The organism is Streptomyces sp. UC4497, assembly GCF_054871485.1.
In genome coordinates this window covers 1-114,298 of the sequence record NZ_JBTYHB010000029.1, presented here as the reverse complement: position 1 = coordinate 114,298, position 114,298 = coordinate 1, and the positions used below count along the sequence as shown (strand labels likewise).

At 70.6% G+C, this 114,298-nt stretch carries 98 protein-coding genes and 1 tRNA gene; 45 read left to right on the top strand and 54 right to left on the bottom strand.

Going from position 1 to position 114,298, the window contains the following annotated elements; genetic code table 11:
- Positions 1-174 precede the first annotated feature (174 nt).
- From whiA to uvrC, 4 genes are read right to left on the bottom strand one after another with little or no spacing between them, the layout of a single operon-like run.
- Complete coding sequence (gene whiA, locus ACYSUO_RS31265; RefSeq protein WP_461779572.1) at positions 175-1,200, bottom strand: DNA-binding protein WhiA; 1,026 nt, start codon at positions 1,198-1,200, stop codon at positions 175-177.
- Entirely contained in the window at positions 1,191-2,228 is a 1,038-nt protein-coding gene (locus ACYSUO_RS31260; protein ID WP_461779571.1) for a gluconeogenesis factor YvcK family protein, read from the bottom strand. Before ACYSUO_RS31260 ends, whiA begins: the two co-directional genes overlap by 10 nt.
- Positions 2,225-3,289, bottom strand: coding sequence for an RNase adapter RapZ (gene rapZ / locus ACYSUO_RS31255; RefSeq protein WP_461779570.1), 1,065 nt, complete (start codon positions 3,287-3,289; stop codon positions 2,225-2,227). The genes ACYSUO_RS31260 and rapZ overlap by 4 nt, the downstream gene beginning before the upstream one ends.
- Positions 3,286-5,373, bottom strand: a complete 2,088-nt coding sequence (gene uvrC, locus ACYSUO_RS31250) for an excinuclease ABC subunit UvrC (RefSeq protein ID WP_461779569.1) — start codon at positions 5,371-5,373, stop codon at positions 3,286-3,288. The genes rapZ and uvrC overlap by 4 nt, the downstream gene beginning before the upstream one ends.
- A gap of 160 nt (positions 5,374-5,533) precedes the next feature.
- Between uvrC and ACYSUO_RS31245 the strand changes: the two genes are divergently transcribed.
- Together ACYSUO_RS31245 and ACYSUO_RS31240 are read left to right on the top strand one after the other, a co-directional pair.
- Positions 5,534-6,484 (top strand): hypothetical protein, encoded by a 951-nt coding sequence (locus ACYSUO_RS31245; protein ID WP_461779577.1) that lies wholly within the window; start codon positions 5,534-5,536, stop codon positions 6,482-6,484.
- A gap of 186 nt (positions 6,485-6,670) precedes the next feature.
- On the top strand, positions 6,671-7,609 hold the full coding sequence (locus ACYSUO_RS31240; protein WP_461779568.1) for a carbohydrate kinase family protein: 939 nt from the start codon (positions 6,671-6,673) through the stop codon (positions 7,607-7,609).
- 93 nt (positions 7,610-7,702) lie between these two features.
- Here ACYSUO_RS31240 and uvrA read toward each other — a convergent pair whose 3' ends face one another.
- On the bottom strand, positions 7,703-10,771 hold the full coding sequence (gene uvrA, locus ACYSUO_RS31235; protein ID WP_461779567.1) for an excinuclease ABC subunit UvrA: 3,069 nt from the start codon (positions 10,769-10,771) through the stop codon (positions 7,703-7,705).
- 297 nt (positions 10,772-11,068) lie between these two features.
- Here uvrA and ACYSUO_RS31230 point away from each other — a divergent pair, with 297 nt between their 5' ends.
- Together ACYSUO_RS31230 and ACYSUO_RS31225 are read left to right on the top strand one after the other, a co-directional pair.
- Positions 11,069-11,794: a maleylpyruvate isomerase family mycothiol-dependent enzyme gene (locus tag ACYSUO_RS31230; protein WP_461779566.1), complete on the top strand. Its 726-nt coding sequence runs from the start codon at positions 11,069-11,071 to the stop codon at positions 11,792-11,794.
- Positions 11,795-11,803: 9 nt separating this feature from the next.
- The gene (locus ACYSUO_RS31225) at positions 11,804-12,460 is read left to right on the top strand and encodes an MBL fold metallo-hydrolase (protein ID WP_461779565.1); all 657 of its coding nucleotides are present in this window, start codon (positions 11,804-11,806) and stop codon (positions 12,458-12,460) included.
- A gap of 46 nt (positions 12,461-12,506) precedes the next feature.
- On the opposite strand, the gene aroQ is transcribed toward ACYSUO_RS31225, so the two are convergent.
- The 8 genes from aroQ to ACYSUO_RS31185 all read right to left on the bottom strand — a co-directional run bounded on the left by aroQ (position 12,507) and on the right by ACYSUO_RS31185 (position 21,621).
- The gene (gene aroQ / locus ACYSUO_RS31220) at positions 12,507-12,980 is read right to left on the bottom strand and encodes a type II 3-dehydroquinate dehydratase (protein WP_461779564.1); all 474 of its coding nucleotides are present in this window, start codon (positions 12,978-12,980) and stop codon (positions 12,507-12,509) included.
- 84 nt (positions 12,981-13,064) lie between these two features.
- Positions 13,065-14,165 (bottom strand): calcium:cation antiporter, encoded by a 1,101-nt coding sequence (locus ACYSUO_RS31215; protein ID WP_461779563.1) that lies wholly within the window; start codon positions 14,163-14,165, stop codon positions 13,065-13,067.
- Positions 14,166-14,247: 82 nt separating this feature from the next.
- A complete protein-coding gene (locus tag ACYSUO_RS31210) occupies positions 14,248-14,550 on the bottom strand; it encodes a hypothetical protein (RefSeq protein WP_461779562.1) in 303 nt (100 codons plus the stop codon).
- A gap of 129 nt (positions 14,551-14,679) precedes the next feature.
- Positions 14,680-15,669 (bottom strand): TerC family protein, encoded by a 990-nt coding sequence (locus ACYSUO_RS31205; protein ID WP_461779561.1) that lies wholly within the window; start codon positions 15,667-15,669, stop codon positions 14,680-14,682.
- Positions 15,670-15,903: 234 nt separating this feature from the next.
- A complete protein-coding gene (locus ACYSUO_RS31200) occupies positions 15,904-17,814 on the bottom strand; it encodes a TerD family protein (protein WP_461779560.1) in 1,911 nt (636 codons plus the stop codon).
- 10 nt (positions 17,815-17,824) lie between these two features.
- A complete protein-coding gene (locus tag ACYSUO_RS31195; protein WP_461779559.1) occupies positions 17,825-18,442 on the bottom strand; it encodes a TerD family protein in 618 nt (205 codons plus the stop codon).
- 111 nt (positions 18,443-18,553) lie between these two features.
- Positions 18,554-20,695: an excinuclease ABC subunit UvrB gene (uvrB, locus tag ACYSUO_RS31190; protein ID WP_461779558.1), complete on the bottom strand. Its 2,142-nt coding sequence runs from the start codon at positions 20,693-20,695 to the stop codon at positions 18,554-18,556.
- A 74-nt stretch (positions 20,696-20,769) separates the two neighbouring features.
- The gene (locus ACYSUO_RS31185) at positions 20,770-21,621 is read right to left on the bottom strand and encodes an MHYT domain-containing protein (protein WP_461779557.1); all 852 of its coding nucleotides are present in this window, start codon (positions 21,619-21,621) and stop codon (positions 20,770-20,772) included.
- A gap of 270 nt (positions 21,622-21,891) precedes the next feature.
- Between ACYSUO_RS31185 and ACYSUO_RS31180 the strand changes: the two genes are divergently transcribed.
- From ACYSUO_RS31180 to ACYSUO_RS31170, 3 genes are all read left to right on the top strand, one after another.
- Positions 21,892-22,767: a glycerophosphodiester phosphodiesterase gene (locus ACYSUO_RS31180; protein ID WP_461779556.1), complete on the top strand. Its 876-nt coding sequence runs from the start codon at positions 21,892-21,894 to the stop codon at positions 22,765-22,767.
- 41 nt (positions 22,768-22,808) lie between these two features.
- Complete coding sequence (locus tag ACYSUO_RS31175) at positions 22,809-23,381, top strand: methylated-DNA--[protein]-cysteine S-methyltransferase (protein ID WP_461779555.1); 573 nt, start codon at positions 22,809-22,811, stop codon at positions 23,379-23,381.
- 101 nt (positions 23,382-23,482) lie between these two features.
- Positions 23,483-24,727, top strand: coding sequence for an MFS transporter (locus ACYSUO_RS31170; RefSeq protein ID WP_461779576.1), 1,245 nt, complete (start codon positions 23,483-23,485; stop codon positions 24,725-24,727).
- Positions 24,728-24,751: 24 nt separating this feature from the next.
- On the opposite strand, the gene ACYSUO_RS31165 is transcribed toward ACYSUO_RS31170, so the two are convergent.
- Positions 24,752-25,126, bottom strand: a complete 375-nt coding sequence (locus ACYSUO_RS31165) for a cupin domain-containing protein (RefSeq protein ID WP_461779554.1) — start codon at positions 25,124-25,126, stop codon at positions 24,752-24,754.
- A gap of 206 nt (positions 25,127-25,332) precedes the next feature.
- On the opposite strand from ACYSUO_RS31165, the gene fdhA reads away from it, so the two are divergent.
- From fdhA to ACYSUO_RS31150, 3 genes are all read left to right on the top strand, one after another.
- A complete protein-coding gene (gene fdhA, locus ACYSUO_RS31160; protein WP_461779553.1) occupies positions 25,333-26,559 on the top strand; it encodes a formaldehyde dehydrogenase, glutathione-independent in 1,227 nt (408 codons plus the stop codon).
- A 199-nt stretch (positions 26,560-26,758) separates the two neighbouring features.
- Positions 26,759-27,664 (top strand): pseudouridine-5'-phosphate glycosidase, encoded by a 906-nt coding sequence (locus ACYSUO_RS31155; protein WP_461779552.1) that lies wholly within the window; start codon positions 26,759-26,761, stop codon positions 27,662-27,664.
- On the top strand, positions 27,661-28,575 hold the full coding sequence (locus ACYSUO_RS31150) for a carbohydrate kinase family protein (RefSeq protein ID WP_461779551.1): 915 nt from the start codon (positions 27,661-27,663) through the stop codon (positions 28,573-28,575). Before ACYSUO_RS31155 ends, ACYSUO_RS31150 begins: the two co-directional genes overlap by 4 nt.
- A gap of 1,010 nt (positions 28,576-29,585) precedes the next feature.
- On the opposite strand, the gene ACYSUO_RS31145 is transcribed toward ACYSUO_RS31150, so the two are convergent.
- Positions 29,586-30,383: a methyltransferase domain-containing protein gene (locus ACYSUO_RS31145; protein WP_461779550.1), complete on the bottom strand. Its 798-nt coding sequence runs from the start codon at positions 30,381-30,383 to the stop codon at positions 29,586-29,588.
- A 184-nt stretch (positions 30,384-30,567) separates the two neighbouring features.
- On the opposite strand from ACYSUO_RS31145, the gene ACYSUO_RS31140 reads away from it, so the two are divergent.
- Positions 30,568-31,695, top strand: a complete 1,128-nt coding sequence (locus ACYSUO_RS31140; protein WP_461779549.1) for a magnesium and cobalt transport protein CorA — start codon at positions 30,568-30,570, stop codon at positions 31,693-31,695.
- Between the two features lie 52 nt (positions 31,696-31,747).
- Here the strand turns inward: ACYSUO_RS31140 and ACYSUO_RS31135 are convergent, their stop codons facing one another.
- Positions 31,748-32,389, bottom strand: coding sequence for a nucleoside/nucleotide kinase family protein (locus ACYSUO_RS31135; protein ID WP_461779548.1), 642 nt, complete (start codon positions 32,387-32,389; stop codon positions 31,748-31,750).
- Positions 32,390-32,424: 35 nt separating this feature from the next.
- On the opposite strand from ACYSUO_RS31135, the gene ACYSUO_RS31130 reads away from it, so the two are divergent.
- The 3 genes from ACYSUO_RS31130 to ACYSUO_RS31120 all read left to right on the top strand — a co-directional run bounded on the left by ACYSUO_RS31130 (position 32,425) and on the right by ACYSUO_RS31120 (position 35,359).
- On the top strand, positions 32,425-33,213 hold the full coding sequence (locus ACYSUO_RS31130) for a DUF2293 domain-containing protein (RefSeq protein ID WP_461779547.1): 789 nt from the start codon (positions 32,425-32,427) through the stop codon (positions 33,211-33,213).
- Between the two features lie 61 nt (positions 33,214-33,274).
- Complete coding sequence (locus tag ACYSUO_RS31125) at positions 33,275-33,760, top strand: anthrone oxygenase family protein (protein ID WP_461779546.1); 486 nt, start codon at positions 33,275-33,277, stop codon at positions 33,758-33,760.
- Between the two features lie 90 nt (positions 33,761-33,850).
- Positions 33,851-35,359, top strand: a complete 1,509-nt coding sequence (locus tag ACYSUO_RS31120) for a glutamate synthase subunit beta (protein WP_461779545.1) — start codon at positions 33,851-33,853, stop codon at positions 35,357-35,359.
- A 43-nt stretch (positions 35,360-35,402) separates the two neighbouring features.
- On the opposite strand, the gene ACYSUO_RS31115 is transcribed toward ACYSUO_RS31120, so the two are convergent.
- Both ACYSUO_RS31115 and ACYSUO_RS31110 read right to left on the bottom strand, forming a co-directional pair.
- On the bottom strand, positions 35,403-35,675 hold the full coding sequence (locus ACYSUO_RS31115) for a DUF397 domain-containing protein (RefSeq protein ID WP_266720810.1): 273 nt from the start codon (positions 35,673-35,675) through the stop codon (positions 35,403-35,405).
- Positions 35,676-36,545: a helix-turn-helix domain-containing protein gene (locus tag ACYSUO_RS31110; RefSeq protein ID WP_461779544.1), complete on the bottom strand. Its 870-nt coding sequence runs from the start codon at positions 36,543-36,545 to the stop codon at positions 35,676-35,678.
- A gap of 380 nt (positions 36,546-36,925) precedes the next feature.
- Here ACYSUO_RS31110 and ACYSUO_RS31105 point away from each other — a divergent pair, with 380 nt between their 5' ends.
- Positions 36,926-37,324 carry an ATP-binding protein gene (locus ACYSUO_RS31105; RefSeq protein ID WP_461779543.1) on the top strand — a complete coding sequence of 133 codons (399 nt, stop codon included), beginning with the start codon at positions 36,926-36,928 and terminating at the stop codon, positions 37,322-37,324.
- A gap of 57 nt (positions 37,325-37,381) precedes the next feature.
- Positions 37,382-37,858: a hypothetical protein gene (locus tag ACYSUO_RS31100; RefSeq protein ID WP_461779542.1), complete on the top strand. Its 477-nt coding sequence runs from the start codon at positions 37,382-37,384 to the stop codon at positions 37,856-37,858.
- Between the two features lie 24 nt (positions 37,859-37,882).
- Here the strand turns inward: ACYSUO_RS31100 and ACYSUO_RS31095 are convergent, their stop codons facing one another.
- Together ACYSUO_RS31095 and ACYSUO_RS31090 are read right to left on the bottom strand one after the other, a co-directional pair.
- Positions 37,883-38,065 carry a hypothetical protein gene (locus tag ACYSUO_RS31095; protein ID WP_327663877.1) on the bottom strand — a complete coding sequence of 61 codons (183 nt, stop codon included), beginning with the start codon at positions 38,063-38,065 and terminating at the stop codon, positions 37,883-37,885.
- Between the two features lie 172 nt (positions 38,066-38,237).
- Positions 38,238-38,930, bottom strand: a complete 693-nt coding sequence (locus ACYSUO_RS31090) for a DUF899 domain-containing protein (RefSeq protein ID WP_461779541.1) — start codon at positions 38,928-38,930, stop codon at positions 38,238-38,240.
- Positions 38,931-39,130: 200 nt separating this feature from the next.
- Between ACYSUO_RS31090 and ACYSUO_RS31085 the strand changes: the two genes are divergently transcribed.
- The gene (locus ACYSUO_RS31085; RefSeq protein ID WP_461779540.1) at positions 39,131-40,102 is read left to right on the top strand and encodes an endonuclease/exonuclease/phosphatase family protein; all 972 of its coding nucleotides are present in this window, start codon (positions 39,131-39,133) and stop codon (positions 40,100-40,102) included.
- Positions 40,103-40,127: 25 nt separating this feature from the next.
- Here the strand turns inward: ACYSUO_RS31085 and ACYSUO_RS31080 are convergent, their stop codons facing one another.
- Entirely contained in the window at positions 40,128-41,939 is a 1,812-nt protein-coding gene (locus ACYSUO_RS31080) for an FUSC family protein (protein WP_461779539.1), read from the bottom strand.
- A gap of 137 nt (positions 41,940-42,076) precedes the next feature.
- Here ACYSUO_RS31080 and ACYSUO_RS31075 point away from each other — a divergent pair, with 137 nt between their 5' ends.
- Positions 42,077-42,619 (top strand): 2'-5' RNA ligase family protein, encoded by a 543-nt coding sequence (locus ACYSUO_RS31075; protein WP_461779538.1) that lies wholly within the window; start codon positions 42,077-42,079, stop codon positions 42,617-42,619.
- On the opposite strand, the gene ACYSUO_RS31070 is transcribed toward ACYSUO_RS31075, so the two are convergent.
- Positions 42,607-43,386 carry a nucleotidyltransferase domain-containing protein gene (locus tag ACYSUO_RS31070; RefSeq protein WP_461779537.1) on the bottom strand — a complete coding sequence of 260 codons (780 nt, stop codon included), beginning with the start codon at positions 43,384-43,386 and terminating at the stop codon, positions 42,607-42,609. The two genes, ACYSUO_RS31075 and ACYSUO_RS31070, sit on opposite strands and share 13 nt — an antisense overlap.
- On the opposite strand from ACYSUO_RS31070, the gene ACYSUO_RS31065 reads away from it, so the two are divergent.
- On the top strand, positions 43,373-43,960 hold the full coding sequence (locus ACYSUO_RS31065; protein WP_461779536.1) for a hypothetical protein: 588 nt from the start codon (positions 43,373-43,375) through the stop codon (positions 43,958-43,960). The two genes, ACYSUO_RS31070 and ACYSUO_RS31065, sit on opposite strands and share 14 nt — an antisense overlap.
- Before the next feature lie 181 nt (positions 43,961-44,141).
- Here ACYSUO_RS31065 and ACYSUO_RS31060 read toward each other — a convergent pair whose 3' ends face one another.
- Positions 44,142-45,605: an NCS1 family nucleobase:cation symporter-1 gene (locus ACYSUO_RS31060; protein ID WP_461779535.1), complete on the bottom strand. Its 1,464-nt coding sequence runs from the start codon at positions 45,603-45,605 to the stop codon at positions 44,142-44,144.
- Between the two features lie 146 nt (positions 45,606-45,751).
- Between ACYSUO_RS31060 and ACYSUO_RS31055 the strand changes: the two genes are divergently transcribed.
- Both ACYSUO_RS31055 and ACYSUO_RS31050 read left to right on the top strand, forming a co-directional pair.
- Positions 45,752-46,417, top strand: a complete 666-nt coding sequence (locus ACYSUO_RS31055) for a GntR family transcriptional regulator (protein ID WP_461779534.1) — start codon at positions 45,752-45,754, stop codon at positions 46,415-46,417.
- A gap of 20 nt (positions 46,418-46,437) precedes the next feature.
- Positions 46,438-46,851: a (2Fe-2S) ferredoxin domain-containing protein gene (locus ACYSUO_RS31050; protein WP_461779533.1), complete on the top strand. Its 414-nt coding sequence runs from the start codon at positions 46,438-46,440 to the stop codon at positions 46,849-46,851.
- Here the strand turns inward: ACYSUO_RS31050 and pip are convergent.
- From pip to ACYSUO_RS31025, 5 genes are read right to left on the bottom strand one after another with little or no spacing between them, the layout of a single operon-like run.
- Positions 46,829-47,830 (bottom strand): prolyl aminopeptidase, encoded by a 1,002-nt coding sequence (gene pip / locus ACYSUO_RS31045; protein WP_461779532.1) that lies wholly within the window; start codon positions 47,828-47,830, stop codon positions 46,829-46,831. The genes ACYSUO_RS31050 and pip overlap by 23 nt on opposite strands.
- A gap of 41 nt (positions 47,831-47,871) precedes the next feature.
- A complete protein-coding gene (locus tag ACYSUO_RS31040) occupies positions 47,872-49,074 on the bottom strand; it encodes a nitrate/nitrite transporter (protein ID WP_461779531.1) in 1,203 nt (400 codons plus the stop codon).
- A gap of 9 nt (positions 49,075-49,083) precedes the next feature.
- The gene (locus tag ACYSUO_RS31035) at positions 49,084-49,833 is read right to left on the bottom strand and encodes a uracil-DNA glycosylase (RefSeq protein WP_461779530.1); all 750 of its coding nucleotides are present in this window, start codon (positions 49,831-49,833) and stop codon (positions 49,084-49,086) included.
- 17 nt (positions 49,834-49,850) lie between these two features.
- A complete protein-coding gene (locus ACYSUO_RS31030) occupies positions 49,851-51,383 on the bottom strand; it encodes a YfcC family protein (RefSeq protein WP_461779529.1) in 1,533 nt (510 codons plus the stop codon).
- Positions 51,380-52,756: a M20/M25/M40 family metallo-hydrolase gene (locus tag ACYSUO_RS31025; protein WP_461779528.1), complete on the bottom strand. Its 1,377-nt coding sequence runs from the start codon at positions 52,754-52,756 to the stop codon at positions 51,380-51,382. The genes ACYSUO_RS31030 and ACYSUO_RS31025 overlap by 4 nt, the downstream gene beginning before the upstream one ends.
- A 139-nt stretch (positions 52,757-52,895) precedes the next feature.
- On the opposite strand from ACYSUO_RS31025, the gene ACYSUO_RS31020 reads away from it, so the two are divergent.
- Complete coding sequence (locus tag ACYSUO_RS31020) at positions 52,896-53,324, top strand: RNA-binding S4 domain-containing protein (protein ID WP_461779527.1); 429 nt, start codon at positions 52,896-52,898, stop codon at positions 53,322-53,324.
- A gap of 118 nt (positions 53,325-53,442) precedes the next feature.
- On the opposite strand, the gene ACYSUO_RS31015 is transcribed toward ACYSUO_RS31020, so the two are convergent.
- Together ACYSUO_RS31015 and ACYSUO_RS31010 are read right to left on the bottom strand one after the other, a co-directional pair.
- The gene (locus tag ACYSUO_RS31015) at positions 53,443-53,853 is read right to left on the bottom strand and encodes a DoxX family protein (RefSeq protein ID WP_461779526.1); all 411 of its coding nucleotides are present in this window, start codon (positions 53,851-53,853) and stop codon (positions 53,443-53,445) included.
- A gap of 107 nt (positions 53,854-53,960) precedes the next feature.
- Positions 53,961-54,641 (bottom strand): class I SAM-dependent methyltransferase, encoded by a 681-nt coding sequence (locus tag ACYSUO_RS31010; RefSeq protein ID WP_461779525.1) that lies wholly within the window; start codon positions 54,639-54,641, stop codon positions 53,961-53,963.
- Between the two features lie 112 nt (positions 54,642-54,753).
- Between ACYSUO_RS31010 and ACYSUO_RS31005 the strand changes: the two genes are divergently transcribed.
- On the top strand, positions 54,754-55,044 hold the full coding sequence (locus ACYSUO_RS31005; RefSeq protein ID WP_461779524.1) for a DUF6343 family protein: 291 nt from the start codon (positions 54,754-54,756) through the stop codon (positions 55,042-55,044).
- 15 nt (positions 55,045-55,059) lie between these two features.
- Here ACYSUO_RS31005 and ACYSUO_RS31000 read toward each other — a convergent pair whose 3' ends face one another.
- From ACYSUO_RS31000 to rpsA, 6 genes are all read right to left on the bottom strand, one after another.
- Positions 55,060-55,422: a tetratricopeptide repeat protein gene (locus tag ACYSUO_RS31000; RefSeq protein WP_461779523.1), complete on the bottom strand. Its 363-nt coding sequence runs from the start codon at positions 55,420-55,422 to the stop codon at positions 55,060-55,062.
- A gap of 104 nt (positions 55,423-55,526) precedes the next feature.
- Positions 55,527-55,919: a hypothetical protein gene (locus tag ACYSUO_RS30995; RefSeq protein ID WP_426904186.1), complete on the bottom strand. Its 393-nt coding sequence runs from the start codon at positions 55,917-55,919 to the stop codon at positions 55,527-55,529.
- A complete protein-coding gene (coaE, locus tag ACYSUO_RS30990; protein ID WP_461779522.1) occupies positions 55,916-56,524 on the bottom strand; it encodes a dephospho-CoA kinase in 609 nt (202 codons plus the stop codon). Before coaE ends, ACYSUO_RS30995 begins: the two co-directional genes overlap by 4 nt.
- A 23-nt stretch (positions 56,525-56,547) precedes the next feature.
- Complete coding sequence (locus tag ACYSUO_RS30985; protein WP_461779521.1) at positions 56,548-57,486, bottom strand: PAC2 family protein; 939 nt, start codon at positions 57,484-57,486, stop codon at positions 56,548-56,550.
- Positions 57,487-57,601: 115 nt separating this feature from the next.
- On the bottom strand, positions 57,602-59,128 hold the full coding sequence (locus ACYSUO_RS30980; protein WP_461779520.1) for a flavin monoamine oxidase family protein: 1,527 nt from the start codon (positions 59,126-59,128) through the stop codon (positions 57,602-57,604).
- A gap of 356 nt (positions 59,129-59,484) precedes the next feature.
- Entirely contained in the window at positions 59,485-61,005 is a 1,521-nt protein-coding gene (gene rpsA / locus ACYSUO_RS30975) for a 30S ribosomal protein S1 (protein WP_461779519.1), read from the bottom strand.
- A gap of 364 nt (positions 61,006-61,369) precedes the next feature.
- On the opposite strand from rpsA, the gene ACYSUO_RS30970 reads away from it, so the two are divergent.
- Together ACYSUO_RS30970 and ACYSUO_RS30965 are read left to right on the top strand one after the other, a co-directional pair.
- Positions 61,370-62,197, top strand: coding sequence for a class I SAM-dependent methyltransferase (locus ACYSUO_RS30970; protein ID WP_461779518.1), 828 nt, complete (start codon positions 61,370-61,372; stop codon positions 62,195-62,197).
- A gap of 11 nt (positions 62,198-62,208) precedes the next feature.
- Positions 62,209-64,920, top strand: a complete 2,712-nt coding sequence (locus ACYSUO_RS30965) for an ATP-dependent RNA helicase (protein WP_461779517.1) — start codon at positions 62,209-62,211, stop codon at positions 64,918-64,920.
- Here the strand turns inward: ACYSUO_RS30965 and ACYSUO_RS30960 are convergent.
- From ACYSUO_RS30960 to ACYSUO_RS30950, 3 genes are all read right to left on the bottom strand, one after another.
- Positions 64,910-65,914, bottom strand: coding sequence for a PorA family protein (locus ACYSUO_RS30960; protein WP_461779516.1), 1,005 nt, complete (start codon positions 65,912-65,914; stop codon positions 64,910-64,912). The two genes, ACYSUO_RS30965 and ACYSUO_RS30960, sit on opposite strands and share 11 nt — an antisense overlap.
- A 72-nt stretch (positions 65,915-65,986) precedes the next feature.
- The gene (locus tag ACYSUO_RS30955; protein ID WP_266720761.1) at positions 65,987-66,121 is read right to left on the bottom strand and encodes an SPW_0924 family protein; all 135 of its coding nucleotides are present in this window, start codon (positions 66,119-66,121) and stop codon (positions 65,987-65,989) included.
- Between the two features lie 169 nt (positions 66,122-66,290).
- Positions 66,291-68,021, bottom strand: coding sequence for a lytic transglycosylase domain-containing protein (locus tag ACYSUO_RS30950; protein ID WP_461779515.1), 1,731 nt, complete (start codon positions 68,019-68,021; stop codon positions 66,291-66,293).
- Positions 68,022-68,202: 181 nt separating this feature from the next.
- On the opposite strand from ACYSUO_RS30950, the gene ACYSUO_RS30945 reads away from it, so the two are divergent.
- On the top strand, positions 68,203-69,138 hold the full coding sequence (locus ACYSUO_RS30945) for a DUF4184 family protein (protein ID WP_461779514.1): 936 nt from the start codon (positions 68,203-68,205) through the stop codon (positions 69,136-69,138).
- Between the two features lie 53 nt (positions 69,139-69,191).
- Here ACYSUO_RS30945 and polA read toward each other — a convergent pair whose 3' ends face one another.
- Complete coding sequence (gene polA / locus ACYSUO_RS30940; RefSeq protein WP_461779575.1) at positions 69,192-71,861, bottom strand: DNA polymerase I; 2,670 nt, start codon at positions 71,859-71,861, stop codon at positions 69,192-69,194.
- A gap of 238 nt (positions 71,862-72,099) precedes the next feature.
- On the opposite strand from polA, the gene ACYSUO_RS30935 reads away from it, so the two are divergent.
- Both ACYSUO_RS30935 and ACYSUO_RS30930 read left to right on the top strand, forming a co-directional pair.
- Complete coding sequence (locus ACYSUO_RS30935; RefSeq protein ID WP_461779513.1) at positions 72,100-74,379, top strand: FdhF/YdeP family oxidoreductase; 2,280 nt, start codon at positions 72,100-72,102, stop codon at positions 74,377-74,379.
- 98 nt (positions 74,380-74,477) lie between these two features.
- Entirely contained in the window at positions 74,478-74,948 is a 471-nt protein-coding gene (locus ACYSUO_RS30930) for a hotdog fold thioesterase (protein WP_403849512.1), read from the top strand.
- Between the two features lie 18 nt (positions 74,949-74,966).
- On the opposite strand, the gene ACYSUO_RS30925 is transcribed toward ACYSUO_RS30930, so the two are convergent.
- On the bottom strand, positions 74,967-76,895 hold the full coding sequence (locus tag ACYSUO_RS30925) for a Xaa-Pro dipeptidyl-peptidase (RefSeq protein WP_461779512.1): 1,929 nt from the start codon (positions 76,893-76,895) through the stop codon (positions 74,967-74,969).
- Between the two features lie 193 nt (positions 76,896-77,088).
- Between ACYSUO_RS30925 and ACYSUO_RS30920 the strand changes: the two genes are divergently transcribed.
- The 6 genes from ACYSUO_RS30920 to ACYSUO_RS30895 all read left to right on the top strand — a co-directional run bounded on the left by ACYSUO_RS30920 (position 77,089) and on the right by ACYSUO_RS30895 (position 83,688).
- Positions 77,089-77,703: a hypothetical protein gene (locus tag ACYSUO_RS30920; RefSeq protein WP_461779511.1), complete on the top strand. Its 615-nt coding sequence runs from the start codon at positions 77,089-77,091 to the stop codon at positions 77,701-77,703.
- 342 nt (positions 77,704-78,045) lie between these two features.
- A complete protein-coding gene (locus tag ACYSUO_RS30915; RefSeq protein WP_461779510.1) occupies positions 78,046-79,284 on the top strand; it encodes a branched-chain amino acid ABC transporter substrate-binding protein in 1,239 nt (412 codons plus the stop codon).
- Between the two features lie 117 nt (positions 79,285-79,401).
- On the top strand, positions 79,402-80,331 hold the full coding sequence (locus ACYSUO_RS30910) for a branched-chain amino acid ABC transporter permease (RefSeq protein WP_461779509.1): 930 nt from the start codon (positions 79,402-79,404) through the stop codon (positions 80,329-80,331).
- A gap of 5 nt (positions 80,332-80,336) precedes the next feature.
- On the top strand, positions 80,337-82,130 hold the full coding sequence (locus ACYSUO_RS30905) for a branched-chain amino acid ABC transporter permease (RefSeq protein ID WP_461779508.1): 1,794 nt from the start codon (positions 80,337-80,339) through the stop codon (positions 82,128-82,130).
- Positions 82,131-82,135: 5 nt separating this feature from the next.
- The gene (locus tag ACYSUO_RS30900) at positions 82,136-82,975 is read left to right on the top strand and encodes an ABC transporter ATP-binding protein (RefSeq protein ID WP_461779507.1); all 840 of its coding nucleotides are present in this window, start codon (positions 82,136-82,138) and stop codon (positions 82,973-82,975) included.
- Entirely contained in the window at positions 82,972-83,688 is a 717-nt protein-coding gene (locus ACYSUO_RS30895) for an ABC transporter ATP-binding protein (RefSeq protein WP_426904170.1), read from the top strand. The genes ACYSUO_RS30900 and ACYSUO_RS30895 overlap by 4 nt, the downstream gene beginning before the upstream one ends.
- 92 nt (positions 83,689-83,780) lie before the next feature.
- Here ACYSUO_RS30895 and ACYSUO_RS30890 read toward each other — a convergent pair whose 3' ends face one another.
- A complete protein-coding gene (locus ACYSUO_RS30890) occupies positions 83,781-84,437 on the bottom strand; it encodes an ANTAR domain-containing response regulator (protein ID WP_461779506.1) in 657 nt (218 codons plus the stop codon).
- A gap of 98 nt (positions 84,438-84,535) precedes the next feature.
- Between ACYSUO_RS30890 and ACYSUO_RS30885 the strand changes: the two genes are divergently transcribed.
- From ACYSUO_RS30885 to ACYSUO_RS30875, 3 genes are all read left to right on the top strand, one after another.
- A tRNA-Leu gene (locus ACYSUO_RS30885) sits at positions 84,536-84,619 on the top strand.
- Positions 84,620-84,705: 86 nt separating this feature from the next.
- A complete protein-coding gene (locus ACYSUO_RS30880) occupies positions 84,706-85,482 on the top strand; it encodes a helix-turn-helix domain-containing protein (RefSeq protein ID WP_461779505.1) in 777 nt (258 codons plus the stop codon).
- A gap of 136 nt (positions 85,483-85,618) precedes the next feature.
- Complete coding sequence (locus tag ACYSUO_RS30875) at positions 85,619-87,580, top strand: alkyl/aryl-sulfatase (RefSeq protein ID WP_461779504.1); 1,962 nt, start codon at positions 85,619-85,621, stop codon at positions 87,578-87,580.
- A 125-nt stretch (positions 87,581-87,705) separates the two neighbouring features.
- Here ACYSUO_RS30875 and pyk read toward each other — a convergent pair whose 3' ends face one another.
- Positions 87,706-89,142 (bottom strand): pyruvate kinase, encoded by a 1,437-nt coding sequence (pyk, locus tag ACYSUO_RS30870; protein WP_461779503.1) that lies wholly within the window; start codon positions 89,140-89,142, stop codon positions 87,706-87,708.
- Positions 89,143-89,275: 133 nt separating this feature from the next.
- Positions 89,276-89,971, bottom strand: a complete 696-nt coding sequence (locus ACYSUO_RS30865; RefSeq protein ID WP_461779502.1) for an SIMPL domain-containing protein — start codon at positions 89,969-89,971, stop codon at positions 89,276-89,278.
- 113 nt (positions 89,972-90,084) lie between these two features.
- On the opposite strand from ACYSUO_RS30865, the gene ACYSUO_RS30860 reads away from it, so the two are divergent.
- Positions 90,085-91,884 carry a bifunctional metallophosphatase/5'-nucleotidase gene (locus tag ACYSUO_RS30860; protein ID WP_461779501.1) on the top strand — a complete coding sequence of 600 codons (1,800 nt, stop codon included), beginning with the start codon at positions 90,085-90,087 and terminating at the stop codon, positions 91,882-91,884.
- 18 nt (positions 91,885-91,902) lie between these two features.
- On the opposite strand, the gene ACYSUO_RS30855 is transcribed toward ACYSUO_RS30860, so the two are convergent.
- The 5 genes from ACYSUO_RS30855 to ACYSUO_RS30835 form a co-directional block, all read right to left on the bottom strand.
- Positions 91,903-93,336: a lysine N(6)-hydroxylase/L-ornithine N(5)-oxygenase family protein gene (locus tag ACYSUO_RS30855; RefSeq protein WP_461779500.1), complete on the bottom strand. Its 1,434-nt coding sequence runs from the start codon at positions 93,334-93,336 to the stop codon at positions 91,903-91,905.
- Positions 93,333-94,817: a pyridoxal phosphate-dependent decarboxylase family protein gene (locus ACYSUO_RS30850; protein ID WP_461779499.1), complete on the bottom strand. Its 1,485-nt coding sequence runs from the start codon at positions 94,815-94,817 to the stop codon at positions 93,333-93,335. The genes ACYSUO_RS30855 and ACYSUO_RS30850 overlap by 4 nt, the downstream gene beginning before the upstream one ends.
- An 846-nt stretch (positions 94,818-95,663) precedes the next feature.
- The gene (pepN, locus tag ACYSUO_RS30845; protein WP_461779498.1) at positions 95,664-98,153 is read right to left on the bottom strand and encodes an aminopeptidase N; all 2,490 of its coding nucleotides are present in this window, start codon (positions 98,151-98,153) and stop codon (positions 95,664-95,666) included.
- 163 nt (positions 98,154-98,316) lie between these two features.
- Positions 98,317-98,640 (bottom strand): chorismate mutase, encoded by a 324-nt coding sequence (locus ACYSUO_RS30840; RefSeq protein WP_426904161.1) that lies wholly within the window; start codon positions 98,638-98,640, stop codon positions 98,317-98,319.
- 6 nt (positions 98,641-98,646) lie between these two features.
- Positions 98,647-99,534 (bottom strand): helix-turn-helix domain-containing protein, encoded by an 888-nt coding sequence (locus tag ACYSUO_RS30835; protein ID WP_461779497.1) that lies wholly within the window; start codon positions 99,532-99,534, stop codon positions 98,647-98,649.
- Positions 99,535-99,671: 137 nt separating this feature from the next.
- On the opposite strand from ACYSUO_RS30835, the gene ACYSUO_RS30830 reads away from it, so the two are divergent.
- On the top strand, positions 99,672-101,417 hold the full coding sequence (locus tag ACYSUO_RS30830) for a glycoside hydrolase family 35 protein (RefSeq protein WP_461779496.1): 1,746 nt from the start codon (positions 99,672-99,674) through the stop codon (positions 101,415-101,417).
- A gap of 76 nt (positions 101,418-101,493) precedes the next feature.
- Here ACYSUO_RS30830 and ACYSUO_RS30825 read toward each other — a convergent pair whose 3' ends face one another.
- On the bottom strand, positions 101,494-104,631 hold the full coding sequence (locus tag ACYSUO_RS30825) for an endo-alpha-N-acetylgalactosaminidase family protein (protein WP_461779574.1): 3,138 nt from the start codon (positions 104,629-104,631) through the stop codon (positions 101,494-101,496).
- A gap of 221 nt (positions 104,632-104,852) precedes the next feature.
- Between ACYSUO_RS30825 and ACYSUO_RS30820 the strand changes: the two genes are divergently transcribed.
- The gene (locus ACYSUO_RS30820; RefSeq protein WP_461779495.1) at positions 104,853-105,773 is read left to right on the top strand and encodes a zinc ribbon domain-containing protein; all 921 of its coding nucleotides are present in this window, start codon (positions 104,853-104,855) and stop codon (positions 105,771-105,773) included.
- A gap of 108 nt (positions 105,774-105,881) precedes the next feature.
- Here the strand turns inward: ACYSUO_RS30820 and ACYSUO_RS30815 are convergent, their stop codons facing one another.
- Positions 105,882-106,847, bottom strand: a complete 966-nt coding sequence (locus ACYSUO_RS30815) for an SDR family oxidoreductase (protein WP_461779494.1) — start codon at positions 106,845-106,847, stop codon at positions 105,882-105,884.
- Between the two features lies 1 nt (position 106,848).
- On the bottom strand, positions 106,849-107,610 hold the full coding sequence (locus ACYSUO_RS30810; protein ID WP_461779493.1) for an SDR family oxidoreductase: 762 nt from the start codon (positions 107,608-107,610) through the stop codon (positions 106,849-106,851).
- 131 nt (positions 107,611-107,741) lie between these two features.
- Between ACYSUO_RS30810 and ACYSUO_RS30805 the strand changes: the two genes are divergently transcribed.
- From ACYSUO_RS30805 to ACYSUO_RS30785, 5 genes are read left to right on the top strand one after another with little or no spacing between them, the layout of a single operon-like run.
- A complete protein-coding gene (locus tag ACYSUO_RS30805; RefSeq protein ID WP_461779492.1) occupies positions 107,742-108,512 on the top strand; it encodes an enoyl-CoA hydratase family protein in 771 nt (256 codons plus the stop codon).
- Positions 108,509-109,363 (top strand): CoA transferase subunit A, encoded by an 855-nt coding sequence (locus tag ACYSUO_RS30800; RefSeq protein WP_461779491.1) that lies wholly within the window; start codon positions 108,509-108,511, stop codon positions 109,361-109,363. The genes ACYSUO_RS30805 and ACYSUO_RS30800 overlap by 4 nt, the downstream gene beginning before the upstream one ends.
- The gene (locus ACYSUO_RS30795; protein WP_461779490.1) at positions 109,360-110,127 is read left to right on the top strand and encodes a CoA-transferase subunit beta; all 768 of its coding nucleotides are present in this window, start codon (positions 109,360-109,362) and stop codon (positions 110,125-110,127) included. The genes ACYSUO_RS30800 and ACYSUO_RS30795 overlap by 4 nt, the downstream gene beginning before the upstream one ends.
- 50 nt (positions 110,128-110,177) lie before the next feature.
- Positions 110,178-111,227 carry an NAD(P)H-dependent flavin oxidoreductase gene (locus tag ACYSUO_RS30790; protein WP_461779573.1) on the top strand — a complete coding sequence of 350 codons (1,050 nt, stop codon included), beginning with the start codon at positions 110,178-110,180 and terminating at the stop codon, positions 111,225-111,227.
- Positions 111,228-111,268: 41 nt separating this feature from the next.
- Positions 111,269-112,219, top strand: coding sequence for a tyrosine-protein phosphatase (locus tag ACYSUO_RS30785; protein ID WP_461779489.1), 951 nt, complete (start codon positions 111,269-111,271; stop codon positions 112,217-112,219).
- A 103-nt stretch (positions 112,220-112,322) separates the two neighbouring features.
- On the opposite strand, the gene ACYSUO_RS30780 is transcribed toward ACYSUO_RS30785, so the two are convergent.
- Entirely contained in the window at positions 112,323-113,909 is a 1,587-nt protein-coding gene (locus ACYSUO_RS30780; protein ID WP_461779488.1) for a DEAD/DEAH box helicase, read from the bottom strand.
- A 132-nt stretch (positions 113,910-114,041) separates the two neighbouring features.
- Entirely contained in the window at positions 114,042-114,245 is a 204-nt protein-coding gene (locus ACYSUO_RS30775; RefSeq protein WP_266720703.1) for a cold-shock protein, read from the bottom strand.
- Between the last annotated feature and the right edge of the window lie 53 nt (positions 114,246-114,298).

Genomic DNA, 114,298 nt, shown 5'->3' with positions numbered 1-114,298 from the left:
CCGGGGGGGGGGGCGGGGCGGGGGGGGGGGCGCGGGGGGGGGGGGGCCCCGCCCGCGGGGGGGGGGGGGCGGGGGGGGGGGGGGCCCCCCCCCGGGGGGGGGGGGGGCCCCCGGGGGGGGGGGGGGCCCGCCCCCCCCCCCCCCGCCACCGGCTTTTCGGAGCTGTCGTGCGAATCAGCCCGCCATGTTCTCCGCGAGGCTCTCCGCCATCTCCTCCGTCATGTCGTCCGCCATGTCCTCCGTGATGTTGGACTCCGTGCCGGGGATGCCGAGGTCCTGGGCCCGCTTGTCCGCCATGGCCAGCAGGCGGCGGATGCGGCCCGCGACGGCGTCCTTGGTCAGCGGCGGGTCGGCGAGCGCGCCCAGCTCCTCCAGGGAGGCCTGCTTGTGCTCCATGCGCAGGCGGCCCGCCGCGGCGAGGTGCTCGGGCACGTCGTCGGCGAGGATCTCCAGGGCGCGCTGCACCCGGGCGCCGGCCGCGACCGCGGCGCGGGCCGAGCGGCGCAGGTTCGCGTCGTCGAAGTTCGCGAGCCGGTTCGCCGTGGCGCGGACCTCGCGGCGCATCCGCCGCTCCTCCCAGGCGAGCACCGACTCGTGCGCTCCCATGCGGGTGAGCAGGGCGCCGATCGCGTCGCCGTCGCGCACCACCACGCGGTCCACGCCGCGCACCTCACGGGCCTTGCCCGCGATCTGCAGCCTGCGAGCGGCGCCGACCAGGGCGAGCGCCGCCTCCGGGCCCGGGCACGTCACCTCGAGCGAGCTGGAGCGCCCCGGCTCGGTCAGCGAGCCGTGCGCCAGGAACGCGCCGCGCCAGGCCGCCTCCGCATCACAGGTGGCCCCCGAGACCACCTGCGGCGGCAGGCCCCGGATCGGACGGCCGCGGCCGTCCACCAGGCCCGTCTGGCGGGCCAGCTGGTCGCCGCCCGCCACCACTCGTACAACGAACCGCGAGCCGCGGCGCAACCCGCCGGGCGCCATCACGATCAGCTCCGAGCTGTGCCCGAAGATCTCGAGAATGTCCCGCTTGAGCCGCCGTGCGGCCATCGCGGTGTCCAGCTCCGCCTCGATCACGATGCGGCCGCTCACCAGGTGAAGGCCGCCCGCAAACCGCAGAATGGCCGAGACCTCGGCCTTCCTGCAGCAGGTCCGGGTGACGGGAAGCCGGGAGATCTCGTCCTTCACCGCTGCCGTCATCGCCATGGGCCGATCCTTCCATGCATCCGAAAAATACGGTCGTACGCGGCGGCCAACAGCTCCGGGTCGTGCCTCGGAGTTCCGTCGGGCCTGGCCACCGGCGCCAGCTCGACCGCGGCACCGAAACGCTCCTTGGCGGAGTCGATGAGCTCTTCGCGGTCGGGCACGGCGGCCTCGTCGGCCAGCACCACGTCCAGGGCGAGTTTAGGTGCGTGTCGTCCCAAAACTTCCAAATGACGCTGCGGGGAGAACCCCTCAGTTTCTCCGGGTTGCGGCGCGAGGTTCAGCGAGAGGACCTTGCGGGCCTTCGTCTCGACCAGCGCGTCGAGCAACTCCGGGACCAGCAGATGCGGAATCACGGAGGAGAACCAGGAGCCCGGGCCCAGCACCACCCAGTCCGCGTCGAGCACCGCGGCGACCGCCTCGGGGACGGCCGGCGGGTCGCGCGGCACCACGTGGACGGACTGGACCTCGCCGCGGGTCAGCGCGACCGTGGCCTGACCGCGCACGGTCTCGATGTCGTCCGGGCGTGTCGGATCGTGCCCCTTCACCAGTGCCTGGAGTTCCAGCGGGACGGCGGACATGGGCAGCACGCGGCCCTGCGCGCCGAGCAGCTTGCCGACCAGGTCCAGGGCCTGCACATGGTCGCCGAGCTGCTCCCACAGGGCGACGATCAGCAGATTGCCGACCGCGTGCTCGTGCAGCTCGCCCTTGGACTGGAAGCGGTGCTGGATGACGCGGGCCCAGGTCTGGCCCCAGTCGTCGTCCCCGCACAGGGCCGCGAGGGCCTTGCGCAGATCGCCGGGCGGCAGCACGCCCAGCTCGTCGCGCAGGCGGCCGCTGGAGCCCCCGTCGTCGGCGACCGTGACGACGGCGGTGAGGTTGTTCGTGATGCGGCGCAGCGCGGCCAGGGACGCCGACAGGCCCATGCCGCCGCCCAGGGCCACCACCTTCGGGGTGGTGCCCTTGCCCGGCCTCACCGGCGAGGTCCTGCGGCGGATCCTGCTGGTGAGCCGCAGAGTACGTCCCGTCATTCCCGTCCCATGTCACGGTGGACGACCACGGTCTCCACGCCCTGCGCGGCGAGGCGGGCGGCGAGCTTCTCCGAGGTCGCGACGGAGCGGTGCTTGCCGCCCGTACAGCCGACGGCGATCGTCACGTAGCGCTTGCCCTCACGGCGGTAGCCCGCGGCGATCAGCTGGAGCAGCTCGGTGTAGCGGTCGAGGAACTCCTTGGCGCTGGGCTGCGAGAAGACGTAGTTCGACACCTCTTCGTTGAGCCCGGTGAAGGGGCGCAGCTCGGGGACCCAGTGCGGGTTCGGCAGGAAGCGCATGTCGACCACGAGGTCGGCGTCGACCGGCAGGCCGTACTTGAAGCCGAACGACATGACGGTGGCCCGCAGCTCGGGCTCCTCCTCGCCGGCGAACTGGGCGTCCATCTTGGCGCGCAGTTCGTGGACGTTGAGGCTGGAGGTGTCGATGACCAGGTCCGCGTCGCCCCGCAGCTCGCGCAGCAGCTCGCGCTCGGCGTCGATGCCGTCGACGATGCGGCCGTCGCCCTGGAGGGGGTGCGGACGGCGCACGGACTCGAAGCGGCGCACCAGGGCCTCGTCGGAGGACTCCAGGAAGACGATGCGCCGCGTGACGTTCTTGGCCTCCAGGTCCGCGAGGGACTGCCGGAGGTTGTCGAAGAAGCGCCGTCCCCTTACGTCGACGACGACCGCGATCCGCGCCACGTTGCCCTGCGAGCGGGCGCCGAGCTCCACCATGGTGGGGATCAGCGCGGGCGGCAGGTTGTCGACGACGAACCAGCCGAGGTCCTCCAGGCACTTCGCCGCCGTGGAGCGGCCCGCGCCCGACATCCCGGAGATGATCACGAGCTCGGGGATGGCGGCGTCGGGGACGCCCGGCGCCTCGGCGGCCTTGCCGGCTCCCGCCGCGGTGTCCGGGTCCGCGCCTGGTTCCGTACCTGGTTCTGTCCCTGATCCGGTGCCCGTGCTCACGTGTGCTCCGTGCTGTGGTTGCGGCTGTTCCTGTGCTGCGGGGCCCTGTGGCGTGCCGCTGGTGTCGCTGCTCTCGTGGTCCTGCTCGCTCATGACTCCTGCCCCCGTCGTTCCTCCGGGGCACCCGCGCTGACGGGGTCCCCGCCGGTCGGCACGTCCGTCGTGCCGTCCTCGTCTTCAATGATCTCTCCGGTGGCCGTGTTCACCGCGGGCGCGGCGGGCGCGGCCTTGGCGAAGGCGACCACGATGGCCTCTGCCGTCTTGCGGCCTATGCCGGGGACCTCGCAGATCTGGTCGATGGTGGCGGCCCGCAGCCGCTTCACCGACCCGAAGTGCTTGAGCAGTGCCTGCTTGCGCGAGTCCCCGAGCCCCTGCACGTCGTCCAGCGGGCCCGCCCTGAAGCGCTTGGCCCGCTTGCTGCGCTGGTAGGTGATCGCGAAGCGGTGCGCCTCGTCACGGACGCGCTGGAGCAGATAGAGCCCCTCGCTGGTCCGGGGAAGGACCACCGGGTCCTCCTCGTCCGGCACCCAGACCTCTTCGAGGCGCTTGGCGAGGCCGCACACCGCGATGTCGCCGATGCCGAGCTCGTCCAGGGCCCGCTTGGCCGCCGCGACCTGCGGCTGGCCGCCGTCGACCACCACGAGCTGAGGCGGGTAGGCGAACTTCTTGGGCCGGCCGTCGTCCTCCGTGAGGCGCGACTCCTCGACCACCGTCTCCTCGGCGCCTTCGGCCTTGTCGGCCGAGTCCGGCTCCTCGTCCGACCACTCGCGCGACTTCTCCTGTGCGGAGAGGTAGCGCTTGAAGCGGCGGGTGATGACCTCGTGCATGGAACGGACGTCGTCCTGTCCCTCGAAGCCCTTGATCTCGAAGCGGCGGTACTCGCTCTTGCGGGCGAGACCGTCCTCGAAGACGACCATGGAGGCCACGACGTCGTCGCCCTGGAGGTGCGAGATGTCGTAGCACTCGATACGCAGCGGAGCGCTGTCCAGGTCGAGGGCGCCGGCGATCTCCTCCAGCGCGCGCGAGCGCGTGGTCAGGTCGGAGGCGCGCTTCGTCTTGTGCAGGACGAGCGATTGCTGCGCGTTCCTGTGGACCGTCTCCATGAGCGCCTTCTTGTCGCCCCGCTGCGGGATGCGCAACGACACGTTCGCCCCGCGGCGCTCCGTGAGCCAGGCCTGGACGGGCTCCAGGGGGTCGGGCAGCGCGGGGACGAGGACCTCCTTGGGGACGGCGTCCCCGGTCTCCTCCCCGTAGAGCTGCTGCAGCGCGTGCTCGACGAGGTCACCGCTGGTGACCGCCTCGACCTTGTCGGTGACCCAGCCGCGCTGGCCGCGCACGCGTCCGCCGCGCACATGGAAGATCTGGACGGCCGCCTCCAGCTCGTCCTCCGCCAGGGCGACGAGGTCGGCGTCGGTGGCGTCGGTGAGGACGACCGCGCTCTTCTCCATGGCCTTCTTGAGCGCCTCGATGTCGTCGCGCAGGCGGGCCGCCCGCTCGTACTCCATCTCGTCGGCGGCCGCGGCCATGTCCTTCTCCAGGCGCCGGATGTACGTCCCCGTACGCCCCGCCATGAAGTCGCAGAATTCCTCGGCCAGTTCACGGTGCTCGTCGGGCGTGACGCGGCCCACACAGGGCGCCGAGCACTTGCCGATGTAGCCGAGCAGGCAGGGGCGGCCGGTGCGCTCCGCGTTCTTGAACACGCCCTTGGAGCACGTGCGTACCGGGAAGACGCGCAGGAGCAGGTCCACGGTGTCGCGGATCGCCCACGCGTGCCCGTACGGACCGAAGTAGCGCACGCCCTTCTTCTTCTGGCCGCGCATCACCTGGACCCGCGGGAAGTCCTCGTTCATCGTCACCGCGAGGTACGGGTAGCTCTTGTCGTCGCGGTACTTGACGTTGAACCGGGGGTCGTACTCCTTGATCCAGGAGTACTCCAGCTGCAGCGCCTCGACCTCCGTGGACACCACCGTCCACTCCACGGACGCGGCCGTGGTGACCATCGTGCGCGTACGGGGGTGCAGGTTCGCCAGGTCCTGGAAGTAGTTCGCCAGGCGCTGGCGCAGGCTTTTCGCCTTCCCGACGTAGATCACCCGGCGGTGCTCGTCGCGGAACCTGTACACCCCTGGAGAGTCGGGGATCTGTCCCGGCTTGGGGCGGTAGCTGGAGGGGTCGGCCATGTCAGACACCCTACTGGCGGTGTGTGACAGTTCGGGGTGCCCGGCTGCGGTGGCGCCCGGTCCCGAAGTCTTGTCGGGGGCGGGGCGGCACGCTTCAATGCCGGGTGACTTGTTCCCAGTGACGGCCTGCGGGCGCGGCGCGCACAAGCAGGAGGCCCGGATGCGGCTCGGCGAACGGCAAGTGGACGCGGCACAGGCACCGGACCTGGCGGGAGCTCTGCGCTCCGGCCCGTTCCACAGCGCCCTGCGGGCCGCGATCGTTGCCCGGCAACTGCCGCTGCACCGCGTACGGCACCATCTGGCCCGCCGAGGCGTCACCATCGGCCTCACCAGCCTGAGTTACTGGCAGCAGGGCGCCCGGCGGCCACAGCGTCCGGAGTCGATGCGGGCCGTGCGCGCCCTGGAGGAGATCCTCGAACTGCCCGAGGAGTCGCTGATCCGGCTGCTCGGTCCGGCCCCCGACGCGGCCGCGCCACGGCGCCCCGCGGTCCGTTCGTACGGTTCCCTCACCGAGGCGTCCGGGACCGTCGAGCGGCTCCTCTCGGAGCTGGGGTCCCCGCCGGACGGCGGGGTGCACACGGTCGGGCACCACGAGCGGGTGCGGATCGGCGCGCACCGGCAGCTCCTCGGCAGGGACTCGCAGCAGATCGTGCGGGCGCACCGCGACGGCGTGGATCGCTATATGGCCGTCCACCATGGCGATCCGGGGTGTTCCCCGTCGGATGTGGCGGTGTACGCCATGGAGAACTGCCGTACGGGGCGGGTGCGTTGGGACGACGGGACGGGGGTCCTGGTCGCGGAGCTGCTCTTCGACGCGCGGCTGCGGGCCGGTGACACCCATATGTTCCAGTACGGCTTCGAGGACGGGACGGCCAGGCCCGCCACCGAGTACGTCCGGGGGTTCGGCTCCGCCGGAGGGCAGTACGCGCTCCAGGTCCGGTTCGCGGACGACGCGCTGCCCGTGCGCTGCCACCGCTTCGCCCAGCGGTCGGCCGCGGGCCCGCGCGACGGCCGCCACGAACTCGCGCTGAGCGGCTCCCACCGGTCGGTGCACATGGTGGAGCCGCAGGTGCGGGCGGGGGTCGTGGGCATCGGGTGGGACTGGGAGTGAGGGCCAGACGGCGATGGGGCCGAGAGTGGGTCGTGCCCGGATGCAGCGTGTACGTGCCCGGGTCCGCGGCGTGCCTGCCCGGTTCGCGTGAGGTGGGTGCCGCGTCCGGCGTGAGGCTCTAGCGTCGACGTGCACAGCGGGCCCCACCGCACCCGCCGCACACCCGCCCGCTCGAAAGGAAGCACCGTGATCGTCGTCGCCGGAGAGGCACTGATCGACCTCGTCCCACAGGGCGTGCCCACCGACGGCTCACCCGTCACCGAGCTGCCCGCCCTCGCCCCGCGTCTCGGCGGCGGCCCATACAACACGGCGGTGGCGCTCGGCCGCCTCGGCTCGTCCGTGGCGTTCTGCTCGCGGGTGTCGCGGGACGCCTTCGGGGAGGCCCTGCTCGGCGGCCTGCGGGCGGCCGGGGTGGACGTGTCTCCGGTGCAGCGGGGCGACGAGCCGACGACGCTCGCCGTGGCCTCGATCGGCGCCGACGGCTCCGCCGGGTACTCGTTCTACGTCGAGGGCACCGCCGACCGGCTCTTCGCGGTGCCCGAGGCACTGCCGACCGGCACGCGCGCGGTGTCGTTCGGCACCTGCTCGCTGGTGCTCGAACCGGGCGCCACCGCGTACGAGGACATGATGCGCTGGGCCGCCGCGCAGGGCGTGTGCACGGCGCTCGACCCGAACATCCGGGCTGGCCTGATCCCCGACGCGGACGCCTACCGGGCCCGTTTCAAGAGCTGGCTCGCGTCGACGACGCTGCTGAAGCTCTCCGAGGAGGACGCCGAGTGGCTGGGCGGCGCCCCGCAGGAGTGGCTGGCCGCGGGGCCCGCCGCCGTGGTGATCACGCGCGGCGGGGAGGGGCTCACCGCGCTCACGCGGGACGGGGGCGAGTACTCGGTGCCGGGCGAGCGGGTCGACGTCGTGGACACGATCGGTGCCGGTGACACCGTCAACGCGGCGCTGCTGCACGGGCTTTCGCGCCAGGACGCCCTCTCCCCCGCCGGGATCGCCGGGCTCGGCGGCGACGACTGGTCCCGACTGCTGCGGTTCGCCGCACGGGCGGCGGCGGTCACCTGCTCCCGGGCGGGCGCGGAGCCTCCGTACGCGACCGAGCTGGTGGATCCGGCCTGGTGAGGACCGGGGCCGGCTGAGTACTGAACGCGCGGCGCCCCGTGGGGAGTTCCCACGGGGCGCCGTCGCTCGTCCTCCGGCGAGGCCGGGCCTCTGTCAGGCCTTGCGGGCCTTCCCGGTCGCCTTCTTGGCGGCGGGCTTCTTCGCCGCGGCCTTGGTGGACTTGGCCGCCGTCGCCGTCTTCGCCGTCGCCTTCTTCGCGGCCGGCTTGGCGGCGGCCGCCTTCGCCGTGGCCGTCTTCTTGGCCGGGGCCTTCGTCGCCGCCACGGTCTTCTTCGCCGCCTTACGGGGACGCGCCGCGGGCACGGCCGCGTCGCTGACCCGGTCGGCACCGAGGACGTCGCGCAGGAACTTGCCGGTGTGGCTCGTCGGGACGGCCGCGACCTCCTCCGGAGTGCCCTCCGCGACGACGAGACCACCACCGCTGCCACCCTCGGGACCCATGTCGACGATCCAGTCGGCGGTCTTGATCACGTCGAGGTTGTGCTCGATGACGATGACCGTGTTGCCCTTGTCGACGAGGCCCGAGAGCACCGTGATGAGCTTGCTGATGTCCTCGAAGTGCAGACCGGTCGTCGGCTCGTCGAGCACGTACACCGTGCGCCCCGTGGAACGCTTCTGCAGCTCACTGGCGAGCTTCACACGCTGCGCCTCACCACCGGAGAGCGTCGGCGCGGGCTGCCCGAGCCGGACGTAGCCGAGGCCCACGTCGTTGAGCGTCCTGAGGTGGCGGGCGATCGCCGGGACGGCCTCGAAGAAGCTCAGCGCCTCCTCGATCGGCATGTCCAGGACCTCGGAGATGGACTTGCCCTTGTAGTGGACCTCAAGGGTCTCCCGGTTGTAGCGCGCACCGTGGCAGACCTCGCACGGGACGTACACGTCCGGCAGGAAGTTCATCTCGATCTTGATGGTGCCGTCACCGGAGCAGTTCTCGCAGCGGCCGCCCTTGACGTTGAAGGAGAAGCGCCCCGGCAGGTAGCCGCGGACCTTCGCCTCCGTCGTCTCGGCGAACAGCTTGCGGACGTTGTCGAAGACTCCGGTGTACGTCGCCGGGTTCGACCGCGGGGTGCGGCCGATGGGCGACTGGTCGACGTGCACGACCTTGTCCACGAGGTCGTCGCCGTCCACGCGCGTGTGCCGGCCGGGAACGGAACGCGCCCCGTTCAACTCCCTTGCCAGGTGCGTGTACAGGATGTCGTTCACCAGCGTCGACTTGCCGGAGCCCGATACGCCGGTGACGGCCGTGAGGACGCCCAGCGGGAACGACACGTCGATGTCGCGGAGGTTGTTCTCCTTGGCGCCGTGCACGGTGAGGCGGCGTCCCGGGTCCACGGGCCGCCGGATGTCGGGCATCGCGATGGCCTTCTTGCCCGCCAGGTACTGGCCGGTCATCGACTCGGGGTTCGCCAGCAGCTCCTTCAACGGACCGCTGTGCACGACCTTGCCGCCGTGCTCGCCCGCGCCGGGGCCGATGTCGACGATCCAGTCGGCGACCTTGATCGTGTCCTCGTCGTGCTCGACCACGATGAGCGTGTTGCCCATGTCGCGGAGCCGGACGAGCGTCTCGATGAGTCGGTGGTTGTCGCGCTGGTGCAGGCCGATGGACGGCTCGTCGAGCACGTACAGGACGCCGACGAGGCCGGAGCCGATCTGCGTGGCGAGCCGGATGCGCTGGGCCTCGCCGCCGGAGAGGGTGCCCGCCGCGCGGTTGAGCGACAGATAGTCGAGGCCGACGTCGACGAGGAAGCGCAGCCGCTCGTTGACCTCCTTCAGGACGCGCTCGGCGATCTTCTTGTCGCGCGCGTTCAGCTTCAACTCGCTCAGAAAGTCGGCGCAGTCGCTGATGGACATGGCCGAGACCTCGGCGATCGACTTCCCCATGACCGTGACGGCCAGGATCAGCGGCTTCAGTCGCGTGCCCTCACAGGTCGGGCAGGGCACCTCGCGCATGTAGCCCTCGAAGCGCTCACGGCTCGCGTCCGACTCGGCCTCGCTGTGCCGGCGCTTCACGAACGGGACGGCGCCCTCGAAGGGCGTCGTGTACCGGCGCTCGCGCCCGTACCGGTTGCGGTAGCGGACCTCGATCTGCGTCTTGTGGCCGTTCAGGAGGGCCTTCTTGGCGCGCTGCGGGAGGCCGGCGAAGGGGATGTCCGTACGGAAGCCGAGCGCGTCCGCGAGGGCGCCGATGAGGCGGCCGAAGTAGTCCTTCGTGTGCCCGTGCGACCACGGGTGGATGGCGCCCTCGTCGAGCGACTTGTCCTCGTCGGGGACGATCAGCTCGGGGTCGACCTCCATGCGCGTACCGATGCCGGTGCAGTCGGGGCAGGCGCCGAACGGCGAGTTGAAGGAGAAGGAGCGCGGCTCCAGCTCCTCGAAGGACAGGTCGTCGTACGTGCAGTACAGGTGCTCCGAGTACATGCGCTCGCGCTCCGGGTCGTCCTCGGGGAGGTCGACGAAGTCGAGCACGACCATGCCGCCGGAGAGGCCGAGCGCGGTCTCCACGGAGTCGGTCAGACGGCGCTTGGCGGAGCTCTTCACGGTGAGGCGGTCGACGACCACCTCGATCGTGTGCTTCTCCTGCTTCTTCAGCGTCGGCGGCTCGGACAGCTGGATCGTCTGCCCGTCCACGCGCGCGCGGGAGTAGCCCTTGGTCTGCAGGTCGCTGAAGAGGTCGACGAACTCGCCCTTGCGCTCGCGCACGAGCGGCGACAGGACCTGGAAGCGGCTGCCCTCGGGCAGCTCGAGGACCTTGTCGACGATGGCCTGCGGCGACTGGCGGGCGATGGGCCGGCCGCACTCCGGGCAGTGCGGCTTGCCGACGCGCGCGAAGAGCAGACGCAGGTAGTCGTAGACCTCGGTGATGGTGCCGACCGTGGAGCGCGGGTTGCGCGACGTGGACTTCTGGTCGATCGAGACGGCCGGGGAGAGGCCCTCGATGAAGTCGACGTCCGGCTTGTCCATCTGGCCGAGGAACTGGCGGGCGTACGAGGACAGCGACTCGACGTACCGGCGCTGCCCCTCGGCGAAGATCGTGTCGAACGCGAGGGAGGACTTACCGGAGCCCGACAGACCGGTGAAGACGATGAGGGAGTCGCGCGGGAGGTCGAGCGAGACATTCCGAAGATTGTGCTCGCGCGCGCCACGGACGATGAGACGGTCGGCCACGCCGGTCCGCACCTTTCTGGAGATAAGTGACAGGGGCGGGCCCCCGTCTCTCGAGGTCTGACTCTCGAGGCGCTCACGCCGCGATCGAGGCGGAGCGGCCCTGAGAAGGCTGTCCTTCGAAGACTAGAGGGAGCCACTGACAACGCCGGTCGGATTCCCTGGTTGGTAACAAACCCGGACTACCAAGAATGCCTGACGCCACCCACGACCATATAGCACGTACATTCGATTCACGCGGATCGCAGGCCTTCGTAGGCCACCTTCACCCGAACGTGTGGCAGGGCTATCGTCGGCGCCATGAGTGATCATGTGCGCGACCTGGCGTCAGTACGCGAAGCGACCGACCGGCTGCTCGCCGCGGTCGGCACCCTGGACAACGCCGCCGTGGCCGAGCCGTCACGGCTTCCGGGGTGGAGCCGCGGGCACGTTCTCGCCCACCTCGCCCGCAACGCGGACGCGCTCGTCAACGTCCTCGAGGGCCGCCCCATGTACGAGAGCGCCCGGTCCCGCGACGCCGACATCGACCGGGACGCCCCGCGCGGCCTGCGCGAGCAGCTCGGCGACGTACAGGACAGCGCCGAGCGCTTCCAGCGGCTGGGAGCCGAGGACGCCGACTGGGCCCGCACGGTGGAGCTGCGCAACGGTGTGAAGGATCTCGCGTCGAACGTGCCGTTCCGGCGCTGGATCGAGGTCGAGCTGCACCACGTGGACCTCGGGATCGGATACGAGCTGGAGGATCTCTCCGCCGAATTCACCCAGCGGGAGATCAACTTCCTCGCGAAGCGGTTCCGCGACCACCCCGGCCTGCCACCCCTGCTGATCAAGCAGGACGACGGCCGGATGATCTCCACGGGAGCCGTGCAGGCGCTCACCGTTGAGGAGATCAAGGCCGACGCCCCCGTCCCTCTCGGCATCGTCATCCAAGGCCGCCAGGCGGACCTGCTTGGCTGGCTCGCGGGCCGCAGGGACGGCGGCGCCCTCACCGTCGACCGGGGCTCCCTGCCGTCCCTGCCCCCGCTATAGGCTGAATCCATGACGTACAGCGGAGCGGTGAAGGTCGGCGGCCCGGCGGATGTGCACGAGTTGCAGGACCTGATGATCTCCAAGGTCGCGGTCGGGCCGATGGACAACAACGCCTACTTGTTGCGCTGCCGCGCGACCGATCAGCAGCTCCTGATCGACGCGGCCAACGAGCCGGAGACGCTGCGGCACCTCATCGGTGAGGACAGCATCGCGGCCGTCGTCACCACCCACCGGCACGGCGACCACTGGCAGGCCCTCCAGGAGGTCGTGGAGGCGACCGGCGCGCGCACGTACGCGGGGCGCGAGGACGTCGAGGGGATCCCGGTGGCGACGGACGTCGCCGTCGACGACGGGGACACGATCGAGTTCGGCCGGATCACGCTCACGGCCCGCCACCTGGTCGGTCACACGCCCGGTTCGATCGCCCTGGTCTACGACGATCCGCACGGCCACCCGCACGTCTTCACCGGTGACTGCCTGTTCCCGGGCGGTGTGGGCAACACGTGGAAGGACCCCAAGGCCTTCGCGAGCCTCATCGACGACGTGGAGACGAAGATCTTCGGCACGCTGCCGGACGAGACGTGGGTCTACCCCGGGCACGGGAACGACACGTCGCTGGGCGCCGAACGACCCCACATCCAGGAGTGGCGCGAGCGGGGCTGGTGACCTGTAGGCGGGCCGTTTCGCCGCGGCCCGCCCTGTAGGCGGCGTTTTACGCCTGCGCCGTCCCCGGCGCGGCGAGCGCCGCCACCCGCTCGATGCCGAACGCGTATCCCTGCACGCCGCATCCGGCGATCACGCCGTCAGCGCGCAGCGACACGTAGGAGTGGTGCCGGAACTCCTCGCGCTGGTGGATGTTGGAGATGTGGACCTCGATCACCGGCATGCCGTCACAGGTGTTGAGCGCGTCCAGGATCGCCACTGAGGTGTGCGAGTAGGCGGCGGGGTTGATGACGACGCCGACGTGGTTCTCGCGCGCTTCATGGATCCAGTCGACGAGCTCGCCCTCGTGGTTGGACTGCCGGAAGTCCACGGTGGCGCCGTGCGCGGCGGCCGCCTTCACGCACAGGGCCTCGACGTCGGCGAGGGTGTCGCGGCCGTAGATCTCCGGCTGGCGCTTGCCGAGCAGGTTCAGGTTCGGGCCGTTGAGAACCATGATCGGGGCGTTGGCGAGCGTGCGCGGCACGAGGGACCTCCGTAGAAGAGCGTTTGCTCCTTGAGGGTCTATCACGGCGCCACTACCGCCCGAAGGGCGGTGGGTACAGGGCGGTCAGGGCGTGACGGCGAGCTCGATGTACGCGGCGAGGATCACCAGATGGACGCCGCCCTGAAGCGGTGTGGCTCGGCCCGGAACGATGGTGAGGGTCGCGACCACCATGGTCAGCGCGAGCAGCACCATGTGGGTGGCGCCGAGCCCGAGGACGAGCGGCCCTGTCAGCCAGTACGAGGCGATGGCGACGGCCGGCACCGTGAGGCCGATGCTGGCCATGGACGAGCCGAGCGCGAGGTTGAGGCTGGTCTGCACGCGGTCCCTGCGGGCCGCGCGGAGCGCCGCGATGGTCTCGGGCAGCAGCACGAGCAGCGCGATGATCACGCCGACCACCGCCTGCGGCATGCCGGCCGCCTCCACCCCCTGCTCGATCGTCTTCGAGACGCCCTTGGTGAGCCCGACGACGGCGACCAGGGCGAGCCCGAGCAGACCGAGGCTGAACAGGGCGGTCCGGGTGCTCGGCACCTCGGCGTGGTCGTCGGCGTCGATCACCTCGCCGTGCTTGGTGATCGGCAGGAAGTAGTCGCGGTGCCGCACGGTCTGCGTCGCGACGAAGAGCCCGTACAGGACGAGCGCGGCGACGGCCGAGAAGACCAGCTGCGAGGTGGAGAACTCGGGGCCGAGCTTGCTGGTGGTGAAGGTCGGCAGGACCAGGCAGAGCGTCGCGAGCGTGGCCACGGTGGCCAGCGCTCCCCCGGTGCCCTCGGACTGGAAGATCGCCACGCGGTGCCGCAGCGCGGCCGCGAGCAGGCTGACGCCGACGATGCCGTTGCAGGTGATCATGACGGCGGCGAACACGGTGTCGCGGGCGAGCGTGGAGCTCTTGGCCCCGCCGTCGGCCATCAAGGTGACGATCAGCGCCACCTCGATGATCGTCACGGCCACCGCGAGCACGAGCGAACCGAAGGGTTCACCGACCCGGTGGGCGACGACCTCCGCGTGGTGCACGGCAGCGAGCACGGAGGCCGCGAGGACCACCGCGACGACGGCGACCACGGCCCCCGGCAGGTCGCGCCCCCAGGTGAACGCGAGCAGCACGATCGCGATCAGTGGCACCACCACGGTCCACTGCGTACTCAGCGCCCGCACTCTGGTGATCATTCATCGATGGTGCCGGTGGCGCGGCGGGGGCGCGACTCCGGCGGGGCGGCGGCGGACGGGCCCAGGGCCCCGGAAGCGTAGGTCACTTGAGTTCGCGGATGTCCTTGAGGTCGCAGTTGATGAAGGCCGGCGGGCGGGTGCACAGGGCCGAGAGGCGCTGGTTGAGCTCGGCCACCTCGGGGCGTTCGTTGCTGCGCATCGCATCCTCGTAGGACTCGAACTCGATGACCGCGAGATAGCGGCCCGTGGTGTCCCGGTCCTTGAGCATCATGCGGTGCGTGGGGCCGCCCGATACGCCCTTCATCTGCTGCTCGAACGCATCGAGCAGCTCCCGCATCTCGCCGAACCGCTGGGACTCGAAGTCGATGATCTGGACGAACTTCATGGGGGCCTCCCCCGTCGTGCCCTCGCGCCCCTGCGGGACGCGCTCACCACACAACGAAGCACCGGGAGGGGCACGCGGCAATCGGCCGCACACCGCTCCCGGTGCTGGTAATTCCTACGCTCGACGCCGTCAGGCCTCGATGCTGTCCTTCTGAGCCGCCTCGGCCGCTTCCCTCTCGGCCTGCTTCTTCGAGGCGATGAGGCTGGTGATCGTCGTGATGATCAGCACGCCACAGATGACGGAGAGCGAGACCGGGATGGAGATCTCCGGTACGTGCACCCCGGACTCGTGCAGCGCGTGCAGGACCAGCTTCACGCCGATGAAGGCGAGGATCACCGACAGGCCGTAGCTGAGGTGGACCAGCTTCCTGAGCAGACCACCGATGAGGAAGTACAGCTGGCGCAGGCCCATCAGCGCGAACGCGTTGGCGGTGAAGACGATGTACGGGTCCTGGGTCAGGCCGAAGATCGCCGGGATCGAGTCCATCGCGAACAGCACGTCGGTCATACCGATGGCGAGCATGACGACCAGGAGCGGCGTCATGACCTTCTTGCCGTGCTGCTGGATGAAGAGCTTCGTGCCGTGGTACTGGTCCGCGACACCGAACTTCTTCTCGATCGACTTCAGGAGGCGGTTCTCCTCGAACTCCTCCTCTTCCTCGTCCGCCATGGCCTCCTTGATGAGCTTCCAGGCGGTGTAGATGAGGAAGGCACCGAAGATGTAGAAGACCCACGAGAAGTTGGCGATGACCGCCGCGCCCGCCGCGATGAAGATCGCTCGCAGGATCAGCGCGATCAGCACACCGAACAGCAGCACACGCTGCTGCAGCTGGGTGGGCACCGAGAACTTCGCCATGATCAGGATGAAGACGAAGAGGTTGTCGACACTGAGCGACTTCTCCGTGATGAAGCCCGCGAAGAACTCACCGCCGGCCTGGCTGCTCCCCCAGATCATCACGCCGACGCCGAAGAGCGCGGCGAGCACGATCCAGACGACGGTCCAGATGCCCGCTTCCTTGATCGATACGTCGTGGGGCTTTCGCCCGATGAAGAAGTCGACCGCAATGAGGGCGCACAGACCGAGAACGGTCAGCACCCACACAGTCATTGATACGTCCACTACTGCGCCTCCGGCGTCGTACGGCTACTGATCAGCGTCGTCGCTGCCGGAGGTCTCTTCCACCCGAGCGCCTTGGCGCGTCTCGGGCCGGCGCCCCGGGATCGACCGCCTTCTGGCCTGTCTTCCGTACTGACGGGAACGCCGCGTTGGAGTACTCCCCTCCGCGTCAAGGAGCGTACTAGAAACACCCATGAAAGGTAAAGGGAAAGGTAAAGCAGTCACCAAGTTCGCAGGTCAGAGGCCCCTCTTCCGACGGGCTTTCGTCACCTCCGCGAGCACCTGACGCAGGATTCCGCTGCCCGGCGGGACCGTCGACGGCTCGTACGTCCATGCGTGGCCCACCCACGGGTCGGCGAGGTGTTCGTCGGGCACGGGCGTCAGGCGCAGCAGCGCCCGCCACAGCGGGTCGAGCAGCGGTCCGTACTCGGCGGCGTCCTCCCGGTCGGCCACGAGCATCAGGTGCACGCCGACCGGCGGCCCCTCGTCCGCGAGGTAGCGCAGCCGGTTGATGGCCCGGTCGTCGAAACCGTGCGGGAAGTCGTGCACGACCAGGAGCTGCTCGGCGACGTCCAGGTCCGGTGGCAGCGCGTCGGCCGCGCCCGCCCGGACCGCCATCTGTACGAGATCCACGCGCTCGGTCAGCCGGGTCAGCGTGTCCGCGACGCCCGCCGCTCCCCTGGCCGGCGGCCCGGCGAGCACGCCCGCGTCCACGAGCGGGGCCAGCGCGCCCGCAGCGGTGCCCGCCGGATCGATGACGTGCACGCTGAACTCGCCCGCCGGATGGGCCGCGAGCAGCCGGGCCGCATGGAGGACGGCGATGTGGGCGGCACGCGCGCGTAGTGCGTCGGCGTCGGCGAGGCCGTCGGCGGCGGACGGCCCCGCGTCGATCCACAGTCCGCGCTCCAGCGGCAGCCGTACGAGCATCGGGATGCGCAGCCCGACACTCTCGCTCTCGGGCAGGCTCAGCTCCCCTAGACGGACGGCCATGGGGGTCTCGGCGGGGCTGCGGTAGGCGTGCCAGCAGGGGCTGTCCCAGCCCGCGTACGCCGCCGGGAGCGCGGGCCCGACGGCCTCGCCCTCGGCGGCGAGCTGCGCCAGGTCCCGGTCGAGTGCTTCCCTGGCCCGGTCGACCAGGGCGCGGTGCCTGACGCGGGCGGCGTCGCGCGCGGCGTCGCCCTGGCCGTCGAGACGGCCGCGTGGATCGGCGGAGTCGGCGAGGAGCCCGTCGAGCTCGCGCTCCATGCGGGAGTCCGCGAAGTCGACGGCGCTGCGGTACGCGGCCGTGGTGCGGGCCAGATCCTCGAACATGCCCCACACCTGGTTGTAGAGCCGCTCTTCCAGGGACCAGCCCGCCGCGTCCCCGGCGACCGGCGTCGCGGGCTGCGGCGCCGGTACGGGCGGTACGGGTTCCTGGCGACCGGGGTGCGTGTAGTCGATGGGGCCGCCACCGGGCGCCGCTGCGGGCGCGGGGGCGGCCGGGGGCAGGGCGCCCGACGCGTGGCCCGCGGTGGCCGCCGCGCGGACGTGGGGCCCGCTCGCGTGGGCTCCGTCCACGGTCTCCGAGGTACGCGGCGGGGGCGCCACCGCGCGGTCGCGGCCACGGGCGACGGCGTCATGGATGGAGCCGGCGAGGGCCTGCGCGTCCGGCAGGCCCTGGTCGGCGAGGAGCCCGGCGAGGCCCTCGGCATAGCCCTGGCCCACGGCGCGCACCTTCCAGGCGCTGTGCCTGCGGTAGAGCTCCAGGGCGACGACGGCCGACTCCGTGTCGAGGTCGGTGATCGTGTAGCTGGCCTCCTCCGCGCCGTCCGGCCCCCTGACGGCGATGAACGGGGCCGCCGCGGCGCCGAACCGTGCCGGACCTCCGTCGCTCACGGGCAGCGCGAGCAGCACGGTGACGCGGTGCACGTCCTGCGGCATCGCGTCCAGGTCGACGGCCAGGCGGTGGTCGGCCGCTGCCTGGCGCGGGACTTCGAGGCCCGGCAGCGCGGGCGCGCCGGGGTGGGCGATCCGGTCCGCGCCGCGCACGGCGCCCCGGTCGTCGGCGAGCGTGGCGCCCGCGACGACCGGGTGGCCGGCCGACACCCGGATCTCCAGACGGGTCTGGGTGAGGAGGTGGTTCTGGCCCCTCACCAGTTCGGCGGCCATCGTGGGTCCGCTACAGGCTGGGCAGGATCGCGGGCATCAGGTCCTGGAACGTACGGCCGTTGGCCGCCTCGCCCAGGGCCGTCATCTTCCAGCCGGAGCCCGCACGGTGCACCTTCGCCATGATCTGCGCCGTGTACTTGCCGCCGCCGTCGAGCGTGTAGCGGGCGAGCTCCTGCCCGTTCGTCTCGTCGACCAGGCGGCAGAACGCGTTCTGCACCTCCTGGAAGGTCTGCCCCGTGAAGGAGTTGACCGTGAAGATGATCTGGTCGACATGGACCGGGACGCGCTCCAGGTCGACGACGATCGACTCGTCGTCGCCGCCCTGTCCCGCGCCGCCGACCAGGTTGTCGCCGGTGTGCCGCACCGAGCCGTCGTCGCTGACGAGGTGGCGGAAGAAGACCACGTCGACAGGCTGCTTGTCGGCGAAGAGAACCGCTGACGCGTCGAGGTCGATCTCGCGCGTGCGGGTGCCGAACAGGCCTCGCCGAGGGGCCGCCTGCCAGCCGAGTCCCATCCGTACCGCGGTGAGGGTTCCCCCGCCCTGCTTCTCCAGGCTGATGGCCTGACCCTTGGTCAAGTCGATGCCCACGCGTGTCCCCTCTCGAACCGTCCCCTGTTGCCGCGCCATGTGCACGGTTGGCCCAAACCCTAGAGGGCGGCACCGACAACGCCGCTACCACGGGCGGGGTTTTGTGGCGGTCCTGCAACACACCCCCGGCACCCCGCCCGTCGTGGCAGGTCAGGCGATGCCTGCCTCCTTCATCTGCCGCAGTTCCTTCTTCATCTCCGACACCTCGTCGCGCAGCCGTGCCGCGACCTCGAACTGCAGGTCCGCGGCGGCGGCCCGCATCCGCTCGGTCATCTCCTCGATCTGCTCGGCCAGCTCGGCCGCGGGACGGTCGGTGGGAACCGTCTCGTCCGCCTTGCCGCGCTTCTTCTTGGCCGGCGCCTTCTCCGCCTTGCCGGCCGCGGGAACGGGGGCCTTGGCGCCCTTCCCGTCCTTGCCGCCCTTGCGGTAACCGGTGCCGAGCAGGGCCTCCGTGTCGACGTCCTCGCGCGCGATGGACGCCACGATGTCGTTGATCTTCTTACGGAGGGGCTGGGGGTCGATCCCGTTCGCCTCGTTGTACGCGACCTGCTTCTCGCGGCGGCGGTTCGTCTCGTCGATGGCCTTCTCCATCGCCGGAGTGATCTTGTCCGCGTACATGTGGACCTGCCCCGAGACGTTTCGCGCCGCGCGGCCGATCGTCTGGATCAGCGACGTGCCGGAGCGCAGGAAGCCCTCCTTGTCGGCGTCGAGGATCGCGACCAGGGAGACCTCGGGCAGGTCGAGACCCTCACGCAGCAGGTTGATGCCGACCAGCACGTCGTACTCGCCCGCGCGCAGTTCGCGCAGCAGCTCGACGCGGCGCAGCGTGTCGACGTCGCTGTGCAGATAGCGCACCTGGATGCCGAGCTCGATGAAGTAGTCCGTGAGGTCCTCGGCCATCTTCTTGGTGAGCGTGGTGACCAGGACGCGCTCGTCCTTCTCCGTGCGCGTACGGATCTCGTGCACCAGGTCGTCGATCTGGCCCTCGGTGGGCTTCACGACGACTTCCGGGTCGACGAGGCCGGTGGGGCGGATGATCTGCTCGACGTGGCCGTCCGCGCGCGAGAGCTCGTAGTTTCCGGGCGTCGCCGACAGATAGACGGTCTGACCGATGCGCTCCTGGAACTCCTCCCACTTCAGGGGGCGGTTGTCGAGCGCCGACGGCAGGCGGAAGCCGTGGTCCACGAGGGTGCGCTTACGGGAGGCGTCGCCCTCGTACATGGCGCCGATCTGCGGCACGGTGACGTGCGACTCGTCGATCACCAGCAGGAAGTCGTCCGGGAAGTAGTCGAGCAGCGTGTTCGGCGGGGAGCCGGGCTCGCGGCCGTCGAAGTGCATCGAGTAGTTCTCCACGCCGGAGCAGGAGCCGATCTGGCGGAGCATCTCGAGGTCGTACGTGGTGCGCATGCGAAGGCGCTGGGCCTCGAGCATCTTGCCCTGCTTCTCGAGCTCGGCGAGGCGCTCCTCCAGCTCCTTCTCGATGTCGTTGGCCGCGCGCTCCAGGCGCTCGGGGCCGGCCACGTAGTGGGTCGCCGGGAAGATGTACAGCGAGTCGTCGTCGCTGATGACCTCGCCGGTGAGGGGGTGGAGGGTGGAGAGCGATTCGATCTCGTCGCCGAACATCTCGATGCGGACCGCGAGCTCTTCGTAGACGGGGAAGATCTCGATGGTGTCGCCGCGCACCCGGAAGGTGCCGCGCTGGAACGCCACGTCGTTGCGCGTGTACTGGATGTCGACGAAGCGGCGCAGCAGGTCGTCCCGGTCGATCTCCTCGCCGACCTTCAGGGGGACCATGCGGTCCACGTACTCCTGCGGAGTACCGAGGCCGTAGATGCAGGAGACGGAGGCGACCACGACGACGTCCCTGCGGGTCAGCAGCGAGTTCGTCGCGGAGTGGCGCAGGCGCTCCACCTCCTCGTTGATCGAGGAGTCCTTCTCGATGTACGTGTCCGACTGCGGCACGTACGCCTCGGGTTGGTAGTAGTCGTAGTACGAGACGAAGTACTCGACCGCGTTGTTCGGAAGCAGCTCGCGGAACTCGTTGGCCAGCTGGGCGGCCAGCGTCTTGTTCGGCGCCATCACGAGCGTGGGGCGCTGGAGCTTCTCGATCATCCACGCCGTGGTGGCGGACTTGCCGGTACCGGTCGCGCCGAGCAGGACGACGTCCTTCTCGCCTCCGGTCACGCGCTTCTCCAGCTCGGCGATGGCCGCGGGCTGGTCACCGCTGGGCTGGTACGGGCTGACGACCTCGAAGGGTGCCACCGTGCGTTCGATCTTGGATACGGGCCGCATGGAATCAACCGTACGACCCACCACTGACAACCGGGCCCGAACCGCTGTCGGGCCCGGCTTTCAGGGGCTAGAGGTCACCAGTCCTGCGGTGCGCGCGAGGCCGATCGCCCGAGGGGGCGGCGCAGGCGCGAGGCGGCCGGTGCGGGGGTCCCGAGCCGGTCCTTCGCCGCCCGGCTGTCACGCCAGTCGGGGCGACCTGTGACCAGCATCGGGTCGAGGACGACGACCACCCCGGCCAGGAGCAGGAAGCTCAGCGGGCCGATCAGCATGGGGGCGAGGATGGCGGTCGCCGAGTCACCTCCGAGGGACCCGGCGGTATCGGTGTGCGCGTGGACGCTGACCCCCGCCATCGCCATGTAGTGCATTCCCGATACGGCGAGCCCCATGACCATGCTGGCGCCGAGGCTCCACATGATGCCCCGTACCTGGACGGCCGCCCACAGGGCGGCGGTCGAGGCCGCCATGGCGATCACCACAGAGGCTGCCACGGTGAACGTGTTGTAACTGATTGTCCCGTGAAGGCGCATTCCAGCCATTCCCAGGTAGTGCATCGATGCCACTCCGAGGCCCGTGATGGTGCCCCCCGTGAACAGAGCGGTGCCGGTCGCGCCCTTGTAACCCACGATGAAGACGCCGATGCCGACCATCAGGATGGCCAGGCCGAGGCTCGCGAACGTCATCAGCGGGTCGTAGCGGATCGGCATGCCCTCCACGCTGAAGCCCATCATCGCGATGAAGTGCATGGTCCAGATCCCGGAGCCGATCGCGGCGGAGCCCAGCGCGAGCCATCCCACCCGCCAGGTGTTGGCGACGAGCAGGGATCTGGTGGTGCAGCGCAGTCCCAGGGCCCCTCCGAGGCAGGCCATGAGATAAGCCACGACCGGGGTGACGAGCCCGTAACTGAAGCCGTCGACCGAACCCTGCATGCGTGACAGCCCTTCCGCCTGGTTTTCCGTGAGATGTGCAGCTAGTCCCTTCGCGCGCGGCGGCCGGAGCGACCGCGGGTGAGGCAGAGATTAAAGCGCACACGGGAACGTTCGAACGATTTTCCGGCAAAGAAACCGGCCGCACGACACGGGGGTCAACCGCACTTGAGTGACTCCATTCAACTCGTGACCATCCTGCGCCTACTTTTCGTTCGCTCTCAGCTGTCAATCTCGTACAGTCCGTGATCCCACGACGTATGAGGAGCACACGTGCACGCACGCGCAGCAGCCGCTCTGACCTCAGTGGCGGGCTCCGTCGTCATCGGTGTCCTGGTCCTGCCCACCGCCGCACACGCCGCCCCCGCACACAACAGAACCGTGGTCGTCGCCCACCGCGGTGCCTCCGCCTACGCACCCGAGAACACCCTGGCAGCCGTCGACAGTGCGCACGCCCTGGGCATCGACTGGGTCGAGAACGACGTGCAGCGCACCAGGGACGGCGCCCTGGTCGTCCTCCACGACACCACGCTGGCCCGCACCACCAACGTCGAGCAGCTCTATCCCGACCGCTCCCCGTGGAACGTGGCGGACTTCACCTCGAGCGAGATCGCCAAGCTGGACGCGGGCAGCTGGAAGGGCGTCGAGTACACGGGCGCCCGGATCCCGACGCTCCACGAGTACCTGCGTCGCGTGGACCGCAACCACCAGAAGCTGCTCATGGAGGTCAAGTCGCCCGAGCTGTACCCGGGCATCGAGGACCAGATCCTGCACCAGCTGCGCAGGGACGGCTGGCTGGACCCCTGGGACGTCAAGCACCGGCTGATCATCCAGAGCTTCAACGCGGACAGCATGCGGACCGTGCACGCGCGGCGCCCGGACATCAAGACGGGCTTCCTCGGCACACCCGCCGTGTCCGAGCTTCCCGCGTACGCGAAGTTCGCCGACCAGATCAATCCCTCGCACACGACGATCTCGGCGGACTACGTCAAGGCGGTGCACGCGCTCAAGGGCCCGCACGGCAAGCCGCTGGAGTCCTACACCTGGACCGTCAACGACGCGCAGACCGCGCAGAAGGTGGCCGGCTTCGGCGTCGACGGCATCATCAGCAACGCCCCTGACGTGGTGCGGGCGGCCGTCGGCGGCTGATCCGCCGGGCGTTGTCAGTGCCCGGCCGTACCGTGGTCGGCATGAACGCCACTGGACCAAGCGAGACCACTCCTGCCGCGCCGCGGCAGGCCGTGTGGGCCGTCGTGCGCAGCGACATCGGCCCGCTGCTGCTCGCCGCGACGGACGCCGGTCTGGTGAACGTGGTCTTCCACGCCACCGACGCGGTGCGGGACAAGGCACTCGACCGGCTCGGCTCCCGACTCGGGACCGAGCCCGTCGAGGCGCCCGAATCTCCCCTGCTCGCCGAGGCGATACGGCAGTTCGCGGAGTACTTCGCCGGCCGTCGGCGCGAGTTCGACGTGCCGCTCGACTGGTCACTGATCTCCGGGTTCAACCGGGAGGTGCTGCGCGAGCTGTTCTCCGGGGTGCCGTACGGGGCGGTCGTCGGGTACGGGGATCTGGCCCACCGGGTCGGACAGCCCGGAGCCGCGCAGGCCGTGGGCCTCGCGATGGGGTCGAATCCGCTGCCCGTCGTGGTGCCGTGCCACCGGGTCGTGGAGCGCGACGGCGGGATCGGCGGCTTCGGGGGCGGACTCGAGACGAAGCGGAAGTTGCTCGCCCTGGAAGGGGTGTTGCCCGAGCCGTTGTTCTGAGACCTTCCTGGGGCGGGGCGGATGCGCGCAGTCCGCAGGGTTGATCGGGGCGGGGGTGTGCGTTGAGCACGGACGAGGGGCGTCTCGAGCAGCAGAAGGCCGTGGAACCAGGGCCGGGACCGGGGACCGGGCCGCTGCAGCGGCGTACGCAGCGGGTGCTCGTCGCCTCGCAGATACTGGGCGGGCTCGGCACCGCCACCGGCATTTCGCTGGCCGCCGTGCTCGCCAAGAAGGTCAGCGGGGACGAGGCGCTCTCCGGCCTCGCGTCCACGGCGAGCGTCGCGGGGACCGCGGTGCTCTCGGTGCCGTTGGCCGCGCTGATGAACGCGCGCGGGCGGCGGGCCGGACTCGTACTGGCCTATCTGATCGGCACGCTGGGGGCCGTGGTCACCGTCGTCGCCGCGGCGATCGGGAGCTTTCCGCTGCTGCTGATCGGCCTGATGGGATTCGGCGCGGCCTCGTCCGCCAACCTCCAGGCCCGGTACGCGGCGGCCGACCTGGCCGAGCCCGACCGGCGGGCCCGCGCCATCTCGACCGTCGTATGGGCCACCACCATCGGCGCCGTCCTCGGCCCGAACATAGCGGCGCCCGCGGGCCGCAGCGTCTCCGGACTCGGCATACCGGCGGAGGCCGGGCCGTTCGTGTGGGCGGCCGGGGTGTTCCTGATATCGGCGGCCGTGGTGCACGTACTGCTGCGCCCCGACCCGCTGTTGACCGCGCGGTCCCTGGCTCCCGCCGAGGACCAGTCGCCCGCCGCGCGCTCCATACGGGCGGGGTTCGCGGCCGTGTCCGCGTCCCCACGCGCGCGGCTCGCGCTGGTGACGGTGGTGGTGTCGCACACGGCGATGGTGTCCGTCATGTCGATGACCCCGGTGGACCTCGAACACCACGGCGCGGGCATCGAGTTGATCGGACTCGTCATCAGTGGGCACATCGCGGGCATGTACGCGTTCTCGCCCGTGATGGGCCGTCTCGCCGACAAGTTCGGGCGCCTCACGGTGATCGGGCTCGCGGTGGGCCTGCTCGCGTGCGCGGCGCTGCTCGCCGGGACCGCGGGCGGGCACCACGGGCAGAGCGCGGCGGCGCTGTTCCTGCTGGGGCTCGGCTGGTCGGCCGGGCTCGTCGCGGGCTCCGCGCTGCTCACCGACTCCGTGCCGCAGGCCGCGCGGGCCGCCGCGCAGGGACTCTCCGATCTGACCATGAGCCTGTCGGCGGGTATCGGCGGCGCGGCGGCGGGCCTCGTGATGGCGACGGCGAGCTACGCGTGGCTGAACCTGGCCGCGGCGTGCCTGCTGCTCCCGCTCGGGGCGTTGACCCTGTTCACGCGGCGGTCCCAACACCCGTAGCGGGAGCGGAAGTTCGTACGCAGGTCAGCTCAGGGTGATGTGGTACGCCTTGCGCAGCGTCTCGTGCACGGTCCACGTCGTCCGGTCGCCCTCGCGCAGCACGGCGGCCGTGCCGGGGCCGAGCTCCAGGCTCTCGCCGCCCTCGACGGCGACGGTGGCGCGGCCGCTGACGACCACGAACAGCTCGTTCGCCTCGGTGTCGGTGACCACGCCGGGCGTGATCTGCCAGATGCCGCGCAGCTGCTTGCCGTCGGCCGACTCCCACAGCACCTTGCCGGTCACCTCGGGAGTGCCGGAGACGATCTGGGCGGGGTCGAGGGGCTCGGGTTCGAGGTCCACGTCCGGGACACGGACGGCGAAGGAGCCGAGGGCGGTTGCGGGTCGATCGTTCGTGGTCATGGCCAGTCACCGTAGATGACCTGCGCCCCTCCCCTCACTGGACGGCCTGTGCCGTACGGGCCCCGCCGACTGGACGGCTCGTCGAGGCTTCAACAACACCGGCCGGAAGGCTCCTCAGAACGCCGATTCGGTAGCAGACTCCGCCATGCGCACAGCCGGAGCATCCCGCAGAGCGAGTCACGGAGCCGAAGGGACGGCGATCAGGCATGAGCGGAAACAGGGCAGTCGCATATCTCAAGCCGGGAGCGGTGGAGGTCAGGACCATCGAGCACCCGACGCTCGAGCTGAAGGACGGGCCGGGGGTGGCCTCGGCGAACGTCGGCCGGACCTGTCGGCACGGCGTGATCCTCAAGGTGCTCGCCACCAACATCTGCGGCAGCGACCAGCACATGGTGCGCGGCCGCACCACGGCGCCCGAGGGCCTCGTCCTGGGGCACGAGATCACCGGCGAGATCGTGGAGAAGGGCCCGGACGTCGAGTTCCTGGACGTCGGGGACATCGTCTCCGTGCCGTTCAACATCGCCTGCGGGCGGTGCCGCAACTGCAAGGAGCGCAAGACCGGCATCTGCCTGAACGTCAACCCGGCGCGCCCTGGGGCGGCTTACGGCTATGTCGACATGGGCGGCTGGGTCGGCGGCCAGGCCGAGTACGCCATGATCCCCTACGCGGACTTCAACGCGCTGCGCTTCCCCGACGCCGACCAGGCGCGCGAGAAGCTCCTCGACCTCACCATGCTCTCCGACATCTTCCCCACCGGCTTCCACGGCGCGGTGACGGCGGGCACGAAGGTCGGCTCGACGGTGTACGTAGCCGGGGCCGGGCCCGTCGGGCTCGCGGCGGCGGCATCGGCGCAGCTGCTCGGCGCGGCCGTCGTGATCGTCGGGGACCTGAACGCCGAACGGCTCGCGCAGGCACGGAGCTTCGGCTGCGAGACGGTCGACCTCACGCGCGGCACGGTGGAGGAGCAGGTCGCCGAGATCCTCGGCGTCCCCGAGGTGGACGCGGCCGTGGACGCGGTCGGCTTCGAGGCCCGCGCACACGGCCCGGACGCGCCCGAGGCGCCGGCCACGGTCCTCAACTCGCTGATGGGGCTCACGGCGGCCGGTGGCGCGCTCGGCATCCCGGGCCTGTACGTCACCGACGATCCGGGCGGCGTCGACCAGGACGCGCGCACCGGAACGCTGAAGGTGCGGCTCGGCCTCGGCTGGGCGAAGAGCCACCAGCTGACGACCGGGCAGTGTCCGGTGATGCAGTACAACCGGGGCCTGATGATGGCGATCCTGCACGAGCGCGTGCACATCGCGAAGGCCGTCAACGCGACGGTGATCGGCATCGAGGACGCACCGCGGGGCTACGCGGAGTTCGACCAGGGCGCAAGCCGTAAGTACGTACTCGATCCGCACGGCGTGTTGAGCGGCGTACGACCGGTCTGAGGCCGATCGGGGGCCGGCCTTCGGAGCCGGTCCGGGGCCGGTCTTTGGGGCCGGTCGGTCGAGGGAAGTGGGCTCCACGCGCGCGTGGGGCCCACTTTCCGGTTCATGGCGCGTTTGGGGGCGACGCGTGTCCGCCAGGGATGTCAGTGGAGCGGGGGAAGATGTCAGAGGTGGCAGTCAACTGACCGGAGGCGGATGCATGTTGATCGTTTCGGAGGAGGTGCGGGACGCGGTCGGGGCGGGGCGCCCGGTGGTGGCCCTCGAGTCGACGATCATCGCGCACGGGCTGCCGAGGCCGCGCAATCTGCGGGTCGCGCGCGAACTGGAGAAGGTCGTACGCGACGAGGGTGCGGTGCCCGCGACGATCGCGGTGCTCGACGGGCGGCCGCATGTCGGCCTGGACAAGCAGCAGTTGGAGCGGGTGGCGAACGACGACGCGATCCGCAAGCTCAGCCACCGCGATCTCCCGCCGGCGGTGGCGACGGGCGCGAGCGGCGCGACGACCGTCTCGGCGACGGCGCTGCTCGCGGCGCGGGCCGGAGTGCGGGTGTTCGCCACGGGTGGGCTCGGTGGGGTGCACCGGGGGTGGACGCAGACGCAGGACGAGTCGGCGGACCTGGGGCTGCTCGCGCGGACCCGGATCACCGTGGTGTGCGCCGGGGTGAAGTCGATCCTGGACGTGCCCGCGACGTTGCAGCGCCTGGAGACCCTGGGGGTGTCCGTGGCGGGCTATCGGACCGAGCGCTTCCCCGGCTTCTACCTCGCCGACTCGGGCGAGCCGGTGGACTGGACGCTGCGCTCTCCGGGTGAGGTGGCGGCGGTGATGCGGGCCCAGGACGACCTGGCCGCGGGCGATTCGGCGTTGATCCTCGCCAATCCCGTACCGGAGGCGGAGCAGTTGGATCCGGCGTTGCACGCGCGCGTGCTGGAGAGCGGGCTGCGGGAGTGCGAGCGGCAGGGCATCGGCGGGCAGGCCGTGACGCCCTTCTTGCTGGACTACTTGGCGCGGCGGACGAACGGCGCGTCCTTGGAGGCCAACCTGGCGGCCGTACGCGGGAACGTGCGGCTCGCCGCGCGCGTCGCGGTGGCCTGGGCCGCGGTGTGACGGGGGCCGGCGGCGGGGCGTTGCTGGTGGTCGGCGACGTCGTCACGGATGTCGTCGCGCGGCATCCTGGGCCGCTCGCGACGGGTACGGACACGGCGGCCTCGATCCGTACGGTGCCGGGTGGCGCCGGAGCCAATGTGGCGTGCTGGGCGGCGTACCAGGGCTGCCGGGACGTGGTGCTGCTCGGGCGGGTCGGCGTGGATTCCGCGCGGTGGCACGAGGAGGAGCTCGTACGGTGCGGGGTGCGGCCGCGGCTCGTGGTCGACGCGGAGGCGCCGACCGGGGCGGTGATCTGCCTCGTGGACGCGGGTGCCGGGGGTGAGCGGACGTTCTTGGCGGACGGTGGGGCGTCGCGGCGGGCGGGGCCCGAGGACTGGTCGCCGGAGTTGCTCGACGGGGTCGGGCTGCTTCATCTGTCCGGGTACCTGTGCTTCTCCGCCACAGGGCGGGAGTTGGTGTCCGCCGCGGTGGCGGATGCACGCGCGCGTGGTGTGCCGGTGAGTCTGGATCCGGCGTCGACCGGGTTCCTGCGGGAGCTCGGGGTCGAGCGGTTCCTTGCGCTGGTCGACGGGGTGGATGTGTTGGTTCCGAGCCGGGACGAGGCGGTGTTGCTGAGCGGGGAGCCGGGGGCGGAGGACGCGGCGGCGAAGTTGAGCGGGCGGTTTCCCGTGGTGGTGGTGAAGGAGGGGGCGGCGGGGGCGTGTGTGGCGCGGGGCAGGGTGGTCCGCGAGCGGGTGTGCGCCGCGGCCGGGGTGGCGGTGCGCGATTCCACGGGGGCAGGCGACGCTTTCACCGGCTCGCTCCTCGCCGCGCGACTTCGGGGGGCGGGGTGGCGGGAGTCCGTGGATGAGGGGTGCCGGGCCGGGGCGGTGGCGGTGGGGATCGTGGGCGGTAGGCCACCGGGGCGGTGACGGGGCCCCGTGCGGCGGTTGCGCGACGCCGGGGGCTTTGAGCTGCATCGGGGTGGACGCCCACGGTGACGAATTCGCGGGTCCGGGGTTCGACGCTTTGCCGGGGCCGGCGCCTGCCGTTACGGGTACGCGGCACCGGGATGCGACGCTCTGCCGGGGCCGGCGCCTGCCGTTACGGGTACGCGGCACCGGGATTCGACGCTTCGCCGGGGTCGGCGCCTGTGTTGACCGTTGCGCGGCACCGGGCGCCGCCTTGCCCACCCTGCCGCCCCAGGCGGCAGATTGCCCAAGGCGGGGGCGGCGTTGACCGCAATGGGTGGGCAGCCGTGGTGGGCGCCGGATTGCCCGAGGCGAGGGCGGCATTGACCGCAGCGGGTGGGGAGCCGTGGTGGGCGTTGCCCCGAAGGCGAGGGCGGCATTGACCGCAGCGGGTGGGGAGCCGCAGCTGGCGGAGGTTGCCTGAGGTGGGGGTGGCGTCGTCCGCAACGGATGGGGAGCCGTGACGCGGCGGATTGCACGAGGCGGGGCGGCTTCGACCGCGACGGGTGGGGAGCCGTGGCTGTCGGCGGATCGCCCCCCGGCGTGGTGCGGCGCCCCGTCGGGCCGACGCCCCTGGAGGGGGCGGGTGGGTGGGAGATGGGCGGGGGAACGGGGCGATTGTCTGCGGGCGGGACGACAATGCGAGCCCTGCGGCGGGTGGGCCAATCAAGCCCCGCTCTGGGACGAGACTCGCGGGGTCCGGGGCGGAGCCCCGAGGCCGCAACGCCGGTTCGGCAAAATCAGCCCCGCCGGCGATTGAGGCGCGGGGCCCGGGGCAGAGCCCCGTGGCGTAGGGCGATCGACCGCAACCGGCGGGAGCCCCCAGGCGTGGGGACGGTCTGGCGCAACAGGCGGAGCCCCCCCCCAGCGTGGGGACGGTCGGGTGCAACAGGCGGAGCCCCCCGGCGTAGGCCGATCGGCCGCAACCGGCGGGAGCCGTATCGTGCCGAGGCCCCGCCGGAGGCGAACCGCTACTTTCTGCCCCACGCCGAGATCAGCGGCGCCGTCGCCAGGTCCATCGTGCCCTCGGCCACATTCGCCAGGTGCTGGTCGATCTCGGCGTCCGTCGCCAGGCCCGCCGTCACGAGCTGGGCGCGGATCTGCCCGACCGTCGCCGTCTCCAGCGCCGTACAGGCCGGTGACGCGAGCGGAAAGTACGCGTCCGCCTCGACCTGCCGCAGCCCCGCCGCACGCAGCAGCCCGGGCAGCTTGCGCCCGTACGACAGGTCGGCGCCACGCTCGGCGAGCAGGGAACGGAAGCCGTGCCGCAGGCGGTTGGCCAGCTCCTGCGCGGGCCCCACCTCGTCCGGGCAGAGCAGGGGCTGCAGCGCGGGGTCCGCGTCCTCGATGAGCAGCCACCCGCCGGGGCGCAGCGCACGGATCATCGACGCCAACGCCCGCTCCCGGTCCGGGACATGGACCAGGACGAGCCGCGCGTGCACCAGGTCGAAACTCTCCGCGGGCGGCTCGTCGACGCCGATGTCGTGGCGCCGCACCTCGACGGGCGTCCGGGGCGTGGCCGTCTGCCAGGACGTGTCGATGTCGGTGGCGAGGACCCGGCCGGTCGGCCCGACCTTCCGCGCGAGCCACGAGACCACCGACGTACCACCCGCCCCGACCTCCCAGCAGCGCCAACCGGAACCGATACCGAGACGCTCGATGTGCCGGAACGTCGTGGGGTCGAAGAGGACCGAGAAGGCGTCGAAGCGCCGCCCCGCCTCCGGCTGCTGGTTGTCGAGGAGGTACGCGTGCTCGCCTGATCGCATCATGAACCGATCATCCCAGCCCAATCGTTGGATACGGGACATTGCACAGCGGAACGGAGCCCTCCGTTCCCACAGGGGTGGACGCACTGTCGGTGACCGCTGGCAGACTGGCCCACCAAGTCGTCTTCGCGACGGAGATGCGACGGAATCGCGCCAAAGAGCGGATGGGAAACGGGAGGGGCCGAGCATGTCGATGGCGGGCAATCTGCGGAAGGTCGGCGGTCTGCGCAGGGTGGGCAGCCTGCGCAAGGTCGCGCGGCTCGCGCGCCGCACGCCCAAGGTCGACCTGAGCCACCCGGCGCGCTCCCCGCTGGGCTCCGCGGTGGTCAACTGCGTGACCTACCGGGACGGCGTGCGCGAGTCGGGCGACAGCGATCTCGTCGAGTCGGTGCGCGCGGTGCGCAAGTCGGCGGACGGATTCGTCTGGCTGGGGCTGCACGAGCCGTCGGAGGTGGAGTTCGCGGACATCGCCGAGCTGTTCGACCTGCACCCCTTGGCCGTCGAGGACGCGGTGCACGCGCATCAGCGCCCCAAGGTGGAGCGGTACGGGCAGACGCTCTTCGCGGTCCTGAAGACGGTCTGCTACGTCGACCACGCGGAGCTCACCGCGACCAGCGAGGTGGTGGACACCGGCGAGATCATGGTGTTCCTCGGCCAGGACTTCGTGATCACGGTGCGGCACGGCCGGCACGGCTCCCTCGGCCCCGTGCGCGAGCGCATCGAAGCGGACACGGAGCAGTTGGCCAAGGGCCCGGCGGCGGTGCTGCACGCGATCGCGGACAGCGTCGTCGACGACTATCTGACGGTGATCGACGAGGTCCAGGCGGACATCGACGAGGTCGAGGCGGCCGTCTTCGCGCCGAACGGAGCGAAAGCCGACCCCGGCCGCATCTATCAACTCAAGCGCGAGCTGCTCGAGTTGAAGCGGGCCGTGGTGCCGCTGACCCGGCCGATACAGGAGCTCTCGGGGCGCCCCTTCCCCGCCGTGCCGCCCGAGATACAGGCGTACTTCCGCGACGTGTCGGACCACTTGCTGCGGGCGGCGGAGCAAATAGCGTCCTTCGACGAACTGCTCAACTCGATCCTGCAGGCACATCTGGCGCAGGTGACGGTCGCGCAGAACGAGGACATGCGCAAGATCACGGCGTGGGCCGCCATCGTGGCCGTGCCGACGATGGGCTGCGGCGTCTACGGCATGAACTTCGAGAACATGCCGGAGCTGCACTGGCGGTTCGGCTATCCGCTGATGATGTCCGTGATAGCGGTGATCTGTTTCGTGGTCTACCGGGGGTTCAAGCGCAACGGCTGGCTGTGAGCCGCGGAGTCGCCACGCGCACAGGGCCGCACGGCCGCACCGCGCGGGACGGTCACCCGCCCCACGCCGGGTGGCGCGGGTCGTCCGCGCGGACGACGACGTCGGCGCTCGCCGCGGGGTCCGTCTCGGAGTCGTAGCGCTCGAAGGCCGGGAGCGTCCACTGCTCGGATTCGGGCGTACGTCGCCGCAGCGCGCCCTGCGACAGGCTCACGTGAACGGTCAGGTCGAAGGGGAACCAGTGGTGCAGGAGGAGGGGGCCGTGCATCAACAACACTCCGCCGGGCGGGAGTTGGACGTAGCCGCTGCGGGTCGCGCGGTCCGTGACCGGGTCCCACAGGTCGGGCAGGACGCGGCCCGTGCCGTCCGGTTCGAGCGGTCCGAACACCTCGCGCCACAGAGCGCCCGTGTCGAACCAGCCGCTGTAGTACGCCTCGACGTCCTGATGCCCGTACTCGAACCGGAGCGAGGCCGGGCGCAGAAAACCCTCCGTGCCGACCGTGAGCGAATACCGGCCACGGATGCGCAGCGCCTCGGAGACGAGCGCCGCGAGTTCACCGGGGCGGGCGGCCGGCGCCCCGTCGAGGGCGACCTTCACCCACGGGCCGCCGTCGGCCGGCTTCAGGTCGAGCAGCCGCTCGGCGAGGGTGTCGCCGAGCCGTTCCCAGGTGATCGCTTCGAGTCGCACGCACTCCATGATGCAGGCCACGCCCGGGCGGGCATCACGCTCGTATGACCAGAGCCACCCCACCACGGCCCAGAGCCACCCCACCACCGCCCAGAGCCGCACCGGTCCTCGCGCGCAGCCCCCTCGTCTTCCAGTCGGTCAAGCGCAAGCGGTGCGACGCCTGCCGTCGGGGGCCGCTCGGGCTCCTGACCCTGGAGGGCGGGCAGCCCCGCTGTCTGGACTGCGCCGACCTGGGACACCTCGTGTTCCTGCCGCGCGGCGACACGGCGCTGACCCGCAGGGCACGCGAGGAGAGCGCGCTGTCGGCCGTCGTCGTGCGCTTCCATCGCCGGCGCGGGCGGTACGAGCGGCAGGGCGTGCTCGTCGAGGAGCAGGCGCTCGCGCGGGCCGAGGCGCGCTGCCTGGCCGACGCGGAGGCGCGGGCCCGGCGGCGGGCGCGGGACGCGGCGCGGCGGGCGGCGCAGGACGCGGTGTTCGTGGCGGAGTTCGCGGCGCGGATCCGGCGGCTGTTCCCCGGTTGCCCCGAGGACCGGGCCGCGGCGATCGCCGCGCATGCCGGGGCGCGCGGGAGCGGGCGGGTGGGCCGGAGCGCGGCGGGGCGGGCGCTTTCGGAGGGCGCGGTCGCAGCCGCGGTGCGGGCCGCCGTGCGCCATGTGGACACGCCCTACGACCGGCTGCTGATGGAGGGCGTACCCCGGAGGGAGGCGCGGTCCCGGGTAGCCGAGGCCGTGGCGGCGGTACTCGACGAGTGGCAGCGACGGGCTCCCGCCCCATCCACCGCTCCCGCCGTACTCCACGAAACCGCCACAACCGGCACCGCTCGCTCAATGTAGTCGTGAAATCACTGTCCACAACCGACAAACTGCGGCATGATCCCTCCTGTAAGGGGGGCGCATGATCGAAGGTCCGTATTTCGCGCTGGTCGTGCTGGGGGCGGTCTGGTGCGGGGTGAGCTCAGGGGTGTTCTTCGCGTTCTCCACGTTCGTGATGCGCGGCCTTGGCGCACTGCCCGCCGCGCAGGCGATCGCCGCGATGAACGCCATCAATGTCGCCGCCCTCGCGCCGCCGTTCATGGTCGTCTTTCTCGGCGCGGCGGTGCTGTGCGCGGTGATCGCGGTCGTGACGTTCGTGCTGTGGCCCGAGGCGGGCACCGTCGAGTTGCTGATCGGCTGTGCGCTGTACCTGGCGGGCACGTTCGGCGTGACGGTGCTTGCGAACGTGCCGCGCAACGCGGCGCTCGCCGGCCTCTCCGGCGACGAGGAGTCCGAGAGCAGCGCCGCGCAGTGGCGGACGTATCTCGCCGAGTGGGTGCGGTGGAACCACGTACGGGCCGCGACGGGCGCCGCCGCCTCGGGACTGTTCGTACTCGCCCTGACGTGAGCCCTGACCTGAGCTTGGGCAGCCCGCGCCCGCCCGACGTATCGTGACGAAAAGAGCCAGAGCCAGCAGTCACGGCGTAGGGAGACGGCCATGGCCGACCCCAAGGGCTTCCTCACCACGCCCCGGCAGGACGCGCCGCGCCGCGCCGTCGGGGAGCGGGTCCGCGACTGGGACGAGGTGTACGTCCCCGGCGGCCTGCTGCCGATCGTCGAGGCGCAGGCCGACCGCTGCATGGACTGCGGGATCCCGTTCTGCCACGAGGCGTGCCCGCTGGGGAACCTGATCCCCGAGTGGAACGACCTGGTCTCGCGGGACGACTGGCAGGCGGCGAGCGAGCGCCTGCATGCCACGAACAACTTCCCGGAGTTCACCGGCCGCCTGTGCCCGGCCCCGTGCGAGGCGGGCTGCGTCCTCGCCATCAACCAGCCGGCCGTGACCATCAAGAACGTAGAGGTGGCCATCGCCGACCGGGCCTGGGACGAGGGCTTCGTGTCCGCGCAGCCGCCCGACCGGCACAGCGGGCGGACCATCGCGGTGGTCGGCTCGGGCCCCGCCGGGCTCGCGGCCGCGCAGCAGCTGACGCGGGCCGGGCACACGGTCGCCGTGTACGAGCGGGACGACCGGCCCGGCGGGCTGCTGCGCTACGGGATCCCCGCGTTCAAGATGGAGAAGCACCATCTGGACCGCCGGCTCGACCAGTTGACCAAGGAGGGTGTGCGGTTCCGTACGTCGACGGAGATCGGCCGGGACCTCGAAGCCGCCGACCTGCGGTCCCGCTACGACGCTGTGATCATCGCGACCGGGGCCACGAAGTGGCGCGAACTCGACGTTCCGGGCCGCGAGTTGGCAGGCGTCGAGCAGGCGATGGAGTACCTGCCGTGGGCCAACCGCAGGTACGAGAACGAGAAGAACCCGCCGCAAGGGACACAGGAGTCACCGCTCACCGCCACCGACAAACACGTCGTCATCGTCGGCGGCGGCGACACCGGCGCCGACTGCCTGGGCACGGCGGTCCGCGAACGGGCCGCGTCCGTCACGCAGTTGGACATCTACGACAGGCCGGACGAGGCACGCGACGAGGACGTCGAGCCCTGGCCGACGTACCCGAAGCTGTACCGGCTCTCCCCCGCGCACGAGGAGGCCGGTGAGCTGCGCACGGCCCCCGCGGCCGACGCGGACGCCCGGCTCTTCGCCGCCTCCACACTGCGCCTCACCGGGGACGCCTCGGGACATGTTCGTGCGCTGCACCTTGTAGAGGTGGACGCGGCTCGCTGGCCGCTGCCGGGAACGGGGCGGACGCTGCCCGCCGATCTGGTGCTGCTCGCGCTCGGCTTTCATGGGCCCGAGCGTCAACCTGGTGGTCTCATCGACCAGTTGGGCCTCGACGTCGACGAGCGGGGCCGTCTCGCGCGCGATGCCGCCTTCGCGACGGAAGTGCCGGGCGTGTTCGTCGCGGGTGACGCGGGGCGCGGCGCCTCGCTCGTGGTGTGGGCGATCGCCGAGGGAAGGGCGGCGGCCGCCGCGGTCGACCGCTGGCTGACGGGGCGGACGCAATTGCCGGAACCGATCGGGGCGCACGACCGCCCGATGACCGTCTGAGTGGCCCGGACCGCCCACCTGAACGCAGGCGATCCGTGGCGCTTCACGACAGCAGAAAGTCCGCGGCCCCCGACTTCGCCCCTTCGATGAACGCGGTGATCTCACCGATGGTGTAGATCAGCGCGGGCCCGTCCGGGTCCGAGGACTGACGTACGGCGACGCGCCCGTCGGCCAGCTTCATGGCTTCGAGGCAGTTGCCTCCGTTGCCGCCGCTCCACGGCTTGTGCCAGCCTTCGCTGCCGAGTTCGCGCGCGGGCATGCCGTTGTAGATCGGCTCGCCGTCGACGCCGCGTATTCGGTCCTTGATCGAGTCCATTCACAGCTCCTTGCGGAGATCGCGGAGGATCTCCTTTGTGCGTTGCGCCGTCGCGGCATGCGCCGCCATGCGGTCCATGACTTCGAGGTGGGTGGCCACCTCGGGGCGCGCGTCGAGGTAGACGGCGCCTGTCAGGTACTCGCTGTAGACCATGTCCGGCAGTTCTGACATGGCAAATCGGAACAGGACGAAGGGTCCGTACGTGCCCGGGTGCGGGCCCGCGGCGAACTCCGCGACCTGAAGCGTCACGTTCGGCAGCTCCATCGCCTCGAGCAGCCGGTCGATCTGGGCGCGCATCACGTCCATGTCGCCGACGGGGCGGCGCAGGGCGGTCTCGTCCATCACGACCCACAGGCGGGGCGCGTCCTCGCGGGTGAGCAGGGCCTGGCGCCGCATGCGCAGGGCGACGTGCCGCTCGACGACGTCCGGGTCCTCGGCGAGCGCCCGCCCTATCGCGCCGGATTCCAGCACCCCGCGCGCGTAGTCCTCGGTCTGCAGCAGGCCGGGCACGAAGTGCGGGTCGTACGACCTGATGAGGCGGGCCGCGCCCTCCAGGCTCACGTACATGGAGAACCAGCCGGGCAGGATGTCGTGGTACCGCTGCCACCAGCCCGGCTTGTTCGCCTCCTCCGCGAGCTGCACGAAGGACGTGGTCTCGTCGTCGGCGACGCCGTAGGCCTTCAGGAGCAGCTGGACGTACGGGATGCGCAGGGAGACCTCGGCGGTTTCCATGCGGCGGATCGTCGCGGCGGTCACGCGGAGTACTTTCGCGGCCTCCTCGCGCTTGAGCCCGGCGCCCTCGCGAAGGTCCTGCAGGCGGCGGCCGAGAACGACCTGGCCGACCGTCGGCGCGGACCGAGGTTCGCTCACGCCCCCTACCTCCCAGTAGTCCCGATGTCTGAATCCCGCCACTTTTCATCGCGGGAAAAGGTCCGAAAGACGTCCCTCACCGGCCGTTTCCCTGCGATTCACCCCCGATGGAGGCCGCGTGGCGCGCTGCTGCGAGCAGTCTGCCATGCCCGCTGCACACGGCATACGCCACTCTGCACTTTTCAGAGTGCCTCTTGCCAAGTGTTCATGGCGGGGAGATAGTGGCAAGCGTGACTCCGTCTGCGCCTTTAGGAACAGAAGCCGGCGAAACTACGCTCGGTGACCGTTCGGGTACCCCGACAGGGGCCCACCCGTCGGCTGCCCGTCGCAGCAGTTTCGAACTGGCTCCCCATCCGGGCTCCGCCGCTCAGGCCCGGCGCGTGACGCGCACCCACCTCAGTGCGTGGGGCGCGTGCGAGGACACCTGTGACGCGGCGGCCCTTGTCGTGTCCGAACTGGTCACGAACGCGATCGTGCACACCGCGAGCCGGCGCATCCACTGCGAACTGCGCGAGCTGCGTGACGACGCCGGTGACCGGCTGCGGATAGCGGTACGGGACGAGGGGTGCATCCCCGGTGACGCCCGCGTGGGCCGCGTCGCGCCCGAGGAGGAGCACGGCAGAGGGCTTCTCCTGGTGGCCGCGGTCGCCACGGCGTGGGGCGCCCAGGAGACCGGGCCCGGTCTCCTGGTCTGGGCCGAACTGCCCCGCGACGAACGGGAGCCGCAGCCTCCGGGCCCCGTCCCCGGCGCATCGGACGGCGCCGGATGGGCTTGGTGAACGCCCGCCCTGTCGGACGGCGGGCGGAGGAACGACGAACGTGCGAAACAGGATCGGATGGGCGTGGTGACAACGGGCAAGCGGACGATGCACTTGAACTCGCTGGCCGGATTGGCCCGGAGGCGTCGTCCCCGGCGTCCGGAGCAGGCGGAGGTCCCGCGTCCGGGCCGCACGCCTCCCGTGCGGCTCAGCGTGCCCGCGGGCATGACCGCACCGCTCGGCTGCGACGCCGTCGCGGTGCCCGAGGAGTTCGGCCGGGCGATGGCGAAGCGCCTGCCGCGGATGGGCTGTGTGTACGCGGACGGGGCGCACTGGTGGTGGCTCGTGCCCTCGGACTCCGATGTGTCCCTGGAGTGGCCCGCGCCCGCGCGCTACACGGCGGGCGCGCTGGTGCCGGACGTGCCGCGGGCACCCGCCCTGGTGCACCGTCCGGAGGGTTCGGTGCCGTACACGCCGCCGATTCCGCTGTATCTCGCACTGTGCCGGGTCACGGGGACCACGCCGGTGTGGTCGCGGTCGGTCGGCGCTTCGTAGTTCTTGGCCCGGCCACGGACGGCGTCAGCCCACGAGATCGGCCACCGGCTCCCGCACGATCACCAGGAACGCGTCCGTCGCCAAGTCCATGACCACCTCGGCCGGTTGGCCCTCCTGGCGGCGCCGGTTCGCGTACTCCTCGGCGGGCCAGGAGCCGCGGGGCCCGCCTGCCGGGAATCGTTGCAGTACCACTCGTCCGTTGACCATCGTTCGTCCCTGCCCCCGTGATCGTGCCGATGTACGGCGCCCCACGCGTTCGGGCGCTTCATGAGGGAGAACGCTGACAGGGGCACTCCCGGCTCGCAACGTGACGATAATGACACCGAGTTGATACGAGGTCAGGCCGCTCGGTCGACGTCTTCGGTCGACGTGTTCGCCCTCAGTCGACGTATTCGTCGTGGTACCGCACGCGCGCACTGCCCGCAGGGGCCCCGAGAGCCGACGCGCGCCCCTCCGGTTTCTCCCACTCCTCCTGGCGGCCGAGAGCGGTGAGGTCCAGGAGGTTCGTGGTGAACCCGATGTGGTCCATGCCGCGGGCGAACGTCGAGTACGTGTGGAAGACCCGCTCCCCCTCCCGCAGGAAGCAGCTGATCGCGGGCTGCTCCTGGGGAGTGCCGTCCTCGCCCGTGATCGTGGCGCCGAAGTCCTGGTTGAAATCGCTGAGATGGGACGAGTACCAGGGCACCGTCCAGCCCATCCGCGCCTTGAACGGCAGGATCCGGGTGAACGGTGCGCGGGACACCGCCACGAACTCCGTGCCGCGGGCCCGCAGATGCGCCAGGTGCCCGATCTGGTCGAGGAATCCGGAGCAGCTGGGGCAGCCCGCGTCCCAGTCGGGCGCGAACATGAAGTGGTAGACGACGAGTTGGGCGCGCCCCTCGAACAGGTCGAGCAGCTCCGACTTCCCGTCGGGACCCTCGAAGACGTACGACTTGTCGATCTCGACCATGGGCAACTCGCGGCGCCGTGTGTTCAGTTCGTCCCGCGCCCGGGTCGCCGCCTTCTCCAGGGCGAGCAGTTCCTCGCGCGCGGTGCGCCATTCCTCGCGCGTGACCACCTTCGGCAGCCCCATGGTTCCTCCTCGGGTCGTGTCTCTCGGAGGGGTGACCGGAGGGCTGTGCGGAACTCATCGCTGCGGCGAAAGTTTTTTGAAGTGGTCCTGATTTCCTGGAAGTGGTCCTGATTTCCTGAAGGAGTTCTGTCTTCCCTGCCGCCCCGCTGGCACGCTGGCCGCCCCGGCCCGTCCGGGCCGGCCCTAGGACGGAGCACACCATGCTCGTCGGTACCTGGAACCTGGAGAACCTCTACCGCCCCGGCGGCCCCTACGGCCCGCGCGACAAGGCCGCGTACGAGGCGAAACTGGCCTCGCTGGCCGCCACGGTGAACAGCCTGAGCCCCACCCTGCTCGGCGTGCAGGAGGTCGGTGACCCGGCGGCGCTCGACGATCTGGTGCAGCTGCTCGACGGCCGGTACCGGGTGCTGCTGTCCGAGTACCCGGACGAGCGCGGGATCCGGGTCGGCTTCCTCACCAGCGTGTTCATGAACGGGGTCGGGGACACCGCCTCGTTCCCCACCGACCTGCGCCCGGTGCAGGTCGACGACACGGGCAGGACCGCGGACCGGATGGGGCGGGGCGTGCTCGCCGTGCACTTCTCGACGCGGGCGACGTGGCTCACGGCCGCCGTCTGCCACCTCAAGTCGAAGCTGCTCGGGTATCCGGGCGGCAGGTTCTTCCCGCGCGACGAGGGCGAGCGGGCGCGCTACGCGGCGTACGCGCTGCAACGGCGGGCGGCGGAGGCGGCCACTGTGCGCGCCTTCGCTAACACCCTCATCGGGGAGGGCGGCCAAGGCGTACGCGTCGCCGTGATGGGCGACTTCAACGACGAGGTGGCCGCCTCGACCACCCAGATCCTGCAAGGCCCGCCCGGCTCCGAGATCGGCACGCCCGGCTTCGACCACCCGGACAAGGGCGACGCGCGGCGGCTGTGGAACGTGGCGCCGCTGATCCCCGAGGAGCAGCGGTACTCGCGGGTTCACGAGGGCCGCCGCGAGCTGATCGACCACGTCTTCGTCTCGCACGAACTGCTCGGCCACGTCGTGCGCGCGGGCACGGGCCCGTCCCGGGAGCAGTCCGAGCCCGAGGCCGAGTTCGAGGCGCTGCCGTCGGTGAGCGACGATCCGGACGAGCGGCGGGACGCGCCGGGCTCCGACCACGCCCCCGTATGGGTCGACCTGCGTCCCTGAGCCCCTGTTACGCGGCTTACGCGGCTTACGCGGCGAGTTCCGCGAGCAGCACGTCGATCTTGCGCGCGTGCTGCTCGGGCACCCGCCCGGTGTCGTCCACCTGCACCGCGCACGCGGTCGTCGCGTCGACGAGCCGCTCCAGTACGACGGTCACCTGCCGCGAGCCGTCCGAGTGCCGGGCGAGCACCGGCAGTTCGGCGGCGGCGAGGTCGACGGCGGCCCGCGCCTGCGCGAGCGTCCGGTACGCCTCGCGGCGCAGCGCCCACCGCCCGTGCCGGTCGATGCCCTGCGCTCCCCCGGCGCCCTTGGCGCCTTGCTCGGATTCGCTCAGCACATGCCGTACGTAGGCGCGGGCGGCGTCGTGCGCGACGTCGAGCCGCACCCGCACCCCGCCGCCGCGGTGCCCGCCGGGCAGCGGCAGGTGCCCGGCGACCAGCACGATGGCGCAGGCGAGCAGCGTCTCGGTGATCCGGCCCCAGGACGCCATCGGCTCCCCGCCCACCATCACCAGGGACAGTACGAGGACGGTGACGACGGCGGTCTGCGCGGCGAAGTGCCGGGTGGCGACGGGGATCAGCGCCCCGCAGGCGGCGACGAGCGCGACGAGTCCGAAGGGCTGGGGCAGCACGGCGGCGAGCCCCGCGAAGAGGGCCGCGCCCGCGACGGTCCCGGCGGCCCGGCACAGCGCGCGCGAGGCGAGCGGTCCGAGGTCCGGCTTCACGAGAAAGACGGCGGTGGCGGGCAGCCAGTACCCGTGCAGCGGGTGCAGGGCCTGGGCGACGGCGGCGCTGGCGCCGAAGGAGAGCCCGACCCGGACGCCGTACTCGCGCCCCGCGGGACCGGTCACCCTGCGCAGCACCCCGCGCACGGACGCGCGCCGTCGGCCCGACGGCAGGTGGACAGCGGCCCCGTCGAAGGCCTCGGCGGCCCGCAGCAGCGCCTCGTCGAGGGCGCGAAGACCCGCGCCGGCGCGGGCGGGAGCGGGCAGCGCGCCGGGCGCCTCCCCGGTCCGCACGGCGGCGGCGAGCCGACGCGGCCCCTCCCCGGCCCGGGCGGGCACCGGGTCCCCGGTCCAGGCGAGCGCGGTGGCGGCCTCGGCGAGCGGGAGGGCGGCGGAGTACTGGCGGCGCAGGCGCCGGGTGGCCGCCGAGCGGCCGGGCCGCAGGGCGTCCTGCGCCTGGTCGAGGGCGGCGGTCAGCGCGGCGCGCCGGGCCTGGGCCTCGGGTCCGCCGACGGCGTCGAGCAGCCGGGCCACGGCCTCGTACACGGAGGCGACGGCGGCACGCTCACCGTCGTAGAGGTAGCCGAGACCCTTCGTACGTACGGGAGAGGGCAGCAGCAGCCGCAGCAGGATCAGCCACGCGGCGCCCCCGGCGAACAGCAGCGCGCGCTGCCAGGCGGGCTCCGGGAGCGGCATCCCGGCACCTATGGCGACGGTGACGAGGAACTGGGTTCCGGCGGAGGACGAGACGGGCCCGACGGCACTGAAGGCGCCGCCCACGAGCCCGAGCACGGCGAAGAGGCAGGCGATGAGCGCTCCGGCCGGCAGCCCACCGCCGATGAAACTGCCGACGGTCATCCCCAGGGCCCCGGCGAGCGCGGGCCCGCCGAGCCGCGAGACGGCGGCGAGCCGCGGACCCGGCCGGTCGTTGACCCCGGCGAGCATCGCCCCGAGCGCGAGCAGCACCCCACTGGAAGGCCGCCCGGCGGCGACGGCGACGAGCAGCAGCGGTCCGCCGGCCAGGGCCCCGCGCACGACGGCGGGCCAGGGCACGGGAGCGCGCTGGGCGCGCAGGGCGTGGCTCAGCCAGGGCGGAAGCGAATGGGGGCGGTGCATGACGGTGAGCAGACTCCTGTCGTACGAACACGGGAGGGTGCCGGGCGCCGTCGGCCAGCCTGAACTGGTTTCTCAAGCGTAAGCGGAGTTGTTGGAGGGGAGGAAACGGCGAGGTTTCCGGAATGTGACACTTGACCGTGCCCACGCGACGTACTCCCGACAACCATGGCGGCTGGCCGGATCTTCCCGGCGACACGGCCCTGACCATCCACGTCCCGGAGGCGGACGCCCTGGCCCGCACCCCGTCGAGGGCCCACATCACGCTCCTCTACCCGTTCCTGCCATTGGCCCGGATCACGCCGGAGACGGACGCCGACCTGCGCGCCCTGTTCTCGGCCACCCCACAGATCGCGCTCACCTTCGCCGAGGTACGCCGCTGGCCGGGCGTCCTGTACCTGCCCCCGGCCCCGGAGGACCCCCTCCGCGCCCTGACGAAGTCGATACGCGAACGCTGGCCGGAGGCGGTCCCGTACCGGGGCATCTTCGGCGACGAGGGCCTCGACCCCCACCTCACGCTGGCGAGCGGCGCGGGCACGGACGACATCCCGGAGACGGAGTTCACGCCGGCGCTGCCACTGCACGCGCGCGTGGAGTCGGTGAACCTGATCGTGACGGAGGGCGCGGGAACGGGCTGGCGCGACCTCCGCACGTACCCGCTGGCCGCCCCTCAGCCCTGCTGAGCCTCGGCGACGACCCGCGCCATCAACTCCCGCGCCCGCTCGACGAGTTCTCCGAGCGACAGCGCGGGATCGGCCACAACCCGATCGATCCCCCGCAGCCCGGCCCGCTCCAGCAGCCGCTTCTCATTGGTCACCCACTCCCCGCGCGCGGCGAGCACGGCGTGCCCCGCCTGCATCGCGGCACCGGCCACGGCCCCGAGGACCTCACTGCGCCCGCCGAGGGGCGCATTGTTCCCCTTCGCGTAGTCCAGGGTGATCGAGGCACGCCCCCACCACACCTCGGGCGCGACCTTGCGCAGCGCGGCCGGATACCCGCCGGGCCGGGGCGCGCGCCCGCGCAACACACGGTTCACGGCCAACTCGGCGACAACGAGATACGACGGAATCCCGGCGAGGTGAAACATCAACGGCTCAACGCGAAACCGCCCTTCCTCGGCCTCACTCAGCTCGTGCTCGACGACATCCAGATCCCGGTAGTGCACATCGACGCGCCGCCCATCAACACTGAGCCAGGCCCCACCATTGAACACGCCCCCGCCCCACCCCCCGATCTCGGAGACCTCCCCTTCCCACCCGACGTCCCGCAGGTGCCGGGGCTCGAACAGCCCCTCGCCGCCCCGGTAGTACACGGCGGTGTCCCAGTCACTCGCATCGGTGTGCGTCCCTTGCGCCCGCGACCCACCCAGCGTCACGGCATGCACGCCGGGCAGCGCGTCGAGCCGGTCGGCGAGGCGGTCGAGGAAGAGGTCGTCGGTGATCTCTGGCATGCTCCCTCTTGTCAAGAATGATCTCCTCAATTCTCCACACCCGCTCACCAACCGCGCTGCGCACGCGGCAACCGCGCCGTCAGCCGCCGCGTCGAACCCGTGCAAGCGGCAGAGCTACCACAAGGTGGCCTACACGTTCCACCGCGGGCCGGCCAGGGTCATCATGAGGTGCGGCACCACAAGCTGGGGCTACCGCCACAAGCCGTCGAATACACCATCGCAGCATCGAATTGTTGAGTCTGAAATGGCAACAGCCGAACAGGTGCAAGAGCAACTGATCCAGCGGATCTCGGGAGTGCAGCGGCAGGACCCGGGCATCCCCATCGAAGTCCTAGCGGTACGCGTTTCCACGATCCGTCCGACGCTACTTGTCGAGCTGGACGTCGAGGTGTCCGAAGAGCGCTGGCGAGTCTCGCTCGCCTATGACGGCCCAGACGCGAGCCTGGTGAGCGGGGACCTCACTGAGAGTTCGATGCGCACTCTTGAACTCCTCGTGCGCACCAACTTGTTCGAGTGGTGGCACACGAAGGACACGGAGCGCGTGTCCGCCCGGATGGGTAAACGGCTCACTTGACCCCGCCAAAGCCGAGGGCGGCGCCGCGGCGCGGACTTCGGTCGCCCGGTCCGCAGCGTTCCCCATGGGGCCCGCGCCACGAGGAACGTCTCGGATGTCGTGTACCGCATGAGTCCCCATGCTGGCCCCTGTTCCTCACGTGACGGTGAGGGAGTCCGACCACGTTCAGTAACGAGCCGGGTTACCTGGGGGTGTCCTCGTACGACCGCATCCGCTCCGATCGGCACACCACCCCGTACACCCCCGCCCCCACCGCCGTCCCGATGAACCACGAATACGCCGCCACCGAGTCGAAGTACGGGACCAGGGCGAGGATCACGGCCAGGGCCGCGGACGGGACGAACGCTGCCAGGGCCTTCGGGTTCACGCCGTGGCGGTAGTAGTAGCGGGAGCCCGGGCGGGCGTCGAAGAGGGCCTCCGTGTCCACCCGGCCCCGCTTCACCCAGAAGTAGTCGAGCATCAGGATGCCGAAGAGTGGGCCCAGGAACGCGCCGAGGCCGCCCAGGAAGTAGTTCACGACATCCGGGTTCGAGTAGAGGTTCCATGGCGTGACCAGGAGGGCCAGCACTGTGGAGATCGCGCCGCCCACCTTGAACGTGATCTTCTGCGGCCAGACGTTCGCCAAGTCGTACGCCGGGGAGACGAAGTTGGCGACGATGTTCACGCCCATCGTCGCGATCGCGAAGGTCAGGGCGCCGAAGACCAGGACCCAGGTGTTGCCGATCCCCGCCACCAGCATCGCCGGGTCGGTGATCGCCTCGCCGAAGACCTCCACGCTGCCCGCCGTGACGACAACGGACAGGACGACGAAGGCCGTTGAGTTGATCGGCAGGCCCCAGAAGTTGCCGCGGCGCACGGTCCGGTAGTCGGGCGCGAAGCGGGAGAAGTCGCAGAAGTTGAGCATCAGCGTGCCGTACGTGGCGAGGATCAGGCCGATCGCGCCGAACCACTGGCGGAACTGTTCGCCCGTCGAGACCGGGTGGGGTGTGGACGTGAGGGAGATCGTCCAGCCGGCCTTCGACCAGATCCAGATCGCCAGCGCGAGCATCACCACCCAGATCGCGGGGCCGCAGAAGTCCTGGAACTTGCGGACCGACTCCATGCCGCGCGTGATGATCAGGGACTGGACCAGCCAGAGGAGCAGGAAGGAGGCCCAGCCCAGCGCGTGCAGGCCCAGGAACGAGTGTTCCGTCCATGACTTCGTGCCGGGGAACGCCGCCAGCACCATCACGTTCACCGCCACCGACGCCAGGTACGTCTGGATTCCGTACCACATGATGGCGATCACGGCCCTGATGAGTGCCGGGATGTTCGCTCCCCAGACGCCGAAGCTGATCCGGCTGACGACCGGGAACGGCACTCCGTGGCGCTGGCCGATGCGGCCCATCGCGTTGCAGCCGATGTAGATCAGGATGAAGCCGATGAGCAGTGCAGTGAAGACCTGCCAGGCGTTGAGGCCGAGTACCAACAGGCCTGCGGCGAACGTGTAGTTGCCGAGGTTGTGGACGTCGGACATCCACAGGGCGAAGAGGTCGTAGACCTTCCATTTGCGCTCGCGGGCCGGCGCCAGGTCCTCGTTGGTCAGGCGCGGATCGGGCGGCACGGCGGTGAGGGACTGGGGACGCACTGGCTCGGCCACGGACATGGCGCTCCTCCGGCGAGAAGGTTTGGTATACCAATACCGCGCGATGGTCCCGCTGCCGACACCGCCCGGCAATGTCCGTGCGGTTACATCTCCGTAAATCCACCCCGCTTCCCCTGCCCCTCGGGGACATCGACGAAGATGGACCCATGACGACGGCAGGATCGGTGGAGCCCCTGGGCGCGGTGCGCGAGCGCGTGCTCGCGGCCCTGCGCGAGGACATCATCGGCGGGCACCGGCGGCCGGGCGACCGGCTCGTCGAGCGGGAGCTCGCCGAGCGCTTCGGGGTGTCCCGGGTCCCCGTCCGCGAGGCGATCCGGGCGCTGCTCGCCGAGGGCTTCGTGACGTACGAGACGCCCCGCAGGGCCGTCGTGCGCACCCTGACCCGCACCGATGTCACCGAACTGTACGAGCTGCGCGAGGCCTTGGAGGTCTACGCCGCCGGGCTCGCGGCCGAGCGGGCCACTCCGGACGACCTCAAGGAGCTGGAAGGGCTGCTCGAACGTGCCACGCGTGCCACACGCGAGGGCGACGCCGAGACCAACACCGACGTCAACTCCCGTTTCCACGACCGGCTGTTGGAGATGGCGCGCAACGATCTCATCGTGTCCGTGATGCAGCCCGTCAGCGGCCGGCTGCGCTGGCTCACCCGGCGCGCCGAGGAATGGGCCCAACAGCTCGTGGAGCACCGGGAGTTGTACGAGGCGATGGCCGGCGGCGACGCCGAGCGGGCGCGGGCCGTCGCCCTCACCCACGTCCGCACCAACTACCACTTCACCGTGCGTCATCTCTTCGACGACGAACCGACCGCGTAGCACCAGGAGTACTCGAGCCCGTGCGCACCACCACCCTCATCGGCGCCGCCCGCACCCGCCCCTGCACCCTCGTCGTGTGCCGGGGCTGCTGCTGCGGCGATGCCCGCAAGTACCCCGGCTACGACCACGACTGGCAGCTGGAGCGCTGGCAGGCGGCCGCGCGGGCCTCGCAGGGGCGGTTCGCCGTGCGGGTCGTCGACTGCCTCGGGCCGTGCGACCAGGCGAACGTCGTCGTCCTCCAGCCCTCCGCCCAGGGCCGCGCCCGCGGCGGGAGGGCGACGTGGATCGGCTGGTCCATGGGCGACGACGCGACCGACGAGGTCCTGGCGTGGGCGGAGGCCGGAGGGCCCGGTCTCGCGCCCGCCCCGATCGCCCTGGAGCTGCAGTTCATCGAGGCGCAGGGCGAGCGCGTCAGGCGGCGCCGCTCCCGCTGAGCCCGTCCGGCCCACTGGACCGGTCGCCCCGCCCGTCGAACCTGTCCAGGACCGCGACCAGTTCATCGGTGATGCCGGGCGCGCCCGCGTTGTGCCCCGCTTCGTCCACGACGATCAGCTCGGCGTCCGGCCAGGCCTGCGCGAGCCGCCACGGGATGCCGAGCAGATTGCCCAGGTCCACCTTCCCCTGCACCACCACCGCCGGAAGCCCCTTGAGCCGCGGCAGATCACGCAGCACCGTGTCGGGCCCGTCCAGGAAGTGGTTGCGGGAGAAGTAGTGCGTGACGGTGCGCGCGAAGCCGTACCGGAAGTCCGGGTCCTCGTACCGGGGCACGGAACGCGGCGGCTGCGAGACGCACGCCGTCTCCCAGTCGGTCCAGGCCAGCGCCGCCCGCTCGCGCACGGCCGGGTCGGGCGACTCCAGGAGCCGGTTGTACGCGGCCGCGAGATCGCCGTCCCGCTCGTCGGCGGGCACCCCGTCGAGGAACGCGGCGAACGCCTCCGGGAACACCGCGCCGAGGCCCCGCGTCAACAAGTCGACTTCTTCCTGGCTGCCCGTCGCCAGCCCCGTCAGGACCAGTTCGGAGACGGCGTCCCGGTGCGTCTGTGCGTACCGCAGGGCCAGCACCGATCCGAAGGACACGCCCCACACCAGCCAGCGCTCGATGCCGAGGTGGGCGCGGAGCAGCTCCAGGTCGGCGATCAGCTTCGGCAGCGTATTGACGCTCATGTCGGTGTCGTACGCGCTCGCCGGCGGCGTCGAGCGGCCCGCGCCGCGTTGGTCGAGCAGCACGATCCGGTAGCGCTTCGGGTCGAACAGGCGCCGGGTGAAGGGCGCGGCCCCGGACCCGGGCCCGCCGTGCAGCACGACGGCGGGCCTGCCCTGCGGGTTGCCGCAGGTCTCCCAGTGGATCCGGTTGCCGTCACCCACGTCCAGCAGGCCCTGGGCATACGGTTCGAGAGGCGGGTACAGAGGCATCCGGCGAACCTACTCCCCGCCCGCCGCGCGCCGCCTCCGAGTTAATGGACCTTGATGCTGCGCATCCGCCCGTACGCGTACACACAGCCGGCGAGCGCCAGGTCGGACAGCAGCATGAAGCCGATGGAGTACGAGTTCTGCGAGCTGTAGATTGCGCCCATGACCAGCGGCGGGACGAAGCCGCCGAGGCCGCCGACGGCGCCGACGATGCCGGTGACCGAGCCGACCTTGGACGGTGGCGTGACCTGTGCGACGAGGGCGAAGACGCTGCCGCTCGCGGTGCCGAGGCCCGCGCCCATGACGAGCATGTCGATCGTGCCGCCCGGGGCCAGATGCGGGTTGAAGGCCTGCACGATGGCGAAGATCGCGACGACGGCGAGCGCCCAGGCGGTGACGACCGCCGGGTGGACCCGGTCGGAGAGCCAGCCGCCGATCGGCCGGAAGATCACGGTGACGAGGGCGAATCCGGCGGCCTTCGTGCCCGCGTCGACGGGATCGAGGTCGTACCAGGTCTTCAGGTACGTGGGCAGATAGGTGCCGTACGCGACGATGCCGCCGAAGCCGATCGCGTAGAGCGCCGACAGCTCCCAGGTCACCTTCAACTTCCCGGCCTCGCCGAGGCGTTGGCCGAGCGAGGTCGTCGGGATGGTGCGGCCGGGGTGGTCGCTGATGAGGAACCAGGCGATCACCACGAACGCGGCGAGCGCGATCGCGACGACGTAGAACGGCAGGTTCTCGCCGTGCTTGGCGATGCGGGGCGTGAGGTAGCCGGACAGCGCCGTGCCGCCCATTCCCATGCCGAAGATGCCGACCGCCGCGCCGCGCTTGGCGGGCGGGAACCAGGAGTTCACCAGCGGGACACCGATGGCGAACGTGGTGCCGCCGAGGCCCAGCAGGAAGCCGACGAGGACCATGGCCAGGTACGAGTCCCTGGCCACGGTCACGAGCAGCACGGGGATGATCGTCGCCGCGGTGACCAGCGGGAACATCAACTTGGCGCCGAACTTGTCGGTCAGGGCGCCGACCGGGATCCGGCCCAGCGAGCCGACGATCACCGGCACGGCGACCAGGAAGGACTGCTCGAACGAGCTGAGCCCCAAGGACTCGCCGAAGGCACTGCCGAGCGGAGCGATGAGATTCCATGCCCAGAACGTGAGCGCGAAGCCCACGGTCGCCACGATGAGGTTGCGGTAGGCCGCCGCGGGCGGCTTGGACGTCGTCTCCTGCGCTGTCTGTGCTGCCACACGGCCACGCTAGGAAGCGGACGGGCCTCCGGCCTGCGGAGTTGGGCCGAACGGGTGGAGCCCGGCGGCGCGCGCCGCGTCCCGCAGCACGCCGCGCAGCATCTCCGGGGTGAGCCGGCCGGTGAACGTGTTGCGCTGGCTCACGTGGAAGCAGCCGAAGAGGGAGAGCCCTTCGCCTCCTGATTCGAGCCCCGCGAGGTCGACGCGGGCGCCGTGCGCGAAGACCGGGCGCGGGCGCGGCACCGCCCAGCCCGCCTCGGCGAACGCCGGCAGCGCCGCCTGCCAGCCGAACGCGCCGAGCACGACGACCGCGCGCAGGGTGGGCCGCAGCAGGTTCAGCTCCTGGACCAGCCAGGGGCGGCAGGTGTCGCGCTCGGCCGGGGTCGGCTTGTTGGCGGGTGGCGCGCAATGCACGGGCGACGTGATGCGGACACCGTGCAGGGTCAGCCCGTCGTCGGCGCTCACCGCGTCCGGCCGGGACGCGAGCCCGATGTCGTACAGGGCCCGGTAGAGGACGTCGCCCGAGCGGTCCCCCGTGAACATCCGGCCCGTGCGGTTGGCGCCGTGCGCGGCGGGCGCGAGGCCGACGATCAGGAGCGGCGCGTCGTGCGGGCCGAAGCCGGGCACCGGGCGCCCCCAGTACGTCCAGTCGGCGAAGGCGGCGCGCTTGGTGCGCGCGACCTCCTCACGCCACTCGACGAGCCGCGGGCAGGCCCGGCAGCCGCTGATCCGCTCGTCGAGTTCACCGAGACCGTCCATGCACCCGACGATAGGGGCTACGTGAACGCGGCCCCCAGCGCGACGAACACGCAGATCAGCACGGACAGGATCGCCAGCAGCGGCCACACGAACCGCAGGTACTTGTCGTAGCCGACCTTGGCGAGGGCCACGCCGCCGATGGTGACGGCGGTCGTCGGCACCCACAGGTTCATCCAGCCGCTGGCCGCCTGCCACGCCGTGACGACGACGGCGCGCGAGACGTCCGCGAAGTCGGCGAGCGGCGCGAGGATCGGCATGGCGAGGGTGGCGTGTCCGGACGTGGACGGGATGAGGAAGGCGAGCGGCAGGTTCACGAGGAAGACGATGATGGCGAAGACGCCGGACGAGGTGCCCTTCACGACGCCCTCGATCGTGTGCAGCACCGTGTCCGTGATCTTCGAGTTGTTCATGATCACGGTGACGCCGCGGGCCAGCAGGATGACGAGCGCGGGCGAGACGAAGTCGGCGGCGCCCTGGACGATCGTCGAGCTGAGCTTCTGCTCGCCCATCCGCGCGACGATCCCCACGAGCACGGCCGCGACCAGGAACAGCGCCGCCAACTGCGGGAAGGACCAGTCGAGTTCGAAGCCGTACGGGGCAGCGTCGGCGTCTCCGGTCAGGGCGCTCGCCCAGGGCACCACCGAGAAGATCATGAAGGCGAAGACCAGCGCCGTGGCGACCAGAACACCCTTGTGCAGGCCGGTCAGTTCGGGCACGTCGGCTGCTTCGGTGGCCGTCTCGTCGAGGTCCCGGTCCCCCGGCAGGAAGCCCGAGACCGAGCGTGCCGGATCGCGCCGCACCCGTTTCGCGTAGCGGATGACGTACGCGATGGTGACCCCGGTCAGCACGATCCACATGGCGAACCGCAGCGCGATGCCGTCGCCCAGTGAGATGTCGGCGGCCGAGGAGGCGACGCCGGTCGCGAACGGGTTGACCGTCGAACACAGCACGCCGACGCCCGCGCCGAGGATGATCGCGCCGACCGCCGTCATCCGGTCGTAGCCGAGCGCCAGCATCAGCGGCACGATCAGGCCGTAGAAGCCGAGCGTCTCCTCGGCGAAGCCCTCGACCGTGCCGAGGACGGAGAAGACGGCCATGACGCCCGCGATGAGCAGCGCCCCGCGCTCGCGAAGCCGGTGGGCGAGGCGGCCGATGCCGCGGTCGAGAGCCCCGGTCGCGAAGACGACGGTGATGAACGCGCCGATGGCGAGCACGAACAGAAAAACGCCCGCACTGCCGTACAGATCACCGGAGTTGTCGGGCGAGACGAGGGCGGTCTTCGGGTCCTGGATGCCGTAGAGGCCGTTGACCGGGGCGAGGAACAGGTCGTTGAGGCGGTCGACGAAGGACTGCCCGGAGTCGACGCGCTGATACGTGCCCTCGACGGGCGCGCCCTCACGGTTCCTGTCGTACTCCCCCGACGGGATCAGGAAGGCGAGCAGCCAGATCGCGATCGTGACGACGGCGAGGACGGTGAGGGCGCTGGGGAAGGTGAACTTCTTCTTCGCCGGGGGCTGTTCGGGGGCCTCGGTGGTGTTCGCGGTGCTCATGAGCGGCTCCGGAAGTCGGCCGCGTACTCGCGCACGAACGCGCACATCGCGACGACCGTGGCGTGCAGTTCGGAGAACAGGACGCGTTCGTTGGGGGCGTGCAGGTTGCAGAGGTTGTCCTGCGCGCCGAAGAGCAGCACCTCGGCGCCCGGCGCGGCCTGCGCGAGGCCGTTGACCAGCGGGATGGAGCCGCCGGTCGCGACGTACGAGGCGTCGGTGCCCCACGCCTCCTTGAGCGCGGCGCGGGCGGCGCGGTAGGCGGGGCCGCCGGTGTCCGCCTCGTAGCCGGGGCCCGTGTCGCCGGGGGTGACGGTGAGCGCGACGCCGAAGGGCCGCAGCGACCGCAGATGCCGTACGAGGAGGTCCTGGGCCTCGCGCGGGTCCTGCTGGGGGTGGAAGCGCAGGTTCAGCTTGGCGCGGGCGTGCGGGACGACGGCCGAGGCGGCGCCCGCCACGCTCGGTGCGTCGAGGCCGATGACGGTGATGGCGGGTCCGCTCCACAGGCGCTCACCGAGGGTGCCGCTGCCCAGCAGCGGGAGCCCCTCCTCGACGCCGGCGAGCTCGCGGAACTCCTCGTCGGTGTAGCCGGCGCCGGTCCACCGGTCGCGGCGCAGGCCCTCGACGGCGACGTCCCCGTGCACGTCGTGGAGCGTGGACAGGGCCTTGAGGAGGACGAGCAGGGCGTCGGGGGCGGCGCCGCCGAACTCGCCGCTGTGGCGGGCCTCTTCGAGCGTGCGGACCTCGACGGTGACCTCGGCGGCGCCGCGCAGCCCGGTGGTGAGGGTGGGGGTGCCGGGCCGGAGGTTGCCGAGATCGGCGATGACCATGGCGTCGCAGGCGAACCGCTCGGGGTCGGTCGGCGGGTAGCCGTCGAAGGGGCTGCCGTACTCCTCCTGCCCCTCGAACACGATCTTGACCCCGACGGGCGGGCGGCCGCCAAAAGCCCGCAGCATGCCGAGGTGCGCGATGACGTTCGACTTGTCGTCCGCGATGCCACGGGCCCGCAGTCCGCCCTCGATCTCGGTCGGCTCGAAGGGCGGCGACTTCCACAGGCTCTCGTCGCCGGGCGGCTGCACGTCGTAGTGGGAGTAGAGCAGGACGGTCGGGGCGTCGGGCGTGGGCGGCGGGATCTCGCCGAAGATCACCGGTGCGGTGTCGGGCAGGTCGAGAGTCTCGATGTGCTCCACGCCCGCGTCCCGCAGCAGCCCGACGAGGAGGTCGTGTGCCTCGCGCACCGGCTCCTCCGGATAGCCGGGGAAAGCGACGGAGGGGATGGCGGCCAGCCGCTCCAGGTCGGACCGCAGCCCGTCCATCAGTCGGTCGACCGCGGCCCGCGGGTCGCCGGTCGGGTCGATGGCATCCGTGCCGTCCATGTCTTGTGTGCCCCTCGCTGTCGATTACGCTCCTTTCGCCCGGATTATCCGGGCTGGGCGGGGGCGGTTCGGCCGGGGCTCGCCGAGGGTCGCGACAACGGGTTCGGGGCGGGGCCCGGGCAGGGCTATCGTCGGACGCATGGCATCGCAGACACCGGGGACACCACAGGCGCCGGACGGGTCGGGCGGCGGCGGGAGCGTGCGGGTCGACAGCTGGATCTGGGCGGTACGCCTGGTCAAGACGCGCTCGGCGGGCGCGGCCGCCTGCAAGGGCGGGCACGTCAAGGTCAACGGGACGAGCGTCAAGCCCGCCTACGCGCTGCGCATCGGCGACGAGGTGCGGGTGCGGCGGCCCGGCGAGCGCGAGCGCCTGGTGAAGGTCACGCGCCTGATCCGCAAGCGGGTCGGGGCGCCGGTCGCCGCCGAGGCCTACGTCGACAACTCCCCGCCGCCGCCCCCGCGCGAGGTGATCGCCCCGGTCCCCGTCCGCGACCGTGGCGCTGGCCGCCCCACGAAACGCGACCGCCGAGAACTGGAACGCCTACGCTCCACGTTCGACCCGAAGTAAGCCCCTGCGGCGATTGAGCAGCGGGGTCCGGGCGGAGCCCCGTGCCGTGGGACCGGGTGGCCGCCACAGGCGAACCCCGGCCCGCCAAGAGGCGCGCCGGGGCCGGGGCCGGACGACATCAACGCCGCAACAGCTCCACGACCTCGCGATTGCGCCCCCTCCGCACCCACGCCACCACACCGAGCGGCACCAGCAGAACCACCGGCGTCGCCGCGTTCTCCCCACCGAACGCCATGACCTGCGTGAAGAACGCGCCCACCATCAGCATGCTCAGCCCGATCGCCGCGAGCCCGGAGAGCACAGGCACCAACAGACCTACGGCGCCCGCGACTTCGACGAGCCCGATGGCGTACATCCCGGGCCGACCCCACCCGATCCCGTTGAACGCCTCGACGGCCGTGGGATGCGCGATCAGCTTCGGCAGACCGCTTGCGACCCCGTAGAAGAGGGCGAGGACGACGGTGACCGCATGCAGCGTGATCCGGGCGGCGCGGGACCGGACGGGAGCGAGGGCGGCGGCGTTCGACATGACGGTCTCCTCAGTGAAGGAAGGGGGAGCGCGGCCCGCACGGTACGGTGCGCTGTCACAGAGGTAGACCGGGCGCGGCGCCCGAACTCATCGCGCGCCGCGCACCCTCACGCCGGCACGGCCCGCACCCACGCCCCGTCCTCCGTCAGCACCCGGTCGACCTTCAAGTCCGCCTGCCCCAAGGCCTCTTCGAACTCCCCCGCGGTGAGCGGCCGCGCCCGATACGTCTGCGTCCACACCGCATCGGGAAACACGTACTCGACCTTCACCGACCGCACCCCGTCGCCGACCGGCTCCGAATAGAGCTTGCGGATCGTGAACCCACCGCCGGGCCCGGTCACCTCACGCGGCAGGTTCTCGTGCGCCCCCGGCCGCTCGCGCTGGATCAACACACAGCCGTCGTCCGCCACATGGCGCCGACAGGCGGCCAGCATCCCCGCCCGCACCTCCGCGTCCCCGGTGTGGACGAGGATGGACCCGAGCAGCACCGCGTCGAACGTCTCGCCGAGGTCGAGGCTCTCGATGGCGCCGCGCACCGTACGCGCACCTCTGACCCGCTCCAGCATCTGAGGCGACTCGTCCACCGCCGTCACCCGAAATCCCCGCTCGACGAGGGGGTGCGTCACGCGGCCGACCCCGCAGCCGAGTTCCAGCAGGGTCGCGCCGGCAGGCACGGCGCCCGCGACGACCTCCGGCTCGTCCTCGACCGCGAGCCGCGAGTACAGCTCCACGGCACAGCCGTCCGGCGTGATCGCGCCCGGCCCCGTGCCCTCGTATCCCGTACGCATCTCAAGACCCATGCAGGCCCAACGAACCGCCCGCGGACCCCGTTCCCGCCCTACGCCGCTTCACCCGTGAGTGGCATGCTGGGAGGTGCAGCACCCCGAGGGGATGGTGACCATGCGCCCGACGCCCCCGCCACACCCGCCGCGCTTCGTCCGCACCGGTGACGAGCCGGTCACGGCCCGCAGCCCGCTGCGCCTGCGGCTCGGCCTCGCACTGTTCGGGCTGGTGTGGACCGTCTTCGGCGCCGTCGCGTTCCTGCTCGCGCACCGTCCGTGGTGGGCGCTGGCCTGCGGAATCCTGTGGCTGGTCACGACGGTCGACCTGTTCATGATCCTTCGGCACATCCGCCAGGGCCCGCACTACCAACCGGGCCGGGACGTCCCGCCGTACCACAAGCCCCGGTAGCGCCCCTGGCGGCGCTCAGTCGTCGAAGCGGGCCGCCGCCAAGTAGTCCGGCTTCGGGTCGAGCGCGGCGGCGAGGCGGAAGTGCCGCCGGGCCTGCTGCGGGCGCGACCACCGCTCGTACGTCCTGGCCAGCGCGAAGTGCGCGAACGCGTTGTCCGGCTCACGCTCCAGGACGATCGTGAACTCCAGCTCGGCCGCCCGCAGTTGCGCGGCGGCGAAGAACGCGCGGGCCCGCAGCAGCCGGGCCGCCGTGTGCTCCGGGTAGACGGCGAGCACGTCGTCCAAGAGCTTCACCGCTCCGCGCGGATCGCGCGCGGCCAAGAGCTGCTCGGCGGCGCGATAGTCGATGACGTGCGTCTCCGGGGTGGCATCGGGCACGACGAACCTCCTCCTGGTGTCGACAGGATCAACACCATGGACCGTAGGGGCTATTCCTGCCCGCGACCCCCACCGAGAACACGTGCACGGACCACGCGGTGCGATCAGCGCGAGCGGCTCAGGGACACCGTGAGCACCATGCCCACGAGCACGAGCAGGGCACCGGCGATCATGAAGGCCCGGTCCACGCCGGGCCGTTCACCGCCGAGCAGCACGGTCTCGCGCGGGTCCTCGGTGTCGTACGCGACGCTGACGACCCCGCCGGCGGGCAGCGGCCGCCGTTTGCTGGGCGGCACCGGAGAGACGACCTCCACGACCCGCCCGTCACCCGTCTCGAACTGGAGCAGCGGCCGCTCGGACCCCGGCTGCGGCGGTTTGACCAGGGCCTGCGCGATGTTCCCCGCGTCCCGCACGCGACGGCTGCGCTGAAGTCCGTACGCGCCCGCGACCAGCGCCACCAGGCCACCGAGCGCGGTGCAGGCGGCGAGGACGATCACGCGGTCGCGGCACGCGCCCGGCGCGCCAGCTCCGCCCAGACCTCGTCGACCCGCGCCCTCAACCGCTCCAGCGGTACGTCGTTGTCGATCACGATGTCCGCGATCTCCAGCCGCTTCTCGCGGGTGGCCTGCGCGGACATCCGGGCCCGCGCGTCCTCCTCGCTCATGCCGCGCAGCCGGGTGAGGCGGTCGAGCTGGGTCCCGGGGCTCGTGTCGACGACGATCACCAGGTCGTAGAGCGGGGCCAGCCCGTTCTCGGTGAGCAGCGGCACGTCGTGGACGACGACGGAGTCGGGGCCCGCGGCGGCCTCCAGCTCGGCGGAGCGGGTGCCGACCAGCGGGTGCACGATCTTGTTCAGGGTGGCCAGCTTGTCGGAGTCCGCGAACACGACGGAGCCGAGCTTCGGCCGGTCCAGGCTCCCGTCCGGGGCGAGCACCTCGGTGCCGAACGCCTCGACGACGGCCGCGAGCCCCGCGGTCCCGGGCTCGACGACCTCACGCGCGATCTTGTCGGCGTCGATCAGCACGGCCCCCCGCTCCACGAGCAGCCGTGACACCTCACTCTTGCCGGCACCGATTCCGCCGGTCAGCCCCACCTTCAACATAAGCGGAAGCTTAGAGGCTGTGATCAGGCGTCGCCCTCGCGTTCCGCCAGGAACTTCTCGAACTCCTGGCCGATCTCGTCCGCGGACGGGATGTCCATGGGCTCGGCCAGCATGTTGCCCCGCTGGTCCGCCCCTGCGGACGCGTCGTACTGGTGCTCAAGGCCCTGGACCAGGGAGACCAGCTCCTCGTCGCCCTCCTGCACCTGCCGGTCGATCTCCGTCTGCGTACGGTGCGCGTCCGTGCGCAGTCCGTGCGCGACGCCCGGCAGCACCATGCCGGTCGCGGCGGTGATCGCCTCAAGGACGGTCAGCGCGGCGTCCGGGTACGCGGAGCGGGCGATGTAGTGCGGGACGTGCGCGGCGACGCCGAGGACGTCGTGCCCGGCCTCCATGAGGCGGTACTCGACGAGGGACGCGGCGCTGCCCGGCACCTGCGCCTCCTCGAAGGGGCTGGCGTGTCCCGGCACCAGGTCGGTGCGGTTGCCGTGCGGGGTGAGGCCGACGGGGCGGGTGTGCGGGACGCCCATCGGGATCCCGTGGAAGTTCACCGCGAGGCGCACCCCGAGCCGCTCCGTGATCTGCCGCACGGCGGCCGCGAAACGCTCCCACTCGACGTCCGGTTCGGGCCCGGCGAGCAGCAGGAACGGCGCACCCGTCGCATCCTGCACGAGGCGCACCTCCAGCACCGGCTCCTCGTACTCGGTCCACCGGTCGCGGCGGAACGTGAGCAGCGGGCGGCGGGCCCGGTAGTCCACGAGCCGGTCGTGGTCGAAGCGGGCCACCACCTGGTGCGGCAACGAATCGATGAGCCGCTCGACGATCTGGTCGCCGGTCTCACCGGCGTCGATGTAACCGTCGAAGTGGTAGAGCATGACCAACCCGGCCGACTCCTGGGCAAGCGCCATGTCCACGGCGGCGAGCCCCTTCGGCTCCCATGAATACAGTTCCTGCGGATCAAGCACAGTGACCGCTCCTCCTCGTGTTCCACCACAAGAACGCACGGAACGGGTGCGGGCATTCCCGCCCGCACCCTTTCTCAGCAGCCTCTTACGTAGATAAGCAGCGCGTCAGTACGCGTCAGTTGGCCATCACGCGCGCGTGCAGCTTGCCGACCGCCCGCCGGGCCGAGGTGAACGCCCCGTGCTGCCAGGCGTCCGTGTAGCTGAGCCAGTCGCCGGCGAAGTAGACGCGGCCCGTCGGCTCGTTGAGCGGCTTGTAGCGGGGGTCGTCGGGCCCGCCGGGGGTGTCGTGCCAGGCGGCCTCCAGGTGCGGGGTCTGCCGCCAGTGGTGCGAGAACGAGGTCGCCAGCTCGGTCCGGTACTTCTCGCCGTAGATCTTCACGCCCTGCGCGACGGCCCGCGCCTCGCGCGCCGCGGGGCTGAGCTTCGCGTACTTGTCGGCATCCGCGTCGTAGTTGTAGTAGCCGATCATGAGGCCGCGCTCGCCGTGGAACCCGTACGACGGGTGCCAGATGTGGCTGAGGTCCATATCGGTCTCGGTGATGCCGCCGTAGATCCGGTGATCGGTCTCCCACCACCGGCTCCGGTACTCCAGGCCGATCTTCCCCGCGGACTGCGGCGTGATGGCCTGCAGGGCGCTCTGCACGCCGGAGCCGAGGTTGTGCGGGATCTTGGCGAGGATGTTGGGCGGCAGCGCGCCCACGCAGTAGTCCGCCTCGACGACCCGGGTCCGCCCGCCCTGCGTATACGTGACGGAGACCCCGTCCCCCTTGTCCGTGATCTTCCCGACGACGGCCCCGGTCCGTATCCGGTGCGCGCCGATCGCCTTCGTCAGCGCCTTCGGTATCTGGTCCATCCCGCCGACCGGCTGGAACATCAACATGGCCTGGTCGAAGCCGAATTCGAAGGAGAAGTAGCGCCCGACCCCACTGGCGAACACCTCGGACGCGGACGGCACGTCCCCGAGGATCGTGCCCGGCGTCCCGGTCGCGGCGGGCACGGTGGAGTACCCGCGCCGGTCGCACCCTTCGTAGGTGAGCTTGTCCCCCAGCGACCCGAAGTCCTTCAGGAACTCCACGAGCCGGTCCTGGTCGGCGGCGGTCAGCTCCTTGTCCAGCGCCCCCTTGTCGGAAGCCTTCGCGAGCAACTCACTCACATACCCGTAGACGTCGGCCTTGGCGGTCCGGTACCGCACGGGCTTCGTCATCCCGGCGCCCTCGTTGAAGAGATACGCGTCAGCATTCGTGTTGGTGAACACCTCGATGGGCACGCCGAGTTCACGACAGTAATCCAGAGTGACCATCCACTGCGGAAGTCTCGCCGGACCCGCGTTCATGTACTGCCCGTCGCTGAACCGGGCGGTCTGCTTGTTCCCGTACGTGTCGACGGTCGAATCGCCGCCCCGCACCGTGAAGTTGCGCCCACCGGTCCGGCCCCTGGCCTCCAGGACCGTACAGTCGTAGCCGGCCTTGCCCAGCTCGTACGCGGTGGCGAGCCCGGCGATGCCCCCACCCACGATCACCACTTTCGCGGCGCCCCGCCCACTCAGCGAGAAGTCCCCCGACCGCGGCGCCCGATAAGGCAGTTCACGCTGCGCCGCCTGCGCGGTGGGCGCGAGCCCGAGCGCCCCCATGGTGGCGAACATGGCCCCGGCACCCCCACTGACCCCCACCTTCCGCAAAAACGCCCGCCGACTGCTCCCGACCCCTGCCTGTACTGCTGCCATGACCCCGGCTCCCCTCAGATCGCACTCGACCTCAACGACCCGGGGATCGTGCCAACGCCCTGTTACACCCCACCCCCACTTCGTGTATCCCCCACGTTTCCCTTAAGGGTGGCGAGGACCGTCGCCCCAAAGGGGCGCGGGGAACTGCGCGCGCAACAACGGCCTACGCCGTACAGCGGTCGAGGCCCCCCTCTATGGCCCAGGGCACAAAAAAACGGTTGGGCCGCACCAACCGGTGCGACCCAACCGCTAACTACCTGCTAGCGCAGAGCGTTTCAGCTCTGGCCCCCCGCCAGCTTCTCGCGAAGCGCGGCAAGCGCCTCGTCCGAGGCGAGCGCGCCGGAGTTGTCGGCCGTCTCCGAGGAGTACGAACCGCCACCGCCGCCGCCACCCGTGGAGGCGGCCGGAGCCGCGCCACCGGCGGGAGCCGCAGCGCCCTCGGCCTCGGCCTGAGCGTCGGCCTCGCGGGACTTGATGACCTGAGCCTGGTGCTGCTCGAAGCGCTGCTGCGCCTCGGCGTACTGGGTCTCCCAGGCCTCGCGCTGGGTGTCGAAGCCCTCGAGCCAGTCGTTGGTCTCGGGGTCGAAGCCCTCGGGGTAGATGTAGTTGCCCTGGTCGTCGTAGGACGCGGCCATGCCGTACAGGGTCGGGTCGAACTCGACGATCGACGGGTCGGCGCCGAAGGCCTCGTTGGCCTGCTTCAGCGAGAGGCTGATGCGACGACGCTCGAGGTCGATGTCGATGACCTTGACGAAGATCTCGTCGTTGACCTGGACGACCTGCTCCGGGATCTCCACGTGGCGCTCGGCCAGCTCGGAGATGTGGACCAGACCCTCGATGCCCTCGTCGACGCGGACGAACGCACCGAACGGAACCAGCTTCGTGACCTTGCCGGGAACGACCTGGCCGATCTGGTGCGTACGGGCGAACTGCTGCCACGGGTCTTCCTGCGTCGCCTTCAGCGACAGGGAGACACGCTCGCGGTCCATGTCGACGTCGAGAACCTCGACGGTGACTTCCTGGCCGACCTCGACAACCTCGGACGGGTGGTCGATGTGCTTCCAGGAGAGCTCGGAGACGTGGACGAGACCGTCGACGCCACCCAGGTCCACGAAGGCACCGAAGTTGACGATCGAGGAAACGACGCCGGAGCGGACCTGACCCTTCTGCAGGGTGGTGAGGAACGTCTGGCGGACCTCGGACTGGGTCTGCTCGAGCCAGGCACGGCGGGACAGGACCACGTTGTTGCGGTTCTTGTCCAGCTCGATGATCTTCGCCTCGAGCTCCTTGCCCACGTAAGGCTGAAGGTCGCGAACGCGGCGCATCTCGACGAGGGAGGCCGGCAGGAAGCCACGGAGGCCGATGTCGAGGATGAGACCACCCTTGACGACCTCGATGACGGTACCGGTGACGATCCCGTCCTCTTCCTTGATCTTCTCGATCGTGCCCCAGGCACGCTCGTACTGAGCGCGCTTCTTGGACAGGATCAGACGGCCTTCCTTGTCCTCCTTCTGGAGAACCAGGGCCTCGATCTCGTCGCCGACGGCCACGACCTCGTTCGGGTCGACGTCGTGCTTGATCGAGAGCTCTCGGCTCGGGATGACACCTTCGGTCTTGTAACCGATGTCGAGGAGAACCTCGTCCCGGTCAACCTTGACGATGACGCCGTCGACGATGTCGCCATCGTTGAAGTACTTGATCGTCTCGTCGATGGCGGCGAGGAAAGCTTCCTCGTTACCGATGTCGTTGACCGCAACCTGCGGGGTGGTGGCGGTGGTCTCGGTGCTGCTCGTCATGTGGGAAAGGGCTCCGGCGGACATTGAAAGTCGGTGGGTACTGCTACGCCGGGAGCCCGTTTCGCTCTGAAGAAGCCGGACAGCCTTGGAAGCGCCGAATCCGGACTTCCCGAAGGAACCGGTGGCGCCTCGATCAACCGAGGGGACATGCAACAGATGCGAGCACAGCCTGCTATGTCCGAGGTGCGCAGGCCCGCAGCGCAACTTGTAGCATACGGGGGCAGCCGGACAGGGTCAATGCGCGAAGGCGCACACCCGGGGCGGATCGCCGCATACCCGGCAGAAAAGCCGTCACGCGAGGCCACTCGCACCGCAAGGCCCGCACATTATTACGAGGGAGCCGATCATCCAAGAGTCCGGACCAGTGGAAGCGCACGACTCCCCCTCGACGGTCGACGACGAGTCGACGGCGACCCGGCGGGACGCGGACACCACGGAGAGTTCGCGGGCCAACCGCGGCTGGTGGGACAGGAACGCGGACGACTACCAGGTGGAGCACGGCACGTTCCTCGGCGACGACCGTTTCGTGTGGTGCCCCGAGGGGCTCGACGAGATCGAGGCCGAGCTGCTCGGCCCGCTCGACGACCTCGCCGGCAAGGACGTCCTGGAGATCGGGGCGGGCGCCGCGCAGTGCTCGCGCTGGCTGCTCGCCCAGGGCGCCCGCCCCGTCGCCCTCGACCTCTCGCACCGCCAGCTCCAGCACGCGCTGCGCATCGACGGCGGCAAGGTGCCGCTCGTGGAGGCGGACGCCGCGGTGCTCCCCTTCAAGGACGGCTCCTTCGACCTGGCCTGCTCCGCGTACGGTGCGCTCCCCTTCATCGCGGACCAGGTGCAGGTGCTGCGCGAGGTGCACCGCGTGCTGCGGCCCGGCGGACGGTTCGTCTTCTCCGTCACGCACCCGATCCGCTGGGCGTTCCCCGACGAGCCGGGCCCCGAGGGCCTCTCCGTCGCCGCCTCCTACTTCGACCGCACTCCTTATGTGGAGCAGGACGACGAGGGGCAGGCCGTGTACGTCGAGCACCACCGGACCATCGGCGACCGGGTGCGGGACGTGGTGGCGGGCGGCTTCCGGCTCGTCGACCTCGTCGAGCCGGAGTGGCCCGAGTGGAACACGCAGGAGTGGGGCGGCTGGTCTCCGCTGCGCGGGAACCTGATCCCCGGTACGGCGATCTTCGTCTGCGAGCGGCGTTAGACACTGGTCACGTGATCCGTGACGACGCCCTGCAAGCCCTTCCCGTACGTTCCGCGCTGCCCGCGCTGACGTCCGCGCTCGACGCGGACGGGGCCGCGGTGCTCGTGGCGCCGCCCGGCACCGGCAAGACGACCCTCGTACCGCTGGTGCTGGCCGGGCTCCTCGACGCCGACGCTCCTGTACGTCGTGTGGTGGTCGCCGAGCCGCGGCGGATCGCGGCGCGGGCGGCGGCGCGGCGGATGGCGTGGCTGCTCGGCGAGAAGGTCGGGGAGCGGATCGGCTACACGGTGCGCGGCGAGCGCGTCGTCGGACCGCGCACCCGCGTCGAGGTGGTCACGACGGGGGTGCTGCTTCAACGGCTGCAACGGGACCAGGAGTTGAACGGCGTCGATGCCGTGATGCTCGACGAGGTGCACGAGCGGCACCTGGACGCGGACACCGTGGCCGCCTTTCTGTGGGACGTACGCGAGGCGCTGCGGCCGGAGCTGAAGCTGGTCGCGGCGTCCGCGACCACGGACGCCGAGGGCTGGGCCTCGCTCCTCGGGGGCGCTCCGGTCGTCGAGGCCGAGGGCGTCTCGTACCCGGTGGACGTGGTGTGGGCGCCGCCCGCGCGTCCGGTGCGGCCGCCGCACGGGATGCGGGTGGATCCGGCGCTGCTCACGCATGTGGCGTCCGTGGTGCGGCGTGCGCTCGCCGAGCGGGACGGGGACGTGCTGTGTTTCCTGCCGGGCGTCGGGGAGATCGCGCGGGTTGCCGGGCAGTTGGGCGCCTTGGGCGAGGTGGACGTGCTTCAGGTGCACGGGCGGGCGCCGGCCGCCGTGCAGGACGCGGTGCTGTCGGCGGGTGTGCGGCGGCGGGTCGTGCTGGCCACGGCCGTCGCCGAGTCGTCGTTGACCGTGCCGGGGGTGCGGGTCGTCGTGGACGCGGGGCTCACGCGGGAGCCGCGGGTGGACCACGCGCGCGGGTTGAGCGCGCTGACGACCGTACGGGCTTCCCGGGCGGCCGGGACGCAGCGGGCGGGGCGGGCGGGGCGTGAGGCGCCGGGTGTGGTGTACCGGTGCTGGGACGAGGCGGAGGACGCGCGCCTTCCGCGCTTCCCCTCCCCCGAGATCAAGGTGGCGGACCTGACGGCGTTCGCGCTTCAAGTGGCGTGCTGGGGCGACCCGGACGCGTCGGGGCTCGCACTGCTCGACGCGCCTCCCGGCGGGGCGATGGCTGCGGCGCGGGCCACTCTGGCCGTGGTGGGTGCGGTCGAGGAGGGGTCGGGGCGGGCCACCGAGCGGGGTGGGCGGTTGGCTCGGCTCGGGGTGCACCCGCGGCTGGGGCGGGCCCTGGTGGACGCGGCTCCCGTGGTGGGCGCGCAGCGGGCGGCGGAGGTCGTGGCGCTGCTGAGCGAGGAGCCGCCGCGGGAGTACGGGGATGATCTTGGCGGGGCGTTGCGGGCCGCTCGGCGCGGGCGGGACGCGTATGCCGGGCGGTGGGCGCGTGAGGTTCGACGGCTGGCCCGTCTGGTCTCTGAGCCCGCGCCTTCGGCGCGGGAGACGTCCCACCCACCCACCCGAAACACCGCACCGGACGCCCCGGCCGGCGGGACCGGGGGCGGGGTCGGGCGCGGGGTCGGACGCGGGGCCGGGCGCGGGACCGAAGGCAGCACCGGGGCGGGGGTCGGCGCCGGAGTCGGCGGCGGCAGAAGCTCCGGCTCCGGCTCGGCCACCGGCATCTCCTCCGGCTCCGGCTCCGGCTCCAGTAGCGACGATCGCGTCGCCGGGATCGTCGCCGCGCTCGCCTTTCCCGAGCGGGTTGCCCGGCGCGTCGGAGGGTCGCTGCTCATGGTTTCCGGGACCCGCGCCGACGTTCCCGACGGGTCTGCCCTGCGGGACGCCGAGTGGGTTGCCGTCGCCGTCGCCGACCGGCCCGTGGGGGCCGGGCACGCGCGCGTGCGGCTCGGGGCGGTCGTGGACGAGGAGGTCGCCCGGCGGGCCGCCGCGTCGCTGCTTCAGGAGGGCGACGAAGTGGCGTGGGCGGGCGGCGAGTTGGTGGCCCGGCACGTCACCCGGCTCGGCGCCGTGGAACTCGCCGTACGGCCGCTCAAGAACCCCGCCCCCGGCCTCGTACGGAACGCTCTGCTCGAAGGGCTGCGGCGGGAGGGGCTCGGGCTGCTGCGGTGGAGCAGGGACGCCGTGGCGCTGCGGGAGCGGCTGGCGTTTCTGCGGCGGCACGTCGGGGAGCCGTGGCCGGACGTGAGCGACGAAGCGCTGCACGCGCGCGTGGACGAGTGGCTGGAGCCGGAGTTGAGCGCGGCGCGGCGCCGGGCGGACCTCGGCCGGATCGACGCCGGGGAGGCGCTGCGGCGGCTGCTGCCGTGGGCGGGCGGCCAGGCGGCGCGTCTGGACGAGCTGGCGCCGGAGCGCCTCGAGGTGCCGAGCGGATCGCGGGTGCGGCTCGACTACTCCGATCCCGAACAGCCGGTGCTCGCGGTGAAGTTGCAGGAGATGTTCGGGCTGCGGGAGACGCCGCGCGTGGCGGGTGTTCCGGTGCTCGTGCATCTGCTCTCGCCCGCCGGGCGGCCCGCCGCCGTCACCGCGGACCTCGCCTCGTTCTGGGGCGACGGCTACCGCTCCGTGCGGGCCGATCTGCGCGGCCGCTACCCCAAGCACCCGTGGCCGGAGGACCCGGCGGCGGCCGAGCCCACGCGGCACACGAACGCCCGCCTCAGACGCTGACCGGGTCCGGCTCCGGCTCGGTCACCGGCGTCTCCTCCGGCTCGCCGGGGCGCCGGCTGCGCGCCTCCAGCCACAGCGACAGCGCGAGCAGCACCACGCCGAGGGCGAGGAAGCCCCACGGCAGGTAGGACGTCAGCAGGAGGACCAGGACGCGCTGGGACTTGACCAGGTCGACCGTCGACTCGGTGAAGTCGGGGCGCATCTTCACGTGGCCGGCGAACGCGGTGATCTTCTTGTCGGGGTCGCTCGCGAGCAGCGTGCCGCCGCGCATCTCCTCCTTGTGGATCTCCTCCCCGTACACGGGGGCGCCGGTCGTCGGGTCGACCCAGAATTTGCGGACCGTCGTGTAGTACATCTTGGTGCCGGTCTTGGCGACGGACTCCGGGGTGATGCCCTTGACGGGGAGCTTCTTGGGGAAGGGCACCTTCGTCCACGGGATCGTCTGCTCGAAGTAGTAGACGTCCAGGCCGTGGAACTTTTGGGTTCCCTGGTAGTGGATGGGGCGGGTGACGCGGGCGCGCGCGTCGAAGTACTCGTAGTCGCGCGGCTCCGTCAGGAAGGGCCACTTGAACTCGATGCCCTCGCGCTTGACCGGGTCGCCGTCGACGGATTCGCCCTTGGCGTGCACGGGCGCCGAGCTGTGGGCGTCGAAGATGTAGCGCTCGGGGATCTCGGAGACCATCTTGCCGTCGGGCCCCACTACGTAGGTGAGGCCGTCCCAGACGACGACATCGCGCCCGGCGGTCTCCTCCACCTTGTTCGACGCCTCGACGTTGCCCTTGAGGGTCTGCACGATGCTGAGCTTGGGGACCTTCTTCTCCTTCATGGTCCCGTAGTCGACGAGGGTCGCGTTCTTCGCCTCCAGGACCATCGTCTGGTACTGGCTCGGCGGGATCTTCGCGAGGCGCGGGAACGCGTACCAGCGCATCAGCGGGGACATCGCCGTGAAGAACACGGCGAAGGCGAGCAGGATCAGGCTGGCCTTGCGGCGCATCGCGGCGGCCCTCCTCAGCTACGGGCGTGGCACGGGCTTCTACGGGTGCTCTACAGGTGCTCTACGGGGGTTCTACGGGTGTTTGGGCACGGAGTGCAGCAGCGGTTTCGGGGACGTCTCGCCCGGCGGGGCACCGACCGCGGTCATGGTGAGGACCAGGGCGAGCGCCGCGGCGAGACCGATCGCCGCGGCGACGAGAGCGCGCATGTCCGACCTCCCTGCAGCCTTGCGGCACACGGAATCTGATGAGGCGTCAGGCCTCTGGGTCGGTGCACCGTAGCAACGCGGAGCGGGAATGAGAACACGTTGTACGGGATGTGGTTGAGCCCCCGACCATGCGCGGTCGGGGGCTCAACTCGGGGCCGTGCGACAGGTGTTACGAGGCCGCCGCCGCGGTCACCTTCAGCACGACGTCGGTCGTCGCGCCGCCCGTCGTGGTGACGCGCAGCAGGAACTCGCCGGTCGTGTCGTCCGCGTACAGCTTCGGCAGTGTGAAGTGCCCGTCGGCGCCGGCCTTCAGGCCCTTGAGGGTGCGAATCTTGTTGCCGTCCGCGTCCTCGAAGTAGGGGCCCTTGTCCGGCACCGTCGCGTCGTCCTTGGCCGTGATGAGGGTCGCGGTCGCGGCGACGTTGCCGGCCGCGACGCCCTTGTATGTGGCCTCCAGCTCGACGGCCTTGTCGAAGGTGCCGCCCGCCTCGCAGGTCAGCGCGTCGGTGCCGACCCGCTCCAGCTTGTCGGCGCGCGCGGTGACCGTCGCCGTGTGGTCGGGGCCGCTCACGCTGCGGCCGACGACGGTGGTGCTGACCTTGAACTGGCCGGTCTTCTTCCCCGCCTTGAGCGCCGGCGCGGTGGCCAAGCCCGAGCCGTTCGTGGTGACGGTGGCGCTGGTCACGCCGCCGGAGAACCTGGCGTCCGTGGCGCCGACGATCGTGAAGCGGATCTTCGCGGAGCCGACGGCGGAGCCCGCCGCGTTCTTCGCCTTCACCTTGACCCGCTCGCTGAAGGAGTCGTCCTGCAGGGCGGCGAGGGTGCCGGTGCCCGCGTCGGCGAGCTTGGTGACGGACGCGGTGGGGCTGGTGGTGGGCGGCGGGGTGGTCTCGCCGGGGCTCGTCGAACCGCCACCGCCGGTGCTCCCGCCGGGGCTGGTCGAGCCGCCGCCGGGAGTCGTCGAACCGCCGCTGGACGGGGGCTTGGACGGGTTCTTCGTGGTCGGCGAGTCGGACGGGCTCTCGGAGTTCCGGTGGGAGGGGCTCGGCGAGGGGCTCGCGCCGCTGCCCGTGCCGCCGCCGCTCGGGTGCCTGGGCAGCACGCCGGAGCCGTCGGGGACCGAGTGCGAGTTCTTGCGGTAGAACTCCAGCCACTTCAGGACGCGGGCGAGGTAGTCCGAGGAGTTGTTGTAGCTGAGGATCGCCTTGTTGAGGTCCAAGGCGTTCGACAGGTCGCGGTCGGCGCGGCACAGGTAGTGGCCCGCGGCGAGGGCGGCGTCGTAGACGTTGTTCGGGTCCTTCTTGCCGTCACCGTTGCCGTCGCGGCCCGCCCACTCCCAGGTGGAGGGGATGAACTGCATGGGGCCCACGGCCCGGTCGTGGACCGTGTCACCGTCGTAGTTGCCGCCGTCGGTGTCGGTGATCTTCGCGAAGCCGTTGCCGTCCAGGGGCGGCCCCGTGATCGCCTTGAGCGTGTTGCCGTCCTTGTCGACGTTGCCGCCTTCGGCCTGGCCGGACTCGACCTTGCCGATCGCGGCGAGCAGCTGCCAGTCCAGATTGCAGCCGGGCTTCGTGGTGCCTATCTCGGCGGCGGCCTTCTTGTACGCGTCGAGGACGGTCGCGGGTATGCCGGAGTCGTCGCCGCCCTTCCCGCCCGTGCCGGGCGAGGTGGTCGGGCCGTCGGTGGGGCTGTCCAGCGGCGGCAGGTCGGTGTAGTAGTCCGGGCCCGTCGCCGAGTCCGGCGGAGTGTCGTCGGAACGGTCCGCCGCGGAATTGCCGCCGTCCGGGTGCGGAGGGCTCACTCCGGGTGCCTGGGACGCGGACAGGGCCGCCACCGCCGCGGCGGCGACCGCGGCCGTCATGACTCCTCTGCGCAGTCGCCTGCCGAATACCGCCGCCATGCCGCGAGCCCTCCCCTTGTCGCCTGTACCGATCCGCCGTGCTCCCCCAGCGCGTGGATCCCGCCGACCCTACGACAACTTCCGCCGCACAGACACCCGTTCGTGCCCGGTATTGAACGTTTGCGCCGCAACCGATGTCGTACGATTCCACGCTCGCACGTCTGGGACGACAGGGGGCCACGTGCCGTTCACCATCAGCCATGCCGCGGCCGTGCTGCCTTTCGTGCGGCGGGACGGCTCGGGGCGCGGTCCGCTCGTTCCCGCGCTGCTCGTCGCCGGGTCGTTCGCGCCCGACCTCACGTACTACGCGGCGGGCGCGCTGCCGGGGGCGATGCGATTCGGCTCGTTCACGCACTCGTTCACGGGCGTGTTCACCGTGGACGTGGGGCTCGCGCTCGCGGTGGTGGCCCTGTGGGCGCTGATCCGGGAGCCGGTGCTCGGGCTCGTACCGGGGCGGCTGCGGGGCCGGGTGGGGGCGGTGGTCCGGCCTTCTGGGCGGCGTACGGGATGGTGGCCGCTGTGGTGGTACGTCTCCGCGGCGCTCGGCGCCACGACGCACGTCGTGTGGGACGCCTTCACGCACCCGGACCGCTGGGGCCTGCGCCTCTTCCCCGTCCTCGAGGAGACGTTCGCCGGCTCCCCGCTCTACTGGTACGTCCAGTACGCCGGTTCGGCCGCCGCCCTCGCCGTGCTCGCCGCGTTCGCGTGGTGGACGGTACGGGGCGCCATCCCCGCCGAGACGGGCCCGTCACCGTCCCCCGGCGAGCGGTGGCTGGCATGGACCCTGATCACGGGCTGCACGTGCGTCGCCGGCACGCTGCGGGTGGCGAACTGGCTGTCGTACGTCGACGGCGCCGGCCTCACCTGGCAACCGTGGGAGATCATCCCGGCGCTCTGCTTCGGAGCCGGGGCGGGCCTCGCCGTGGGCGTGGTGCTGTACGCACTGGTGAGCCACGTCAGGCCGCGCCGGCGCGCACAGTCACCTCAAGCGGCGCCGACGACTGCAGCCAATTCAAGCCCCGCTCTTGGACGAGAGCCAGCGGGGTCCGGGGCAGAGCCCCGATCTTTCCAGCCCCGCCGGCGTTTGAGGCGCGGGGCTCGGGGCGGAGCCCCGTGACGTAAGCCGGGCGCAGGCCACGAAAACGCACCCCGCACCCGGCCGACCAGGCCTCAGTGGGCAGCGGACTCCCAGTCCGCACCCAGCCCCACCGACACATCCAGCGGAGCGCGCAGCTCAACCGCCCCGGCCATCTCGCGCCGCACCAGCTCCTCCGCCGCAGCGGCCTCACCGGGGGCGATCTCCAGCACGATTTCGTCGTGGACCTGAAGCAGCATCCGCGACTTGAGCTTCGCCTCCGTGAGCGCCTTGTCCACGTTCAGCATCGCGATCTTCACGATGTCCGCGGCAGTGCCCTGGATCGGCGCGTTGAGCGCCATCCGCTCGGCCATCTCGCGGCGCTGCCGGTTGTCCGAGTTCAGGTCGGGCAGGTAGCGGCGGCGCCCCAGCATCGTCTCCGTGTACCCGGTGGCGCGCGCCTCGTCGACGGCCCGCCGCAGGTAGTCCCGTACTCCGCCGAACCGCTCGAAGTACGTGTCCATCAGGACCCGTGCCTCGCCCGGGTCGATGCCCAGCTGGCCGGAGAGACCGAAGGCCGACAGACCGTACGCGAGCCCGTACGACATCGCCTTGATCTTGCGGCGCATCTCCGCGTCGACCGCGTCCCGCTCCACTCCGAAGACCTGCGAGGCCACCGTGGTGTGCAGGTCCTCGCCGGAGTTGAACGCCTCCAGGAGGCCCTCGTCCTCCGACAGGTGCGCCATGACGCGCAGTTCGATCTGGCTGTAGTCGGCCGTCATCAGCGACTCGTAGCCCTCACCCACGACGAACCCACGCCGGATGGCGCGGCCCTCGTCGGTGCGGACCGGAATGTTCTGCAGGTTCGGGTCGGTCGACGACAGTCGTCCCGTCGCCGCCACCGTCTGGTTGAACGTGGTGTGGATGCGGCCGTCCGCCGCGATCGTCTTGATCAGGCCCTCGACGGTGACGCGGAGCTTGGCCTGCTCACGGTGGCGCAGCATGATCACGGGGAGTTCGTGGTCGGTCTGCGTGGCCAGCCAGGCGAGCGCGTCGGCGTCCGTCGTGTACCCGGTCTTGGTCTTCTTCGTCTTCGGAAGGTCGAGCTTGTTGAAGAAGACCTCCTGGAGCTGCTTCGGGGAGCCGAGGTTGAACTCCTCGCCCACGGAGGCGTGCGCCTCCTTCACCGCCTGCTGCACGGCGCCCGCGAACATCTGCTCCATCGACTCCAGGTGGGCGCGGTCGGCGGCGATGCCGTGCCGCTCCAGGCGCGCGAGGAGCGTGGACGTGGGCAGCTCGATGTCGGTGAGCAGATCGGCCGCGCCGACCTCCCCCAGGCGCGTGCCGAAGGCCTCGCCCAGGTCGAGGATCGCGCGGGCCTGCACCATGAGCGCGTCGGCCTCCGCCTGGTCGTCCTCGTCGGTACCAAACGCGAGTTGACCGTCGGCCGCGCCGGCCGGGGCCAGCTCGCGGCCCAGGTACTCCAGCGACAGCGCGTCGAGCGCGAAGGAGCGGCGGCCCGGCTTGACCAGGTACGCGGCGAGCGCCGTGTCCATGGTGATGCCGTCGACGCTCCAGCCGTGCTCGGCGAAGACCCGCATGACGGACTTGGCGTTGTGCAGCACCTTCGGCTTCTTCGCGTCGGCGAGCCACGTGGCGAAGGCCTTCTCGTCGGCCTCGTCCAGCGTCGACGGGTCGAACCAGGCGGCCTCTCCCCCGGCGGCGGCCAGCGCGACCTCGGTGACCGAGCCCGTACCGAGCGACCAGGTGTCGACGGACGCGAGGCCCAGGACGGCCTTGCCGTGCTCGGCCAGCCACGGCGCGACCTCGCCCGTGGCGAGGACCTTCCCGTCGAGCTCGACGCCCGGCTCGGCCGGCGTCTCCTCGGCCTCCTCGGCCCCCGGGTCGACGGCGAACAGGCGCTCGCGCAGCGACGGGTTACGGATCTCCAGCGTGTCCAGGATCATCGCGATCGCCGTACGGTCGTACGCCTCGCGCCCCAGGTCGGCGACCGTCTTCGGCAGCTCGACGTCGCGCACCATCTCAGTGAGCCGCCGGTTCAGCTTCACGGCCTCGATGTGGTCCCGGAAGTTCTGCCCCGCCTTGCCCTTGACCTCCTCGGCGCGCTCGACCAACTCCGCGAACGAACCGAACTGGTTGATCCACTTCGCGGCCGTCTTCTCGCCGACTCCGGGGATGCCCGGCAGGTTGTCCGACGGGTCGCCGCGCAGCGCCGCGAAATCCGGGTACTGGGCCGGCGTGAGCCCGTACTTCTCCTCGACCTTCTCCGGCGTGAACCGCGTGAGCTCGGAGACGCCCTTGGTGGGGTACAGCACCGTCACGTTCTCCGAGACGAGCTGGAACGAGTCCCGGTCGCCGGTGACGATGAGCACCTCGAAGCCCGCGGCCTCGGCCTGCGTGGCGAGCGTCGCGATGACGTCGTCGGCCTCGAAGCCGTCGACCGCGAAGCGCGGCGTGTGCATCGCGTCGAGCAGCTCGCCGATCAGCTCGACCTGCCCCTTGAACTCGTCCGGAGTCTTCGACCGGTTCGCCTTGTACTCGGTGAACTCCTCGGAGCGCCACGTCTTGCGGGACACGTCGAACGCCACCGCGAAGTGCGTGGGCTCCTCGTCGCGCAGCGTGTTCGCGAGCATCGACGCGAAACCGTAGATCGCGTTCGTCGGCTGGCCCGTCGCCGTCGTGAAGTTCTCCGCGGGCAGCGCGAAGAATGCCCGGTACGCCAGCGAGTGCCCGTCCATGAGCATCAGGCGGGGGCGCCCGCCCGAGCTGCTGTCTGCTGCCTTCGCCACCGGATCCACCGTCTTCTTCGCCGTCTTCGCTGCTGCTTTCTCTGCCACGCCCACGATCCTGCCACGCCCCACTGACAGCGCGGCCCACCCCGGACCGCCACCGGCGTTGTCACACCCCCGTGCGAAGATCGGAGACGTAGCTCACAGCACCGCATCGCAGCATCGCAGGACCTGCTCAAAGGGGAGCCGAACCATGGCAAGCAAGCCGCCCGCATCCGACCCGGTACAGGACGCGCCGCAGGTCGCGGCGCCGCAGCACCATGCCGCCGGGCTCCCCGCCGTGAAGCACTCGCTCAAGATGGCGCGCGAGCAGATGGGCGTGAAGCGGACCGCGCTGACGCTGCTGCGCGTCAACCAGAAGGACGGCTTCGACTGCCCCGGCTGCGCCTGGCCCGAGCCGGAGCACCGGCACGCGGCGGAATTCTGTGAGAACGGGGCGAAGGCGGTCGCCGAGGAGGCCACGCTGCGCCGCGTGACGCCGGAGTTCTTCGCCGCGCACCCGGTCGGGGACCTCGCGACGCGCTCCGGGTACTGGCTGGGCCAGCAGGGCCGGCTCACGCATCCCATGTATCTCGACGAGGGCGGTACCCACTACGAGCCCGTCTCGTGGGAGCGCGCCTTCGACATCATCGGCAAGGAACTGGAAGAGCTCGCCTCCCCCGACGAGGCCGTGTTCTACACGTCGGGGCGCACCAGCAACGAGGCGGCGTTCCTCTACCAGTTGTTCGCCCGCGAGTTCGGCACGAACAACCTGCCCGACTGTTCGAACATGTGCCACGAGTCGTCCGGCTCCGCGCTCACGGAGACGATCGGCATCGGCAAGGGCAGCGTCCTCCTGGAGGACCTCTACAAGTCGGATCTGATCATCGTCGCCGGGCAGAACCCTGGCACGAACCATCCGCGCATGCTCTCCGCCCTGGAGAAGGCGAAGGCCGGCGGAGCGAAGATCATCTCGATCAATCCGCTGCCGGAGGCGGGGCTCGAGAAGTTCAAGAACCCGCAGACCCCGAAGGGGATGACCAAGGGCGCCGCGCTCAACGATCTGTTCCTGCAGATCCGCCTCGGCGGCGACCAGGCCCTCTTCCGCCTCCTCAACAAGATGATCCTCGACACCGACGGCGCCACCGACGACGCCTTCATCGCCGAGCACACCCACGGCTACGAGGAGTTCGCCGCGGCCGCCCGCGCCGCCGACTGGGACGAGACCCTCGCGGCGACCGGCCTGTCCCGCGCCGACATCGAGCGCACCCTGGAGATGGTCCTCGCCTCCAAGCGCACCGTCGTGTGCTGGGCCATGGGCCTCACCCAGCACAAGCACTCCGTGCCGACGATCCGCGAAGTGGTCAACTTCCTGCTGCTGCGCGGCAACATCGGGCGGGCAGGCGCCGGCGTGTGCCCCGTGCGCGGCCACTCCAATGTGCAGGGCGACCGCACCATGGGCATCTTCGAGCGCCCCGCGCCCGCGTTCCTCGACGCCCTGGAGAAGGAGTTCGGCTTCGCCCCGCCGCGCGAGCACGGCTTCGACGTCGTGCGCGCCATCCGCGCCCTGCGCGACGGCCAGGCGAAGGTCTTCTTCGCGATGGGCGGCAACTTCGTCTCGGCGTCCCCCGACACGGACGTCACCGAGTCGGCGATGCGCCGCGCCCGCCTCACCGTCCACGTGTCGACCAAGCTGAACCGCTCGCACACCGTCACGGGTGCCCGCGCCCTGATCCTGCCCACCCTCGGCCGCACCGAGCGCGACCTCCAGGGCAGCGGCGAGCAGTTCGTCACCGTCGAGGACTCCATGGGCATGGTGCACGCCTCCCGCGGCCGCCTCGACCCGGCGAGCCGGCACCTGCTGTCCGAGCCGGCCATCGTCGCCCGCCTCGCCCGCCGCGTACTCGGCGCCGAATCGGCCACGCCCTGGGAGGAGTTCGAGAAGGACTACGCGACGATCCGCGACCGCATCGCGCGCGTAGTGCCCGGCTTCGAGGACTTCAACAAGAAGGTCGCCGATCCGAACGGGTTCGCGCTCCCGCACGCCCCGCGCGACGAGCGCCGCTTCCCCACCACCACCGGCAAGGCCAACTTCACGGCCGCGCCCGTCGAGTACCCGCGCGTCCCCGAGGGCCGACTGCTCCTGCAGACGCTGCGCTCGCACGACCAGTACAACACCACGATCTACGGCCTCGACGACCGCTACCGCGGCATCAAGAACGGCCGCCGCGTCGTCCTCGTCAACGCCGACGACGCCAAGGACCTCGACCTCGCCGAAGGCTCCTACGTGGACCTCGTGAGCGAGTGGAGCGACGGCGTCGAGCGGCGCGCACCCGGCTTCCGCGTCGTGCACTACCCGACGGCCCGCGGCTGCGCGGCCGCCTACTACCCGGAGACGAACGTACTGGTGCCGCTGGACGCCACCGCCGACACCAGCAACACACCCGCGAGCAAGTCCGTCGTGGTCCGCCTGGAACAATCCAGGACCGACTGAGCGTTTGCTCAGCCACGTGGGCGGCTCAGGACGCCCACGTGGACGACTCAAGCCACGTAGACGACTCAAGCAAGGCACGACGAACGGAGCCGGGCGCCATGGGCGAGCAGAACCACACGCAGTTCCCGCAAGAGGTCATCGACGAGTACGCGGCACTCGGCATCGACCTCGTCGCCCTGTTCTCCGCAGGACACCTCGGCACGCGCATGGGCATCGAGATGAAGGAGGCCTCGGCCGAGCGCGTCGTCGGCACCATGCCCGTCGAGGGCAACACCCAGCCCTACGGGCTGCTGCACGGCGGCGCCTCCGCCGTGCTCGCCGAGACCCTCGGCTCCGTCGGCGCGATGCTGCACGGCGGCAGCGGCAAGATCGCCGTCGGCGTCGACCTGAACTGCACGCACCACCGAGGCGCCCGCTCCGGCCTCGTCACCGGCGTCGCCACCCCGCTGCACCGCGGCCGCTCCACGGCGACGTACGAGATCGTCATCACCGACGAGCAGGACAGGCGGGTCTGCTCGGCCCGCCTGACCTGCATGCTCAAGGAAGTCCCGGACGCGCCCACCGCCTAACGGAAGGCAGCCCGGCGCCTACCGCTCGGCGGTCGGCGCCACCGGCAGCGTCACCGCACTGTCCCCGGCGCGCACCGTCATCCTCGTGCCCGCCGGGTAGCGCAGCGTGTAGTCGTAATCGGTGGAGATCAGGACGACACCGAGCCGGTGCCCCGCCTTGAAGACATAGTCCTCGGGCTGCATGTCCCACTTCAGCCGGTACTCGCGGCCCTCGACGACCTTCGACTGACGCTCGTACGACACCCGGTTCCGGGCATCCAGCCAGCCCCGCGTCACGATCTTGTAGTCGGCGGTCTCGGTGCGGTGCTTCGAGCGGTACGCGCACCCCGTCTCACCGGCGAGACCCGGCACGCCCTCGCCGTAACAGACCTGCTGCGAGGTGTCGGTGACCGTGCCGGAAGTGGCGCGGGTGTCCCGCCCGTAGTCGACGAGCAGCGCGGTCACATACGGCGACGTACCGGCCAGCGAGGCCCGCACATCGACCTCGGGCACGCCATTGAGCCGGACGTCCTCGTCCAGCGGCCCCGTCGTGTACGCGAGCCGGTTCGGATTCGCGTCGTCCGGCGACGTCACCAGCTTCTCCGCGGCGACCGTCCGGCCCGCGTCCGTCAGCGACTGCACGCGCTGGGGGCCCGCCTTGCTCCCCAGCGTGCCGTCGGCGCGCATCCGAAGCGTCGTCGAACGCGTGCCCGCCGCCGGCCAGTCGCTCTGCTGCTTCCAGCCGAAGTCGGCCTGCTCGACGTCGACCCGGGGCTCCTTCGTGACGCCGTTGTCGATGCCGTACAGATAGTGGTCGAACCAGTGGTGGACCTGGCTCAGCCACTCCTCCATGCGCAGCGGCATCGGATTGGCGTGCCCGGCCTGGTGGAGCCACAGCTTGCGCGGCACATGGTTCTTCTTCAGCGCCTCCCACAACTGGCCCGCGTTCTTCGTCTTCACGTTCCAGTCGTTGAGGCCGTGCACGACGAACGTCGCCGCCTTGATCCGGCGCGCGTCCTTCAGATAGTCGCGCTCCTGCCAGTACGGCGACCAGTCGCCACTCACCCGGTCCTGATCACGCTCCAGCGAGTCGAGCACCGGCTTGCAGATCTCCCGGTCGGCCCGCGAGTACACGTACCTGGCGAGCACGTCGGTGTCCTCGCCCTGGTACGTGCCGGGCGCCACGACACCGCCGTTCGCGCGGTAGTAGTCGTACCAGGAGGAGATCCCGGAGACCGGCACGATCGCCTTCAGGCCCTCAACTCCCGTACTGGCGACGGCGGTCGGCAGCGTGCCGTTGTAGGAGATACCCATCATGGCGGAGTCACCGGTCGACCAGTCCGCACGGATCGGATCGCCCTGCGTGTCCCAGCCCTTGGCGCGACCGTTCAGCCAGTCGATCGCGGCCTTCGCGCCGAGCGTCTCGTTGCGGCCACCCGAGGTCGGACAGCCGGTGGAGTCGCCGGTACCGAGGCTGTCGACCTCGGCCACGGCATAGCCGCGCGGCAGGAAGTAGTTGTCGTAGTACCCGCCGTACGCCACGGCCGGACCGGTCAACCCCGCCTTGTCCGGAGCCTGTTGGAACCGCTTGCCCGACTCCGGAAGACCGTCCTCGTCCAGGTCGACGACATGGTTCGGGACATCGTTGCCACCCGCCCAGTACGGGCTCGCCTCGACGATCGTGGCGACCTTCAGCCCCGCCGTCTCCGTCTCCTTGGGCCGCAGGATCCGCATGCGCACGGTGTCGCGCTTCCCGTCGCCGTCGCTGTCGGCCTCCGTCTGGACGTCGACCTTCTGCAGCACGGCGTCCGCACGCGAGAAGACGGGCTGCGTCTCACGATCCTTGATCTTCAACTCCGCCTGCCCGGCGGCGGGTTGCACGGCATACGCGGACGGGGCGGCCACCGCCGCCACCAGCGCACACACCAGGGCCAGGCCGAAGCGTCTCTTACCGGTGGATCTCACCATCGTGCCTCCAAGGGCGCGTTCGGGAGTTCACTCATGGGACGGGAGGTGACGTGAGGTATTCCATCGCGCCGCGCCCCGTCCGACCAGGGGGCGTCCCCAACTCACTTGTTGTGCACAGGTATTGACGGGCCCCACTGCTCAGCCGCCTCGCACCACCATTGGCGGACCCACCCCCTCCGCCCTACCGTCGAGCATGACCGGCATCGGGCCCGTCGAGCCGCACGAACCCGCGACCGACAGCCACCCTCGCGCGCCGCACCCCACCGACGTCGTCGGCGCCGACTCCCCGCGCCCGTACGACCGTTGGGCCGCACTGCCGCCCCGCAGGCGCCGCCTCCTCCTCGCCGGACTCGTCGCCGCGGCCGCCGTCGCGGGCACCCTCCTGCTTCCCCGCCCCGAGCGGCCCGCCCCGACGCCACCCGATCCCTGGCCCGCCCAGGTCACCCACCTGACGTACGAAGGATCACGCGGCGACACCTTCCGGTTCACCGTGCGCGTCGACCACGGCGGAACCGTGACGATCCGTCACATAAGGGCGGGCGACCAGCGATTGGCACTGACCTCCACGCCACGCCCGCCCATCGAGGCCACCCCGGACTCCCCGGTCACCCTCACCGTACGGATCGACGTACGCGACTGCTCCGCCCTGCCCCGCGCCCTCGACATGTCCTACCTGGACCTCACACTCACCAACCGGCGGGCCAGAGAACTGCACAGCTTCATCTTCGTCGAGCGCTATCCGCACGACCTGCTCACGGTGCTGCGCGCCCGCTGCAAAGAACCTCCCGCCGAACTCACACAGCGGTAACACTCGGTTACCTCTGCCGCAACGAAGCAATGCGAACGTCGCACCGCGTAGCCCTGTCGACGCACACGGGGCGTACCCGACCATGTCGATCTTGAGAACACCCCGCCCCACGACGGGACTTGAGGTGATCTTGGTCTGCGCCGCCCAGCCGGGACGCCCGGCATAACAAGAACGTCACAGCCTCTTCCGCACCCACGCTCCACCCCGCCACCTGCGCTTATAGTCACGGCCAGTCACCGCGCCGCCGGGCGCACCACTTGCACGGCCCCTGTACCACTCCGTACGGCCCGGCGAGACACACGGCCCCTGGACCAGGGGACCGCGCCAGGGAGAGGAATGATCGTGCGACACCGTTCTTTGCTCATACTCACTTCCGTGCTCACCACCGGAGCACTCACGCTCACCGCCTGCGGTTCGCGCGACGACGACAAGAAGTCCAGCGGCGGAGAGAACACCACCGTGGTCATCGGCGTCGACGCCCCGCTCAGCGGCGACCTCTCGGCCATCGGCATCGGCATCAAGAACTCCGTCGACCTGGCCGCGAAGACCGCCAACAAGAACAAAGAAGTCAACGGCGTCACCTTCAAGACCGAGCCGCTCGACGACGTCGCCAACCCCTCCACCGGCGGACAGAACGCCACGAAACTCGTCGGCATGGACGACGTCCTCGGCGTCGTCGGCCCGCTGAACTCCAGCGTCGCCCAGTCGATGCAGAAGACCTTCGCCTCCGCCAACCTGGTCCAGGTCTCCCCCGCGAACACCGCACCCGAACTCACCCAGGGCGCCAAGTACGCGACCAAGAAGACGCGCCAGTTCGACACATACTTCCGCACCGCGACCACCGACGCGCTGCAGGGCCCCTACGCCGCCCAATACGCGTACAACACCCTCAAGTTGAAGACGGTCTACTCCGTCGACGACAAGAAGACCTACGGAGCGGGCCTCGCCCGCACCTTCCGCCAGGAATTCACCAAGCTCGGCGGCAAGGTCATCACCACCGACCACATCAACCCCGACGACCGCGACTTCGGCGCCATCGCCACAAAGATCAAGAACTCCAAGGCCGACTTCGTCTACTACGGCGGCGAATACCCGGCCGGCGCCCCCCTGTCCAAGCAGATCAAGGACGCCGGAGCCAAGATCCCCGTCATCGGCGGCGACGCCCTCCAGAGCGCCGACTACACCAAGCTCGCAGGCAAGGCCGCCGAAGGCGACTTCGCCACCTCCGTAGGCGCCCCGCCCGCGAAGCTCGACACCGCCAAGAAGTTCATCGCCGACTACAAGGCCGCCGGCTACGACGAGCCCTACGAGACCTACGGCGCCCTCTCCTACGACGCCGCCTGGACCATCATCCAGGCCGTCAAGCAGGTCATGGCCGACAACGACGGCAAGCTTCCCAGCGACCCCAAGGAAGCCCGCAAGAAGATCAGCGAAGCCACCCAGAAGGTCTCCTTCAACGGCGTCACCGGCAACGTCGCCTTCGACCAGTACGGCGACACCACCAACCGCACCCTCACCGTCTACCAGGTCAAGGGCGGCGAGCACACCCCGGTCAAGACCGGCGAGCTGGAAGCGCAGTAACCAACAGGGAGCGCCCGGCACCCCGGACACTCCCCCAGCACCGAACCATGCGCGGGGGGCCCACCAACAGCCCCCCGCGCACCCGTACCTGACACCACCACCCACGGAGGCCCAGCGGTGCACGATCTGCCGCAACAGCTGGTCAACGGCCTGATCCTCGGAGCCCTGTACGGCCTCATAGCCGTCGGCTACACCATGGTCTACGGCATCATCCAGCTCATCAACTTCGCCCACGGCGAGATCTACATGATCGGCGGCTTCGGCGCCCTCACCATGTGGCTCCTGCTCCCCGGCGGAACATCCCTCGCCGTCGCCATGCCCCTCATGCTCCTGATGGGCATCGCCTGCTCCGTCCTCATCGCCGTCGGCGCGGAACGTTTCGCCTACCGGCCACTCAGAAACGCCCCACGCCTCGCACCGCTCATCACCGCCATCGGCCTCTCCATCGCCCTCCAGCAAGCCGTCTGGGCCTTCTACCCCGACGCCAAGGCCGACCGCACCTTCCCCCAGTTCGAGGGCGGGCCCATCGACCTCGGCGCCTTCACCCTCCAACGCGGCGACCTCTTCCTCATCATCGCCGCCCCCATCTGCATGGCAGGCCTCGCCTACTTCGTCGCCAAAACCCGCACAGGCCGCGCCATGCAAGCCACCTCCCAAGACCCCGACACCGCCAAGCTCATGGGCATCAACACCGACCGCATCGTCGTCACCGCCTTCGCCATCGGCGGCGCCTTCGCAGCCGTCGCCGCCATGGCCTACGGCCTCAAATACGGCCAAGTCGGCTTCAAAATGGGCTTCATCGCCGGCCTCAAAGCCTTCACCGCAGCCGTACTCGGCGGCATCGGCAACATCTACGGCGCCATGATCGGCGGCCTCACCCTCGGCCTCGCCGAAGCCCTCGCCACCGCCTACATCGGCGACATCCCCGGCATGGAACTCTTCGGCGGCGGAGCCTGGAAGGACGTCTGGGCCTTCGCCCTCCTCATCCTCGTCCTCCTGCTGAGGCCCCAAGGCCTACTCGGCGAACGCGTCTCGGACAGGGCGTGACCACCATGACGACAACCACAGCCACAGCCGGCGCCAAGACCGCCGCCCTCCCCCTCCCCGAAAAAGCAGCCCGCTACGGCACCGCAGCCGGCGCCCTCCTCACCCTCGCCAGCACCTTCCTCGCCTGGACCTGGACCACCGAATTCCCCGGCGACCTCACCGTCACCGGCTACCCCGGCGGACTCCAAGTCCTCACCCTCGTCGGCGCACTCCTCACCCTGCTGCTCGCCCTCTCGGGACTCGGCACCCGCGGCCTCCAATGGCTCACCCCCGGCGGCACCACCGCCCCCACCCTCCTCCTCGCCCTCGGCACCCTCGGCACCACCGGCTACACCATGGGCGCCATCTCAGCGAAACTCGGCGGCACCGCCAACCTCGAACCCGGAGCCTGGATCGCGGGCATCGCAGCCCTCGCCACCACTCTCCTCGCCCTCGGCCTCCCCGCCGACGTCCCCAACCCCGAAGCCACCAACCCCTGGCGCCGCTTCCGGGCCGCCCTCAAAGCCCCGGCCCCACGCCCCAGCACCATCAAGCTCCCCGCCTGGGCCGAAATCCTCCTCATCGCCATCGCCTTCGGCCTCGCCCTCTACGTCTTCACGTACGGCATCGACACCGAATACGGCGAACTCTTCGTCGGCTACCTCATCATCGTCTCCTTCGGCGCAGCCGGCCTCGCCAAAGCAGGCCTCCTCGCCCGCATCACCGGCCTCACCAACAAACACCGCAACATCAGCCTCACCGCCGCCTTCGTCGCCGCGGCAGCCTTCCCCTTCACCCAGACCAACGACACCTACACCAACGTCGCCGCCAACATCCTCGTCTTCGCCACCGTCGCCCTCGGCCTCAACGTCGTCGTCGGCCTCGCAGGACTCCTCGACCTCGGCTACGTCGCCTTCCTCGGCGTCGGCGCCTACGCCGCAGCCCTCGTCTCCGGCAGCCCCGACTCCACCATCGGCGTCCACTTCCCCTTCTGGGCCGCCGTACTCACCGGCGCAGCAGCCTCCCTCGCCTTCGGCGTCGCCATCGGAGCACCCACCCTCCGCCTCCGAGGCGACTACCTCGCCATCGTCACCCTCGGCTTCGGCGAAATCTTCCGCATCACCATGAACAACCTCGACGGCGACTCAGGCCCCGACATCACCAACGGCCCCAACGGCATCCCCAACATCCCCGACCTCAAAATCTTCGGCTTCGACCTCGGCGAAACACACACCGTCCTCGGCGTCGACCTCGGCCGCTTCGCCAACTACTACCTCCTCATGCTGTTCTTCACGATCATCGTCGTGACCGTCTTCCGCCGCGCCAGCGACAGCCGCATCGGCCGCGCCTGGGTCGCCATCCGCGAAGACGAAACAGCCGCCCGCGCCATGGGCATCAACGCCTTCCGCCTCAAACTCCTCGCCTTCGCACTCGGCGCCGCCCTCGCAGGCATGGCCGGCAGCGTCCAGGCCCACGTCCAGTACTCGGTCACCCCCGACCAGTACAAATTCGTCGAGAACGCACCACCCAACTCCGCGTTCCTGCTCGCCGCAGTCATCCTCGGCGGCATGGGAACCGTCAGCGGCCCCCTCATCGGCGCGGCCCTGCTCTACCTGATCCCCGCCAAACTCCAGTTCATCGGCGACTACCAACTCCTCCTCTTCGGCATCGCGTTGATCCTCCTCATGCGCTTCCGCCCCGAAGGCCTCGTCGCCGACAAACGCCGGCAACTCGAATTCCACGACACCGGCCAACTCGACGTCCCCGAACAAACAAGCCTCACCGGCGCCAGTACGGCACCCACCAAGGCCGGAGCGTGACCACCATGACCACAGTGCTCCAGGCAAGCGGCGTCACCATGCGCTTCGGCGGCCTCACCGCCGTACGAGACGTCGACCTCCACGTCGACCAAGGCGAAATCGTCGGCCTCATCGGCCCCAACGGCGCCGGAAAAACCACCTTCTTCAACTGCCTCACCGGCCTCTACGTCCCCACCGAAGGCAAGGTCTCTTTCCAGGGCAACACCCTCCCGCCCCAACCCCACCTCGTCACCCAGGCAGGCGTCGCCCGCACCTTCCAGAACATCCGCCTCTTCGCCAACATGACCGTCCTTGAGAATGTGTTGGTGGGTCGCCACACGCGGACCAAGGAAGGCCTGTGGTCGGCCCTCCTACGAGGACCCGGCTTCCGCAAAGCCGAACGCGGCAGCGAAGAACGCGCCATGGAACTCCTCGACTTCATCGGCCTCTCCCACAAACGCGACCACCTCGCCCGCAACCTCCCCTACGGAGAACAGCGCAAGCTGGAAATCGCGAGGGCACTGGCCAGTGAACCGGGTCTCCTTCTCCTGGACGAGCCGACGGCCGGCATGAACCCCCAAGAGACCCGAGCCACCGAAGAGTTGGTCGTCGCCATCCGCGACAAGGGCATCGCCGTCCTCGTCATCGAGCACGACATGCGCTTCATCTTCAACCTCTGCGACCGCGTCGCCGTACTCGTCCAAGGCGAAAAACTCGTCGAAGGCACCAGCCAAGAAGTCCAGGGCGACGAACGCGTCATCGCCGCCTACCTCGGCACCCCCTTCGAAGGCGCCCCCGAAGACACCGCCATCGAAGAAGTCCAGGCCGCGGAAGCCCAGGCCGACGGGGAAGGAAACGACCAGTGACCGCACTGCTCGAGGTCGAGGACCTCAAGGTCGCCTACGGCAAGATCGAAGCCGTCAAAGGCATCTCCTTCAGCGTCGAAGAAGGCCAGGTCGTCACCCTGATCGGCACCAACGGCGCCGGCAAGACCACCACCCTGCGCACCCTCTCCGGACTGCTGAAACCTTCAGGCGGCAAGATCAGCTTCGCCGGGGAACCGCTGGCCTCCGTACCCGCGCACAAGATCGTCGCGATGGGGTTGGCGCACTCCCCCGAAGGCCGCCGCATCTTCCCCCGCCTCACCATCGCGGAGAACCTCCAACTCGGCGCATTCCTCCGCCGCGACCAGGCGGCCGTCGAAAAGGACATGCAGCGGGCCTACGAACTGTTCCCGATCCTCGGGGAACGTAGGAAGCAGGCGGCGGGAACGCTGTCCGGCGGCGAGCAGCAAATGCTGGCCATGGGACGGGCGTTGATGTCCCAACCCAAGCTGCTGATGCTCGACGAACCGTCCATGGGCCTCTCACCGATCATGATGCAGAAGATCATGTCGACGATCTCGGAACTCAAGGCCCAAGGAACGACCATCCTGTTGGTCGAGCAGAACGCCCAAGCGGCGCTGTCACTCGCCGACCAGGGCCACGTCATGGAAGTCGGCTCCATCGTCCTCTCCGGCAGCGGCGAAGACCTCCTCCACGACGAATCCGTACGGAAGGCCTACCTCGGCGAGGACTGATCGCTTTACGTGCTGTACGTGCTTTACGTGAATGTGGCTGAGGCCCGCACCCCTGAAACGGGATGCGGGCCTCACACACGTAACGAGCGACGTCAGCCCTTCGAAGCCTTCTTCTCCGCGGCATCCTGAATGACCGCCTCGGCCACCTGCTGCATCGACAACCGGCGATCCATCGACGTCTTCTGAATCCAACGGAACGCGGCGGGCTCCGTCAGCCCGTACTCCGTCTGCAGAACCGACTTCGCCCGGTCCACCAGCTTCCGCGTCTCAAGACGCTGCGTAAGGTCCGCGACCTCGTTCTCCAGCGTCTTCAGCTCCGTGAAGCGCGACACGGCCATCTCGATCGCCGGGACGACGTCACTCTTACTGAACGGCTTCACCAGATACGCCATCGCACCGGCGTCGCGCGCACGCTCCACCAGGTCGCGCTGCGAGAACGCGGTCAGCATCAGAACAGGGGCGATCGACTCACCGGCGATCTTCTCCGCCGCGCTGATGCCGTCCATCTTCGGCATCTTCACGTCGAGGATCACCAGGTCGGGCTTGTGCTCACGGGCCAGCTCGACGGCCTGCTCGCCGTCGCCGGCCTCGCCCACGACGGAGTAGCCCTCTTCCTCGAGCATCTCTTTGAGGTCGAGGCGGATGAGGGCCTCGTCCTCGGCGATGACGACGCGGGTCGTCAGCGGCGGGACGTGCGACTTGTCGTCGTCGACTGCGTCTACGGGCTCGGGCGTCTCGGGGGCGGTCACGGGGGCGCTCCTTGTTCGGGCAGGCGGTGTGCTGCTGCCCTAAAGCCTACCTAGCTGCGGCTGCCGTTCATGAACCGGTACACTCAGCGCAGTGCCGAGCCGGGTTGGCGCAACTGGTTGACGCGGAGGTCTCAAACACCTCTGTCCGAAAGGACGTGTGGGTTCGAATCCCATACCCGGCACCGCAAGCAAAAAGCGGAGGTTCACGTTCTCGTGAACCTCCGCTTTTTAGTGTCCCCGGAATTGCATACCCATGCAGGATTGCTGCATGAAAATGCACCCGCTCGGAACTCGCCAGCACGCCATCACGCTCCTTCGAGGCGGAGCCAAGAACGCTGACGTGGCGCGCACCCTCGGCATCCCCGTGGGGACCATTGGGCACTGGAAGCACAATGACCGGGCCAAGCACGGAGAGTGTCCAGGAGGGCACTCGTCGGCTTGCCCGCATTGCGACGACCATCCGCTGGATTCACCCGCGTACTCCTATCTCCTTGGCCAGTACCTGGGAGACGGCCACATCTCCCATTACGCGGGCCACCGCGTACCCAGTCTCAGGATCGCCTGCGCCGACGCCTGGCCCGGCGTCGCTGACGAAACCGAGAGCGCGATGCGCAGCGTTTTCCCGAGCAATCAGGTCTGCAGGGCAAAGAGCCAGGGCTGCCACCACATCAAGCTCTACTCGCAGCACGTCCCCTGCCTCTTCCCCCAGCACGGCCCCGGCAAGAAGCACGAGCGCAAGATCGTCCTGGCCTCCTGGCAGCAGGAGATCGTCGACGCCCACCCTTGGGAGTTCGTCCGGGGGCTCATCCACTCCGACGGATGCCGTACCACGAACTGGACGACCCGGGTCATCGCCGGCGAACGCAAGCGATACGAGTACCCCCGGTACTTCTTCACCAACAAGTCCGAGTGCATCCGGCAGCTCTACACCGACACGCTCGACAAGCTCGACGTCCGCTGGAAGCAAGCAAACGCACGCAACATCTCGGTCGCCCGCAAAGCGGATGTCGCCCTCATGGACGCCCACGTAGGTCCCAAGTACTGACCCCGCAATAGGACCCGTCACACCCGCCCCGCCTACACCCTGGGACCTGCCCCAAATCCCCCAGGAACCCTTGACCACCCCACCCGCCTCGACGGACGTTCGGGTTCACACCCACCACCCGCCCGAAGAGGTACGCATGAGCCCGATCAACCGGCGCCGCTTCGTCGCGGCCGCGGCAGGTGCCGCCGCGGCTGCCGTGGCCGTGAGCCCGGAGTCTGCGTTCGCCGCACACAGACCCGGCGGCGGCCAGGCCACCTCAGGGGACAGCATCGGCGCGACGGACGAGGGCGACTTGAACTACGACGACGACACCGACTTCACCAACGCCGACAAGGGCTTCATCGCGGCGCTCACGCCGGGCGTGATCAAGAACGCGGACGGCAAGGTCGTCTGGGACGCCGACGGGTACGACTTCCTCAAGAAGGACGCCCCCGCAACCGCCAGCAAGAGCCTGTGGCGGCAGTCGCAGCTCGTCAGCAAGCAGGGGCTCTACAAGGTCACCGACCGGATCTACCAGGTCCGTGGACTCGACCTGTCGAACATGACGATCGTCGAGGGCGATACCGGGCTCATCGTCATCGACCCGCTGATCTCCGCCGAGACGGCCGCCGCAGCGCTGAAGCTGTACCGGGACCACCGCGACGCCGCCGACAAGAAGGTCACGGCGCTGATCTATACGCACCCGCACGTCGATCACTTCGGTGGCGCGTACGGGATTCTGCCGGACGGGGCCGGTGACGTACCGGTCGTCGCGCCCGAGGGGTTCCTGGAGCACGCCGTCTCGGAGAACGTGTACGCGGGTACGGCGATGACGCGTCGTTCCTCGTACATGTATGGCGCGCGGCTGCCCAAGTCGGCGAAGGGGCAGATCGGTTGTGGCCTCGGGCAGAACGTGTCGTTGGGGACGGTCGGGCTGATCCCGCCCACCAAAAGCATCACCAAGACCGGGCAGGTCGAGACGTTCGACGGGGTGCGGGTCGAGTTTCAGATGACGCCGGGGACCGAGGCGCCGGCGGAGATGAACTTTGTCTTCCCTGATCTGCGTGCGGTGTGTATGGCGGAGAACGCGACGCACACGATGCACAACATCATCACGCTGCGTGGTGCGCAGGTGCGGGATGCCCGTGAGTGGGCGCATTACCTGAACGAGTCGATCGATCTGTTCGCGGATCGGGTGGATGTGGCGTTCGCGTCGCATCACTGGCCGACGTGGGGTGGTGAGGAGATCTCCGAACTGCTGGCGGTGCAGCGGGACTTGTATGCGTACATGCATGATCAGACGCTTCGGATGATCAATATCGGGATGACCGGTAGGGAGATCGCTGAGGAGATTCAGCTGCCGCCCGCGCTGAACGTGTGGGCGAATCGCGGTTACTACGGCTCGCTCAGTCACAACGTGAAGGGCATCTATCAGCGCTACATGGGCTGGTTCGATGCGAATCCGGCCCATCTCTGGGAGCACACGCCGGTCGATGAGGCGAAGCGGTACGTGAAGGCGTTGGGTGGGCGGACGGCGACGGTCGCCAAGGCGAAGGGGTTCGCGAAAGATGGTGATCTACGGTTCGCCGCGACGTTGCTGAATCACGTCGTGTTCGCGGATCCCGATCACAAGGCCGCCAAAGCCGAACTAGCCGCGATTTACACGAGGTTGGGGTACGCGACCGAGAACGCGGTGTGGCGGAACTTCTATCTCACGGGTGCGATGGAGCTGACGGACGGGGTCAAGCCGGGTGGGTCGACGTCGGTGAGTCCGACGATGATGATGGCTCTGGGCATCGACCAGCTGATCGACTCGGTCGCGATTCGGATCAATGGGCCCAAGGCGTGGGATCTGAAGATCAGGATGGACTGGAGTTTCCCGGCGCTGGGTGTCGTCTATCACCTGACGTTGCAGAACGGTGTGTTGACGTACAGGAGCGATGACAAGGCCGACGGTGGCGCGGGTGTGACGCTGTCCATGACCAAGCCGCAGTTGCTCGCCTTGTTGGGCGGGAAGGGGCTGGGGGACATTGAGGTGTCGGGTGATGCGTCGCTGTTGCAGAAGTTGCTGGGCGTGGTCGAGAAGCCGGATCCGAATTTCGCGATCGTGACGCCGTGATCGTGACTCCGCAATCCTGACCCCGTAGTCGTCCTGGGCATGCACGGGGTTCATGCCCAGGAACGTGCGTAGGGGCCGCACCCTTTACCTACGGGTCTGCGGCCCCAACTACGTATTACTGCCTGCTACTTGGGGCTGTCGTCCTCGCCGATGTGGTGGATGCGGACGAGGTTCGTGGAGCCGGGGACGCCGGGAGGGGAGCCTGCCGTGATGACGACGGTGTCGCCCTTTTTGCAGCGGCCGATCTTCAGGAGTTGTTCGTCGACCTGGGCGACCATGGCGTCGGTGGAGTCGACGTGCGGGCCGAGGAACGTCTCTACGCCCCATGTGAGGTTGAGCTGTGAGCGCGTTGCCGCCTGTGGGGTGAAGGCGAGCAGCGGGATCGGCGAGCGGTAGCGGGAGAGGCGGCGGACGGTGTCGCCGGACTGGGTGAAGGCGACGAGGAATTTCGCGCCGAGGAAGTCGCCCATTTCGGCTGCGGCGCGGGCGACTGCTCCGCCTTGGGTGCGCGGCTTGTTGCGTTCGGTGAGCGGCGGGAGGCCCTTGGCGAGGATGTCTTCCTCTGCCGCTTCGACGATGCGGCCCATGACCTTGACGGTTTCGATGGCGTATTTTCCGACGCTGGTTTCACCGGAAAGCATGACGGCGTCGGTGCCGTCGATGACGGCGTTTGCGACGTCGCTCGCTTCGGCGCGTGTGGGGCGGGAGTTGTCGATCATCGAGTCGAGCATTTGGGTCGCGACGATGACGGGTTTGGCGTTGCGCTTGGCGAGTTTGATGGCGCGCTTTTGGACGATCGGGACTTGTTCGAGGGGCATTTCGACGCCGAGGTCGCCGCGGGCGACCATGATGCCGTCGAATGCGGCGACGATGTCGTCGATGTTGTCGACGGCTTGGGGCTTTTCCACCTTGGCGATGACGGGGAGGTGGCGGCCTTCTTCGGTCATGATGCGGTGGACGTCTTCGATGTCGCGGCCGCTGCGGACGAAGGAGAGCGCGATGATGTCGGCTCCGGTGCGCAGGGCCCAGCGGAGGTCGGCTTCGTCCTTGTCGGAGAGGGCGGGGACGGAGACGGCGACTCCGGGGAGGTTGAGGCCCTTGTGGTCGGAGACCATGCCGCCTTCGATGACGCGGGTGCGGACGCGGGGTCCGTCGACCGCGGTGACTTCGAGGGTGACTTTGCCGTCGTCGACGAGGATGCGTTCGCCGGTGGTGACGTCTTGGGCGAGGCCGTCGTAGGTGGTGCCGCAGGTTTGGCGGTCGCCTTGGATGCCGCTTTCGACGGTGATGGTGAACTCGTCGCCGCGTTCGAGTAGTACGGGTCCTTCGCTGAATCGGCCGAGTCGGATCTTCGGGCCTTGAAGGTCGGCGAGGATTCCGACGCTGCGGCCGGTCTCGTCGGAGGCCTTTCGCACGCGCTGGTAGCGCTCCTCGTGTTCGGCGTAGGTGCCGTGGCTGAGGTTGAAGCGGGCTACGTCCATTCCGGCTTCGACGAGTGCCTTGATCTGCTCGTACGAGTCGGTGGCGGGGCCCAGGGTGCAGACGATCTTTGCTCGGCGCATGCTTTCGAGCCTAAACCTTACCGACGGGTAGAGAATTGGTCGGTCATGACTACTCAACAACCTTTGCGTGAAGGGCTATTGACAAGGCTTGAATATGGGCGACGTTGCGCTCTGATGAGCGAATCAGAGGGCTTCAGAGGGTGGGCGGGTGCATCGTAAAGCGGGCGTTGACCTGGGCGCGTACGCGTTGGCGTTGGGGTTCGAGGTCGAGTGCGGGGGCGGGTTCGGGCTCGGCGCCGGCGTAGGCGGCCGTGCGCATCATGCCGCGGGGCATGGCGCGGTCGGTCATGGTGGGGTCGTCGGCGCCGATGTCGGCGATGTCGATGAGTGCGTCGAGGGTGGTGTCGAGGGCTTCGGCGTATTCGCGGGCGCGTTGGACGGCTTCGCGGACGGCTTGTTGCCTGGCTTGGGCGTGTACGGGTGAGGTGGGGCGCAGGGACCACCAGGGTCCTTGGACGCTGGTGAGGTCGAGGTCGGCGAGGCGGGTGGTGAGTTCGCCGAGTGCGGTGAAGTCGGTGAGGTCGGCGGTGATGTGGACGCGTCCGTGGTAGGTGCGGATGCGTTCGCCGCGGCCGCGTTTGGTGAGTTCGGGGGTGATGGAGAGGGCGCCGGTGGCGGTTTTGTCGATGGCGTCTCCGTAGCTCTTGATGAGGTCGAGTACGTGGGTGTTGCGGCGGGTGAGGTCTTCGAGGGCGGTGCGGCGGTCGGTGCCGCGGGCGGCGACGGTGATGCCGATGCGGGCGAGTTCGGGTTCGGCTTCGATGTGGGCTTCTCCGCGGACGGCGATCCGTGGGGCTTCGGGGGTGGCGGTGGGGTGGTCGTTGGTCATGCGCCCACTTTGTCATCACCGAAACGAAACCTTGTGAGGCTGTTGCGAGTTGGGGTTGGTGAGCAAGAATCTACGCGCGTCATCATGGCGTACACGTAGACGAGGAGACTCCGATGTCGTTGGACCGTAGATCCTTTCTCGCCCGGTCGGCCGGTACGGGTGCCGGGGTGGCCCTGGCCGGTGCCGTCGCCGCGCCTGCCTCCGCCGCGGCAAAGCCGAAGAAGCAGAAGCGGTACGCGTTCACGGTGATGGGGACGACGGATCTGCACGGTCACGTCTTCAACTGGGACTACTTCAAGAACGCCGACTACTCGGATGCCGCAGGCAACGCGCAGGGTCTGGCCCGGGTTTCGACGTTGGTGGATCAGGTGCGTGCGGAGAAGGGGCGGGGGAACACCCTGCTCATCGACGCCGGGGACACGATTCAGGGCACCCCGTTGACGTACTACTACGCGAAGGTCGATCCGATCACGGCGGCCGGTGGTCCGGTGCATCCGATGGCGCGGGCGATGAACGCGATCGGGTACGACGCGGTGGCGCTCGGCAATCACGAGTTCAACTACGGCATCGAGACGCTGCGGAAGTTCGAGTCGCAGTGCGAGTTTCCGCTGTTGGGCGCGAATGCGGTGGATGCGAAGACGGAGAAGCCGGCGTTTCCTCCGTACTTCATGAAGCGGCTGCGTACCCCGCACGGCAAGGACGTGACGGTTGCGGTCCTGGGGCTGACGAATCCGGGGATCGCGATCTGGGACAAGGCTTATGTCCAGGGTGTGTTGAAGTTCCCGGGGCTTGAGGAGCAGGCGGCGAAGTGGGTGCCGAGGCTGCGGTCGATGGGCGCGGATGTGGTGATCGTGTCGGCGCATTCGGGGGCGTCGGGGCAGTCCTCGTACGGGGATCAGGTGCCGTATGTGGAGAACGCGGCGGCGAATGTCGCGAAGCAGGTGCCGGGGGTCGATGCGATTCTGGTGGGGCACGCGCACGTCGAGATCGAGCAGCAGTTGGTGACGAACGAGAAGACGGGGAAGACGGTCGTCCTGTCCGAACCGCTGTGCTACGCCGAGCGGTTGGCGTTGTTCGACTTCGATCTCGTGTGGGAGAAGGGTCGTTGGTCCGTCGAGTCGGTGAAGGCGTCGCTGCGGAACACGAATGTGGTGGCGGACGATCCGGAGATCTCGAAGTTGCTCAAGGAGCAGCACGAGACGGTGGTGGCGTATGTCAATCAGGTCGTGGGGACGGCGAAGCAGGCGCTGACGACGGTTGATGCCCGGTACAAGGATGCGCCGATCATCGATCTGATCAACAAGGTGCAGGCGGATGTGGTGACGAAGGCGCTGGCGTCGACGGAGTACGCGAAGCTGCCGGTGCTGTCGCAGGCGTCGCCGTTCTCGCGCACGTCGGAGATTCCTGCCGGTGATGTGACGATCCGGGATCTGTCGAGTCTGTACGTGTACGACAACACGCTGGTGGCGAAGTTGCTGACGGGTGCGCAGGTGCGGGCGTATCTGGAGTATTCGGCGGAGTACTTCGTGCGGACGGCGGCGGGCGCGGCGGTGGATGTGGACAAGCTGACGAACGCGGGCAATCGGCCTGACTACAACTACGACTATGTGTCGGGGTTGACGTACGACATCGACATCGCGCAGGCGGCGGGTTCCCGGATCAGGAATCTGAAGTTCGACGGCAAGGATCTGGATGATGCCGCGCAGTTCGTGTTCGCGGTGAACAACTATCGGGCGAACGGTGGTGGCGCGTTCCCGCATGTGGCGTCGGCGAAGGAGCTGTGGTCGGAGTCGACGGAGATCCGGACGCGGATCTCGGAGTGGGTGACGGCGAAGGGCGTCCTCGACACGGCGGACTTCGCTTCGGTGGATTGGAAGTTGACGCGGGACGGGACGCCGGTGTTCGCGCAGTGAGCCGTAGCCGTTCGGCGGTCAGTCCTGGAGTTTGACCATGGTGCCGCGCTCTCCTGTCTGCTGTCCGGGCAGGGGGGCGCGGTTTTCGTGTCCGGTGAGGCCGAACGTGGTGAAGGCGGTGCGCCGGGGCTGCGGGTAGGGGTCCTTGCCGGTCAGCGAGTTGAGGATGGTGGCGCTGCGCCAGGCGGCGAGTCCGAGGTCGGGGGCGCCGACGCCGTGGGTGTGACGTTCGGCGTTCTGGACGTAGACGGAGCCTTGGACGCGGTCGTCGAGGACGAGGCGGAAGTGGTCGTCGATGCGAGGGCGTTCGGAGTGGTCGCGGCGCAGGTAGGGGTCGAGTCCGGAGAGCATGCCGCTGAGGGGGCGTTCCTTGTAGCCGGTGGCGAGGACGACGGCGTCGGTGGTGAGGCGGGAGCGGGTGCCTTGTTGGCGATGTTCGAGGTGGAGTTCGACTTTGGTGGTGGCGACGCGGCCGGCGGTGCGGATGCTGACGCCGGGAGTGAGGGTGGCGTCGGGCCAGCCGCCGTTCAGGGTGCGCTGGTAGAGCTCTTCGTGGATGGCGGCGATGGTGTCGGCGTCGATGCCCTTGTGGAGCTGCCACTGCGCGGGCACGAGGCGGTCGCGTTCTGCCTCGGGCAGGTGGTGGAAGTAGTGGCTGTAGTCCGGGGTGAAGTGTTCGAGGCCGAGCTTGCTGTACTCCATGGGCGCGAACGCGTCGGTGCGGGCGAGCCAGTGGATCTTCTCGCGGCCGACGGGGCGGGACCGGAGGAGGTCGAGGAAGATCTCGGCGCCGGACTGTCCGCTGCCGACGACGGTGATGTGTTCGGCTGCGAGCAGGCGGTCGCGGTGGGTGAGGTAGTCGGCCGAGTGGACGACGGGCACGGTGGGTGCTTCTTCGAGCGGCCTGAGGGGTTCGGGTACGTAGGGGGCGGTGCCGACGCCGATGGCGACGTTCTTCGTGTACGTACGGCCGAGGGCTTCGGCTTCGCCTTCGGCGTCGAGTTGGGTGAAGTCGACTTCGAACAGGGCGCGTTCGGTGTTCCAGCGGACGGCGTCGACCTGGTGGGAGAAGTGGAGTCCGGGGAGGTTTTCGCTGACCCAGCGGCAGTAGGCGTCGTATTCGGCGCGCTGGATGTGGAAGCGCTCGGCGAAGTAGAAGGGGAAGAGGCGCTCGCGGGTCTTGAGGTAGTTGAGGAAGCTCCAGTGGCTGGTGGGGTCGGCGAGGGTCACCAGGTCGGCGAGGAACGGGACTTGGAGGGTGGCGCCTTCGATGAGCAGGCCGGGGTGCCAGTGGAAGTCGGGGCGCTGTTCGTAGAAGGCGGTGTCGAGTTCGGTGAGGGGGTGGGCGAGGGCCGCGAGGGAGAGGTTGAAGGGGCCGATGCCGATGCCGACGAGGTCGCGGGGTTCTTCGGTGGGCCGTGTTGCGGGGTTGGGGGTGGGCGCGGCTGTCATCGCGGCGTGTGTCCTTCCACCAGTTCCAGGAGGGCGGTGAGGTCTTCGGGGGTGGCGTGCGGGTTGAGCAGGGTGGCTTTGAGGTGGAGCTTTCCGTCCATGCGGGCGCGGCCGAGGACGGCGCGGCCCTCGGTGAGCAGGGACCGGCGGATCGCGGCGATGGTTTCGTCGGTGGCGCCGGTGGGCCGGAACAGGACGGTGGTGAGGGTGGGGGTGTCGTAGAGCTCGAAGTGCGGGTGTGCGTCGATGAGTTGGGCGAGGTGGTGGGCGAGGGCGGTGACGTCGTCGACGAGGGCGGCGAGTCCGGTGCGGCCGAGGGCTTTGAAGGTGACGGCCGTTTTGAGGATGTCGGGGCGGCGGGTGGTGCGCAGGGAGCGGCCGAGGAGGTCGGGGAGTCCGGCTTCGGTGTCGTCGTCGGCGTTGAGGTAGTCGGCCTGGTGACCGAGGGCGCTGGTCTCGGTGGTGTCGCGTACGGCGAGGATGCCGGCGGCGACGGGCTGCCAGCCGAGTTTGTGCAGGTCGAGGGCGACGGTGTGGGCGCGGGCGAGGCCGTTCAGTTTGGGGGCTTCGCGGGGGCTGAAGAGGGCGCCTGCGCCGTAGGCGGCGTCGATGTGGAGGCGGGCGCCGTGCCGCTCGCAGATGTCGGCGATTTCTGGGAGCGGGTCGATGAGGCCCGCGTCGGTGGTGCCTGCGGTGGCGGCGACGAGTTTGGGCCCCGGGAGTGCGGTGAGGGCCTCGTCGAGGGCGGCGGGGTCGAGGGTGCCGGCGGGGGCGGGCACGGTGACCGGTTCGGGCAGGCCGAGGAGCCAGGCGGCGCGGGCGAGGCTGTGGTGGGCGTTGGCCCCGACGAGGAGGTGAACGGGTTCGCCGGGCGGGGCGGCTTCGCGGGCGAGGAGGACGGCGAGCTGGTTGGCTTCGGTGCCGCCGGTGGTGACGAGGGCGTCGGGGGTGGGGGTGGGGGTGGGGGTGGGGTGCTCCGGTGGGGTGGGGGTGGGTGCGGCTTGCCCGCGTGAGGCGTGGGCGGGTGTGGCCTGCTCGCGTGCGGCGGGGGTGCCTGGGGCGTAGACCTCGTGGGCGAGGGTGGTGGTGACGAGGGCTTCGAGGGCGGAGGCGGCGGGGGCCTGGTCCCAGGAGTCCATGGAGGGGTTGAGGGCGCTCGCGGCGAGGTCGGCGGCGGTGGCGACGGCGAGCGGCGGGCAGTGCAGGTGGGCGGCGCACAACGGGTCGGCGGGGTCGGCGGCGCCTTCGGCGAGGGCGGTGACGAGGGTGCGCAGCGCTTCTTCGGCTCCGGTGCCGTGGGTGGGCAGCAACTCCCCTACGTCGTGGTGGAGTTGAGCCGTGACGGCCTCGGGTCCGCCCGCCGGGAGTGGGCCGCCGCGGTGGGCGGCGCCTTTGTGGAGGGCGTCGAGGACGGTGGTGAGCAACGGCCGCAGGGCGTCGGGGCCTTGGGTACCTCCGGCGAGGGGCGGCGTGCTGCGCATACGGGTCCTTTGCGTGGTTGGCGTACGTGATGCATCAGCTTGCCTTTTGCCTGCTGATGCGTCCGCCGTACCTACGAAGCTGACCCGAAAGGGGTATGGGTGGGCGTGGGGGCGGGGGTGCCTGTGCTAGGCCCGTCCGGGGGTGGTTCGGAGGGGGTGGCTTGCGTCGGGTGGGGTCGGCGGGGGGTGGCAGGGGTGAATCCGCCGCGCGGGGCTGGCGGCGTCGTTCCGTCTTGGGCCATGTGCCGCTTGGCCTGTTTCCCGCTCACCTCCCACCCGCCCGCCCCCTTCGGGGGCTATGGCCCGTCCGCCTTGGGCAGTCCGACGCCGAGCACGGCTCCCCACCCGTGGCGGTGGGCCGCCACCGCCTTGGGCAATCTGCCGCCTGGGGCGGCAGGGTGGGCAAGGCGGCGCACGGTGCCGCGCGCTCGTTACCTCGGGGCCGACCACGGCGATCCCGGAACCACGGTGCCGGGCGACGAAGGCAGCGGGCGTCGGCCACGGCGCTGCGCTCACACGCCGGTGTGGGGCGACCGGTACGACGACGAGGCGGAACGTCCGCTGCCCCGCGCGGCCGACGCCCCCGGAGGGGGCGGGTGGGTGGGAGATGGGCGGGGAAGACGTGCGGGAGCACCGGGGGCTGGGCGCCTGTTGTGCCCTCGGCCCCCAGGTGCCGTCCCCTGGCGATATCCCGAAACCCCGGTTTCCGACGCCCGGCTCCCCCCGCTCCCGGGCCCGGACCCGGACTCCGGCCCCCGGAACAGTGCAACGGGCCTCACCCCGGCACGGGGTAAAGCGCCGGTGCCGCGCAACCGTTGCGAAGAGCCCGGCCCCGGTGACCCGCCGCTACGCCCCCCGTACCTTCAACGCCCGGCGCAGGTCGTCGAGTTGGTCGGAGAGTTTGCGGTGCAGGGCGGGGGTGGCGTCCTTCGCGTGTTGCTCGCCCACGCGGAGCGTGTCCGGGTCGATGGCGTACACGGGGAACGCGTGGCGGCCCGCCGCCTCGGCGATCGCGGGGCCGCGGCGCGCGGCGAGCGCGGTGGCGTCGGTGAAGTAGCGGGGGACGTAGCCCCGCAGGAGGTCGGTCTGTTCGGGCTGCCAGAAGCCCTGTGCCGTGGCGATGAAGAGGTAGTTGGACAGGTCGTCCTCGGGGTTCGTGGTGAACATCGCGGACCACGCCTCCGCCTTGGTCTGCGGGTCGGGCAGCGCGGCGCGGCAACGGGCGGCGCCTTCTTGTCCGGTGGCGCTGGGGTCGTGGGCGAGTTCGGCCTCGATGACCGCTTCGTCGACGGCGCCGAGGACGCTGAGCCGGCCGAGGATGCGCCAGCGCAGTTCGGGGTCGAGCTCGGGTCCGCCGGTCACGGCCCCGGAGTCGTACCAGTCGCGGATGACGTCGGCGTACCGGGCGGCGTCGATGAGGTGGCGTACGGCGGTGAGGCGGAGCCCCGGGTGGCTACCGTCGTCGGTGCGGCGGACGAGGTCCTCGCACAGGGTGGTGATGAGGTCGAGGGCCTCGGGTCGTTCGCCGGGGTCGGTGTAGCGGTCGGCGACCTGGGTGTGGGCGAAGGCGAGGACGCCCTGGACGAGGGCGAGGTCGCTCTCCTCGGGGAGGTGGGCGGCGACGGTCTCCAGGTAGGTGGCGGGTGCGAGTGCGCCGTCGCGGACCATGTCGCGCAGGGTGGTCCACACGATGGTGCGGGTGAGGGCGTCGGGGATGCCGGACAGGCCACGCAGGGCGGCTTCCTCGGATGCGGCGTCGAGGCGGATCTTGGCGTAGGTGAGGTCCTGGTCGTTGGGGATGATCAGGGCGGGGCGGCGGCCGTTGAACGTCAGCTCCCCTCCGCTGAAGGGGATTTCCACGTCGAGGCGTTCGCGCAGGACGAATCCGCGCGGGTCGGCGGGAGCGTGGTCGTACAGGCCGACGGCGATGCGGTGGGGACGGCTGCCCTGTCGGTCGACGGCGAGGCTCCAGGTGCCGTCGTTCTCGGTCACCGACGTGGTGAGCGTGTCGACGCCCGTGGTGCGCAGCCACGTGTCGGCCCAGGCGTGCACGTCGCGTTCGGTGCCGGAGGCGAGGGATTCGATGAAGTCGGCGAGGGTGGCGTTGCCGAATTTGTGGCGCTTGAAGTGGGTGTTGATGCCGGCGAGGAAGTCCTTCTCGCCGAGCCAGGTGACGAGTTGGCGCAGCGCGGAGGCGCCCTTGGCGTAGGAGATCCCGTCGAAGTTGAGGAGCGCGGAGGCCGTGTCGGGCACGGACTCGGGGGCGACGGGGTGGGTGGAGGGCCGCTGGTCGGCGTCGTACCCCCAGGTTTTGCGGGCGACACCGAAGTCGATCCAGGTGTCGGTGAAGCGGGTGGCCTCGGTGAGGGTCTGGTAGCCCATGTACTCGGCGAACGACTCGTTCAGCCAGATGTCGTCCCACCACTTGAGGGTGACGAGGTCGCCGAACCACATGTGGGCCATCTCGTGGGCGATGACCATGGCGCGGGTCTGTCGCTCGGTGTCGGTGACGGCGGAGCGGTAGACGAACTCGTCGCGGAAGGTGACGAGGCCGGGGTTCTCCATGGCTCCGGCGTTGAACTCGGGGACGAAGGCCTGGTCGTAGGAGTCGAAGGGGTAGGGCACTTCGAACTTCTCGTGGTAGCGGTCGAAGCACGCGCGCGTGACGTCGAGGAGTTCGTCGGCGTCGGCGTCGAGGTGGGGTGCGAGGGAGCGGCGGCAGTGCAGGCCGAAGGGGAGTCCGCGGTGTTCGGTGCGGATGGAGTGCCAGGGGCCTGCGGCGATGGCCACCAGGTAGGTGGAGAGGAGGGGGGTGGTGGCGGCCTGCCAGCGGCCCTCCCCCAGGTGTTCGGTGGTGCCGTTGGCGAGGACGGTCCAGCCTTCGGGGGCGGTGACGGTGAGGTCGAAGGTCGCCTTGAGGTCGGGCTGGTCGAAGGCGGCGAAGACGCGCTGTACGTCTTCCATGAACAGCTGCGTGTACGTGTACGTCTCGCCGTCGGTGGGGTCGGTGAAGCGGTGCATGCCCTCGCCGGTGTGCGAGTAGCGCATGGAGGCGTCGATGCGCAGCTCGTGGGGGCCTTCGGTGAGGCCGGTGAGCGGGAGCCGGTTGTCGGCGAGGGCGGCGGGGTCGAGGGGCTGCCCGTCGAGGGTGGCGGAGCGCAGGGCGGCGGGCTTGAGCTCGACGAAGGTGTCGCCCGCGGTGTGCGCGGTGAAGCGGATCGCGGTGCGGGAGTCGAAGGTGTCGTCCCCGACGGTGAGGTCGAGGTCGACGGTGTATCGCTCGACGTCGATGAGCTGGGCTCGGGTCTGCGCTTCGCTGCGTGTCAGTACGGGCATGCGGTAATGCTGCCGCATACCTCCGGCGGGGAACAGGGTGGATCATTTCGCCCAGCCGGGGTTGCGGTCGCGGGGCTCTGCCCCGGACCCCGCTGCTCAATCGCCGCAGGGGCTTGAATTGCTCAACCGGCGCCGTAGGGGACTGAAATGGTCTGCGAAGCAGTCACCGTTTCGTGTCCTCGGCGATGAGTTCGTGGTGGCGGATGACCTCGCTGATGATGAAGTTGAGGAATTTTTCGGCGAAGGCCGGGTCGAGTTTGGCGTTCTCCGCGAGTTGGCGCAGGCGTTCGATCTGGCGGGATTCGCGGGCCGGGTCCGCCGGGGGCAGGTCGTGGTGGGCCTTGAGGTGGCCGACCTGCTGGGTGCATTTGAAGCGCTCGGCGAGCATGTGGACGACGGCGGCGTCGATGTTGTCGATGCTGTCGCGCAGGCGGCCGAGCTCGGCGCGCACGGCCGGGTCGACCTCGTTCGGCTTGCTGGTGGTCATGACGGATCAGCCTACGTGGAGCATGGGTGGGTCGTCGGGGTCGGGGATCTTGTCGGACCAGCCGCCGGGTACGGCGCGGCCCTGTTGTTCGCGGAAGCGGACGGGGGCGGTGCCGACGCGGCGGGTGAACAGGCGGGAGAAGTAGGCGGGGTCGTCGTAGCCGACGCGGCGGGCGACGGCGGCGACGGGGAGTTCGGTGGCGGCGAGGAGTTCCTTGGCGCGGCCGAGGCGGATGCCGAGGAGGTAGTCCTTGGGGCTCATGCCTGCGCCGCGGCGGACGGCGGTGCGCAGTTCGGCGGGGGTCATGCCGTGCCGGGCGGCGTGTGCGGCGACGGAGAGGGGCTGGAAGGCGTCGCGGGCGAGGGCCTGGAGGACGGGGTGGCCGTCGGGGGCGAGGTCGGCGCGGGCGCGGCGCAGGGCGACGAGGAGTTCGTGGACGGCGGCGCCGGTCTCGACCTCGAGGAGCGGGTTGCCGCGGCGGGCGGCGCGGGCGATGCGGCCGACGGCGGCGCGGGCCTGGGCGGCGTCGGCCAGGGGGACGAGGGGTCGGTCGGGTTCGATGTAGCCGAGTTCGGTGTAGGTGGCGGTGGCGGGTCCGGTGAAGTCGACGAAGCACTCGTCCCAGCCGGTGTCGGGGTCGGCTCCGTAGTGGTGGGGGCGGCCGGGTGTGAGCCAGATGAGGGCGGGTGCGGTGACGGGGGTGCGGCGGCCCTCGGTGGACTGGAACCAGCCGCTGCCCGCGGTGATGACGACGGCGACGTGGTGGTCGAGGGTGCGGGGGCCGACGGTGGGCAGTGGCCCGTGCTGGAGTCCGACGCCGAGGCAGACGAGGCCGAGGCGGTGGTGGGCCGGGCTGGGCGTGAAGTACCGCATCCAGGTGTGGTACGTGGGCATTTGTCCCCTCCCGTGGTGGTGCGTGCGGGCGTCCCCGTCCAACACCGGCCGATCTTTGTCCATGGACCCCGTCGGCCGCCAGAGGTGAGGGTGGCGGCCGGTGGGTGCCGCACCCATCGGGCACGGAGGAGCGCGTGATGACGGATTTCCGGGTGGGCGGGGACGATTTCGAGGTGGACGGGCGGCCGGTGCGGCTGCTGTCGGGGGCCTTGCACTACTTCCGGGTGCACGAGGAGCAGTGGTCGCACCGGTTGCGGATGCTGCGGGCGATGGGCCTGAACTGTGTGGAGACGTACGTGCCGTGGAATCTGCACGAGCCGCGCCCCGGTGAGGTGCGCGACGTGGCGGCGGTGGGTCGTTTCCTGGATGCGGCGCGGCGGGAGGGGCTGTGGGTGATCGTGCGGCCGGGTCCTTACATCTGCGCGGAGTGGGAGAACGGTGGGCTTCCGCACTGGGTGACGGGGCGTCTCGGGGCGCGGGTGCGGACCGGGGACGCGGAGTTCATGGCGGCGGTGGAGCGCTGGTTCGGGGTGTTGCTGCCGCAGATCGTGGAGCGGCAGGTCGACCGGGGCGGTCCTGTGCTGATGGTCCAGGTGGAGAACGAGTACGGCAGTTACGGCTCGGACCACCGGTATCTGCGCTCTCTTGCCGATCTGCTGGTGCGGCTCGGGGTGACGGTGCCGCTGTTCACGTCGGACGGGCCCGAGGACCACATGCTGACCGGGGGTTCGGTTCCTGGGGTCCTGGCGACGGTGAACTTCGGCTCCCGCGCGCGTGAGGCCTTCGAGGCGCTACGTAGGCACCGGGCCACGGGGCCGTTGATGTGCATGGAGTTCTGGTGCGGCTGGTTCGACCACTGGGGTGCGAAGCACGTCGTGCGGGATCCGCGGGAGGCCGCGGACGCGCTGCGGGAGATCCTGGAGTGCGGGGCGTCGGTGAATCTGTACATGGCGCACGGCGGGACGAGTTTCGGTGGCTGGGCGGGCGCGAACCGGGGTGGCGGCGAGCTGCACGAAGGGCCGCTGGAGCCGGATGTCACGTCGTACGACTACGACGCCCCGATCGACGAGTTCGGCCGCCCCACGGAGAAGTTCTGGCTGTTCCGTGAGGTGCTCGCCGCGTACGCGGAGGGACCGCTGCCCGAGGTGCCGCCACAGCCCGCGGCCCTCGCCGGTCCGGTCACGGCCCGTCTGGCGGCGTTCACGGCCCTGGACGGGGTGCTGGAGGCGCTGGGCGGCCCTGAGGCGGAGTACGCGGTGCCGCCGTCGTTCGAGGACCTGGACGTGGACCGTGGCCTGGTGCGGTACGCGGTGACGGTGCCGGGGCCGCGGCAGCCGTATCCGCTGCGGGCGCGCGGGCTGCGGGATCTGGCTCTCGTGTACGTCGACGGGGAGCGGGCCGGGGTGCTCACGGAGGAGGAGCCCGCGCTGACGGAGCCGGTTGCGGGGCACGCGCGCGTGGAACTGTGGGTGGAGTCCCTGGGGCGGGTCAACTACGGGCCGCGTACGGGTGAGTCGAAGGGGATCACGGGCGGGCTGCTGCACGAGCGGCAGTTCCTGCACGGGGTGCGGGCGAGGGGGCTGCGCCTGGACGCGTTCACGGCTTCCGCGGTGGCCGGTCTGCCGTCCGTGGCGGCCGAGGGTGAGGGGCGGGGCCTGTACCGGGGGTCGTTCCAGGTGTCGGGGGCCGGGGACGCGGCGCTCGAACTGCCGGGCTGGAGGCGGGGGTTCGTGTGGGTGAACGGGTTCTGCCTGGGCCGCTACTGGTCGGCGGGCCCGCAGGACGCGCTGTACGTGCCGGGTCCGGTGCTGCGCGAGGGCGTGAACGAGGTGTGGGTGCTGGAGCTCGATCGGGCCGGGGAGCCGCGGGTCGTGTTGCGTTGACGGGGGCGGGCCCCGGGGGACGTCCCCCGGGGCCCGCCGCGACGCCTCGGATGATCTCGGTTCAGACGATCTCGGTTCAGACGACCTCGGTGACCTCGAAGGCGTCCAGGGCGAACTCGGCGGTGCCGTCGTCGCCCGTCTTGCGCAGGCCGACCCAGGCCTCCCCCTTGTCCGGCGCGGTGAACTCGTAGGTGAGCGTGGCCGGTTCGGTGGCCACGGGCAGGTCCTCGCGGGACAGCTCCTTGGCCTCCGGATTGTCGGCCGCGGTGATCCAGGCGTACTGGCCGGCCTTCTCGTTCTCGTAGCGGAAGGAGACCCGGTACCGCTTGCCGGGCTCGAAGCGGGCCGTGTGCGGGACGGTGCGGTAGACGAGGCCGGTGTTCTCGCCGCGCGACTTGAGGGACTGGGTGCCGTCGACGACGTCGTCGATCGCCTTCCCGTTCCAGCCGCGCTGGGTGTACGGGGCGTGCCGCTGGGCGATGTGGGTGCGCGGGTCGGTGGAGCCTCCCGCGTCGCCCTTCACGAAGGGGCCCCAGCCCTGGGGGACATGTTCAAAGTCCTCGTGGACCACGGTTCCGGCGGGCAGGTTCGGTGCGGGCGACTTCACGATGCGTACATTGTCGAAGCGGACCCGCGCCGAGCCTGCCGCGGCGCGCAGGGCGAGCGTGACGGGGCCGCCGCCGGCCGGGACGGTGAAGTACGTGGTCATCCGCTGGAAGCGGGTGTCGTGCTTGCGGTCGGCGGCCACGTGGTTGCCCGCGGTGGAGGTGTCGGTGCGGTTCGCGGCGGTCACGCCGTCGACGGTGCGTACCTCCAGGGTGGCCGTGCGCCGCTCCCCCACCTTGGCGCCGACCTCGACCTGTACGGACGCGGCGTAGCTGCCGGGGGCGAGCCGGGTCAGGCGTTGGGAGACGGTGGCGGCGGCGCCGGGGCCGATGACGAGTTCGTGGTCGCCGAGGTCGCTGCGCTCGACGGAGGCGGGCCCGGTGACCGTCCATCCCGTCAGGGAGCCGGAGTTGAAGCCGGGGTCGTGCAGCGGGGTGCCCTGGCCCCAGTCGGGCGCGCGGTCGAGGTCGGTGCGGTCCTTGTAGAGGACGTAGGGCCGGTCGGCTTCGGCCTTCAGCGTCACCTTGCCGCCGGACACGGTGACGTACGAGTCGAAGACGCGGCCCTGGTCGGTGAGCCGGTACAGGGCCACCTTGCTTCTGCTCTCCCACGCGCGCGGGAGCCACCAACTGGTGCTGCCGCCCTGCGGGTTGTAGTGGTACAGCTTCGTCGGGTCGGTGGCTCTGCGCGGTTCCCACGGCAGCAGGTAGGTGCCGGCGTCGTAGACGAGGCGGCCGTCGGTGGTGATGCGGCGGGCGCCGGACGCGTCGGTGACGCTCGTCTTCGTGGCGCCGAAGAACGTGATCTCGTGCTCGCCCCAGGATTTGATCGGCTGCGCCTGGAGGTACTTGGCGGGCAGCGAGTGCGTCCAGATGAGGCGGTAGAAGGCGGTCCAGTCGGTCTTGCCGACCCAGCCCTCGAAGTTGCCCATGCGGGCGATGCCGAGGAGGGTGGGCCACTTGTCGGCGAAGACGTCTTTTTGGTGGTGGCGGATGAAGCGGATCAGCTTCGAGTTGATGCCGCGCGAGGTGTCGGGGCCGTAGTCGGTCTCGGTCGCCCAGTGGGACCACAGGGCGGAGCGTTCGAAGCCGTGGCCCCACTCGGAGGTGACGTTCCAGCCCTGTTCGCGGAAGGTGCGCTGGAGGCGGTCGGAGGTCCAGCCGGACTCCCGGAACACGTCGATGTAGAGGGTGTTGAGGCCGTCGTCGGTGTCGCGGCGCAGGTCCGCGAAGCGCTTGACGATGTCGCCTGAGACGAGGTCGCGGCGCTGGTCGATGCGGTAGCTCTGGTCGAGCCAGTCCCACTGCTCGTTGCTCTTGTCGACGAGTTTCTCGGAGAAGGCGTTCGCGACGGGGTAGGACTCGGTGGCGTTCACGTGGACGGCGAAGTCGCTGTTCCACTTCTTGCCCTCGCGGACCAGGGTGTTGAGGTCGTCGAGGCCGCCCGCGCGCGTGTTGTAGTTCCCCGCGTAGTCGGGGTGCGCGGAGTCGTGGCCCTCGGACTGGTAGCCCTTGAGCAGGGTGTACTGGCGGAGCCCGTCGGTGGCCAGGTGGATCCGTTTGACGTTGTCGAGGGTCGCGAGGAACGGGTTGGTGGCCTGCGACGCGAAGTTGAACGGGATGTGCGGGACGACCCGCAGATGCTGCTCGTCGGCGCCGCGCGGGGTGTGGGCGATGTCGCGGAAGGCGATGGCGGCGTCCTGCCAGTCGACCTTGCCGTCGCCGTTCCGGTCGCCCGTGACGACGACCGTCGCGTACGGGAGCGGTTCGGTGGCGTCGACCGGGGCGGTGGCGGCGCGGTGTGTCCACTGGCCGGGGGCGAGGCGGGCGGCGGTGTGGCCTTCGCGGCGCACGGTCTCGCGCCACAGGCGGCCGTTCTCCCAGGTGGTTCCTGCGGCGCTGTCGGGCTTGTCGTAGCTGGTGTTGGTCTCGATCGCGCCGCCGAGCCGGTCGTGGGCGACGACGGCGTAGGCGCATCCGGTGGGCGCCTGGGCGGGGCTGTCGGCGGTCGGGGTGACGAGGGTGTCTCCGCTCTTGGCCTTGTCGAGCTGCACGGTGGCGGCGAGGAGGGCGGCGCCGGGCTGGTCGCTGCGGACGGACAGCAGGGCGAGGCCGGGGAACTGGAGGGTGCCGACGCGCAGGTGCGCCGTGTCGCTGATCTTCGTGACGCGCCAGTCGACCTGGTGCCCCTCGACGGCGATACGGACGTCGATGGTGGTGCCGCCGGTCAGGGTGAGGCGGTAGTCGGCGCGGTCGGCGGCGGGCGTGCACGTCACCTTCGGGGTGTGCTCGGCGCCGTCGATCAGGAGCGTCGTGACCGGGTCGGGCTGTGCGTGCAGGACGGCGCCGGTGGTGCGCTCGGTGTAGGAGACGACGAGGGGGAAGGCGGTACTGACGCGGACGTCGAGGTCCTGGGAGCGGATGACGGCGCTGCCGTCGGCGGTCGCGGTGGCCGTGGCCGTCTGGGTCGCGGCGCGGGCCGTGCCGGTCAGGGCGAGGCCGAGCGCGGCGCCGGCGCCGCCGACCGCTCCGGCGGCGACGAGGGCTCTGCGGCTGGGGCCGGGGCCCGGCGTCGAGTCCTGTGGGGCGCCTGCCCGGCCCGGCTTCACCTCCTCGCCCTGCGAGCTCTCCAAGTTCTCGGGGTTCTCCGACGGCTGGCCTTGGGGCTGCTCGGGCACGGCGCACTCCTTCTCACGGCGGCTTGGCGTGTCGATCACGATGCGCCGGGCGGGGCGGGAGAGCCCATGGACAAAGGGACGGCAGGTCTTGGATTAATGGCCGTACTCTGGAGGCGCCGGGTACCGGCCCGGCGGACCCAGGGGGTGCGCGCGTGGCGGACGGCGGACCGGTGGTGCACGGCTATCCACATCTGGAGACGGTGCGGTCGGCGATCACCGCGCTCTACAAGCGGCTCTCCTACGACACGGTGCACACGTTCTCGTCGAGTGTCGCCCCGGTCGATGTCGCGTTCAGCGACGTCGACGATCTGTATCTGGGCGTGCAGCGGGTGGCGCGTGAACTGGTGCGGCACTACCGGCTCCCCGACGCGCGGATGATCGTGAGTTTCCGGGAGATGCGGCATGCGGCGAGCGTGGAACTGGCGGCGGGCCCCGAGTACTTCATCGAGCTGAACGACCGGTTCCGTACGCATCGCCGGGACATCGGCGCGGCGCTCGCCCACGAGATCATGCATGTCTATCTGCACCGTCTCGATCTGTCGCTTCCGGGGACGCGGGACAACGAGATCCTGACCGACACGGCGGCCACGTATCTGGGTGCGGGCTGGCTGTTGCTGGACGCGTTCCGGGAGGATGCGGCGTCCTCGCAGAAGCTCGGCTATCTGACGCCTGAGGAGTTCGGGTACGTGCTCGCGAAGCGGTCCCTCGTCTTCGGTGAGGGGCCGGAGACGTGGTTCACGAGCCCGCAGGCGTACTCGGCGTACGAGCGGGGTCTTGAGCAGGCGCGGCGTGACGAGCGGCAGCCGCCGATGACCGCGGCGGGCTGGGCGGGGCGGCGGCGCTATGCGAAGGACCGGCGGTACGCGCAGGACCACGGGCCGCGCGGGCTCGACCCGGCGAGCCCCTACACGTTCTCGGCCGCCGTCGACGGCGACGGGGCGTCGCGGCGGGGTGGCGGGCTGCGGGTCGCGTTCGCGTGCCCGACGTGTCATCAGCGGATCCGGGTGCCGGTGCGGGGCCGGGTGCGGGCGCGGTGCGCGCTGTGCCGGACGGTGTGGGAGTGCGACACGTAGGCGGTTCGGCGGGAGAGTGCGGCACGTAAGTCGCTCGGCGGGAGAGTGTGGCACCTCTCCCCCGCCGAACCGCCTCGCGGGTGTCAGGGGGTCAGAGGGTCAGGGGTGTCAGGATGCCCCGTACACACCCCCCGGCACCGCCGCCCGCGCCAGCAGTTCACGGGCCGCGTCCCCCGCGCCCGCAGGCGTCCACCGCTCCTCCTTGTCGACGGTCGGGCCCGGCCGCCAGCCCTCCATCACGGTGATCCGGCCCGCCTCCACCTCGAAGACCCGCCCGGTCACGCCGTCCGCCGCGGCCCCCGAGCCGAGCCAAACGACCAGCGGCGACACGTTCTCCGGCGCCATCGCGTCGAAGGCCCCGGACCCAGGTGCCGCCATGGTGTCGGCGAACGTCGCCTCGGTCATCCGGGTGCGGGCGGCCGGCGCTATCGCGTTGACCTGCACGCCGTAGCGCCCCATCTCGGCGGCCGCGACCAGGGTCAGGCCGAGAATCCCGGCCTTCGCCGCGCTGTAGTTGCCCTGCCCGACGGACCCCAACAAGCCGGCCCCGGAGGACGTGTTGACGACGCGGGCTGCCGGTGTGCGTCCCGCCTTCGATTCCGCCCGCCAGTACGCGGCGGCGTGCTTGAGCGGCAGGAAGTGGCCCTTGAGGTGGACCCGCATCACGGCGTCCCAGTCGTCCTCGTCGAGGTTGACGAGCATCCGGTCGCGCAGGAACCCGGCGTTGTTCACCAGCGTGTCGAGGCGTCCGAAGGTGTCGACGGCCGCCGCGACGAGCGAGGCGGCACCTTCGGAGGTCGCTATGTCCCCGCCGTGCGCCACCGCCTCGCCGCCGGACGCCCGTATCTCCTGGACGACTTGCGCCGCCGGACTGTCCTGCGCGGGGGCGCCGTCCAGGCCCACCCCCAGATCGTTCACGACGACCTTCGCGCCCTCGGCCGCGTACGCGAGGGCATGCGCGCGCCCGAGTCCGCGGCCCGCTCCCGTGACGGCGACCACCCGCCCCGCGCACAGGCCTCCGCCACCGGCTGCACCGGCTCCACCGTTTTCGCCGATCGGCTTCGCGTCCGTCATCTCACGCCTCCTTGTTGGCAGTAGCCGCGTCCTTGTTGGCCGTTGCCGCGTCCAGGAACGCGGGGAGTTCGCCGCCGCCGTGCATCAGCAGGCTCGCCCCGGTGATGTACGAGGCGGCGTCCGACGCCAGGAACACCGCGGCGTCGCCGACCTCGCGCGGCTCGGCCAGGCGCCCCATGGGCACCGTCGCGCCCACCGCGGCGATGCCCGCCTCGTCGCCGTAGTGCAGTGCGCTCAGTTCGGTGCGGACCATGCCGAGCACCAGGGTGTTCACCCGTATTCGGGGCGCCCACTCCACGGCCATGGACCGCGCGAGGTGCTCCAGGCCGGCCTTCGCCGCCCCGTACGCCGCGCTGCCCGGCGAGGGGCGGCTGCCGCTGACGCTGCCGATCATCACGATCGAGCCGCGCGCGGCGTCGAGCTTCTCGCGGGCGGCCAGGGACGCGGTGAGCGCGGCCGTCAGATTCAGCTCGAGCACGCGCGCGTGCCGCACCGCGTCCGCCTCCGCGAGCGGGCGGTACGGCGTGCCCCCCGCGTTGTTCACCAGCACGTCCACCCGGTCGAGGCCGGCGAACAGCTCCTCCACGGCCGCCGCGTCCCGCAGGTCGATCGGTATGAACTCGCAGCCGTCCAGTGGTTCTTCGGGCGGTCTGCGGGCGCAGGTGATCACCCGCGCGCCGGCCCGCGCGAAGGCTCCGGCGATCCCGGCGCCCACTCCTCTCGTGCCGCCCGTGACGACGACGACCCGACCGCTCAGATCCATCCCGGACCCCTTCCCGACCCTTTCGGGTCCACTTGCGCCGACCGCTGCCCGCCCCATTCCGCTCCCCCTCGCCGCCTGCTAACGTCATCGACGTACCAAACAAACGTTAGGTGGAAAGGTAGCTGAACGCCATGGGTGTCTCCACCTCCTCACCCGAAAAGGGCATCGCCGTCGTCACGGTCGACTTCCCGCCCGTCAACGCGCTGCCGGTGCAGGGCTGGTACGACCTGGCGGAGGCCGTGCGCGCCGCGGGCCGCGATCCCGATGTGCGCTGCGTCGTGCTGACCGCGGCCGAGACCTCCCGTGGGTTCAACGCGGGGGTGGACATCAAGGAGATGCAGCGCGAGACGGCCGCGGCGGGCGGCGGCCACAGCGCCCTGCTCGGCGCCAACCGCGGCTGCTACGAGGCGTTCTCGGCGGTGTACCAGTGCGAGGTGCCGGTGATCGCGGCGGTCGCCGGGTTCTGCCTGGGCGGCGGCATCGGACTCGTGGGGAACGCGGACGCGATCGTGGCGAGCGACGACGCGACGTTCGGCCTGCCCGAGCTGGACCGGGGCGCGCTCGGCGCGGCCACGCACCTGGCCCGTCTCGTCCCGCAGCACCTGATGCGCGCACTGTTCTACACGTCCCGTACGGCCACGGCCGCCGAACTGCAGGCGCACGGCTCGGTGTGGCAGGTCGTGCCGCGGGGGCAACTGCGCGAGGCGGCCCTGGAGCTGGCCCGCGCCATCGCCCGCAAGGACGGCTACCTGCTCCGCCTCGCCAAGTCCGCGCTGAACGGGATCGACCCCGTCGACGTGCACCGCAGCTACCGCTTCGAGCAGGGCTTCACCTTCGAGGCGAACCTGAGTGGGGTCGCCGACCGGGTCCGCGACACCTTCGGACAGGAGACCGAGCGATGACCACACCGGACAAGAGCATGACGCCCGACGAGGTGGTCGGGCGGCTGCGCAGCGGCATGACGATCGGCATCGGCGGCTGGGGCTCGCGCCGCAAACCCATGGCGCTGGTGCGGGCGTTGCTGCGCAGCGAGGTCACGGACCTGACCGTCGTCTCGTACGGAGGTCCGGACGTCGGGCTGCTCGCGGCCGCCGGGAAGATCCGCAAGCTGGTCGCGGCGTTCGTGACGCTCGACTCCATCCCGCTGGAGCCGAACTTCAGGGCGGCGCGGCAGAACGGCGCGTTCGAGCTGATGGAGGTCGACGAGGCGATGTTCATGTGGGGGCTGCACGCGGCGGCGAACCGGCTGCCGTTCCTGCCCGTGCGCGCCGGGATCGGCTCGGACGTCATGCGCGTCAACCCGGGCCTGCGGACCGTGACTTCGCCGTACGAGGACGGGGAGACGTTCGTGGCGATGCCGGCGCTGCGCCTCGACGCGGCCCTGGTGCACGTGAACCGGGCGGACCGCGCGGGCAACGGCCAGTACCTGGGCCCGGACCCGTACTTCGACGACCTGTTCTGCGAGGCGGCGGACAGCGCGTACGTGTCGTGCGAGCAGTTGGTCGACGGCTTCGGGGCGGACACGGTGCCGCAGACGCTGCTGGTCAAGCGGCATTCCGTGACGGGTGTCGTGGAGACGCCGAACGGGGCGCACTTCACGTCCTGTGCGCCCGACTACGGCCGCGACGAGGCGTTCCAGAAGCTGTACGCGAGCACGCCCTGGCCCGAGTTCGCCGAGCGGTTCCTGCCGCCCGGCGGTGACGAGAAGCAGTACCAGTCCGCCGTCCAGGCCTGGCACGAGGAGCAGAAGTGAGCGTCACCAGCAGTGCCACCGCTACGGATGTGTCCCGCGCCGAGTACTGCGTGATCGCGTGCGCCGAGGCCTGGCGGGGCAACGGGGAGGTGCTGGCGAGCCCGATGGGGCTGATCCCGTCCGTGGGGGCGCGCCTGGCCAAGCGCACGTTCTCCCCCGACCTGCTGCTGACCGATGGCGAGGCGATGGTGGTCGGGCTCGACGGCGCGGCGGAGGGCTGGCTCCCGTACCGGCAGCATCTGACGATGGTCACCGGCGGGAAGCGGCACGTGATGATGGGGGCGAGCCAGATCGACCGGTTCGGCAACCAGAACATCTCGTGCATCGGCGACTGGGAGCGGCCCGACCGGCAGCTCCTCGGGGTGCGCGGCGCCCCGGTCAACACGCTGAACAATCCGGTGAGTTACTGGGTCCCCAAGCACAGCCGCCGGGTCTTCGTCGAGAAGGTCGACATGATCAGCGGGGTGGGCTACGACAGCGCGGCCGCGGCGGGCCCTTCCGCGACGCGGTTTCACCGCATCCCCCGTGTCGTCACGAATCTGGCCGTCCTGGACTTCGACACCGAGGACCACGCGATGCGGCTGGTCTCCGTGCATCCCGGCGTCACGGTGGAGGAGGTCACGGAGGCGACGGGGTTCGCACTGGTGCTCCCGGAGGGCGGCGAGGTGCCCTGCACGCGGGAGCCCACGGCCGAGGAGCTGCGGCTGATCCGGGAGGTCATCGACCCGAAGGCGACGCGGGACCAAGAGGTCAAGCCGGTATGACGCCACCCACGCCGCCTTCCGAACCGGCCCCGGCCTCCGCCGCGTTCACGATCCCGACGCCCCTGACCCGGCTCACCGGCGTGCGCCACCCCATCGTGCAGACCGGCATGGGGTGGGTCGCGGGGCCGCGCCTGGTGTCGGCGGCGGCGAACGCGGGGGCGCTCGGCATCCTCGCGTCCGCCACCATGACGCTCGACCAGCTGCGCTCCGCCGTACGCGAGGTGAAGTCGCGCACGGACCGGCCCTTCGGGGTCAACCTGCGGGCCGACGCGGGGGACGCGCGCGAGCGGGTCAAGGTGATCGTCGAGGAGGGCGTGAAGGTCGCCTCGTTCGCGCTGGCCCCCTCGCGCGAGCTGATCGCCGAGCTGAAGGACGCGGGCGCCGTCGTGATCCCGTCGATCGGGGCGCGCCGGCATGCCGAGAAGGTCGCGGCGTGGGGCGCGGACGCGGTGATCGTGCAGGGCGGCGAGGGCGGCGGGCACACCGGCGAGGTGGCGACGTCGGTGCTGCTGCCGCAGGTGGTGGACGCCGTCGACATCCCGGTGGTCGGGGCGGGCGGTTTCCGCGACGGGCGGGGCCTGGTCGCCGCGCTCGCCTATGGGGCGGCCGGGGTGGCCATGGGGACGCGTTTCCTGCTGACGTCGGACTCGACGGTGCCGGACGCGGTGAAGGCGAAGTACCTGGCGGCGAGCGTCAAGGACGTCACGGTGACGACGGCGGTGGACGGCCTTCCGCACCGCATGCTGCGCTCGGAACTGGTCGACTCGCTGGAGAACGCGGGGCGTACGCGCGCGTTGCTGCACGCGGTGCGCCGCGCGGCGGGCTTTCGGAGGCTGTCCGGGCTGAGCTGGCCGCAGATGGTGCGGGACGGCCTCGCCATGAAGCACGGCAAGGACCTCACGTGGAGCCAGGTGCTGCTGGCCGCGAACACCCCGATGCTCCTGAAGGCCTCCATGGTCGAGGGCCGCACCGACCTGGGCGTCATGGCCTCCGGGCAGGTGGCGGGCCTCATTGAGGACCTGCCCAGCTGCGCGGAGCTGGTCGACCGCGTGATGACGGAGGCGCGCAAAACGCTGGAGTCCCTCCCCACCCCACCCTGACCGGGCACGACAACGGCCCGCTTCCACAAGGGAGTTCATGTATGCCGCGCACGTACAGAACAGGGCACGCGCACGGAACAGGGAACACGTACGCAGCGGCGCTCTCGCGGCGCCGTGCGCTCGGCGCCGCGCTCGGCACGGTCACGGCGCTCGCCGCCGCCCCGGTCGCCGCGGCGGCCCAGGGCCGCCCGGTCACTGGTGGCATCCGGCAGATCCCCCTCAAGGGGGCGGTGAACGTCCGGGACATCGGCGGCTACCGGGCGCGGGGCCGCGGCCGGGTCCGGTACGGGCTCGTCTACCGGGCGGACGCACTGAGCGAGCTCACCGAGGCGGACGTGGCGCGGGTCGACGGGCTGCGGCTCGCCGAAGTGGTCGACTTCCGGGTGCCGTTCGAGGTGCGCACGGACGGCGCCGACCGGCTGCCCGCGGGTCTCGCGGTGACCGCGCGGTCCGTCTCCGACGGCGGCCAGTACGAGCAGCTGATGGCCGCGATCGGTTCGAAGGACCCGGCGGTGCAGCAGGAGTTGCTCGGCAACGGCAGGGCGGCCGCCGCGATGCGCGCCACGTACCGGATGTTCGTGACCGACGCGGCCAACCGCGCGCGGTTCGGGGAGACGCTCCGGGACGCGGCGTACGGCGGTCGTGGCGCGCTGCTGTACCACTGCACGTCAGGGAAGGACCGTACGGGCTGGATGACGTACGTCCTGCTGAGCCTGCTCGGCGTGGACCAACGGGCGGTGGAGCGCGACTACTTGGCGTCGAACACGTTTCGCGCCGCGCATGACGCCGAGGTGCGGGAGGGGCTGCGGCAGGCGGGGCTGATGCGGGACCCCGACCTGTTGATCCCCGTCCAGGAGGTGCGCATGGAGTATCTGGACGCGGCGCGTTCGCAGGTGCGGGGTGCCTTCGGCGGGATGCGGGGGTACGTGGCCGAGGGGCTTGGCGTGGATCGCCGCGTGGTGGGGATGCTGCGGGCGCGGCTGGTGGAGTGACGTGTTGCGCCGCTGCGGGGCGGAGGCCGCGGGGCTCTGCCCCGGACCCCGCACCTCAATCGCCGGCGGGGCTTAAATGGCCCCGCTTGAATTGCCGGAAGGCTTACGCCGCCTGCTGGCGCGGGCCGCGGGGGCCGCGGCCTCGGCGGTTGCCGCCGGAGCCGGACGAGGCCGCGCCGCCGTTGGCGGATCCGGAGCGGCGGCGGCCACCGGCCGCGCCACCCGACCGCTGGCCCTCGGCGCCCGCGGCGCGACCCGCACCGGCGCCCGCGGTGCGAGCGTTGCCGGAGCCGTTGCCCGAGCCGCCGCGGGAGCGGCGGGAGCGGCGCGGCTTGGTCGTGGCGGCGGGAGCGGTCGGCTCCGGCACGGCGATGGCCACGGCGACACCGGACGGCTCGCGCGCGCCGGTGATCTCCGTCAGCGCCTCGTCCGTGGAGCGGACCTGCGTCGTACGCGGCTGGATCTTGGCGTCGCGCATCAGGCGCTGCACGTCGCGCTTCTGCTCGGGCAGGACCAGGGTGACGACGCTGCCGGACTCGCCGGCGCGGGCGGTGCGGCCGCCGCGGTGCAGGTAGTCCTTGTGCTCGGTGGGCGGGTCGACGTTGACGACGAGGTCGAGGTCGTCGACGTGGATGCCGCGCGCCGCGACGTTCGTGGCGACGAGCGCGGTGACCCGGCCGTCCTTGAACTGCTCCAGGGTGCGGTTGCGCTGCGGCTGGCTGCGGCCGCCGTGCAGCGGAGCCGCGTACACGCCGGTGGCGAGGAGCCGCTTGGCGAGCCGGTCGGCGGAGCGCTTGGTGTCGACGAAGAGGATGACGCGGCCTTCGCGGGCGGCGATGCGCGCGGTGACGGCCTTCTTGTCGGTCTCGTCGGCGACGTGCAGGACGTGGTGCTCCATCGTCGTCACCGCGCCCGCGGAAGGGTCGACGGAGTGCACGACGGGGTCGCTGAGGAACTGCTTGACGAGCCGGTCGACGTTCTTGTCGAGCGTCGCGGAGAACAGCATCGTCTGGCCGCCCGGCTCGACCTGCTTCAGGAGCGCGGTGACCTGCGGCATGAAGCCCATGTCGGCCATCTGGTCGGCCTCGTCGAGCACCGTCGTGCGCACCGAGCCGAGCACGCAGTCGCCGCGCTCGATGAGGTCCTTGAGGCGCCCGGGGGTGGCGACGACGACCTCGGCGCCGCGGCGCAGCGCGCCGGCCTGGCGGGAGATCGACATGCCGCCGACGACGGTCGCGAGGCGCAGCTTCAGCGCGGTGGCGTACGGGGTGAGGGCGTCGGTGACCTGCTGGGCGAGCTCACGCGTGGGGACGAGGACGAGCGCGAGAGGGGACTTCGGCTCGGCCTTGGCGCCGGTCGTGTGGGTGAGCAGCGGGAGGCCGAAGGCGAGGGTCTTGCCGGAGCCGGTGCGGCCGCGGCCGAGGAGGTCCCGTCCGGCGAGCGAGTTCGGGAGCGTCGCGGCCTGGATGGGGAACGGCTCCGTGACGCCCTGCTCACCCAGTGTCTTCAGAAGGGCGGCCGGCATGTCGAGCTCGGCGAAGCTGTCCACCGCGGGCAGCGCGGGAGTGGTGTTCTCCGGCATGGTGAATTCGCTCGGCGGCGCGGACTGTTGCCTGCGGCGCTGCTCGGGGGCGCGGCGCTGCCCGGCTGCGGGACGGGGGCGGCGGGACGGGCGGGCAGAACTGGCCATGCGGCGATGCCTTCCGGGACGGGACAGCAGGAACCGGGGCCCGCACCGTAGTGGTGCGGGCCCCGGCCCGGTGATGCTCGATCCGACACCTGCCGGGTCAGCCCGGCGGCGTCGAGTGATCTACGAGCGAGATCAGGCGGGGAGGATGTTCTCCGCCTGCGGGCCCTTCTGGCCCTGCGTGACGTCGAACGTCACCTTCTGGCCCTCCTGGAGCTCACGGAAGCCCGAGGTGGCGATGTTCGAGTAGTGGGCGAAGACGTCGGCGCCGCCGCCGTCCTGCTCGATGAAGCCGAAGCCCTTTTCCGAGTTGAACCACTTAACGATACCGGTGGCCATGTCGTTCTCCTTAAGAACAGGTAGCAGTCCCCATTCCAATAACGCCCAGGTGA

Coding starts and splice junctions, on each gene's coding strand:
- whiA (WP_461779572.1), bottom strand. CDS start 1,200: ATGGCGATGACGGCAGCGGTGAAGGACGAGATCTCCCGGCTTCCCGTC.
- ACYSUO_RS31260 (WP_461779571.1), bottom strand. CDS start 2,228: ATGACGGGACGTACTCTGCGGCTCACCAGCAGGATCCGCCGCAGGACC.
- rapZ (WP_461779570.1), bottom strand. CDS start 3,289: ATGAGCGAGCAGGACCACGAGAGCAGCGACACCAGCGGCACGCCACAG.
- uvrC (WP_461779569.1), bottom strand. CDS start 5,373: ATGGCCGACCCCTCCAGCTACCGCCCCAAGCCGGGACAGATCCCCGAC.
- ACYSUO_RS31245 (WP_461779577.1), top strand. CDS start 5,534: ATGCGGCTCGGCGAACGGCAAGTGGACGCGGCACAGGCACCGGACCTG.
- ACYSUO_RS31230 (WP_461779566.1), top strand. CDS start 11,069: ATGAGTGATCATGTGCGCGACCTGGCGTCAGTACGCGAAGCGACCGAC.
- ACYSUO_RS31225 (WP_461779565.1), top strand. CDS start 11,804: ATGACGTACAGCGGAGCGGTGAAGGTCGGCGGCCCGGCGGATGTGCAC.
- ACYSUO_RS31215 (WP_461779563.1), bottom strand. CDS start 14,165: ATGATCACCAGAGTGCGGGCGCTGAGTACGCAGTGGACCGTGGTGGTG.
- ACYSUO_RS31210 (WP_461779562.1), bottom strand. CDS start 14,550: ATGAAGTTCGTCCAGATCATCGACTTCGAGTCCCAGCGGTTCGGCGAG.
- ACYSUO_RS31200 (WP_461779560.1), bottom strand. CDS start 17,814: ATGGCCGCCGAACTGGTGAGGGGCCAGAACCACCTCCTCACCCAGACC.
- ACYSUO_RS31195 (WP_461779559.1), bottom strand. CDS start 18,442: ATGGCGCGGCAACAGGGGACGGTTCGAGAGGGGACACGCGTGGGCATC.
- uvrB (WP_461779558.1), bottom strand. CDS start 20,695: ATGCGGCCCGTATCCAAGATCGAACGCACGGTGGCACCCTTCGAGGTC.
- ACYSUO_RS31185 (WP_461779557.1), bottom strand. CDS start 21,621: ATGCAGGGTTCGGTCGACGGCTTCAGTTACGGGCTCGTCACCCCGGTC.
- ACYSUO_RS31175 (WP_461779555.1), top strand. CDS start 22,809: ATGAACGCCACTGGACCAAGCGAGACCACTCCTGCCGCGCCGCGGCAG.
- ACYSUO_RS31165 (WP_461779554.1), bottom strand. CDS start 25,126: ATGACCACGAACGATCGACCCGCAACCGCCCTCGGCTCCTTCGCCGTC.
- fdhA (WP_461779553.1), top strand. CDS start 25,333: ATGAGCGGAAACAGGGCAGTCGCATATCTCAAGCCGGGAGCGGTGGAG.
- ACYSUO_RS31155 (WP_461779552.1), top strand. CDS start 26,759: ATGTTGATCGTTTCGGAGGAGGTGCGGGACGCGGTCGGGGCGGGGCGC.
- ACYSUO_RS31145 (WP_461779550.1), bottom strand. CDS start 30,383: ATGATGCGATCAGGCGAGCACGCGTACCTCCTCGACAACCAGCAGCCG.
- ACYSUO_RS31140 (WP_461779549.1), top strand. CDS start 30,568: ATGTCGATGGCGGGCAATCTGCGGAAGGTCGGCGGTCTGCGCAGGGTG.
- ACYSUO_RS31135 (WP_461779548.1), bottom strand. CDS start 32,389: ATGGAGTGCGTGCGACTCGAAGCGATCACCTGGGAACGGCTCGGCGAC.
- ACYSUO_RS31130 (WP_461779547.1), top strand. CDS start 32,425: ATGACCAGAGCCACCCCACCACGGCCCAGAGCCACCCCACCACCGCCC.
- ACYSUO_RS31125 (WP_461779546.1), top strand. CDS start 33,275: ATGATCGAAGGTCCGTATTTCGCGCTGGTCGTGCTGGGGGCGGTCTGG.
- ACYSUO_RS31120 (WP_461779545.1), top strand. CDS start 33,851: ATGGCCGACCCCAAGGGCTTCCTCACCACGCCCCGGCAGGACGCGCCG.
- ACYSUO_RS31115 (WP_266720810.1), bottom strand. CDS start 35,675: ATGGACTCGATCAAGGACCGAATACGCGGCGTCGACGGCGAGCCGATC.
- ACYSUO_RS31100 (WP_461779542.1), top strand. CDS start 37,382: ATGGGCGTGGTGACAACGGGCAAGCGGACGATGCACTTGAACTCGCTG.
- ACYSUO_RS31095 (WP_327663877.1), bottom strand. CDS start 38,065: ATGGTCAACGGACGAGTGGTACTGCAACGATTCCCGGCAGGCGGGCCC.
- ACYSUO_RS31090 (WP_461779541.1), bottom strand. CDS start 38,930: ATGGGGCTGCCGAAGGTGGTCACGCGCGAGGAATGGCGCACCGCGCGC.
- ACYSUO_RS31085 (WP_461779540.1), top strand. CDS start 39,131: ATGCTCGTCGGTACCTGGAACCTGGAGAACCTCTACCGCCCCGGCGGC.
- ACYSUO_RS31080 (WP_461779539.1), bottom strand. CDS start 41,939: ATGCACCGCCCCCATTCGCTTCCGCCCTGGCTGAGCCACGCCCTGCGC.
- ACYSUO_RS31070 (WP_461779537.1), bottom strand. CDS start 43,386: ATGCCAGAGATCACCGACGACCTCTTCCTCGACCGCCTCGCCGACCGG.
- ACYSUO_RS31060 (WP_461779535.1), bottom strand. CDS start 45,605: ATGTCCGTGGCCGAGCCAGTGCGTCCCCAGTCCCTCACCGCCGTGCCG.
- ACYSUO_RS31055 (WP_461779534.1), top strand. CDS start 45,752: ATGACGACGGCAGGATCGGTGGAGCCCCTGGGCGCGGTGCGCGAGCGC.
- pip (WP_461779532.1), bottom strand. CDS start 47,830: ATGCCTCTGTACCCGCCTCTCGAACCGTATGCCCAGGGCCTGCTGGAC.
- ACYSUO_RS31035 (WP_461779530.1), bottom strand. CDS start 49,833: ATGGACGGTCTCGGTGAACTCGACGAGCGGATCAGCGGCTGCCGGGCC.
- ACYSUO_RS31030 (WP_461779529.1), bottom strand. CDS start 51,383: ATGAGCACCGCGAACACCACCGAGGCCCCCGAACAGCCCCCGGCGAAG.
- ACYSUO_RS31025 (WP_461779528.1), bottom strand. CDS start 52,756: ATGGACGGCACGGATGCCATCGACCCGACCGGCGACCCGCGGGCCGCG.
- ACYSUO_RS31020 (WP_461779527.1), top strand. CDS start 52,896: ATGGCATCGCAGACACCGGGGACACCACAGGCGCCGGACGGGTCGGGC.
- ACYSUO_RS31015 (WP_461779526.1), bottom strand. CDS start 53,853: ATGTCGAACGCCGCCGCCCTCGCTCCCGTCCGGTCCCGCGCCGCCCGG.
- ACYSUO_RS31010 (WP_461779525.1), bottom strand. CDS start 54,641: ATGCGTACGGGATACGAGGGCACGGGGCCGGGCGCGATCACGCCGGAC.
- ACYSUO_RS31005 (WP_461779524.1), top strand. CDS start 54,754: ATGCGCCCGACGCCCCCGCCACACCCGCCGCGCTTCGTCCGCACCGGT.
- coaE (WP_461779522.1), bottom strand. CDS start 56,524: ATGTTGAAGGTGGGGCTGACCGGCGGAATCGGTGCCGGCAAGAGTGAG.
- ACYSUO_RS30980 (WP_461779520.1), bottom strand. CDS start 59,128: ATGTTCGCCACCATGGGGGCGCTCGGGCTCGCGCCCACCGCGCAGGCG.
- rpsA (WP_461779519.1), bottom strand. CDS start 61,005: ATGACGAGCAGCACCGAGACCACCGCCACCACCCCGCAGGTTGCGGTC.
- ACYSUO_RS30960 (WP_461779516.1), bottom strand. CDS start 65,914: ATGCGCCGCAAGGCCAGCCTGATCCTGCTCGCCTTCGCCGTGTTCTTC.
- ACYSUO_RS30955 (WP_266720761.1), bottom strand. CDS start 66,121: ATGCGCGCTCTCGTCGCCGCGGCGATCGGTCTCGCCGCGGCGCTCGCC.
- ACYSUO_RS30950 (WP_461779515.1), bottom strand. CDS start 68,021: ATGGCGGCGGTATTCGGCAGGCGACTGCGCAGAGGAGTCATGACGGCC.
- polA (WP_461779575.1), bottom strand. CDS start 71,861: ATGCTCATGGACGGGCACTCGCTGGCGTACCGGGCATTCTTCGCGCTG.
- ACYSUO_RS30935 (WP_461779513.1), top strand. CDS start 72,100: ATGGCAAGCAAGCCGCCCGCATCCGACCCGGTACAGGACGCGCCGCAG.
- ACYSUO_RS30930 (WP_403849512.1), top strand. CDS start 74,478: ATGGGCGAGCAGAACCACACGCAGTTCCCGCAAGAGGTCATCGACGAG.
- ACYSUO_RS30925 (WP_461779512.1), bottom strand. CDS start 76,895: ATGGTGAGATCCACCGGTAAGAGACGCTTCGGCCTGGCCCTGGTGTGT.
- ACYSUO_RS30920 (WP_461779511.1), top strand. CDS start 77,089: ATGACCGGCATCGGGCCCGTCGAGCCGCACGAACCCGCGACCGACAGC.
- ACYSUO_RS30905 (WP_461779508.1), top strand. CDS start 80,337: ATGACGACAACCACAGCCACAGCCGGCGCCAAGACCGCCGCCCTCCCC.
- ACYSUO_RS30900 (WP_461779507.1), top strand. CDS start 82,136: ATGACCACAGTGCTCCAGGCAAGCGGCGTCACCATGCGCTTCGGCGGC.
- ACYSUO_RS30880 (WP_461779505.1), top strand. CDS start 84,706: ATGAAAATGCACCCGCTCGGAACTCGCCAGCACGCCATCACGCTCCTT.
- ACYSUO_RS30875 (WP_461779504.1), top strand. CDS start 85,619: ATGAGCCCGATCAACCGGCGCCGCTTCGTCGCGGCCGCGGCAGGTGCC.
- pyk (WP_461779503.1), bottom strand. CDS start 89,142: ATGCGCCGAGCAAAGATCGTCTGCACCCTGGGCCCCGCCACCGACTCG.
- ACYSUO_RS30865 (WP_461779502.1), bottom strand. CDS start 89,971: ATGACCAACGACCACCCCACCGCCACCCCCGAAGCCCCACGGATCGCC.
- ACYSUO_RS30860 (WP_461779501.1), top strand. CDS start 90,085: ATGTCGTTGGACCGTAGATCCTTTCTCGCCCGGTCGGCCGGTACGGGT.
- ACYSUO_RS30855 (WP_461779500.1), bottom strand. CDS start 93,336: ATGACAGCCGCGCCCACCCCCAACCCCGCAACACGGCCCACCGAAGAA.
- ACYSUO_RS30850 (WP_461779499.1), bottom strand. CDS start 94,817: ATGCGCAGCACGCCGCCCCTCGCCGGAGGTACCCAAGGCCCCGACGCC.
- pepN (WP_461779498.1), bottom strand. CDS start 98,153: ATGCCCGTACTGACACGCAGCGAAGCGCAGACCCGAGCCCAGCTCATC.
- ACYSUO_RS30840 (WP_426904161.1), bottom strand. CDS start 98,640: ATGACCACCAGCAAGCCGAACGAGGTCGACCCGGCCGTGCGCGCCGAG.
- ACYSUO_RS30835 (WP_461779497.1), bottom strand. CDS start 99,534: ATGCCCACGTACCACACCTGGATGCGGTACTTCACGCCCAGCCCGGCC.
- ACYSUO_RS30830 (WP_461779496.1), top strand. CDS start 99,672: ATGACGGATTTCCGGGTGGGCGGGGACGATTTCGAGGTGGACGGGCGG.
- ACYSUO_RS30815 (WP_461779494.1), bottom strand. CDS start 106,847: ATGACGGACGCGAAGCCGATCGGCGAAAACGGTGGAGCCGGTGCAGCC.
- ACYSUO_RS30810 (WP_461779493.1), bottom strand. CDS start 107,610: ATGGATCTGAGCGGTCGGGTCGTCGTCGTCACGGGCGGCACGAGAGGA.
- ACYSUO_RS30805 (WP_461779492.1), top strand. CDS start 107,742: ATGGGTGTCTCCACCTCCTCACCCGAAAAGGGCATCGCCGTCGTCACG.
- ACYSUO_RS30800 (WP_461779491.1), top strand. CDS start 108,509: ATGACCACACCGGACAAGAGCATGACGCCCGACGAGGTGGTCGGGCGG.
- ACYSUO_RS30785 (WP_461779489.1), top strand. CDS start 111,269: ATGCCGCGCACGTACAGAACAGGGCACGCGCACGGAACAGGGAACACG.
- ACYSUO_RS30780 (WP_461779488.1), bottom strand. CDS start 113,909: ATGGCCAGTTCTGCCCGCCCGTCCCGCCGCCCCCGTCCCGCAGCCGGG.
- ACYSUO_RS30775 (WP_266720703.1), bottom strand. CDS start 114,245: ATGGCCACCGGTATCGTTAAGTGGTTCAACTCGGAAAAGGGCTTCGGC.